Consider the following 115,343-nt stretch of genomic DNA (forward strand, 5'->3'; position numbering starts at 1 on the left):
TAGGATCGTTAAATTGTAATGAAATAAATGGAGCACGATGATCAAAAAATACCTTCGTAAGTTCCAATAGTACTCCATGGATTATCTCGCAAAAAAATTGAGTTATCTGCTTATCTGTTAGATCTTCATCATAAAGGTCATCAAATATTTCTTCTATCCTTTCATTAATGTCGTTAAATGCCTCATATTCGTAAAAAATATTATTCCACTCAGATACAGAGTATTTGATTATTAGCCAATCGCTTTCAGGAAATTTTTCTTTTTTCTTTTCCAAATAATCATTAGAGTTCCAAGAAAAGCCAAATGCACTAAAGCCTGAATCACAATGAATAGCTATTGAATTTATATCTTTATACTTGTGAATCAACTTGTTCAAGAGCGCTTTATAAATATCACTTAGATCTTCGACAAGTTGATTTTTTTCTTGTTCAAGATCCATATTGTTCTGCCTTTCGATATTGTTGCCCATTGTTCTAATACTTTATGTATTCTTTAATATTAACAATTTATCTTTTAACAATAAAATCTGGCAGTTGTTTTTCCACAGTTCATAATAGCTACTTAAATTTATTTTAATTTCAAGTAAAGGTGCAGCAATGTACCAACTTAAATAATAGTCATTGTCAATTCCATACAAGGCTTCAAAAAACGCAAATGTTACTTCATTATCATTTCTTTTTGAGTCTCTAATTAAATCTCCAAACTCATCAAAAAGCCAATAATGTGGAATATCGTCATCTATGTGAGACTCGAACTCAGTAGGCGTTACAAATTTAATTTCAAAATTATCTGTTGCACTTCGGAGTTCATCATCCAGATTTTTTAATAAATTAACTTGTTCTAATATAAAGTCTTTGGCATGAGATACGATTGCTTCATCGCTAATATTGGCTCTTCCTTTGACGTCTTTAATTGATAAAACGTTCTCTATTACTTGAGTTAGCTTCTCTTGTTCAGGAAGAAATTGTGTTATCTGATTAACGTTATTAATTATTCCTTCCTCATGAAATATATAAGTGAAATGGGACTTATCAAATTCTTGTGTACCTTGACAAAAGCATTTCCAATCTTTAATTAAATTATCCATAAGTTCTCACTATTTTATTTAGGTAATACTGAAGGATCTATTTTCCATCTAGTAATTAAAGTTTCTAACTGTGTATGAAATTGATCTAGAGATTGACTATTGTCAATTATTTCTAGTAATTCTTTGTGAAAGGTTCCAGACCCTTTTTTTCCATGCATACCTAGGGTGCTACTGTTAGGTACTTTCCATTTCAACTCAGATATTTTTGTTCTAACCCGCTTTATTTCTTCCATAGGGAGGCCCCATTCTTTAAATTTTGGTGTTCTAGCGACCATATACCATTCGTGGTAGCCACCGGGCTTTCTAATCCGAGACTCAATACTCTCGCGAATACTTTTATCATCCCAAAGTAACCGCATTTCCTCTAAAGACAAATTATTATACCATTCATTAAATTTATTATTTCTTATAGAAGGAACTTTACCATTTACTAATAATTCATCAATGGATCTATTGGCTACCTTAGCCCCCTTTAAATCATTCCCTTTCGGCGGCTCTAATTCATTGGCTACCGTCTTCTTCGGTTTGCCCACTACACCCGTGCTTGCCGGTGGCTCAAATTCATCGAGGGCTTTGTTTACGCGATTGCCAATTTCGTTTGCGGCGTTTTTTACCCCTTGGTCTATTTGCGGGGTGACTTCATCAAGCTGTTTGACCATAGCTTGCATGCCGTCAATGGCCGAGTCTGGCAGTAGGAGGTCGTATTTCCAGCTGGTTGAAATATCTTGCAAGGTATCTCTAAAGCTTTTAATAATTGCTTTGACTTCACTGGCGGCTTGTTTGCCTAAGTCTTGCCAGTTTATTTCGCGCAGGTATTTTACTGGGTCGCCTTTACCCATCTTGCGTAACACTGCAATAGCGGCTTCCATCGATTCGCCGCTGTTTTTAATCACGACTTTACCCACGCCTTTTACAGCAGAGCCTAATAATGGAACCAAACCAATGGCGGTTAGGGTAAAGGCTATCCAACCGTCGCTGTCATTGGCTTTGTCATCATCGGTGAGTAACACGGTATTTGCACAAATATCACGAATATCCATGATTTGGTCAACCACCGGTATCATCGAGATAATTGTACCCACAACGATTTGTGATGTACTCGGGTTTCTATTAAAGTCACCTTGCAGTGTGCCCCATAACCAATCGCCTGCTTGGTTGGCTAAATTGCCAGCCTCTTCCAGTTTTGCAGTGTTACCGCTATTGATCATGTGCACAGCATCGGCGGTGGTTATTTGCCCATACAACGGGTTTGGTGTGGTGTTATCTTCAGGCTGAAAATCGCGACTGTCTTCGCCGTATTTAACACTGAACTGACCGCTGGGAATATTGCTGAGTTGTGCTTGTCCACTGTCATCTAGTTGCCCGGTCGCTTGCGTTCCATCATCAAAGGTAATGGTGTAGGGCGCATTTTTTACCGGGCTGCCGTCTTGGTAAACGTATTCTAAATCGACTACGCTAGCAGTCGTTGCCGCAACGCCTGCATCACTTATGGTTACATCATTAATACGGCTAATACTCGCAGGACTTGAGGCACTTGGGCTACTGGCTGTTTGCGGGCTTTCTATATCGTAATCAATTGGTCCATCAAAGGTCACTATGTTACTGTCGAGCGTGAGTATATTGGTAGCGATGATGGTGGCGTTGCCTTGGCTATCGAGTTTAATTTCGCCGCCGGCGTTATGAATGATTAAATCGCCTTGCCCAGAGCCTGTGATGTTAATTGACTTACTGGTTTGTAAAAACGTTGAGCCATTTGGTACGTTGAGCTTTAAATCACTGTTATTAGTCTTTAGTAAAATATCACTTTGCGCGTTTATTTTAACCGCACGCCCCGAAATTAATGATAGCTCTTGGTCAGCTTTAACATCGATTTTTTTACCTATGAACGCATTGTTGCCGGCACTCTGGTAATTTATATTGCCGTTGTTAGTTTGTTGTTTGAGTTCATTTTTAACATCAATAAATTGATTGTTCTTTATCACGAACTGTACATTGCTTTGCTCGGTTTCTAGGCAGAGGTCTTTTCCTGCGTGCAAGTTTATAGTGCCTAGTTGGCTTATCCATTCTATGAATTGGCGGCCAGACTGTTTGGCGTTTAGCTCAAAGTAATGTTCACTGGCAAGGGTTTGTAAAATAACTTTTGGCTCATTGTCGTCATCATCAAATAGTAGTTCGTTGTGGGCTGCGGTTAATAATCGGTTATGCGTTGGATTGGCGGCGGTTACTACGCTTGGTTGATCGCTATTTAGTGCAAAGCCCATAATGTAGGCGTGATTAGGGTCGTTGTTAATACAGCCTATTAGTACCTCTGAACCACCGACGAGTGGAAAGTGCCATCCAGTGGCCTGAGTTTGGTTTTGGCATGCATACAGAGCTAACTTTTGCAAGGCAGGGCTTGACTGCGTTATTGGTCTGGCATTTTTGTCAAAATCAACGCGGGCTCGATATTGCCCGTTGTCATCAATAAATGCATTGCCGGTCAGTGATTCTACTTTCGCAGGGAATACCATCGGTTTTGCTTGATGGGGAATAGGGAGTGGCTTAAAGGGGGTGCCTCGCTCAATAAATTGCGCTGTACAACTGTATTTAGTTAAACCCTCATGGCTACTTTCGTCACTTGGTTGCTCGCTGTAGTGCTCGACTGCGATACAGAGCAAGTCACCACTGCTACCAATGCCGGTGTTATCACTTAATGAAATCGAACATCCCGCAAATAAATCACATACGTTACCAGTTAAGCTAATAACTTTATTTAAACTCGCTAGTGCATTACTAAAATTTTGTGCTTGATTAGTTGCGGCGGATTGCGATAACGCACAGGGTTCAAAGAATGATTGGCTATTGCTGGCAATGGTATTAAATTGCCCATAGGCTGCACTGTTTGCAGTATTGTTATAAATAGACTCAGTAAGTTGAGCATGCATAAAGCCAACAAATTGCTCTCTGTGTTGGTTATTCATTCCAGCGCTACTGGTAACTTCTAAAACGCCGCGCTCAAGGTAGGGACTATTTAAATTACTGTCGCTTATCACCAGTATTTCAGCCGAGTCTTTGCTTTCAAACCAATAAAATAAACCATGGGAAGCCAGTAAACGATGAAAAAACTGCCAGTTACTTTCCATTGCTTGTACGCACTGAGGCATATCAGCAAACGGTTGGGTAACTCTGAAATCTACTTGACCTTGAGAGTATCCGGCTTGTGATGCTAGGTAGTGTAAAACATCTTTTAAATTAACCCCGATAAATACTTTGCTATCTGAGGTGTTTTTTAGCGTACTCAATCGATCTTTAATGACGATATGATAGCGGCGTTTTTTATTGAATAACCCAAGATCGGTGCTTTGTGTTATGAGGCCTGCTTGGTGGCGATAGTAATTGTCTTTATTTACAAATGTAATTAAGGCCGATTGTAATAATAAATCGTTTAAAGGCTCATCTGTGAGGGTGTCGAAAATCAGGTCAAACTCAAAGCTTTTATTTAAGCGTTCAATTCCCTTTACCTGAGTTACGTTCATTGTTTTATTATTAATATCTAACAATAATCGTGATTTAGACATTTCCTTGTCCTTTTGCTACCTTGGTCGATAATGCGTGTAAAAATACACATTAATCTAGCGATAATCAATGAAATATTTGTAATCAACGATATTTAGATTATATGCAAATAGGTTCATAATGTGTTCATTTTTAAAATTATATGGTGTGGTCGCTTTTATTGGGAACAACTTTAAGTTAGAAATAGTTGTATTTTTGCACTGAATTCGGTTGACATTTTAACAATTATGTTTGTATCATGCGCTAATTCTAAGGACTGAATAATTACCGCGTTAGTGCAACTTTAAGCTGACTATGTTAAATCAAGGATGATAAAATGAGAAAAAAAGATTTTATAAATCAGGTTGATAGCCTTTACTCCTTGGCTTGGTCTCTAACCTGTAACATCTCCTCTTTACTTGATCAAACAGGTATTCCTGCACATCGTGTTTTTTCTGAATCTGTTATAGATCAGTTTTTCTTCTTTTTGAATAATCCTCCAAAGAACGATGGAAATATTATTTTAATTAATGAAAATATATCTAGTTATATTCAAGAGTTAATAGTTTTAAATTCTAAATTAATATCTTCAATCGATCATGTTGTCATCAAGTCTCTAGCTGTTGAAAATCAAGAAAATAAAAGTTCAGGTTTTTTTTCTAGAATTTTAAATGACAATCGCTGGTCAGATTGTGCGTCAGTGCGTTTTAACAGGGTTATTTGCCCTGTTTATGAAGAGATCCTTTGTAAAAACTGAATAATCAATTTTAAAATATCTAATGAGGTATTAAATGCGTTTTGCAATAAATAAAGTAATATTAGCTGTGCTGTTAATGTCACTCACTGCGTGCATGAGCACTAATGTAGAGTTAGACATTACAGCAACAGATAATTTAAATTTAAATCAATTTGATGAAGCACTTCCAGTGGTTCTCAGAGTGTATCAATTGTCTGATATTCAGAGCTTTAAAACAGCGACGTTTGAAGAACTTTGGAAGTCAGATAAATCAGTATTAGCAAATTCATTGATCACGTTAGAAGAACGCACTATTAATCCTGCCGAAAAAACAACGATCGCTTTTGAACAAGCTGAAAATGCTCGTTTTGTGGCAATTGTTGCGTTATTCAGAGATCGCCAAGGAGACAAATGGAAAACGTATTATCAACTAGGTGATGGTCCGGTTAAATTATCGACTGCATTAGATGTGCTGATCACAAATAATGAAGTGCAGTTGCCTGACGTGGATGAGGCACAGTAATGAGTACTAAAGCCCCCGTAAAACCCGTCTGGGCTGAAGGTGTATTATTAGCACAACACCATTTTCAGTTATTTGATGAGTATCATGAGCAAAATCAAATTGTAAGACAGCGACTTATTTCTCCATTGGTGTTTGGTATCCAGCATCTTGCAATTGATGAGTCAGCGTTATCACGTGGGCTATTAAAAATTACTAGCTTCAAATTGTTACTTGAAAATGGTCGATTACTTGATTTTGATCGCCAACAACATGACGAATTAAAGCTGGAATTAGATCCTAACCTAGATGAAGTGATTATTTACATCGCGATTGCTGCCAATAAAATCGTTAGTAATATTGAAGGTTATGCAACAACCGGTCAGCTCAGTGCCTATCATGCAGACTATATTGAGTTAAATGATGATCATGATGCTGCACGTAATCGTGAAGTGCTGATAGCGCACCCTAAATTTATATTACTAACAGATAGTGATGTAAAAACTTATTTTGATACTTTAGCGTGTTTGAAAATAGTCCGCGCAGAAGACGGCTCTTTTGTTGTTAATAAACACTTTGTACCACCACTGTTAAATATCAGTGCTTCGGTATATTTAACTGAGCTATTAAATCGCACCGCAAATTTAGTGAATGCGAAAGTCAATGTGTTGCTTAGTCGCAGGAAAAACTTTGGTTCAGTGACTGACTTTGGTCCAAACGAGATGAATAGCTTTTTATTACTTAATGCGATGGCACCTTCAGCAAAGCGGTTGGATCATTTAAAAAGTTTGTCATTAGTTCATCCAGAGCGTTTGTACTGTGAATTGGTTGATTTGATCAGCTCTGTATCGATGTTTGAACACAGTGATTTAGTAAACCAAGTCCCTCCTTATCAGCATAAACAACTCAGCTATGTATTTGGTAAGTTAGATGAGTTGCTAACTAAGCTACTTGAAGGTGTTGTGCCTAAGAAAATGGCTGGCCTTAAACTTGAAAAAATTTCCAATGCTATTCATCAGGTTGCGACTATTGACTCAGCAATTTTTGAGCATAACGACTTCTATCTCGCGGTTTATTTTGAAGCTGAGGATACTAAGTGGATTGAAACATTTAGCGACCAAGTTAAAGTTGGCGCAACTGAAAAACTCGATATTATGATTTCATCAGCCCTTGCAGGTGTTCAGCTAACTCACTGCCAACGGCCGCCAAATAAATTAGCAATAAAGAGTGGATATGAATATTTCCGTCTTGAATCACATGGTTACATTTGGCAGCAAATAATCGAAGAGCAGTCGTTAAGTTTATTTATTCCATTTGGTTTGCAAGCTGCGCAAATCGAAATAGTTACTGTCGCACGCAATTAAGTTAGGTGAAATGATGCAACAACAATCACAACAACAAGATTTAATCGCCTGTATATCACCGGTTATAAATGCGTTATCGCCATTAAAGCTCAAGCAATCAACCGATCTTGAGCTGAACGATTTTCGTGATCAGTTATTAAATAGTTTTGATGAGTTTGAGCGTAATTGTTATGCCCAACAAGTGACGACTAGTGTGATGCAAGAAGTAAAATTTGCTCTTACTGCAATGTGCGATGAGTTTGTAATGAGCTCCGGAGCGCATTTTCGTATGGACTGGATGTCACGACCGCTGCAGTTAGAGTTTTTTGGCAATAACCGTGCAGGTGAAGAGTTTTTTGAGCGTTTAGCGACTTTGCGTACTGGCGGTGAAAATAAATTTGCGGCGTTAGAAGTGTACTATATTTGTTTGCAATTGGGTTTTGAAGGTATCTATAAAGTTAAAGGAATAGAACAGCTTAAAGCTTTGATAGTTGACATTCGTGCACAAATTGAAGATGTCAAAGGCACGCCTAATGCACTGCTTTCTGATAATGGCGTACCTGCTGAAGGGTTTGCTATGAAAGTCGGTCGTAATGTCCCTTATTGGGTTATTCTGTCGATTTGTTTAGGCTCAATCGCTTCCCTATTTGCAGGCTTTCATTTTGTGATCAACAAGCAGGCTACACAGAGTACGCAAACCATAAGTAATCAGGTGGAAGTACTCACTCAATTGAATAAAACCAACGAGACACGATAAGGCAATACCATGCAAGGAAGAGTAAATAAAAGTGGCCTAGTGCATTTTTTACTGGGCTTAGTGTCATCTCGCGCCACAGGACAGTTGATCGGTCTAATTGCAGTGCTGAGCATTGTTTGGTTTGCTGGGCGCATGGTGGGCTTAGACACGACTGATAAAAAGCTGATTGCTATGGGAGCAGTTACGGCGGTATTCATTTTATTTATTTTTACTCGTTGGTTATGGACTAAGCGTTCTGGCGATAAGTTAGCTTCTGAACTTGCAAATCACAATGCGGGCTCAAGTGCTGAGCTTGATGAAATAAAAGAAAAAATGCAAGAAGCGTTAGGCTCATTAAAAGCATCGCACTTAGGCGCTGGCTATCGTGGTAATACCGCTCTTTATGCACTACCTTGGTATATGATCATTGGTCCATCAGCGACCGGTAAAAGTACTTTATTTGCTAACTCTGGATTACATTTTCCGTATTCAAACTCTAGCGAACTGCATATTCAAGGTTTTGGTGGCACACGTAACTGTGATTGGTGGTTTTCAGATCAAGCGATCTTAATTGACACCGCAGGACGTTACACAACTGAGCAATCAGAAAACAAAGAGTGGTTATCATTTTTAAATTTACTGAAAAAGTACCGCCCAAAATTACCTATCAATGGCGTAATGGTCGCAATTAGTGTAGCTGATGTTTTAACCTCTGACAGTGAAGAAATTCGCCAGCATGTAAAGTTAGTCCGTGAACGTATTGAAGAGTTGATCACGCAACTAGGTGTTATTTTCCCTGTTTATATCACTTTCACAAAAACCGATTTAATTAGTGGCTTTGAACCTTTTTTTAATGACTTATCTGAAAAAGAGCGCGAGCAAGTGTGGGGCGCATATTTACTTGATATTAGTGAAGATCAAAAAACCGATCCGGCTGAAATGTTCGAGCTCAGAATGGATGAATTATACGAACGTTTGTGCCAGCAACGTTTAAGTAAAGTGGCCCGTGAACGAAATGAGCATCGTAAACAGTTGATCCTTGATTTTCCTAATCAGTTTAAATCGGCCTCAACAAAACTAACCGAATTTGTAAACTTGCTATTTAAAGCGAATCCGTACCAAGAAGTTCCTTGGTTTGCAGGCGTGTATTTTACCTCAGGTACACAAGAGGGCACACCAATTGAGCGAATCACCAACGGTGTACGCGATCAATTTGGCGCGGTTGTGGTTGAACAAAAACAAGAAACAATCACCCAAAGCTATTTTATTAATCGCGTTTTTAATGATGTTGTTTTTAAACTACAAGATTTAACTCGGGGTAATCGTAAAAAGCGCTTAGTAGGTCGTTGGTTAAAAGGTTTAACTGTAACCACGGGGCTTGCCTCAATAGCGGCGATTACAGCGTTATTGATTACCTCATACACCAGTAATCAGTTATTGCTTAACCAAGGCGAAGCACGCGTGAAAGCGGTGGTTGAAGTTAATGTAAATAAGGCGAAGGCGGATCAAAAGCTAGCTGCAACACTTGCATTATTTGAGCATTATCAGGAGCTTGTAAGTTATGAAGAAAGCTTACCTTGGTATTTTATTTTTGGTATTTACGAAGGTGACGAAACAACTCAAAGTGTCGCGAATGTATTATTTAACCAGTTAAACCAATTGATCACACTTCCTGCTGAAAAACAGGTGTTAGCACAATTAAAACAGTATGAAAGTCGTTGGAACTCTGATGAGCCGGAGTCACGCGTAGGTATTCGACAACCTTATTACGAAGCACTTAAATTACATTTAATGCTAAGCACACACCCCGAACATAAAAATGATGAATTTGCTAAACAGCAGCTACTTAGTTTTATTAGTAATCACTTTAATATTGATTTAACAGCGCAACAAGATACACCCATTTATAGTCAATTAACTGCGTTGTTAGATGTGTACTTAGCTAATTTAGGTACTGATCTAGAGCATCCTGGGAATATTAATTTTTGGCAAGCAAATGAAACCGCAATTTATACTGCGCGCGAAAGTTTAAATACTCAACCTGAGGCTGAGCCTCTGTATAAGCAAGTGATAACAAGCTTTGCTGAGCGCAAAAAAGCATTACAGCTTAATCAGTTTATGTCGGCTAATAACCGTGATGTATTAAAAAGTAGCTATGCAATTCCTTATGTATATACCAATGCTGGTTGGCAAGAATATGTCTATCCTGAAATTAAACGTATTTCACGGTTAGTGTTCTCAGGCGATTGGGTTATGGGCACCAGTAATGACGAAGGGCAAAATGCTGTAGATGAAGCACAAGCTGAGTCCTTAGCCAAAGCAATGCGTGCTTATTACTTTAAGGATTACGGTAATACTTGGTTCGAATTCTTAAATAGTATTCAAGTCCCAGCGTTTAGAGACTTAAACGATGCAAGTATTGATTTTGCTCGCCTTTCATCAAACGATGGCCCATTGATAGATTTAATGATGCTGGTGAACAATAACATAATGGTTGCTGACGAACCTTCAGCCGTTACCGCGAATAATGACAAAATTGCGACCTTAGTTGCCGGTGCTGCCGACGTTGCGCAGAAAAAAGCAGCAAAAGGAAAGCTAGCTAAACAAGCTATTAACAGCCCTGATTTTTCACAAATGAGTACGGTTAGAGCGCCAGAGTTGGAATCTCGCTTTGCTGATTTACGCCGTTTTACACAAAACGATGATAATAAGCGCAGTTCTGATTACATGGGCCAGTACATTAGTTCATTAAGCAGCATCCACTCAGACATAAAAGCGATGGCGGCGAGTAATGAAGATGATGGCCAAGCTATGATTTTTGTCCAAGATTTACTCTCAGGTAATAATCAAACCAATGCTTTGCAGTCTTCATGGATCATCATTGAAAGCCAAACACGTGCTTTAGACCCACAAACAAAAGAAACGTTGGATACTCTTTTCAAAGCGCCTTTACAAGCGGGTATAGCCACAATTATGGCCAAAGCACGAAGCCAGTTAAATGAAGAGTGGGAAAACCAAGTTTATACAATGTACAGCAACAGCATCGCAGGAAAGTACCCATTTAATCTAAATGGACCTGATGCCGCGATTGCTGATGTGTCGGAGTTTTTAAACACTGAGTCGGGCATATTATGGAACTTTACTAACACTCAACTGAAACCTTTTATGAAAGTACGTCGTGGCGTATGGGAAGAAAAACAGTGGAATGGTGTTGGTATTGGCTTTAGTAAAGAATTACTCGATGGTTTAACAAAAGCAAATAAAGTAACACGTTCACTATTTACTAGTGGCGCAGATTCTGCGGGCTTTAATTTTCAGATGATGCCAGTACCACAAAGAGGCATTCGTGAAACTTATTTAGGCTTTTCAGAGCAAGGTTATCGCTATCGTAATGAGCCGGAGGAGTGGCGTAACTTTTCTTGGCCTGGTCGTGGTGCTGCAGAAAAAGCGATTCTTTATGGTTTAGATAATAAAGGCAATCGAATTTCGATTGAGCAAGATGGTCCGTGGGCGCTACTTAAAGTGCTTAATAATGCTAATGTAAAATGGATAAAAGGCACTGAGTTCTTAGCTACATGGGAACTAACCGATAAGTCAGAACAGCAATTAACAGTACAGTTTTCCTTAAAATCAGGGCGTAATAGCGGTATTTTCTCAAAATATATGCTGACTTCGTTTGCTTTACCGAACTCGTTGTTTTCGAAATCGCCGCAATATGCGCAGTCGAATAATAATTCGGTACAGTAGGGGCGGTTATGTTTAATTTATTTTCTAAAAAGAAATCGCCGTTACTAGTAAAACAGTTTTCTTACGGTTATATGGGGAAAACACCAGTACGACCCGATTTTGTGAAGTTAAATATTTCATCGCGTGAATCAGTGGCATTTGATCATTGGTTACAAGAAGGATTTGCTCACCTTAATCGTGGTCGAAAGGCGAATAATGTTGCTGTACTTAATGGTGTTAAATCGTTGTTTTTTGTATCTGGGAACAGTGAAGACAGTAGTTTGCTTGGTATTTTACAACCAAGTAAAGATAGTAGTGGCCGTTTTTACCCTTTTAGCTCTTTTATACATAGCGGATTAGACACTTATAAACGCCATCCAGCATTTTTGTTTTTATATGCTAGTCATGTGATTGAGCACTTAATTGGTGTGAATGATCGCATTAAAGAAGCGCCATCAATTGATGCGATGGCGGAACAAGCTCATGCTTATAACAAGGTTGCTGATGCGTTGAAGCAACAACCAAATTTAAATCAAGAGCTAGATAAACTGCGCATGATACCGATGAGTGTGTTGTGGCAGCATCTCCAGATGAATGATGTGCATAAGCGTGCTGTATTAATTGAAGAACTATCTGCAGTATTGAAGTCGATTGCAAATAGAGGCTGTCTACGCAGTCAATTTGGTATTCGTTTACCAATGCCACAGTTTAGTCATGAGAGCGCCTTGGCCGCTGGGTTTTGGCTGCATTTAATAGCATCTGTGGTTGCTGATCACAACTGGCAACCGTGGTTCTTTTATCAACTAGGGTGTGAAGATCATGCGCCTAGTTTAACGGTGTTTTGTCGTCCTGTATCGGCATCCTATTTTAGCTCGATTTGGTTAAATGAAGACAAATCAACACAAATTATTGATTTGACGAATTTACCACTGAGCAAAGTACCAAGTGACTACAGTATTAATTTTGCCGATATGGATAACGTAAGTGTATACGATGCACTAAGACGATGGTGTAAAGCATGAGTTTAAAGCAACCACATACTCACAATAGCTGGCAACTATGGCTGGATGAACTTGCTGCACCATTGCAAGGTTTACCGTGTGGCGAAGATTTAAAATACGAAGAAACATTTAAAAGTCTCAAAGCATCTTCATCGGGTGTTGGTGAGGTTGATTTTAAAGTGATGTTTATTCAAGCAACTGACTTATTACAGAATAAGAGTAAAGATTTACGTATTGTTAGTTACTTATGCTTAGCTGCAACCAGTGAATTTGGGGTGCAGGGGTTAATTAGTTCAATCAAATTGTTTAATAAGATATTGGCTGATTTTAGCAACGACGTACACCCACTTAAAGAGCGCATGCGCAGTGCTGTAAATACCTGGTTTTTACAGCAACAAGAACGTCTAAAAGGGATTTCGCAAAGTCATTCGGCAACCGCAGAACAATGGGCCGAACTAGATGCGGTATTAACCGATTACAACCAACACTCAGTACCATTATTAGATAGTGAATCAGGTCCTTTATCTACTTTAAACGAGTGGACTGACGAGCAAATGAAACGCAACCCAGTTGCAAAGGCAGTCGAGCCGTCAGTTGTTAGTAAAGACGATACTGAACAAGCACCAAGCGACGGTACACCGGCAATACATTCAACATCATCAGTGCACAGCTCTGTAAGTCAAGTTGCAAGTATTACGGTTGGTGATCTCAGCAGTGACACGGCTTATTTATCAGCTATTCGTGAATTACTGAATTTTGATAAAGAACAAAATAACATCGAGCGGGTGATTAAATTATCACGTGCTGCACGTTGGTCTGGGTTGAAAATACCGGCTAATGAAAATGGTAAAACACGCTTACCAGCACCAAGAGCTGCGGCTTTTGCACCGATTGAAAATGCACTTGCCAGTGAACAACCAGAGCAGGCACTCATGCTTGCTGAAGGCTTATTTATGGAAGGTGCGATGCAATTTAATCTCAACTTACAAATGTTGGTATTAAGTGCGTTAAAACAATTAAATAAAGGCAAGCTAAGTCACTGGCTTGAGCAGCAATTGATTAATTTAACTAGTCAGTTTCCGCTTTTAACTCATTTACAGTACGACGATGGCACAGGGTTATGCAGCCCAGCCAATAAAGAAACGTTACTTGAAATTAGCAATGCACAAACGCCAGCAAGCAATAATTCGCAAGGCAATATTTTTGATGAACATTATAGCTTATTGGCTGATGAAGTAGTGCAAGGACAACTCAGTGCTGCGCTTAGCAAGGTTGAGCAATTAAGTACCCCTACCGGGTTTGACCAATCACAAAGCCAATTATTAAAAGCCAAGTTGTTACTTAAAGCGGAGCATTATGAACACGCTTTGGCAATTTTAACCGAATTACTTGAGCAAATTGAAACTTTTCAATTAGCGAAGTGGCAACAACATTTTTGCATGGAAGTATGGCGTTTTGCCAAGCAATGTTACGCCAATCTGTCGTTGGCAGAAAGTGATGAAATGAGTTTAGCTGCTAAGCAAATTAGTCAGCGAATGATGGTAACCAATCCGGCTCAAGCAATAGCTTGGATTTAGTTACAAGAGCCTGACTAATGGGTCGAGGTTAATTGGAATTGATACAAACTGCAAAGGAAGAAACATGACAGATACATTTCAAAAAGAGATCCCAAGAGCTCGGATCAATATCTCTTTAGAGCTTGATACGGATGGCGCATCGCAAAAAAGCGAATTGCCACTAAAAATGCTGGTAATTGGTGATTACTCTAATGGTTTAAATACCCAAGACCTTGCTGAGCGTGAACGCGTAACAATCAATAAAAATAATATTGAGCAAGTGTTAAAAGATATGGCACCAAAGGCAAACTATCAAGTTGCTAATAAGATCAAAGGCGATGGCGAGATCAACGTGAATTTACAGTTTGATTCGTTTAAATCGTTTGATCCAGAATCAGTTGCTTCACAGGTACCTGAGTTAAATAAAATGATGGCAATGCGTAACTTACTGCGTGACTTGAAATCGAATCTTTTGGATAACTCATCATTACGTAAAGAACTAGAGCGGGTATTACAAAACCAGCCAGAACTTGATGAGTTAAAAGCTAAGCTGGATGAAATTGCCCCGCTTGCTTCTGAAGACGAAAAACACCCAGTTACTGAATAAGGACGTTACCATGTCAATGCAAGAACAATTAAACGTTGCAGCTCATTCAATTGAGCAAGCTCCGGTATCAACCTACGAAAGCCTTTGTAACTTGGTCGATATTGCCCCAGTTGCAGATGAGATCAAATTAGACACTTTTCGTGATGCCAGCAACCTTGCTGAAACCCGTGCGAATGAGCGTTTAACAGCGGCAATCAATGTATTTTTAGATATGGCTGGCAGCAGCGGCCAAGAAGTTACGCGTATCGATAAGTTGTTGTTAGATGACTATATTGCGAAAGTTGATACGATTATCTCACAGCAGTTAGACCAGATTTTACATAATCCAAACTTCCAAAAAATGGAATCAGCTTGGCGTTCATTGCGTTATTTAATTAATCGCACGCCAAACAATGCCAACATCAAAATCGAAATGCTCGACGTTGATAAAGAAACCCTGCGTGATGACTTTGAAGAAGCACCTGATACCACGCAATCAGCATTGTACAAGCATGTTTATACCTCAGATTACGACACCCCAGGTGGCGAACCGGTATCGACTATGGTATCGAACTTTGAGTTTGATTGTTCAGCGCCAGATGTTTCATTACTACAAGAAATTTCACGCGTATCAGCTGCGGCGCACTGCCCATTTATGGGCAGCGTAGGACCTAAGTTTTTCTTGAAAGACTCACTTGATGAAGTATCTAAAATTCAAGATATTGGTTCGTACATGGAGCGTGCTGAATTTTTACGTTGGAAAAACTTCCGTGAATCAGAAGATTCACGCTATATCGGCCTAGCGTTCCCACGTTTCTTATTGCGCTTACCGTATGGTGAAACTAATCCACTGCGTAACTTTAACTACCAAGAAGATGTAAACAGTGAACACCATGAGCGCTATTTATGGGGTAACGCAACGTTTGCTTTTGCCGCCAATATTATTCGCAGTTTCCATGATAATGGTTGGGCAGTTAACATTCGTGGCCCACAGTCGGGCGGTAAAGTTGAGAATTTACCACTTCATTCATTCGAAGCAGGTAAAGGCTCAGAAACTAAGATCCCAACAGAAGTATTGATCTCAGAGACTAAAGAGCTTGAATTTGCTAACCAAGGGTTTATTCCACTTAGTTATTATAAAAATTCAGACTTTGCGTGTTTCTTCTCAGCTAATAGTGCGCAAAAGCCACAAGTGCTTGAAACGCCAGAAGCAACCTCAAACGCACGTATTAACTCGCGTTTACCGTATATCTTCTTAGTATCGCGCATTGCGCATTACTTAAAAGTGTTGCAGCGTGAAAACATAGGTTCGAGTAAACCTCGCCATGAATTAGAGCAGCAGCTTAACGATTGGTTAGGTGCGTTAGTTACTAAAATGAATAACCCTGATGAGTCGTTAATTGCAACGCATCCATTAAAAGATGCCAAAGTGACTGTTGCTGAAATTCCGGGTAACCCAGGTTATTACCGTGTTAGTACGTACATAGTGCCACATTTCCAAGTGGAAGGTATTGATGTGCGCTTAGCACTAGTAGGGCAGATGCCTGGCGAAAAATGAACTGCCAAGCCGCCGATGAAACGCATTTAACGCAGGCTTTTAAAGTGTAAATACGTCAATTTGGTGAGTAGCTGGTTGGTGTAAAAAACGTTATGAAAAAGATTGCCCCAAGTTGGTTGCATCCAACTTGGGACATGTTCCCCAGTGGCATGAAGCAGAGGGCTTTTTGGGGGGGCATAAACATGGTTGTTTATGCCAATGCCAACTAACAGGAAACACTTCATTCTAAAAGGAGAATAATGAAATGGCAATTCCAGCGTATATGTGGTTAAAGGATGACCAAGGTAATGACATCAAAGGTTCTGTAACTGTTGCAGAGCGTGAAGGTTCAATTGAGATCCTACACTTTGATCATGAACTTCGCATTCCTACAGATAACGACACGGGTGAACTTACAGGTACACGTAAGCATGAACCGTTTGTAATTACTAAAGCGGTAGATGCAGCTACACCGTATCTGTACAAAGCGTGCTCGAACGGTCAAACACTTAAGCAACTTGAGCTTAAATGGTACCGTATCGATGACACAGGGACTGAGCGTGAGTATTTCTGCCACAAGTTGGAAGATGTAAAAATTACGTCAATCTCACCAACAATGCACAACGTAAAAGACTTAGACAAGGAGCGTTATCCGCACCTTGAAACAGTATGTTTACGTTATAAGCGCATTACTTGGACATACCTTGATGGCAACATCGAGTTCTCTGACTCTTGGACTGAAGGTCGATAAGTCGGAATTTTTAAAGGGTATGCGCAAGCATATCCTTTTATCAGAGGTAAGTTCATGGCTTTATTCGATTTTTTAACTCAACCTGTCATTCGTAATGGACATCAAGGTTTTCAGACTGATGAGCAAAATAGTGTCTGTAACCATCTTAATGAGCTGCTTAATGCTCGCCGTGGGGTGTTAAAGCATTTGGCTGATTATGGTTTGCCCGATGTTGAAGATATTTACGAAGGTTTGCCTTATTCGCAACATACTTTGGCGTTTGAGGTTAAAAAATTGATTGAGAAATATGAGCCAAGAGTGCGTTATGCCAATGTTATTCCAATGGAAATACGTGAAGAAAATTGCGTGATCCGACTGGATATTCAAGCATTTCTAACCAGTGGCCAATGTATTAAGTTAAACACGCGGTTTGAATCAGGCGGTAAGGCTGATGTAATGCAGCACGCTAAAAATGGTGATTAATATTTCAATGAAAAGGATATTTTAATGCAGCAATATTTTGATGCTCAAATGCGTTTATTAACGCAGGCCGGTAAACAGTTTGCACAACATTATCCTGAGCATGCGGGCATGTTAAATATTGATGCCTTAAAAGATCGCGACCCGCATATCGAGCGTTTACTCGAAGGTATGGCGTATTTAACTGCGCACACACAAAAACGCTTGGATGAATCAGTACCAGAAGTGTCAGAGCAAGTGCTGCGTCAATTATGTCCTATTCTGCTTAGTTATTACCCTTCAAGTACGGTAGTTAAATTTAGCCCTAAGCTGGCAATGCAAAAGACCCACATGATTGAAAAGGGTCTCACATTAAAAGCAGATACCGCTGTTGTTGATCATAAAAATATTACTTTTACCACCACGCATAATCTAACAGTAGCACCATTCGATGTTGAGCATGTGCGCTATCAAGAATCACATTTAGGTGCAGAGCTGCGCATTGGTTTACGTTTTGTATGCCAAGGTGAGCGTAAAAATTATGACTTATCAAACTTGCAGTTTTATTTACGCGGCGATACCCCGTTATGTAGCTCTTTATTTAAGCTGCTGCAAACGGCAGAGAAACATGCTGAACTTGATTTTGGCCCTGCGCATTTTGAGCATAATAAAAAGCTTAAAGTAAAAGGTTGCAGTGCCAGTTATTTAAATATTGATGGGGCTCTTTTACCGAGTGCTGAGCAAAGCCATCCAGGCTATGCATTATTACTAGATTACTTTAATGCCAAAGATCGTTTTTACTTTTTAACTTTTACAGGTTTGCAAGACGTTGAGTTTGCAGATCATATAGACCGCTTTGAAATAGTTTTTCGTGGCTCAAGTAAATTACCACCCGGACACCAATTATCCCGTGAAAACCTACTGATAAACTGCGTGCCTGCAATTAATTTATTTTCCCAAGCGGCAGAGCCAATCAGAATCGAACCCAATCGTACCGACTATATGATCACAGCAGATCAAAATCGTACCGATCATATTTTCAGTTACACCGTCGATTCGGTAATGGGGCGCAACTCGCTCAGTGGTAAAACCTATGATTATACACCTCGTTATCAAAGTGTATTTGAAGATGAGAAAAAGCTATTTACCGTATTAACTAAAGATGTGGGTGCAGCTGCACCAACTCATTACTTACAGTTGCCTTTCAATTTAAATGATGAAAAAGAAACACTATCTGTTGATTTAACTGCTTTTAATGCAGGCTGGCCTCGGCAACTACTGCAAGAAGGTGATTTAAATATTGGCGGGCGCGATATGCCAAGTATTGCCGAGGTTGAGAATGTTATTAGGCCTACTAATTATTTACCGTGCCCAGATCAACCAAAACATTGGCAGCTGATCAGCTTACTTAATGTTAAGTTTTCCCAAATAACTCAAGTAACCGAGCTTAAACGTTTATTAGTGCTATTTGATTGGTCGCAAAAGGCTGAGAATCGCTTGCGTATTGAGAGCATTCAAAAAATAACGGCTACTCCGATCAGCCAAATAAAGCGTGGAATTTTTATTAAAGGCGTAGATGTATTAATTGATATCGATGAAAGTAAGTTTGTGTGCGATGCCGATCTTTATCATTTTTGTAATATGTTGCACCAATTCTTTTTAATGTACGCACCAATTAATGAAAGTGTGCAGACTCGCGTTAATGCTATTCCTAGCTATAAAACCTGGTGTTGGGATATTGAGCCGGGCAAGAGTTATCAATTATGAGTGTGCATGAACCAGCCATAAAGCATCCCGTTTGGGCTAAATTGCCCAAACCGATTGAGCAATTAATTGCTAAGCCTTGGCAGTTTAATTTATTTAAAGCGATGAGCTTAATTGAAAAGCATTGGGCAACGCCTCACGAACTTGACAAAGGCATTAGTGAGCGGGTGATGTTTAAGCCCTATAAAGAGCTTGGCTTTCCAGCAACTGATGTACGTGCGTGTAGCTTAGATAACCAAGGACGCGGGCGACTCAGTTTATCAACGTCATTCTTGGGTTTGTATGGTGTTGATGCGCCAATGCCGCATTACCTGTTAGAGCAAGCAGCAAGTGATGACGAAAGTGGTGACAGGGTTCGGCAATTTTTAGATATGTTTAATCATATTTTATATTGCCAACTTTTTCAGGCGTGGAAAAAGTCACAAATCAATGTTGCAGGACGTGGTGCAGATCAATTTGATCATTTAATAGAAGCCATTTTATCTACAAAAACAGATCAAAAAGTACAATGCGGCATTGCTAGCTTAAAACAAACCAGTGCAGCAGGCTTAACTCAATTACTGAAACATACACTTGCAGTGAAAGAGCTGCATGTTGACGATACCCGCGCTAATTGGCAAACAATTGATGCCCCAAGTACATTTGGTGATGATGCTCAGATGGTACTCGGTGGTTCTGCGGTATTAGGTAGCAAAGTATTAGTAAGTGGCAGTATTTTAACAATTGCCATCGGCCCTGTAGACAGTGAAACTGCCATTAGTTTGAACCCTTTGCATGAGCAAGGTAAAAAAATGGCGGCGTTATTAAGCACTCACTTACCAAATAATGTGCAGTGGTTATGCCAAATCAAAGTGGCTAACGAAGCTGTAGAGCAACAGGCAATCGGTGTGTCACCGTTAATACTTGGACACAACAGTTATTTAGGTAGTGCTGCGGCAAACACAACCGTACACAGCTATACCCATCTTCAATATCAACATTAGTAAGAAACCAGATTTAAGGACAAAACAATGGATGCAAAAGGCATTAAACAACTTATCGACAAGCTAAATGGCCATACCGCGACCGCGCTTGAGTCTGCTGCAGGGTTTGCTAGCAGTCGTAGTCATTTTGAAGTGCTGCCTGAACACTTACTAATTAAGTTGATGGAAGAGGGCAGTAGTGGCGATTTAGAACAAATATTTCACTTTTTTAATATTAATCAAGATGCGGTATGGCATGAGTTGCTTGACTTTTTAAATCGTCAACCTGCGGGTAACCAAAGTAAGCCGGTGTTTTCTCGTCGTTTATATGAATGGTTAGAACGCGCATGGTTGAGCGCTAATGTGCAGCATAAAAGTAATTGGATCAACGGTGCTGCATTGCTTGATGCACTCACGGAGCTATTACCTTATAGCCCTGTGCTTCAATTACCAGCGTTGCTAGATAAAATTGACTCACGCTTTTTAGCCGAAAACCTCGATAAAATTTGTCAAAACTCAAGCGAGCGTTTAAACCCACAGGCAAAAACAGCTCAGCAAACGCAAAATAATGGCCAAAGTGAAGGTGGCGGCGCGCTTGATGAATATTGTGAAGATTTAACCGAAAAAGCTAAGCAAGGAAAAATTGATCCTGTACTCGGGCGAAACGACGAGATACGCATGATGGTGGATGTGTTATGTCGTCGTCGTAAAAACAACCCGATTTTAGTGGGTGATCCGGGAGTCGGTAAAACCGCCGTAGTAGAAGGTTTTGCACAGCGTATTATTGATGGTCAAGTACCTGATGAATTAAAAGGTGTGCGTTTATTAGTCTTAGACATGGGCTTATTACAAGCTGGCGCAGGTGTTAAAGGCGAGTTTGAGCGCCGTTTAAAAACAGTAATTGACGAAGTTAAAAACTCAACCACGCCGATCATTATGTTTATTGATGAAGCACACACCTTAATTGGTGCGGGTGGCGATGCCGGTATGAGCGATGCGGCTAATTTATTAAAACCCGCTCTTGCCAGAGGTGAATTACGCACAGTGGCAGCAACCACCTGGAGTGAGTATAAAAAGTACTTTGAGCGTGATGCCGCATTAGAGCGTCGTTTTCAACTGATCAAAGTCGATGAGCCAACGGAGCAAGCTGCGCAACTTATGCTAGCGGGTTTAAAAGATAAATATCAGCAACATCATAATATCCAAATTACCGATGATGCCATTGAAGCGGCTGTTGTATTGTCAGCTCGTTATATCACAGGTCGTCAGTTACCAGATAAAGCAATTGACGTACTTGATACAGCAGCAGCTCGCGTCAGAATGTCGTTTGCAACTGATCCAGCTGCAATTGAATCTGAGCGAGAGCATATAAATTATTTACAAACTCGGATTGCCAGTATTGCCAGTGAAAGCGAGCAAGGTTTAGCTGTCGATATGGATAAGTTATTGTACTTACAGCAAGAGTTAAATACTGCACAAGCTAAACTTGCTGCATTAACCAGTGCCCGCGAGTCACAAATTGCTACTTTAAGCCAGATCAACGAATTTAAACAAGCAACCAATGCAAGCGAACAAGACAGTGCTGCACTACTTAGCTTGCGCCAAACTTTAAAAGAGCAAAACAGTCAAGATAATGGCTTATTTAGCGAAGTAGACGCTGATGCAGTGGCACAAATAATTTCTCAGTGGACCGGTGTACCTGTTGGTGCCATGGTTAAAGATCAGATCAGTAACCTCATTAATTTAGAAACGGCAATTGGTCAAGAAGTGATCGGGCAGCAAGCGGGTATGGCAAAAATTGCGCAAGCATTACGTGTCAGCAAAGCGGGGATCAGTAATGAACAAGGACCGTTAGGGGTCTTTTTACTTGCCGGACCCTCCGGTGTTGGTAAAACTGAAACAGCCCGCTGTTTAGCTAAGCAATTGTTTGGTGGCGAGAAGTTCTTAACCACTATCAATATGAGTGAATATCAAGAGTCGCATACAGTATCGCAGCTTAAAGGTTCACCTCCTGGTTATGTAGGTTACGGTGAAGGCGGTGTATTAACTGAGGCGGTAAGACAGCGCCCATACTCAGTAATTTTGCTTGATGAAGTAGAAAAAGCGCATAAAGATGTGCTTAACATGTTTTATCAAGTATTTGAACGCGGCAATATGCGTGATGGTGAAGGCCGTGAAATTGACTTCAAAAACACCGTGATCATCATGACGTCTAACTTAGGTTCAGCAGAGCTAATTGATGCATGCACACCACCAACAGTGATCGATTTGAGTCCAGAGCAAGACGATGATGTAGAACAACCGACTGAGCAGCAGCAAGCCATTAATGACGCACTCAATCCAACGGATGCACCGATTAATGAAGATGGTAGCCCATGGCAAGTGCCGTCAATTGGTGCGTTAAGTGAATTAATTAAGCCACAGTTACTACAATTCTTCGCACCAGCTTTACTTGCACGCATGCAAGTAGTGCCTTATTTAGCGCTTGATCAAGATGCACTGCAAGCAATTGTTAGTTTAAAACTAGAAGCGATTGCTAAGCGTCTTGCTACAAATCATAAAATGCAACTGCGTGTTGATGCAAGTGTATTGAGTAAGTTAACTCAGCAATGCCAGCTTTCAGACAGCGGTGCTCGGATGGTAAATGCAGTGATTGAACGACAAATTTTACCGGGAATTGCTAAATCTATTTTGGAATATATGGCGCAAGAAGATATGCCAGATATTTTAACGTTAACGGTTGATGAGCAAGACGAAATCACCGCAATATTTGCCGATAACGCCTAATTTAATAGATAAAAAAGGATTGAAAATGGGACTCATGGACATCTTTAGTGAACATAAAGCGAATACCAGTCATTTTAGCGTAAGTATACAAGGCTTACCTGATGGCATGGTGCAGGTAACTGACTTCACATCAATTAATGATAGCTTATGTGAAGACTATGAATTTAATATTCAAGTATTGAGTCAGGAACATTTAACTGCGCAAACGTTGCTAGGTAAAGATGCCAGTTTGAGTTTGGTGTGGTCTATGACAGATCGGACTATCTCAGGTTTACTAAGTCGTTTTGTAGCCCATGGTAAAAGTCACCAAGGTTATCATTACACGTTAGTGTTGAGTTCTTATTTAACTTTACTTAAGCATCAACATTCCAATCGTGTTTTTACGGCGATGGATCCCGCTGCCATTATTAAAAGTGTGTTTAATAAAGCGGGCTTCCCAATGCAAAAATTTAGCATGCAAGCCAGCGGCCCTAGCCTAGATATGACAGTGCAATATAACGAAACTGATTATGAATTTGTTACGCGTTTAATGCGTAAACATGGCTTTGTTTATAGTTTTGTTGAGCAAACTGACGCGGATTGCACTTTTAAAGTATGCAATAGCAGCAAAGATATTGCGGCTCTGTTTGATGAAGTAAACTTAAGTTATGTGCCACCATCTGGGCAAGTACGTACTAGCGAAACAATCTTCGCAATTAGTCGCCAAGCCCAACTTCAGCCGCAAAGTATTGCGTTAAACGATTATAACTACCGCGCACCAGGTAATTTACAGGTATCGGCGCAAAATAGCGCTTCGCAACCAGGATTTGGTGAAGACAGTCATTATGGTAATAACTATGCAACTTCTGGCGAGGGCAATACGCTTGCTAAAACGCGTCAGCAAGCGTTTGATTGTCAACGAGAGCAATTGATTATCGACAGTGATTGCAGGGCGCTTAGACCAGGAATGATTTTAACTATTTATGATCATCCAGATCATAATGGCCAATATTTGGTTGTGCGTGTTGATCATAAGGGTAGCCAGCAAGCAGGTGTGGAATATGGCGCTAACGTAAAAGGCTTAACTTATAAAAATCAGGCGTACTTGGTCCCATCGGATCAACAGTTTAAAGCACAGTTACTTCCAGAAAGACGTGTATTTGCAACTTTTAACGCACTAGTAGAGCAAGAAATTGATGATGATGGTAATTACGTAGTAAAACTGCCATTTAATCAAGATGGTGAAGGCCAACAAAGCCGCCCAACACGCTTAATGCAACCTTATGGTGGCAGTGGTCATGGCATGCACTTTCCGCTTACACAAGGTACTGAGGTATTAGTTTGTGGCGAAAATGGTGATTTAGACAGACCCATTATTTTAGGTGCGTTATACAACCAAAATGCACCTAACCCAGTTACCAGCCAAAATCCGACCGAGAATAAGCTCGTTACTAAAGCTGGCCACAGTTTAATAATGGATGATAAAAAAGGCGAAGAAAAAATTAGCCTTGCTAATAAAAATAATAAAAACCAACTATTACTCGATGCCACCAATGGCGCCCATCAAGCAACGCTTAAGTCTGTAGATGGCGATGTAAAAATATCAGCGAAAGAAAATCTGCAATTTGTTGCTGAAAACGACGCCACCTTTACGGTTGCCAATGACTTTACTACGCGGGTAGAGAATAACTTGCAAATGCAAACCCGCGAAGGGGATATCACAGTAACATCGGCGGCAGATTTAACCCTCAAAGCCACCTCAAACACACGTATTGAAGCAACCGATGGCAGCTTAGAGCTTAAAGCGGATCAAGAGCTTAAATTACAAGGTGAACAAGATGTTAGCGCATATTCGGTTGACGGCAATTTAGAACTGCAAGCCCCCAATGGCGATATAGAAATTAGTAGTGGCGCAAATATTACCATTAAAGCGGATGGTCAAGGATCACTGCAATTGAGTCAAGGCGGTGCGAGTATTGAAATTGATGCCGGTGGTAACTTAACCATTGATGCGACAAGTATTACTTTATCGGCCAGTAATATCGCCGTGAAAGGCAGTGCAATTAGTAATAACTAGTTGAAAAGGAGTTTATTATGAGCGCTCAGATCCAAAGTATATTCAATCACGATCAACATTTAGCGTGTGTGAGTCGTGTCGACAGTTTTGGCCGTGTAAAAGCGGTATTAATTAATAATGTTGAACATCAAGTTATTGCGCAAGGCGCACATGTCAGCATCGCAGAAGTAGGGGCTAATGTATTACTTGTACATAGCGCACAAGGCTTTATTGTAACGGCGCTCTTAGCGCAAGCGGATCAAGCACCTGCCGCGCAAATTAATAATTCGCAAGGGCATATCGTTATTGAAGCCCAGCAAAGTGTTAGCCTACAAACGGCCAAGGGTAGTGTTGAGGTATATGCAGACGGCACTATCGTGCTTGAAGGGCAAGATATTACAGCAAACAGCGAGCAAGACCTTACCTTGGCTGGCTGGCCAATTAGGCTTAATTAGCACTATGTTCGCACCTGTATATAAAGTAAAACTTCATAATCAGCGCCTCACCACCTTGTTAAAGCACCGGCAAAAGCTGTTGCAGCAAGGGGCGTTTTCGTTGGCACGTTTTAGCGTGAACGACACGCAAATGCTCAATCATTTATATACCCTAAGTGAGTTGGCAGGCGAAGCGCCAACGGATTATTTTTCAGCGCAAAACTTAACCCAAGTAAGCGAGTTAACATGGCAGGCTTTGTGTGAACTTGCGCAGCAAAATAGCGAACATAGTGAAGTATATCGTTTAATAGCGGCTGATTTATTCATTACTGCTATTGATGACTTTACTGCCTACTTTCATAGCTTAAGAGGCAGTGAGCAATTAGCGCAGTGTGAATTACTTCAACATAATTTAAAGCATTGGCAGCTTAACGATTTAAAAGCGCTACGCACCAGTGTACTTGAGGGTAAAGAAAAACCCCAAAACGTGGTTAAAACCTTATTATTTTCACAACCTCTTACAACCAGTGAATTACTCGCAGCGGTATTACACAAAGATTTTGAGATTGCCTTTGCTGCGTTAGTAAATAGTTATTGTGCAGGGCATGACGATGTAAGCGATAAGCTATTTAAAGTGTTTGCAAAAACCGCAGATGAACAGCAAAAAGCACAATTACTCGCTTTAGCGGGTTTACTTAATGACACGCGTTGGTACGAACCCTGTGCATTATTTTGCAAAGCAAATCCAGAGCACTGCTCGTTTGTATTAAGTCATTTTGTTTATAAACAAGCGCTGCCATTGGTAATGGATTTAATGACCATCGCAGTAACACAACCAAGTGCTTATGCAGCGTGGCTCACATTAACAGATAGGCCGCTTGCCAAAGCTGAAAAAATGTCAGTCGTCAGTGATAACAATGCAGTAAAACCGCAAAGCGGCATTAACCTTGATGATGCCGAGCACGTAAGGCAAGCGTTTGCAATGCAAGCAGGTGAGCAACTTTTAATGGGCATTAGTTTTACCAAAGCCAATAGCGCACAAAAACTCGCTAAATTAGCAGGCTCTTTAGTACAACGTGTTATTGCCCCACATTTTGATTTAACAAGTGCATGTGGTTTATTTCATGTCCAGCAAAGTGCATCGCAGTGGCAATTACTGTTAAGTGAAAAAGTGGAGAACGTTCATGCTTCATAATCTTTCTCCTTGGCAAGCCAGCACGTTTAGCGGCTGGTTAGAAGACAGTACTGAAGGTCAAGTAGTGGTGGTTAAACAAAGCTTTGAGTTTGATGAGCAAGGCAACGTTACAGCCATTGAACCCGGACCTGAGATTGTTATTGCTGATGATTACCAAGGCGATCCTAACAGCTCACCGATTTGTGAAGTAAACGAGCAGGTGGCTTTTAAGTATGGCTTTGAAGTATATGGTAATTGCACTGCTTATCCGCCAAAAGGAAAAGACGCGCGCGTTATTGAGGTTGAGCTGGGCCTTGATTCGCCTTCGCAACCTTTGTTTAAAAAGCGTTTACGTGTAACCGGAGCGCGTTATTGGCGACGCTCGTTGCTTGGACCAGTCGCTACAGATCCAGATATTATTACCCCAGTGGCAGTCAATTATATGCAGGCTTTTGGTGGCAAAGAGCTAAATAACGAGAGCAACACGTTCTTAGAAAACCCAATCGGCCGTGGTTTTAAACTTAAAAATAAGCACGCGGTTGGCCAGCAGTTACCCAGTGTTGAATACGCTAACTCATTACTTAGAAAACCTAGCCACAGCACACCGGTCGCAAGCTTTTCGGCCATACCAAGCCATTGGTCGCCACGAGTTGAACGCTTACCAGAAATAGACGAAACAGCACTTATGGCGGGAGACTACCCGTTTAAAACAATACAGCCAAAAGATTTATACAACACAGCGCCCATTGATCAGCAAGTTGCAGCCGAGTTTGGCAAAGGCTGGGCGTTTCAGTTAACAGGGCTTTATCCATTACAACAATACGGACAACAACAACGTATAGAACTGCCGTACCAAAAACCTATTGTGGAAGTGGTAAATACACTAGCCCGCGAGCGGCTAACCATGCGCTGCGACACCTTAGTAATTGATTCCGACGCCCAGTGCTTTTCTCTGCTTTGGCGCGGTCACATTAGTCTTGAAAAAGTAGGCGCAAATAGTCAAATACTCGTTGCCTCAGAACAAAATAGCGGTAAAGAAAATTAATATGAAACAACTTACTTTTGACAGTCTTTATCATATTAATGCTGCCGGCTGTACATCAAGCAGCTTGTATACTGCAGTGGCTAATAAAATGCTTTTTTCTAAACCAAGTAAAGCATTAATTCGATGTGATATTAGTTTAGATGCGCCGTATATTTTTGTTGAAATAGACGAACTTGTGCAACTCGATAGAGTCACGCGCTGTTTATTAATGCTCTCGCACCTACTTGAGCAAGTTGATATAGCCACGTTAAGGCAAACAAACCGCATTAGCCAAATTGTATTTTTACTGCCCGTTGATGAAATTAAACAGCCACTGATAAGCGATGAAACACTCGCTGAGCTACTCCAAGAGTGTATTGCAGAACAAATACCCGCCTATTCACAGATGCCAACATGTGACTTAACTACCATAAACAACGATACCTTAGTAATCGCTGTGGATTCATGTAATAGCTATCAATATGTGAGTGAACAAGCTAAACGCTGCACCGTGCAAGTATTAAACGGCCCACCGGGCGTTATATATGGCGAAGGTGGATATGCACTGTTAATACACCCGCAAGGCAAGCTTACCGCGCAATTATATGACGGCCAAATGACGGCTCAATTAGCACAGGCCAATTGCACCAGCCAAGACCGTTATTTATTTGCGGGCGAACAATCACTTACTTGGCAAAAAAAATGGTTTGCTTACACACAAAAATTGTACAAAAAAGGCCAGCCGCTCATTGAGTGTGCAGAGTTAGCAACGACGATAGGCCATCAAGGTAATGCAAACTCATTAGCGGCACTTACACTAGCACAAAGCTATTTATGCAACCCGCTTACGCGCTCACTTGAGCAGGTATTTGCTATTTTTAATGCACCTAATGAGCAGCTAGTCAAAATTTCAAGGAGTGAAAAATAATGCCTTATATTAACGCCGCAGCAGGCAAACAAACAGGCAGCGTACAATATGATATTGATGCGCTGAGCGCTGATGTGCGCACCGGTGGCTCAGTAACATGGCGACATAACAACTCAACATTGCTAGGGCTTAACAATAGCGCCCGCAGTAATGGTGCGCTAGGTAAAGCTAACGGTATCGCTATTTTTGAAGATAAAGCCAGTGGTGACGCCGCCTTTTTAGCTGAGATAGCCAGGCCAAAATACCGCGAGAAAACCCTCGGTGAAATGGTGAGTATTTTTATACCCGATTACATTATTCCACCGCCACAATGGGATAGCCAAAAAAACGAACCAAGGCTGCCATGGAACGAACCGCAAACCAATATGGATGTAAATAAACCCGTTAGTAACGCGCAAGCATTCTTAGATTTAGTATCAACGCATTTAGGTTGGCAAGCCGGTAACCAAGAGCAGCTTATTAAAGATACAGCTTCACAAGCACCACAAGTACAAGCTGTATCGGGGCAAAATGTGCTGATAAATGGTCGCACCGCTGTACATCAAGATAGTGGCGGTAAACTTATGACGGTGGATGTCTGCTTAACCACAATTGGGACTAGCGTTGTACCAATTCCATACGCAAATAAAGCGCAATCAAGTGACGTTACAGATGTTGCCAGCTCAGTAAAAGTCAATGGCAATGGCGCCGCTAATATAAATAGCACTTTTTCACAAAGCTCAGGTGACTCCCCTGGTGATAAAAAAGGCGTCGCGAGTAAGAAAAACGACGGTGAAGCAGAGTTTATCATGGGCTCGTTTAATGTATTAATTGAAGGTAAACCCGCTGTACGCCAAGGTGACCCGATGATCTCTAATTCTAAAAACACCCCACCTGCGCCACTTATGCAATCCGGCGGCCCCGCACCAAGGGGATTGAGTGTGCAAGTGAGGGATAGTTTGAGTGATGTAGAAACAACACATGGAGCGAGTATTTTAGTCAAAGGTGTTGATAGTAACGATGCATCGCTTGGTGCAATAAAAGCGACTCAAGGTGCAAGTGAGCAAAAAGTGCCAATCGCAGATAAGCAAAATATCAGTGGCAAAAACGCGTCAATTAATTTTACAGCAGGTGCTTAATATGGGATTAATTAAATTAGATTCGGAGATAAAGGGTGAATGTGGGAGTTCATATATACCTTTCGGCTATACACAACCTTATACTTTAGATAATCCGCCAAGTGATGACAATAAAGCGCAATTTATTTCGGTAAAACCAACCGTTTTTACCGAGGCGTCCCTTGATAAAAACAAAGCTAAACCTGCGCAATTTCAAGTGTTAGGAGAAGACGAACGACCTGTTAGTAACTTAAACGGCTTTTACTATATATTCGTTAATGGTTATTTATGGCGTGAAATTGCAGCTGTTGACAATGGTTGTTTATCTGAAGTTGATTTGGCAACTGAATTTGGCAAAAACGAGCGTTCATATTCGGGTTTAGTTACCCAAACAATCTTGCTGCCTAAGAAAACAAATGGTTTAAACTGTGAGCCAGGTTCACTTAGTGACCCCACGGTACAAGTTGCTTTTTCCATCGCCCAATGGTCATGGCAGTATATTGTGAGCCTCGGCGGACTGTACAAAGATGATCCAAGACAAAAAAGTGCTAACGCCACTTCACCTACACATGTTGAAGACCAGGGATTAGCTGATTCATTACGAAACGCTCGCTGTCAACAAATTGATTTAGCAGTAGCAGAGCGTGAAGGGCAAATTACAATACATGACCCAGGTGGCATAGCGCTTTCTCTGTTAAATAAGTGCCAAATGATTTTTTTACAGCTACAGCTTGAGAATAAAAAGCTAACAGATAAGAAACATTATGATTCAGGTGTGTTGGCTTATCAAGCGATGCTAAATGATGATTTGCATGAAAAAGTGATGCGCGATCATTATATATTCCCACATCGAACTTCGATGACTCCTATAAAAACCAAAAAAGAGGGATATGCAGACTTAAGTTCTGGTGCAAAGTTTTTACGTAGTGGAGCAAAGCATCTAGACAAAGAATATCTAGAGCAATACTTGTCAAATGACAAATTAGAGAAATATTTAAAGGAGTTACCAATAGCACAAAAAGAGTTTGTTGATTTTTTACAAGACTTAAATAACGACTCATCTTTAACTTCTAAGCAAAGTGATTATATTGGTTTAGCTCCAGTAATGAATGATTGGGTAGCCCTTGAAAATGTAGATTATTTATTTGGCTTTAATTTTATTACTAATGTATTAAATATGTTGAGTATCGACGATGTTTCAACTGGTGTATTTAGACCTTGGAAAGAAAAGTTACCTGCTGAAAACGAGCGTAAAAAAAATATAAATAAAGCCACAAGCGCAATAGAAAGCTTTTTAAAAGCAACGTTTGAGCAAGGCAATTGGTTATCTGACTGCTTTATGATCCCAGAAGGGCACTTCGATATAAACCAGCCTGGGAGTGTTGTATTAAACAAGTTGCCGGAAGAAAAAAATAATGGCGAAGCTAAATTTAGATTTGAAGAGTTTAAGCGCATTCATAAAAAGTTGATCGAAGAAAAGCAAGAGCAAGACAGCTTATTAGCTAATAAAGGTTTAAAAGAGTTTTTTGGTAAAGCAAAAGATGCGGTGGGGTATTTAACCGGTGCGTGGGGGCGTGTTGCAAGTCAATATCAAAACGGCGTTTTAAAACCACATACTGTAAAAATCAGAAATTTGATGGTCTCATATAACAAAGCGCTTGGAATTAGTGACTTTGCAGATATTCATGTTAAACAAGCAGGCGCTGTATTAGGTGATAACCCATCAGTAATAGGCATAACCAATTATAAGCGCACGCAAAACAATAGGCAGCAAAGGCGTGCAATGTTACGTGAAAGCGTGAAAAATCCGCCGCCAAATGCTGTAACGATTTATGATAGTAAAGAAAATGTAATCGCCTCTGAAGACCCGAAAGCATTTGGCAGTAACAAAGGCTATTTTAACCCAAAAAATTGGACAGATTATCACGATTTAATCGGTAGATATGATTCGATCGAAGGTGAATTAGTAGTAGTACCCAAAACGCATCGGTATGCAAGCGCGTATGATAACCCTGACTTTAAGCTAGGTGCCGTTGATACTGTTAAGCTAAAAGGTGTGAGAGTTTTAGAACACAACTTGCCGATGGTGATGTTAACGTTTGAAATATTTAATGCTAACGAGATGATTAAAAAGTTTAAGGCAGGGGACAAAGTAGATGCTAAGCTGGTCGTCGAATCGATAAATATTGTCTACAGCTTAGCAACACTATCAGTTGAAGCTGCTTCTTTAAAAGCAAGTTATGTGTCTAAATTTGCTAAAAGCCGAGTAAGTGCTTTTGGCCTAAAAACAACTGTATCAAGAATTTTAGCTGGTGTCGGATTGGCCATTTCAACTATTTTAGTTATTTTTGATGTTTATAAATCAATACAAAAAAATGATATGGATGCTGCTTTTTTTCATATTTTAAGTGGTGTAGTGGCTATTGCTGGATTTTATTATCTTGGTGTCGCTTTGTTTACTACACCTTTGGGCTGGGCGATTATTGTTATAGGTTTGCTTATTGCGATAATTGCTATTTTGGTAACGGATAACGAATTAGAAACGTGGACTAAAAATGGCCCCTTTGCGAAAGATGAAGATGACCGTTGTACTGGTAGTTATCAAAAATGGCACACTCAACCAAAAGAGTGTTATGCCGCATTAGTAGGCACATTAATGAGCCCAAATATCACGTTAGAAGTTAAAAAACTAACTAGTACCCATTGCCAATTAACCATTGATATAGACACACCAAATTTTGCCTTAGGGCAATCAGAGGTGTTCGTTCAAGTTTATCAAATTGAAGATGAGGGAGTTTTGCATTTTGAAAATGAGTTTCGTCACGATCATAATAATTGGCAAATAATCCAAAATGAGAAAACTGAATCAGGAGCTATAACCGGGTTTAAATATACTATTCCAATATTATCAATGTGGCCGAAACATTTTGAAGTTGATTGGCAAGTAAAAGTACAGTATCGCTTAGATAAGAATACTACTTTACCTTATGTTGATATAGATGAGCGTAATGAATGGGATAAAGGTGAGCAACCAGATAAAGCATGGATAATTAAGGAAATAGAATATGCTTGAGCAGTATGCAGAGACCGCTTACAGAGGTAAGCAAGATGCAAAATTTAGAGATGAAATAGCGACTGATGAGCGTGACTCTATGTATTGCCGTTATCAAAGTAAGCAAGCAATATACCCAAGAGGAAATGTTTTTGGACACTGTTTTGACAGTTCTCAAAACTCCGATTATAAATATAATTTATCAGGTAAAGCTGAACATTATAGAAATGTTCTTGGCAGTGATCCGCATATTTTAAGTCTATCTACATTAGGAAAAAAAGTAATTGACGTACTATTATTTTTTTGGTTTTGTGCGCATTTAACTCTTCTACTTTTTATATTTTGTTTACCTCTTTTTTTATTTCTATTTGGAGATCCAGAAGAGGCAAAAGATGTATTAATTGTACTTTTATTTATATGGGGAGGATCTAAATTATTTAACTTAACTATCTGGAAGTTAATAAGAAAAATAGTTATGCATTCAAGAATGAATTTTGAGAGAACTACGGGCCTTGTCTGGCTATCTCAAAATGACAGTACCGAAGTAATTAATAAACTTCCATTTGAAGAGTTTAATGCTCACTATAAAGTCCAGAACAACCCTCAAAGCGGCTTTCCATTTAGGGGATTTACACTATTACATTTTAAAAAAGACGTTTTTTATGCGTGGACAGGTGCTAATTTAATTAGCTCTGCATTTGTACATTGGGAATTATTACAAAATTTTATGGATGTTACTCAACCCTTAGCAGATATTCCACAATTTGAATATTACCGTGAGTTTGATAAAACTACCGCTGAATTTGATAAAGCGAATGGCCGCCCTAAGTATTTTTGGTATCGTGTTGATAAATCATTTTTAAAGCAAATGAATCAAGCTGATGATGAGCTTCTAAAAGATTTTAATGATGAAGAGCAGCTTGATAACCTTTTGATGGGTAAACCTATTAAAAAGCTAACACCGCCGGATATATTTAAGTTTCCATGGAAATACGCAGATAACATAAAAGCCGAGTGTGACATTAAGTTCGGTAAAACGTTGTGGCAAAAATTCACTTCATTTTTGATGGTAGATCTATAGTTAAATAACATAATAAAATTAAAGGAATTTAACCCAAGCAGTAAATAACTGCTTGGGTAGGCAAAAGGATATTCATGTCAATTTCATATAGATTTGCAAAACTAAATGCAAGAGTGATAGAAAATTCGCAGAACTTTAAACACTATATTTCCTCAAAAAAGTATGAGTATAGTTCACCTAAAGGGTTAATGATTGTCCGATTTTTATTAGAAAAAGAGGATAATAAAAAAGTACAGCCTCAAAGCTTGGATAATGAAGGCCGCTACTTGGGTTTTCATAATGCGGGGGATTGGACGCTAGGGTTAACATTAGGGCCTATTCTTTTAGGAGTAACAGGGAGTATCGTGGTTGCTTGCATTTTTCTTATATGTCTCTACACCCAATTTACTGCTACCCCGGAACCATTACCCGTTTGGTTTATTGTATTTGTTGTTTGCTGGGATCTATTCTTTTTAAACTTCATAACCGCCCTGAAAAGTACTGGCGTTTAATGAGCTACAAGCAAATGAAGCAAATAGAAGAAAAGCTCGATAATGATATTTACCGCTTTAACTTTGATGGCGCCATCACCAACCCAAAACGCTGGGCAAATAAAGAAATCACCAACCCCTGGGAAAAGTGGCCGATAGACGAAAGTTTAAACAAACCAGACAACACCCCATACTGGAAACGCCTAGCTAAAACGTTGGCATTTCAATTAATAGCCGGTGTTTAAAAGTTACTGCTCTTTAACAATCAGAAAAGGAATTCAAACCTAGGCGGTGTATGCTGCCTAGGTTTATTAAAGCAAAGGAACCTGATGCAAAAAAATAATTACCTTGGTGTTGGAATAATGCCAAAGAAAACGAAGTTTAATCGTTTTTTTGAAGCGTACCGAATAATAAATGAAGGAAGCGAATTTAGAGGATTATGCTTTTTCCGACGTTGGCTAAATCAAGATAGGCGCATTTACGCGAATAAAAAAGAGCAATATAAAATAGCGCCTTGTGGCAATAACCCTATAAAAGCCATATTATTTGGTCCAATGGCTATTGGTGCTGTATTAAGCTTTCTTACATTAATTAGTATCTTATCACTTCCATTTTATGATGAAGGTGAAAATTTTCAGTGGTGGATACCACTTGTTACCTTTTGCTGGAACTTATTCTTCTTAAATTTACTACCAATAACGGCTAGATATATACCTGATAAGATGATGTACCTTGACAGGCAAAACCAAACGGTCGGGTTTACTTTTGATATACCAGGTTGTGAACAACGAGATGACTTAGGTAACAGTTGCTTTAAATGGGAAGAGATTGTTTGCAGGTTAACCTCGAAAATGGGCGCGCCGGGTGTGATGAATTACTTTCCAGAAATTAGTCATATAGACCAAGAGAAGTACCCTAAAACAACTGTTACCGGTTCAGTTGTAGAGCTTTCAGCTAACCCTGTCCATTGTTATTTATTATGGGAGTGTTATGTGCGCTTTATGGATTTAAGTAAGCCATTGCCCGATGTGCCTGTATATGAACGACACCGCCATTTAGACCCCATTACAGCTGAATTTGATAAGAGGAATAATCGGCCTGATGAGTTTTGGTCCTCATTTTCGTTTTCGCAGCAATTAGAAATTGAAGAGGAAATTCTGAGTGAAGCATTTCCTTTCGATTGGCTTAAAGGTAGAGAGCAGGAAGAAATAATCAAACCTTGGCAGCATTGGAAAGCAGAGCCTGAGCGCATAGAGCAATTAACGTGGAAATATAAAGCTAAGCACCTTGCGCTTCAGCTTTTTATCGGCTTTCCGTGAAACGGCTTAAGTTTCAGGGTCCATGATACGTTAACAATCAGAAAAGGAATTCAAACGAGGCACTTTAAAGTGCCAAGGTTGATTAAAAAATAAGGATATTAAATGCAAAATAATGACTACCTAGCCGTTGATATCATGGGTAAAAAAACGCGATTTAATCGCTTTTTTTACCCAGAAAGATTAAATAGCCTCAAGAAAAAATTTAAAGGCTTATGCTATTTATATGATTTATATACAAAAAAGCAAAAAGTAATTCAAAAACACCCAGAGCGATATAAAATAGAAATGTGTGGAAATAATTCCGCTAGGGTTATTTTATTTGGTCCCATAATAATCGGATTTACTTTGAGTTTAATCTTGTTGATCTGTTGCTTTGTGGCCACCTATTCCAATGAGCCATTTCAATGGTGGATACCTATACTCACTTTTTCTTGGAACTTGTTTTTTCTTAACTTATTACCAATAACAGATAGTTACATCCCTAAAAAGCAAATATATTTTGACAGAAAAAAACAGTTAGTCGGCTTTACCTATAAGATACCCGGTTGTGAAGAGCGTGATGAGCTGGGTAATTGCTGTTTTAAATGGGCTGATATTGTATGCCACCTTGATATAGTGGCAACACGCCCGGGCGTAATGGGGTTTGTGCCTTATATTAGTCATGTTGATGAGGATAAATACCCCGCCACTAAAATTGTTGTTCAAGTGCCTGATAACTCAAATAACCCGATGAACTGCTATTTATATTGGGAACGAGTAGTGCGGTTTATGGATAACAACCAACCACTGCCTGATGTGCCTGAGTATGAAAACTGCCGCCACCTTGATGAACTCACAGCTGAATTTGATAAGCAAAATGACAGACCCAATAATTTTTGGAGCGATTTTTCGCTTGCTCAACAAGTCGAAATTTGGCAGAAATTTAATAAAGAGGCTGCGCATTTTAATTGGCTCAGAGCGACACCGAACGAAGAAATAACCAAACCTTGGCTGCATTTTAAAGGTGAGCCTGAGCGTATCGAAAAACTAACATGGAAATACAAAGCAAAGCGCTTAGCACTGCAGTTGTTTATGGGAATACCTTAAAAGATGATTTTATGTATAGCATGCGACTAGGATTCTGATAAAAATTAAAAATGGAATTCAAACCTAGGCGGTATATGCTGCCTAGGTTTATTAAAGCAAAGGAACCTGATGCAAAAAAATAATTACCTTGGTGTTGGAATAATGCCAAAGAAAACGAGGTTTAATCGTTTTTTTGAATATCGTAGTATAAAAAATATATATCACGAATTTAAAGGCCTGTGTTTTTTATATGATTGGCTTGATACGAACAAGTTATATGAAAATCAGCGCGAAAAATACAAGCTTGTCCCTTGTGGTAATAACCCTATAAAAGCCATATTATTCGGTCCAATGGCTATAGGGGCTGTATTAAGCTTATTGTTACTAATAGCCTGTGTTGTCGCAACGTATTCTGAAGAGCCATTTCCTTGGTGGCTGGTAGTCCTTACCTTTTGCTGGAACTTATTCTTCTTAAATTTACTACCAATAACTGCTAGGTATATACCTGATAGGGTGATGTATCTTGATAGGCAAAACCAAACAGTCGGGTTTACTTTTGATATACCAGGTTGTGAACAACGAGATGACTTAGGTAACTGTTGCTTTAACTGGGAAGAGATTGTTTGCAGGCTAACCTCGAAAATGGGCGCGCCGGGTGTAATGAATTACTTTCCAGAAATTAGCCATATAGACCAAGAGAAGTACCCTAAAACAATAGTAACTGGTTCAGTTGTAGAGCTTTCAGCTAACCCTGTCCATTGTTATTTATTATGGGAGTGTTATGTGCGCTTTATGGATTTAAGTAAGCCATTGCCCGATGTGCCTGTATATGAACAGCACCGCCATTTAGATCCAATTACGGCAGAGTTTGATAAAAAAAATAATCGTCCTTCAGGCTTTTGGGTAGACTTTTCAATTGAACAGCAAATTGAAATTAGGGACGAAATTTTAGTAGATGCTTTTCCATTTGATTGGCTAAAAGGTAAAGTAAATGACGAAATAACGAAACCTTGGCAGCATTGGAAAGCAGAGACTGAGCGCATGGAGCAATTAACGTGGAAATATAAAGTAAAGCGTTTACTGGTTCAACTTTTTATCGGCTTTCCGTGAAACGGCTTAAGTTTCAGGGTCCTTGATACGTTAACAATCAGAAAAGGAATTCAAACCTAGGCGGTATATGCTGCCTAGGTTTACTGCCACGTTGATTGCTAATACGGAAATATATACAGCTGGTTTGATATACTTAGATACGGCTTTTTTACTACCCCACTGGGGTGGGCAATAATCGCAGTCGGCTTGCTCATTGCAATTATTGCTATATTAGTCACCGATAATGAGTTAGAAACATGGACTAAAAATGGCCCCTTTGCTAAAGATATTGATGACCGCTGCAATGGTAGTTATAAAAAATGACACACTCAACCAAAAGAGTGTTATGCCGCTTTGGTAGGCACATTAATGAGCCCAAGTGTCACATTAGGTGTAAATAAACTCACCGATACCCATTGCCAATTGACTATTGATATAGACACACCAAATTTTGCATTAGGTCAATCAGAGGTATTCGTTCAAGTTTACCAAATTGAAGATGAGGGAGTTTTGCATTTTGAAAATGAGTTTCGTCACGATCATAATAATTGGCAAATAATCCAAAAGGAGAACACTGAATCAGGAGCTATAACCGGGTTTAAATATACTATTCCGATATTATCAATGTGGCCGAAACATTTTGAAGTTGATTGGAAAGTAAAAGTGCAGTACCGCCTAGATAAAAATGTGACCTTGCCCTATGTGGATATCGATGAGCGTAATGACTGGGATAAAGGTGAACAACCAGATAAAGCATGGATAATTAAGGAAATAGTATATGCTTGAGCAATATGCTGACACAGCTTACAGAGGTAAGCAAGATGCAAAATTTAGAGATGAAATAGCGACTGATGAGCGTGGCTCTATGTATTGCCGTTATCAAAGTAAGCAGGCAATATACCCAAGAGGTAAAGTGTTTGGACATTGCTTTGATAGTTTTCAAACCTTATTTTACAAGGATAATTTAAATGGAAGTGCCGAAGATTGCAGAGCACTTTTCAAAATAGATAAAAAGTTAAAACTGGCCCTGAGTACTATTCCTGCTAACTTCACTGATTTCATTATTTCTTCTTGGGTTATACTGCACTTTATTAATTTGTTGTTTGTTATTTTTATCCCTTCAGTGGCATTTGCTTTAGGTGCAACCAGTGTCGCTCTTGATTTTTTATTGGTTCTAGTGGTTATTTGGATTATCTCAAAAGTAATGAGTTTGATAGTGCTACCATTTTTTCGTTCCAAATATAATTTTACCGTCAATTTTAATCGCTTAAATGGAACAGTTGAAGTTCCGAGTTCAAATGCGAAAGATTTTGAAGTTGCACCATTTGAAGAATTCAATGCCCATTATAAAGTACAGAATAATCCTAAAAGTGGTTATCCTTATCGTGGCTTTTCGTTGTTACACTATAAATATAGTATGAGATATGAGATAACGTTCGCAAATCGAATTACTCCAGCACTAATTCATTGGGAATTATTAAAAAATTTTATGGATGTTACTCAGCCCTTAGCTGATATTCCGCAATTTGAATATTATCGAGAGTTTGATAAAACCACCGCTGAATTCGATAAGGCCAATGGTCGACCAAAATATTTTTGGTATCGTGTTGATAAGTCTTTTTTAAAAGAAATGTCTAAAGCACATGACGAGGTTTTAAAAGAGTTTAATGACGAAGAGCAACTCGATAACCTTTTAATGGGTAAACCAATCAAAAAACTTAATCCACCTGAAATCTTCAAGCTCCCTTGGAAATACGCAGAGAATATAAAACCTGAAAGTGAAATTAAATTTGGTAAAACGCTTTGGCAAAAGTTTTACTTGTTTTTAATAGTTGATTTGTAAGCCGTGGAAGTAAACATTAAAAAACTACAGCTTTCTACTTTCCATAAAAACACAGAATATCAAATCGGTTAACTGACCATAACTCTTTAACAATCAGAAAAGGAATTCAAACCTAGGCGGTATATGCTGCCTAGGTTTACCGTCACGTTGCTGGCTAATATGGCGACATAATAAACTGTTAAGAAGACAGCCCCTTTAAATATAAGCGTTTTTGGTGATGAAGTAGAATAAAAATAAACCATGCGCGAGGTAAACTCCCGCCAACAGGCGATATAATACAGCTGTTTAAATTTGCGTAGGCGGGGCTTTACGCCGCGCAAATTGAAGAATAAAAATTGAAGAATAAAAACGATACTCACTCTGAATAGTTAAGATGGGTGTCATCTTAATTTCGTTTCCTCAAAAAAGTATGAGTATAGTTCACCTAAAGGGTTAATTATTGTCCGATTTTATTGAATAATAAAATTTAAATAACTACCTCAAATGTTTGATTAAACTGCTTTAAAGCGGCTTCAACGCGGGTGATGCCTAAGTCAAACTCAGCCCGGGTTGCTGGGCCGCCTAGGGTGAGGCGAACACCATTTGGATTATCTACTTTTAGGGCTGGAACTTCTGGGATAAAGGAATCTAGCGTCCTTACAATTACCTTATGCGCTTTTAATACGCTGCAAAACTCAAACATATTCTGCGACTGGGATAAGCGAATATATACATTTAAACTGGCAAACTGAGCATCTATCTCATAAGTTTGAAGCAGCTTTTTTATTTGTTCAATACGATAGCGTATCTCATCTGCTAGCTTAGTTTGATTATAAGTAAATTCGTTACTCTTAATGGCGCGCATTATTAACTCAAAATTCATTGAGGAAACCGCCCAACACTCACTATGAATTTGTTTTAAAATTGGTTGCTCCCAAAGTCGTGGAGGTAATAAGTAACCGGCTCGTAGTCCGCCTGCAAAATATTTTGAAAAGCTTGAAATATAAAAAACCCGATCCGGTGCTTGTTGCCACAATGGTAATCGCCAATACTCTGGCAAACAGTAATTTACGTCATCTTCAATAATGAAAAAATTATATCGGCGACTCAGCGCCAGTAGGGCATTTAAATTGTTACTGCTATAGCAAATATTGGTTGGATTTTGACAGTTTGGCGTGATGTAAACCGCTTTGATTGTACGCGACTTACACAATGCTTCAATTTGCGCAAGATCAATCCCGTCGCTATGCACGTTTACTTGTGCTAATGAAAGTTTAAGCGAATGACACGCATGGTAAAAACCGGGGTAACACATTGACTCTGCAATGACAGTATCGCCACTTTCACACAAGGTTGCTAACGTAGTGAATATTCCTTGCTGAGCACCTTGGGTAAATATCAACGGATGGTTTAAGCAATCAAAGCCCTTATCCGCTAGCCATTGTTTGAAAAAATATTGATGTGAGGTAAGTCCATTGAGTTTATAAATCATCACATCTGTTAATGCACTTTGATCCTTTGACAGCGATTGCAGGGCGTTGGTCATAACATGTTGTTGCCCCATCATCGGTTGCATGCTTGAAGCAAAGTCTGTGTCGCCCTCAAAATGTCTTAACTCAATAACTTTACTTACAAAGGTACCAGCCCCTAGTTTTGCAGTAACCAACCCTCGTTGCTCAAGTAAAGCATATGCACGAGTTACCGTACCATGTGTAACACTTAGGCTGTCAGCGAGTAGTCGTTGGGCTGGTAATTTTTGCTCAAAACCCAGCATTTTGTTGTCGATAGCATGCTCAATCAAAGCGGCTAATGCGCGATATTTTGGCTGTGTTTTGCACAAACTACTAAATAGAGTGTGATCCGGTTTGTAAATTGTATTCATAACAATAAAAATATTGATGATTTTACATAAGTATGACAATTAATAGTTATTAAACAACTACAATATTGTATCAATACAATTAATTATTATGAATACAGCTACTGTTTTTGAGCTTGCTCCGGCTCTCATTTTATTTTGTTTTGCGGCGTCAATTACGCCTGGGCCTAATAATATTTTGCTTACTCACTCAGGCACACATTTTGGCGTGATCAAAACCCTACCGCACTTATTGGGTATTCGAGTAGGCATGACGATAATGCATTTGGCAATGCTACTAGGATTAGGGAAATTGTTTTTAATACAGCCAAAGCTGCATTTTTTTCTACAGCTTTGTGCCAGTGGTTATATTTTATATTTGGCATACAAGATAGCTAGTAGCTCTCAATTAAAAGGTGATAATGCTCAAGCAAGGCCTTTAAATTTTTTTCAAGGCATGCTTTTTCAGTTGATCAATCCTAAGTCATATGCAGTGTTAATGACACTTTGTACTGCACTGACTTTACCGGGAGGTGCCTATTGGCCTTCTGCAATTTTGGGCGTGATTATTTTTAACCTTGTCGCGGCTTGCTCAGGCTTGTTTTGGGTAAATTTTGGCAAATACATGCGCCAATTTCTAAATAAGCCAAATACCTTTAAACGTTTTAATTGGGTTATGTCACTGTTTCTTGCGGCATCAATTCCTTTAGTTTTTCTTTCCAATGCAAGCATTCAGTAGGGAAATAAAATGAAATTTACTCACCAATTGTCACCACAACAATTTACCCAAGCGTTTGAGTTTTTATCTGAGCGAAGTTATTGGAATCAAGGCATTAGTCGCGAACGGTTAGAAAAAGCGTTCGCACACTCGCTGTGCTTTGCATTAATTGAAAATAAACAGCTATTGGCATTTGCACGAGTGGTGACTGACCAAGCCACTTTTGCAAACTTACTGGATGTATTTGTGTTAGAGCCATTTAGAGGTCAAGGGCTGGGTAAAAAGCTGATGGATCATGTAATGAGTCACCCTGAATTGCAATCATTACGCCGTTTTACACTGGCAACAAAAGACGCTCATTCACTTTATCAACAATTTGGTTTTCAAAGCCAAGCAAACCCCTATCTCGCGATGGAAAAGTGTTTAGTTGGCGGGTACTCAACATTATTACAGCGGCAAAATTAAGTATGGATTGAACGCTTTAATGCGTGCAGTTAAATACTTTTATTATTTTGCAGCTGAACTATTTATTCTCTATTTATAGCCGTTTTATTAAAAATGTGAGCACTTTAGAGAGTATCAATAAATAATACGGCCTATAAAAATAGGCCATATTATTATACCAATCGACTTAAATATTTAACCATTCTGGCGGGCTAAATAAAACGCTAACTGCGTTAATCATTTTTTATGTAGAGCAACAACATGTCAAAATTTCTGCCTTGTTATCACTGTATTTATCTGTCGTTATAAATGGTCAGCAACTTAACACTATTGGTATTATTGAGTTTTTTAGAGTCAGTTAATTAGTAAGATGCAACAATGCTTACGCCAGAAAATGCATTGTACCCTCTTAGTGTAATGTAATATTTACCGCCTTGTCCTGAGCCTAGGTTACAGCTTTCATTATTACCATTTGCATATGGACGGCAGTCATACACACTAGTTGTAGCTTGTGCGCCTTTACGAACATATAAATCGGCGTCGCCCGTACCTCCAGACATACTAATATTCAACGAAGCATTTGCTGGTACTTCAATGGTGTAGACAAGTTCTTGATTTCGTGCCCCAGAAAGCCCTGTAATTGGCACGCCATTTGTTAAGCAATTGCTGCCACAGCTAGTGCCACCGCCAATTGTGCCAGTTAAACTTACACCACTGTATTGGCTGTAGCCATTGAGCATTACCCACCAATCGCCAGCTTGTGGGTTAGTGAACGTGCAGTTTTCTGTGTTGCCATTTTTATATGGTCTACAGTTGTAGCTACTAGTTGAAGGTTTTTGCCCTACCTGTACATACATATCAACATCGCCTGAACCACCATTGGTATCAAATGATAGCGATTCAGAACCCGCAGGAACAACGAGCTTATAAAAAGTGTTTGTACCTTGAGCGCCTGATACGTTAACGCTTTGTCCATTGGTCAGTTCATTTTCTTCTGGGGGGACAATAATGCCACCTTCTAATGTATAAAGTAACTCATTCGGTGAGCCAGATTTCGCATCAGACACTTTGTTTTTAGTACTACGTTGGCTGAGCATAGTATCGATTTGTGATGGGCTCAAAGAGGGCGTTTCATCAAGGTATAGTGCAACGGCACCAGCAACATGAGGCGAGGCCATTGAGGTGCCACTGATAGTATTTGTTGATGTATTTGAGTTATACCATGCTGATTTAATACTTGAACCAGGTGCGTAGATATCTAAACAGTTACCATAGTTTGAAAAACTTGAACGACTATCGCTGCTAGTCGTTGAGCCAACAGTTATGGCGTTCGCTGCACGAGCTGGTGAATAATTGCAGGCATTACTGTTGTCATTACCCGCAGCTACTACAAAACTTATTCCTGCTGCTACGGCATTGTTTACTGCGTCATCAGTTGCTTGTGAGGCGCCACCGCCTAAACTCATATTTGCAACTGAAGGTCCCGTCGCGTTATTTTTAACCCAGTTAATACCTGCAATAACCCCTGAGTTTGAGCCTGAACCATTACAACCTAGTACGCGCACACCTACGATGTTGACATTTTTAGCAACCCCGTAAGTACCACCACCAATCGTGCCGGCAACATGCGTACCATGTCCATTACAGTCTGTTGCATCTGAGTCGTTATCTATAAAGTCATAACCGTGAGATGCGCGATTGCCGAATTCATTGTGGCTTATACGTACACCTGTATCAATGACATACGCAGTTACGCCAGACCCATCAAAATCATAATAGTAATTTGAATTGAGAGGGAGGTCTTGTTGATCTATGCGGTCTAAGCCCCAGATTGCATTTGGTTGATTTGCGTTTGTTTGTGCCAAAGGGTTAATCGACATCATTTGATCTTGTTCAATGTAGTCAATATTCGGATTACTAAGCATTTGTTGAATTGTTTTATCTGACGCATTGACAACAACACCGTTTAAAATGCCGCCAAATTCCTGAGCCACATCGATGTTATATAGGTTACTTAAACTCACTGATTGTGAACTGGCAAAGTCAGCTATTGCATCACTACTTTGAACATTTAAAACGGAGGGAGTTTTAAATACAACGATATATTTACCTTCAATCGCGCGGCTTGTGTCGACGGACATAAGTTCTGCCGCATGAGTTTGCACCGCTGATAAACTGACTAAAACAGCAAAATTTAGAGTACTTAATTTACGCATTGTTTAATCCTTTTTGGATAGTTATTGTTTGAAACGCACTCCAAAAGATAGCTTTAATTAGCAATAAGTAAACATTCTGTTAACTTTAATTTAACTTAGATGTAAAAATATGTAAACAAGTGTAACTGTTTTGGTTTTTTGTAGCCTTATTATGAATCTAACACTTGCTTGCTTTTTAGTGCAATTATTTGAATTTAAGTGTTTTTAATATTGAGCGTATTGTTATTTTTGGCAGGATTATTTTTGAGGATTATTCAAAAGTACTGCGCCACTTTGGGTATCGCCTAAGTAATCGTCTTTATTGTAAATCGGGCACTTTGTCATTGACAGGCAACCGCAGCCGATGCAGCCGTCGACTCTGTCGCGTAGGCGCTGCATAAAAGCAATACGTTCATCAAGTTGTGCTTGCCAGTTTTTTGATAATGCTGACCAATCTTCTTTAGTGGGGGTACGTTTATCAGGTAAAGTGGCGAGGGTTTGTTTGATTTCCTCAAGAGTAATGCCCATTGCTTGCGCTGCTTTGATGACCGCCACACGGCGCAGTACATCAGGCTTATAACGGCGTTGGTTGCCGTTGTTCCGCCAGCTGCGGATCAAGCCTTTGGTTTCGTAAAAGTGTAGCGCGGAGACTTTTACGCCGCTGCGTTTAGCTACAAAGCCCACAGTTAAATTAGCTTCAACAAGCTTTTTTTGTTGATCGGTCATAGTTTTCTTATTTTTTATTAAAAATCAATTTTTAAGGTTGACCTCAATCTTACTTGAGGTTTTACGCTCTTTGCAACCATAAAAAAGGAGAAATAAAATGCAAGAAAAACCAATGCATAACACCGCTATTATTTATTCAAGTGGCCGTAAAAACGGTAATACTACGGCGCAAGTTAATGCCTATAGTAAGCAACAAAGCGGCATTGTTTTTTGCTTAGATGATTATGTTATTTCACCTTATCGCTACGATAAGCAGTATCACAATGATGATTTTTATAATTTGTTTGAAGTGTTACTTCGCTACGAACATTGGGTGTTCGCATCGCCTGTGTACTGGTATAACACCACGCCACAAATGAAAGCATTTATGGATAGGATCACAGATTACATGGATGACGAGGCGTTAAAACCGAAGCTTAGAACTTTACGTCAAAAACAGTTTTCACTATTGTCTAATGCCTCATCTGCCTCTGCGCCAGACGCCTTTATAGACATGTTTAAACAAACCTTTAATTATTTAGGAATGACTTTTAAAGCTCATTCACATGTACAGGCTGGTTAAATACGGGTAGGCTAAACAAAAAAGGATGATTTATGAAAACTTCACTTTTAGGCTTTGGCCTTCTTGCAACTAGCTTAACAACGATCGCTGCTGAGCCAACTCCTGTTATCAATGACTTTGGTTATTTTTACAGTGTACCAGCTCAAGTATCAGACTTAAGCCAAGCGCAGTTTAAAATTGCCTTTGATGTGGGGGATGGTGCAAAACATGGCGAGCAAAATAACCCTATTAATTCGTTAGCGCGCTTTATTAATATGCATGTTGCCCATGGGGTAAAGCCGGAAAACATCCAACTGGCCTTAGTCGTACACGGTAGCGCGAGTGTTGATGTGCTTGAAAACAGCGTTTACAAAAGCCGCTTTGATGTTGATAATAAAAACCAGTCTTTGATCACCCAGCTACTTGCTAATAATACGGTTGTGTATGTATGCGGGCAGTCGGCAATGCATATGAAGGTAGCACCAGAGCAGCTTATTCCTGGGGTGAAAATGGCGCTTTCTGCAATGACCGCTCATGCGCAGTTACAGCAACAAGGCTACACGCTGAATCCATTTTAAAATGAATATTTTGTGTTTTGGTGATTCGAACACCTTTGGCATATCACCCGTTGATGGTAAGCGGTTGGCTGCATGTGAGCGCTGGCCAGGTATACTACAACAATTAGGTGATGGTCATGAGGTTATCGAGGCAGGGCAGCCGAATAGAACCTTAGTGAACAATCCGCCTTTTGATGGTGATAAGTCAGGGATTAAATATTTAAAACCTTACCTTGAAGTGCACACCGTTGACATTGTTATTATTCAGCTTGGCACCAATGATTTAAAAGCGCGTTTTGCACTGTCTGCTATCGATATTGGCAAAGCGCTTGAGGAGTTAATTTTAGCCATTAAAGCCTTTTATCACTGTAAAACAATACCAAAGATAATCATTATAAGCCCGCCCAAGGTTCATGAAGTGGGAAGTTATAAAAGCATTTACGCAGGTGCAGGTAAAAAAGCTGAACAACTATCCATTGAGTTCAAAGCCGCCGCTGATCGTCACACGTGTGAATTTATTGATGCCTTCTTGTTTATTAAGCCTTGTCAGTATGAGGGGGTGCACTGGCCATCTTGTGAACATAAAAAGCTCGCAGATAATTTATATCAGTATATTTTAGAGCAAAGAACGTGATACTTCTTTATATGACTTGCCAACTTTTACAATCGTACCTGAGATTAGCTCAATATAGTCATTACTAACTGCAACAACCTTATTTTTATTGATTAAAAATGATTTATGAGTTTGCAAGAATGAGCCATCAAGTTGTACTGAGAGCCGCTTAAGTGTGCTTGTTGCAAGTATCACTTGGTCAGCGAGGTGAACTTTTACATAATTACCATACGCCTCAATGTATTCAATACTATCTAAGTTGATCTTACGTTTTTCACGGTCAACTTTAAGAATGATGCTTGATTGCGGCTGTGTTGAAAACTGATTCTCACGAATTATAACTTTGTTGAGTGCTTGCTCAAGCCTCTCTGCCGATACGGGCTTTAGCAAATAATCAGTTACATTGAGTTCAAAGCCTTCAAAGGCATACTCTTGATAAGCACTGACTATAATTACTTGCGGTGGTTTAGCGAGCGCTTTGAGTAACTCTAACCCCGATAACTCTGGCATATTGATGTCTAAAAAGACTAAATCGACGTCTAACTTTGCCAAGTCATATAAAGCATCTTTTGCGCTATAGTATTGGCCAACAATATTAATTGTAGGGTGAGCTGCTAAGTGGTGCTGAATTACGAGGTGTGCGAGTGGCTCATCATCGATTATCAATGCGTTTAACATGATGAAAGCTCCAAAGTGAGTGTAGTGTGCCAAATATTATGTTGACTATTTGTAATCAGAGAATAGCTATTTGGGTACAGAAGTTCCAGTCTTCGCTTTAAATTGTTCAGTCCCATGCCAGAATCATTTTGTTGTTTTTGTTGGTGGATGGTGTTTGCGCAATACAGCGTTAGTGTATTGCTACTGACTGTGAGTTCAAAGGTTATTTCTGTTTGCTGTGATGTTGGCTCTACACCATGTTTAATGGCATTTTCTAATATGATAATGAGTAGCAGAGGGGCTATTTTTAATTTACCAGGGCTGCTTGGCCAAACAAGGTTAATTTGGCACTTGTCACCACTTCTGATCTGCTGTAATTCGATAAAGTCTTTAAGATAATTAATTTCTTGGGTTAAGAAAACCTGTTGTTTTTGACCTTCGTAGACCGTGTATCGAAGTAAATTGGCAAGTTGCATCACCAACTGCGGTGCATTATCTGATTTAGTGAGTGTTAATGCATATAAGTTATTTAGTGTGTTGAATAAAAAGTGCGGGTTAATTTGTTGTTGTAGTAACGTCAGTTCTGTTTCAGTTTGCTGCTTGGCAATCACATTTAATTTATTATGCTGCTGTTGGCGTTCAAAGGCTAAAATAATTGGCGTGCTAACGCTAAGAAAGAAAAACATAAACTGGTAGTTATACTTACTAAAAAGGCTTCGAGTTCCACTTGGTGTTAAATTTGCAACCTCTGTAGGCAGATCATTGATGGGCAGTAAAAGCACACCCGCAGTGAGGGTGGGTGTAAGCAAAGCAATAAAAATTAAACATGCAGCGAGAAAAGTAAACACACCATGGTTTGTTAATATTTGGCGGATCAATATGTATCGGTTAAATAAGTACAAACAAAAAATGATAGCTGTGTATACGCTTAGCTGCCAAAAGTAAGTTAGGAATTGATTAAATTGGGTAAATACTTTGCTTATATCAAGGATCAGGTCTAAAGGTTGATTTAGCATCGGGTTTGTATGCGTATTAAGTACGCCAGCCATAATTAAAGACCACGATACTAATACTAAAATAACCATATTATCGAGAGATGTTAATGAGTTAAACCACTTTGAAGTTAATGAGTTTTGTGCGCTACTAACTCGCTTTAACATTAGCCAAATAAGACTCGCGAATGCAGAGAGTATCCAGCATTGTGCGTCGAGGTATTGCCAATTAGCAAACGCAGAAGACATTATATTTAACAGGTAGACAAGAGAAGGATACGCAACAAAGCCTAATAGCCACACTACAACTGAGCGTTTAAGTGGCAATTTAAATGCTAAAGCGTGAGCAGCTAAAAAAGGCAAGCACTCTAAAAATAGTTGCCCATTAATTAGCGTGTAGAGCTCGGCTGAGTCTTGCTTTAATGATAGATAGCGAATGTGTGCTTCTAGCATTATTGCAGCAATAACGGGTAGTAAAACAACCACATAATGTAAGTTTAATCGTTGCCACCGCGCTGAAATAGCTGCCTGCATACTACACTCCATGTTCATCGTGCTTAATGATATATGTTATTAAGTTTAAATGAATTACTTCACTTAGTTCAGCAAAATAATGATCAAAGGTCGTTTTTTAATGACAACTGCAAAATATTTGCTTTCATCCTTTAATTCAATGTGTTGATCATTGCTATGTAGCTTATTGTGCGGTGCTTTCTTAATGTGATTATTAATCAATTAAGGAACATAACGATGCTAACACTTACAAATATTAATAAAAAATACGCAGATGGTACCCAAGCATTAAGTGATATATCTATTACTTTACCAACCGGTATGGTGGGATTACTTGGGCCAAATGGGGCGGGTAAATCAAGCTTAATGCGCACGCTTGCGTGTTTGCAAAGCGTTGATACTGGTCAGGTGAACTTTGACGGTTTAGATGTGTTGCAACACCCTGATGAGATGCGCAAGCAGCTTGGCTATTTACCGCAACAGTTTGGTGTTTATCCAAATATGAGTTGTATTGCTTTGCTAGAGCATATCGCAATTTTAAAGGGCCTTGATAGAAAAGACCGACAGCAGCAAATAAGTGAGCTCTTGGCGCTATTAAATTTATCTCAGTTTGCAAACAAAAAGGTGAGCCACTTTTCTGGTGGGATGAAACAACGCTTTGGTATTGCTCAAGCGTTGCTAGGCTCCCCTAAGCTGATTATTCTAGATGAACCAACCGCAGGGCTTGACCCTGCTGAGCGCGAAAGTCTCAATAATTTATTGGTGACGATTAGTAAACAGCGCTTGGTGTTGTTATCTACCCACATAGTAGAAGACATAGAAAATCAGTGTCATTTTGTCGCGATGATCAACCAAGGTCGGTTAATTCAAAGTGGTGAAGTGGCAGCACTCATTAAGCCATTGCATGGTTGTGTATGGCTACTGGAGAGCCTTCCTAGTGTGTTACCGCAAGAGAGCTTTGTATTAAGCCAAAGTTATCGATACGGCAAGCCTTCATTTCGAGTTTATGCCACAACGGCTCCCGCTGAGCGTGCAAGACCTGGCGAAGTGACACTGCAAGATAGCTATTTTTATGAGTTGAAATTGCGAGGTAGTAACACATGCTACTGATCAACGAACTACATTATGTACTTCGCCAGCCTTTGCTTTGGCTTTGCTTTGTAACTGCCCCTTTATTTGCGTTTACATTGTCATCAGGTTTAGCCGTCGAAGGCAGCGACGCTATAAATCAATTTAAATTACATCTAGTTGCACTGCAAATGATACAACTAGCTTTACTTACAGGTGCGCTTGCACCGACATTTTTTTTACGTGATCAAATACACAATATGCAAGAGCTGGTGGCAGTGACACCTATCACGTTTAAACAAAGCGCATTGCTACGTGTGGGAACGTTGGTGTTGTGTGTGTTTGTGATTGTGCTTATCAGTATGCTAGTAATGATGGTTATGCAAGTACACAGCAAAGGGTTTGACTGGCAAATCATTAATCAACTGGCTGTTAATAGTCTTTTTGTGCTGCTTCCTAATAGTTGTTTGCTTGGTGTAATTGCATTCTGGTTTTGTCAAAAATTCAGCAGCCCTCTGGTGAACTATTTTGTATTTGCAGTTTTATGGATTGGCTACTTACTGCTTGCAAGTGTCACGGGTAATCCCATATTGGCGGGAAGTAGTATTATCAGTGAAACTAGTTATCAACTGTTTATATGGTTAGATCCTTTCGCATACACTGCAATTATAGGTAGCTTTGTTGAGCCTCAGGGCTGGGTTATAGCCATTAATCGGGTGCTGATACTGTTACTCACAACCGCTATCTACTTTAGTACGGCGGCAGCGAGTAATGTGTTTAACTCGTTCAATAAGCGGGTAAAAAATGCAGTGAGTAATCTACAATCCGTTATAGTAGCAAGTGCTTCGTACCAACCTGTGGCTGCAAAAAACCATGAACTGCCGATATTTATCGCATGCTATAAAGTAGCGCTTTTCAATGTTTTAAAGCATCCAATAACACTGTTAATTTTATTAGCTTGGCCAGCCATGGTGTTTAATAATGTAGCCTCTTCTTCTGCTTATGCTGAGCCATTGAGTGTAATCAGCGCAACCAGCATCGATGCAATTAGTCACTATGCTTTTGATATGCAAATACTGTTTGGGTGTTTGCTGATGGTGCTTTGGAGCTGGCAAATCAGTTGCTATGCACGGCGCTTTAACATGGCTGAGCTAATTGCTGCTACGCCGATCAAAACGGCCACTATTTTATATAGCCAATTATTGGTATTGGCTACCCTGGTTATTATTTTTTCAACGATGAGCTTTGTTGGTGCTTCTTTGTCACAATGGTTTATTCATAGCCAATATGACGCGTACGATCATGTATATGTTCTGTGTTTAACGGCACTGCCCCTAATGATGATTGCATGGGTAACGGTGTGTGTGTTTAATTTGTGTCGTTCAATACTGATTTCAGGGCTGGTTGTTTTTGTAATGCTAATACTCAAATTTACACCAGTTATGACTTATTTAGGATTCACACACACATTTTGGAGCCTAGCTTGGACGCCATTGCAGCCACCGAGTGAATTTTGGGATTATCGGGCCAGTATTAGCAGTTATTGGCCTTATATACAGGTGTGGTTGTTTGCCTGTGTAAGTTTTATATTGCTAACGTGTGTATTTAGTCACCGCGGTGCAGGGCTTGATAGGCGTGCGGTTGTACGAAAAGATGCATGGCTAATAATGCCTGTGTTGCTCTGTGTTGGTTTATTTGTGCAATTACACCTACGTTTAGTTGATGAAAAGCCCCTTACCAATTCACATAAACGTGAGGCCTTTAAAGCGGATTATGAAAAAACCTTTGCAGGCTGGCAGCATAAGTTGCAACCTCAGGTTAGTCATATTGATGCAAAAATTGATTTTTACCCGCATCAACAGTTAGCAAAGTTTGATCTGGCTTACACCTTAAAAAACTCTCATCCAATGGCCATTAAGCAAATTTTAGTCGGCAGAGCTGGGTTTTATAAGTGGGCGAAGGTGAAGATTAAAGGTGCGACCCAAATCGCTTTTTATCCTGACTTAAATCAGGCTGTATATGAGTTTGACGTTGCAATAAAACCACATGAAACACGACAATTAACAACACAATTTGAAGTACATCAAGCGAAATTGTGGCCTGCTGGTGGACATCAAATAATTACGCCTGAATTTAGTTATATTCGAGCAGTTCCGGTGCTGCCAACCATTGGCTATCAAATCAACTATGAGTTAACAGATCCAAGCTTACGAGCTCAATATGGTTTGCAACAAAAGCCTCGCCCTTTAGCTTCAGCGTTACTTACTAAAGGGCAAAATAGACCAGCACACTATGAGCGTATAACGATGTCGAGCACAGTATCAACGGCAACGGGGTACCAAGTTGTGACACAGGGCAAGCAAATTACGCATCAACGTGAACAGGGTCGTGAAATATTTAAGTTTAAAACAGTGTCTGCAATTAATAACTTACCAGCTTGGCTGTCAGTGCCTTTTAATGCTGAAACTAAAAAACATGATGGTGTTACTTTACAAGTATTTGCAAAAAAACAAGAGCCGATTGAGCGTTCAGATGCAATTGCCGTTAACTTTCAAGCAATGATGGACACACTTGATTGGTTTAAAAATAATATTGTTGCGTATAAAGCCAAGCAATTAAGCTTAATTGCAGCTCCCCCATTTGGTGGCACTGGGTATGCTTTACCACAAATTATATTAATTGAGGATAAAGTTGGGTTTAGGGCTCGTCCAAGCGTTGGTGCTGGCTTTGATCAGCGTTATCGCCGTGCAGTGCATGAAACCGCGCATCAGTGGTTTGGCCATGATATAGGTAATAGTGTGCCTGCAGATAGTGCCTTTTTAATGGAATCGATGGCTAAATATATCGAATTAGTCGTGTTAGAAAAACGCTACGGTAAAACCGCTATGAACGCATTAGTTGATTATGAAACAAAGCGTTATGAGCAGGCGTCGCGCATGGATATTACCGCTAAAATGGCGTTGATTGATTCAACAAAAAATTATGATCAATACTCAAAAGCCACCATCGTATTTGCAAAACTAAGGGCTAAAGTAGGCGATAAAGCGATAACTAGTGCACTTAAGTCAGTATGGCAAGAGTATGCTTATCCAAATCGGCCTGCGACAGCAATGGATTTTATTCGGACATTGAAACAGCAGGTTGAGGAGCAGCATATTGCATTTATCAATTCGCTGTTTTTAGACGTTTAAGTGAACTAAACGCCACAATTTGCAAACCGTGGCTTGATTTTTATGCTTTGTTTAGTAGCTGGTAAAATGTGCGTAGTTTAAATAGTCTTGATTATTAAACAACCCGCTTTGTAGTTTAATATTACTTAAAGCCGCGTATAATGCGCGGCTTATTTTTAGTGTCTGTATGGTGTTTTTTGAAGTCGATATTCAAACAGTATGGTGTGGTATTTATCTTGTTAAGCTTATTAACGGGCTTAATAGGCGCATTTGTTAATCCACTAATGAGTTTGTTTATTGTTGAAGGCTTACAAAGCCCACCTATATATTTGGGTGTGTACACTACAGGTGTCACTTTGATGGGCATTCTCTTTAGCCAATGGTTAGGTGGATTGGCCGATAAGGGCGTGAGTGCTAAAAAGATGTTTATGATTGCGGTCTCTGGCATGGGGATGGCGTTAATCATATTCGCTAACGCAACGTCTTTTTGGCAGGTATTTGCTGCCGGAGTACTCTTGCTTTCAATGGGCAATGCCGCGATACCGCAAGTTATGACTATTGCTCGCCAGTGGGCGGATGAGCAAGATCATATTGATATCACCCAGTTTAATACTCGCCTTAGAGCGGCTATTTCATTTGCATGGGTCGCAGGCCCGCCGCTTGGCTATTTACTTGCATCAGGAGTTGCCTTTAGTCGCTCATTTTATACCGCAGCTACGTTTGCGTTGTTGGCATTAATTTTTGCAATGAAGTTTTTGCCCAGTGTTAATGCTAACGACAGAGCTAAAAAAGCTGAGCCAAATCAGCCGATCAATCAATCATTTTGGGCCTTAGGGGCTGCTATAACCTTTGGTTCAATTGGCAATATTATGTACGCCAGTGCCTTACCGCTTTATACAATAAATGAACTGGGCTTTGCTAATAATATACCTGGAATATTTATGGGCATGGTGGCATTAATCGAGATCCCTGTGATGTTGTATAGCGCAAAGCTCAGTAAACGCATCACTAAAACAGCCTTGTTAGGTTTTGCTTTTAGTTGCGCTATTTTGTTCTATATTGGCGTATTTTTTGCCGATCAAGTATGGCAATTCTTTGTACTGCAAGGTGTAAATGCTATTTTTTATGGGATCTTTGCGGGTATCGGCCTGACTATTTTACAAGAGCAGCTACCATCACGAATTGGTTTTACCTCTGCTTTTTATGGCAATGCCATTAAAGTAGGGGTCATGCTTGGCACTGCCAGTACCGGTTTAATTGCACAGTGGTTTAGTTTTCGTTTTGCCACGCTAGGCTCGCTTATTGCGGCAAGCATTGCTATGACTTTTTTAATAATATTTAGTTATTTAAAGCGCCAAGAGAGCGAGTCGCAAGAGCAGCTTTTTGTTCAAAACGTGATTTAAAAAAGCCGCAGTGTATTAACCACCACGGCTTTGGGTATTGATCCAGAGAGATGAGGGTTAGAATTCGTAGCTTACGCTTAAGCGTGTTGTACGAGGCATAATGTAACGGCCATTGGGCGCGTCAGCATTACGTGGGTCGCCTTCAGTGATACCTTGCTCGTCAGTTAAGTTATCAATTGCTAATTGCAGTTTAATCCCTTCCATTGGCTCAAGGATAAAACCTAAGTCAACTTTTTCGTAGCCATCAAGTGTCACGGTGTTTTCATTATTACCAAAGCGGTCATCTACTGCTGACAAAGTACCATAGAGTGTGGCGTACATGCCGTCTACTTCAAAGTCATAGCTTGGTGTTACACGTACTTGCCATTTAGGCTGGCGCTGTGCTTCATTGCCTTTATTTTCTGGACTTTCAGTGATTTCGGTTTGTTGTAATGTGGTATTTAAATTAACAGAAAAGCCAGATTCATGATTAAAGTTGTAATCAAGTTCAACACCATACGCTTCGTTGGTTAAGATTTCAGCTGGCACACCCGGGCGACTTACAAAGGTATCGCCTTTGACTTCGTTGGTAAATAAAGTGGCAAAAAAGTCAGTGCTTTGAGTGATCAGTTTATAGCCAAGTTCAGCTTGAGTGACTTCTTTAATTAGTTTTTCACCCCCTTGGTATGCGCCAAAATTATCTCTAAAGTCATCAAAATATGGCATTTTATAACCACGGTTAACGCGAGCAAATACGCCCATGTCATCATTAATTGAATAGTTTAAACCGGTTGTCCATGAGGTTTTACTTTCATCGTAATCAACGGTTTTATTGATAATACCGTCAAGGCCTTCATCAACACTGTACTGTACATCATGGCTTTCATAACGTAGTCCACCGTCAAGAGTGAGATCTTGGCTTAGCTTGTACTGTGCCGTGGTATAAAAAGCATTAGTGCGTGCATCACCTGATGAATTAATGTCGTAGTTAAAGTCACAGCCTTCGGCGCTTTCATTACAAGTAATATCATTGAGCATTTCACCACCCGCTTCAAGAACATGATAGGCTGTATTGCCTAAGCTCCACCAGTCATTGGCAGAGGTGCTTGCAGTGTAATAGCCGACAGCAACAGAGAGGTCTTCAAATTGCTTTGAAAATGCTAAATCATTAGTAAATGAACTAATTTCTTTGAGTACCACCCAACGACCCACTTGTTGTACGGGTGTATCACTGTCATAAGTTGTGCCTGTCGCGGCGCCTGTTGCAGACTGACCATTATCAGCCACTTCACCTAGTGTTGTTGCGGAGCCTGCGGGCACTAAACCAAGTGTATTGGCATCGCCTTTGGTGATATTAAAGCGGTCTGAAAAACTCCAGCCATTGTCAAATTCAAGTTTAATACTACCGCCAGATACATGGCCATTCCAACCGCGGCCATCGCCAATATCAACTTGGTGCGCGTCATTATTTGGCCCGGTATAAATGGTCGCTTGGCGGTTTAGTGTGCCAAGTTGGGTATATTCAGCATCAATGCCATTAACATTGAGTGGTGTTGGTAAGTACCATGCGCCATGATCGTCTGTTTGGCGAGTGTAGAAATTCATTTCACCGTTATCGAGTTCTTTGGTGATATTAACCGTAAACTGGCTGCCTTTCTCAGAGGTAAAGCCTGCATCACGAATACCTGGTGAGCTTTTTACATAGCCGCCTACCATAAAATATAAGTCGTCGCTGATTTCGCCACTTAAAACAGCATCAACACGCTGTAAGTCGTAATCTGAGGTGGTGTATTTAAATAAGCCTTGAGTATCTTCGCTGCCACGCTTTAATCTAAAGTTAGTGGTTAAGCCCGGTTGGCCGTTAGAAACCACTGGGTTTGGACCACCACGTAATGCTTCCATGGTTTCAATGGTTTCGTCGATTCTAAATAATGATGAGTTTTCTAAAAACGATAATGTTGGTGCTGGGTAAATAGGAGAACCTTCAAGGCTTAGGGTTAAAAATGGCGCATCACCACCACCAGGAAAACCACGAACAAATACATTAGCGCCAGATTCACCACCCGAGCTTTCAACCCACACACCGGGAACTGCTTTAAATAAGTCCGCAGTACTTTTTGGTGATAGTTTAATTATTTGCTCAGCATCAATATTTGTCACAGCATAGCTGGCATCAATTTTACGAACGCCCATACCTGCAGGTGTACCAGAAACTACAATGCGTTCAACTTTTTTATCTGTGGTTGTTTGCGCGCTTGTTGCTGGTTGATCTGCAAGCACGGTTTGACTGGATAGCGCTAAAATAATAGCGCAAGCAAGTTTGCTTGGTGTGTGTGTTGTTGTCATGTTGGTATTCCCATTTTTTGTTCGTTATTTAAAAAACTATAAATAACAAAGCACTAACTAATTTAATGAAATGTTAATGCTGTGTTCTTTTAAACCTTAGAACTTTATGCAAACGTTTGCAATTATTTTTTTAACTTTCTGTATTATTTTTATACACGGTTATGTTTATGACTAAATTTAGGCCTTGGCGCAGCCTAATTTTAATAATGATGGTATATTGCAACTTCACGATTTAAGGAAGGCTTCGTACTTAGCAATGAATAACAAACAACTAAAGTTAGCGGATCTAGCCAAGCTTGCTGGAGTATCAACCTCGACTGTTTCTCGTGCGTTAAATGATAACCCATTGATAAAAAAAGAAACTAGAGATAAATTAAAGCAGTTAGCAAAGCAACATAACTTCAGTTTAAATACGGCTGCGAGCCGCCTTCGCTCACAAAAAACCAATGTTGTAGCAGTGATCATAAATTTCGACAGTGGCACGGAGCAATCAATTAACGACCCTTTTTTGCTTAAGGTAGTCGGAGAGATAAACCTCGCGTTGAATAAACAAGGGCTAGAACTTCTGCTCTCAAACTCATTTATGGCCGGTGATGACTGGGCTAATTATTTTATCAATAGCCGTCGGGCTGATGGCATTATTGTGGTTGGGCAAGGCAAAGATCCGGCAAACATTGAAGCCGCCGCTAATGCAGGCGTGCCCTTAGTTGTTTGGGGTGACCCAAAAACTCCCAGTAATTATCCCATTGTAGGCAGTGATAACTTTGTTGGGGGTCGTCTTGCGACTGAACACTTATTAGCAGGTGGCGCTAAAAATATTGTATTTTTGGGAGACCCAGGACATGCTGAAATTGGCGAACGTTACCGTGGTTATTTAGCTGCTCTAAATACGGCTAACGCTATAGCAAACGTAGTGTCTATCGATATTACTAGTAGCGCAGCATACCATGGGATCAACCAATTACTAGTCGCGAAAGGTTTATGTTTCGACGGCATTATGGCGTGCAGCGATATGGTGGCACTAGGCGCTATGAAAGCGTTAAAAGAGCGCTATATCAGTATTCCTAACGATGTTGCGTTAGTTGGTTTTGATGATATTGCCATGGCAGATGTGAGTCACCCATCACTTTCGAGTATTAAACAAAACACTCAGCGAGCCTCAGTATTACTGGTTGAAAAATTATTAGCGCAGTTACAGGGTCAGTCAGCTGAATCACAAGTTGTTGAAATAGAATTAATTAATCGTCAATCTAGCAAACGATAATCTGTAGGGTGAGTTAATTCAACGTTGAAATTTAAAATGCAAACGTTTGCATTTTATTTTGCGCTACACTATGCTAAAAGAAATCAACATCAGGTTAACGTGCATGAACCCAATAAGAATAACCATAGCGTTGGCGTGTAGCTATTTCGTGTTCGCTATTTTACTCAATAGTGTTGGCACCGTAATTTTACAAGCCATCAATAGTTTTGACATAACAAAAACGCAAGCTTCTGTTTTAGAAGGCTATAAAGACCTTACCATAGCAATAGTTTCTTTTATTGTTGCATCATTTATTCCACGACTTGGCTATAAACTGGCCATGCTTGTAGCGTTGGGGTTGGTTGCCTTAATGTGCTTGTTAATGCCCTCAATTGCACAGTTTTATGCGTTCAAAGTATTGTTTGCTGTGATTGGTTGCAGCTTTGCGATTATGAAAGTATCCGTTTACTCGGTTATTGGCCAAGTCACTGATAACGCCAATCAGCACTCATCATTGCTTAACACCATTGAAGGTATTTTTATGCTTGGGGTGTTATCTGGCTATTGGGTGTTCTCATGGTTTATTGATAGTAGTAATGCGCAAAATATAGCATGGTTGAACGTGTATTATTTGCTGGCTTTGTTAGCGGGTATGGCTTTTATTACAGTGCTTATAGCGCCAATAAAAGTTCCGCAAAAAGCAACATTACGTACCAGTCAATTAGCTGCTTTTATTGACATGCTAACACTCACTTATAAACCTCTAGTGGTTATATTTATTATCAGTGCATTTTTGTATGTGTTGATTGAGCAAGGGGTAGGGACTTGGTTACCTACTTTTAATAATCAAGTACTTAAGCTGCCAGTTGATATTAGTATTCAACTGGCCAGTGTGTTTGCCGCAGCACTGGCGCTAGGTAGACTAGTGGCGGGGCAGATATTACGCGTTATTGGCTGGTATAGTTTGTTGTTAAGTTGCTTGGTTGCTATGGGCGTGCTGGTGCTACTAGTTTTACCGCTGACTCATGAAATTGATGGCAGCCAAGTAACGAGTGTATTTGATGTGCCTTTTGCAGCATACATGCTGCCGCTCATTGGCTTTTTTATGGCTCCTCTTTACCCATTACTTAACTCTGTGATGCTCAGTGCGTTAGCCGCTCACCAGCAGGCAGCTATGACCGGACTTATCGTGGTTTTTTCAGCATTAGGCGGCACCACTGGTTCAGTAATTACCGGCTTCATCTTTGATAAATTTAGTGGCCAACATGCCTTTTATCTTACCTTGATCCCAATTAGCTTGTTGTTGATCAGTGTAACTTTATTTAAAAAAATGACAGTAAACTTAGGCGCAGTGCCAGAAAAAGGAACGATATGAACTTTGTAAATAGCCAATTATTTTTAGATGTGCAACTGGCGGCTATATTTAGTGACAGTAAAACTTTTGCTGATGCGATTGCTAATGATAGTTGGCAGTTAGCATGCGACCTTTACTTACGCGTTAAACCACTTACTACACCACAGTTAACAGAATTTGTAGCACAGCATTTTACGTTTGAATCAACGGAGCTCCCAACTCAGCAAAGCAACAGCGATAGTGTGCAAAGCTATATTGCCAATTTATGGCCGTATTTGCATCGCAATGCAGACACAGCTAAAGCCAGCTCTTTATTACCACTTAAACACAGCTACATAGTACCGGGTGGGCGCTTTCAAGAAATATATTATTGGGATAGTTATTTTACTGCGTTAGGTTTGCAAGATATTGGCGATATAGACAGTATCGAAGCCATGCTTGCTAATTTTATTGATCTGCAAAATCGTAATGGTTGTATTCCCAATGGCAACCGCAGTTACTATAGTTCTCGCTCGCAGCCTCCTATTCTAGCGCTGATAGTTGATTTAATTTGGCAAGCAAAATACTGTAAAAATAGTGACTTTGCATGGTTAACTGATTGCGTTATTGCCCTTGAGCAAGAATATACATTTTGGATGCAGGGGGCAGAGCTACTGAGTGAGCAAATATCAAGCCATAAGCGTGTAGTAAAAATGGCAAATGGTGCATTACTTAACCGTTACTGGGATGATCAAGCAACACCACGGCCAGAATCACTGCGTGAAGATTTGCATGATGCCTCATTACTTCCTGAACAGCAAAGAGCTAATTACTATAGAAATATTAGAGCTGCGTGCGAGTCTGGTTGGGATTTTAGTAGTCGCTGGCTGGGTAATAATAAGCTTACCAGTATTCAAACCACGGATATTATTCCTGTGGACCTCAATAGTTTACTTTATTACCTTGAAAAACAGCTGGGTCATTACTTTGCGGTATTAAACAATACAAATAAGCAACAGTATTTTGAGCAACAAGCAGCTCAAAGACGTGCGGCAATTAATCAGTATTTATTCAGTACTGATATGGGGTTTTTTGTTGATTTTAATTATCAAAGCCAGCAACAATCTACAGTGCTGTCGCTTGCCGCCACCGTCCCATTGTTTGTCAATTGTGCTAGCGAAGAGCAGGCGGTGTTGGTTAAAAATAAGCTTATGAGTGACTTTTTAAAACCAGGCGGATTAGTAACAACCCTCAATGAGACTTCCCAGCAATGGGATAGCCCTAATGGCTGGGCACCACTGCAGTGGTTTGCTGTACACGGATTTCACCAGTATGGCTTTGTTGCAGATGCAAACACCATCATGAGCAATTGGTTACAGATGATAGAAAACAGTTTTAAAACCGACCACTGTCTACTCGAAAAATACAATGTTTATGAGCCTGAAAATAGAGCTGGAGGTGGCGAGTACAAAGTGCAGCAAGGCTTTGGCTGGACCAATGGAGTTACTTCTCGATTTTATCACTTAATAAAATAACGTAATAGCTAAGGATTGGCTTTAAAATTGTTTAGTCGTTATGCATCAGACATCTAAATTTTCATTCTTTTGATAAATCAGATGCAATATAACCCCCATCTTTGTTATTAGCATTGAAGATAGGTGTCATTATAAGTTTGTTCCTTATACTGAACATGGAATAGCGGTTTAAAGGAGAGAGTAATCGTCTGCTAATACACTCCTACAAAACAGCTAAGAGTGATTGTTATCAGCCAATTAAGCAAAGATATTTAGCGATGTTGCTGCTCTCTTTTTAGCGTGAAATAAAAGCTTTTCATGAGTATATACATGGTTACGGCCAGCTATATTCATACTTTTCAATAGTATAAAAGCATGATGTAGCTAAGGTTTTAAAAATTACAGGGGATATTGTCAATAATCGCTTGTGATGCTACCTGGCCAAATAATGCTTGTGTTATTGCATCTCCTGGTAAGGTATCGCTAAAGGTTAATAAATCGGCTGACTTCCCTGTTATGGTTTCATACAACACCAATGAGGAAAGCAACTTACCTAACATTGTTGCATGATTCCCGTCAGCCTGATGAATGGTTAACTCAGGCGATATTTCGAAGGCTTGATTCCATGCTAACCCTACAGGGGCCACACAACTATGTTGCTCTTTAGCAATATCTACATGAATACCGTGTACGTAAATTGCATCTTGTGGCTTTCCTGCCAGTGGATGTTCAGGAAAAAGAATTGGCGTGGCACCTATCGCTTTTGCTCGTTGTATCCAAGTTACAGTGGCATCGATAGGATAAAATTCCGACTGGCTTTGAGAGTATTTTTGCCCTTGTAAAATAACATGGGTCCATTGTTTATTTTGTATTGTTTCAATAATGCTTTCGTTATTAACGATCGTGTCGAGAAATGCTCCATTGCGAGTGTCAATATTTACCGTTTTATTGGCGTCACCATGAGAAAATATTTCTGTTAGTAAAGATTCAATACCGGCTACATGGCTATTACCAATAATTAGAATATTATAATTACTTAATTCTCTGTTATTGGGGATTGGTAAATTATCCGTTGATTTTATTGGCTCACTAGTGCCATTTCCAGCAGGGATGGCTGCTTCTGATGTGGGAGTCGACCCCCCACACGCACACAGCATAAGTATTGCAGAATAAATAATTAGGTTTTTTCTCATCATTCCCTCGATAGTTAATAGTTATTTTTTTAGTGTGAAATTTGGCTTGATGTATCCTATTTTTTTGCCACTTTATTTAATTTATTATAAAACTCGTCAGTTATGGTTGTCATTTTGCAACTCAATGTGGTGTTTTTCGCTTCATTATAAACAATGCATAAACTTGTACTCATCAAATCAACAGCAAAGATAAAATTATATCGCTGTTAAAATCATTTGATACGGTGTTCCAATTACCTGCAGTGCCTTTAGAAATAGTTTAAAACAATGCGTTAAAGTCTAAATCTTTTTGTTGAACATTTTCATCATTAGCAACACCGTAAAAACGATGGTGCACTGCAGATAGTCACATTCCATTTACATTACCACCAAGTTTGAAGCAAATAAAGTAAATATCTACTCCTTGGCTACCGACATTTAATAAACAGATACTGAAACGTCTTGTTGTAGGGCCGTTGGCATGTGGCTCTTACTTTCGCGTTAAACTACTCACAAGAGCGAAATTAACAGAATTAGTAACGTAGCATTTTTACATTCGTATCAACGAAGCTTCCAGCTAAGCAAAGGATCACAGAGGCCAGAATCATTGCGTGAAGATTTAAAGTATGCCTAATTACATCCTGAGCACCAACGAGCTAGTTACTATAGAAATATTAGAACCGCGTGTGATTATGGTTGAGATTTTAGTCGTCGCTGGCTTTGTAATAATAAGCTTATGAGTGACTTTTTAAAACTAGGAAGATTACTTCCCTCAATGAGACTTCCCTGCAATGGGATAGCCACAAATGCTCACTGGTGCTAGAAAGTACTTTTAATACTGACCACTGTCTACTCTAAAAAAGTACAGTTTTTATTGGGCTTTAAATAGGCTAGAGCTGGCGAGTACAAAGTGCAGCAAGGCTTTGGTTTATAACCTCACGATTTTATTATTTAATCAAACCATAAGTTAATAATAAAGTTTTGATTTAAATAATTTTTATAGCTAAAATGGATTAGTTAAAAGGTGCTTGATAGTCAAGCATCTAGACGTCTAAATTTTTTATTCTCTTTATAAATCAATAGATTTGAGTGAAATAGGTTGAACATTGGAGTTGTTTTAGGTATTGTAAACAAAATGTTTCAAGGACGAGATGCAATGATTCAACCAACCTCAGTATTTATCAAAACCGTTTTTAAAATGCCTGTCCGTTCGCAGTGTTATCCATACTTAATTAAAACGTTAGATGCATTTTTTAGTAAAGTAAAAATGGACGACAGTCTACCCCATAATGACAACCGCAATGAGTTTGATCTTTTCTTAATTGATAGCAGCGGCTGCAATTGGCAAAACTTAATACCAGCAGACTTATTAGCCTTAGCCAAAGTGAAACCTGTGATTGTGTTTAATGCGCATTCTGACGCTATTTGTGAAAAAAACTTGTTACTTAATAATTTTAAGGGAGTCTTTTATAACAATGACCTTCCTGAGGACGTATTTACCGGATTAATGCGGATCATTAATGATGAGCTCTGGTTCAGTCGCAAGATTATTTCTTCTACATTTAATGAAGTGCTCGCGATGGTAAGTCATTATGATCATCAACCTAGCAGTGATGCTGGTAGTGAACATCAAGTGTTAAAAAGCCTGACTAAACGAGAAAAATCAGTGGTTTATTTACTTGCGCAAGGTGCGAATAACCATAGTATCGCAGAGCGGTTAAATATCAGTGATCACACCGTAAAAACACACCTTTATAGCGCATTTAAAAAAACAAATTCACGAAATCGTATTGAGCTATCTAATTGGGCACAGCGATATATGGCGGTACGATTACCGTTGCATGACTAACAGATCAACCATAATATGCACCCAATTATAACCAGTAGGATGGAGCATCAGTAACTGCATATTTTGTGATATTGTTTCAGGTAAAGCACCTTGTGACCCTGTTTGGGAGGATGAAAGCATTTAGTATTTCTGACTATCTATCCAAATACAAAAGGAGCAACTGTGGTTATTCCTAAGCAGCACCTTAGTCGTTATGCTTTTGCGCAATCTGATGAAGTACTTGCAAAGCTGATTGTAGCCACTAAAAAGTTGCTCTTATTTTAGACTCTGCGCTAGAGGGAGGGGAGAACAGGTATGTTTTTGAAATTTATATTCTCACTATTGTGAAAGAGCCGACGACAGTGAGCTCGCTGCTTTTGCCAAACAGATCAGAGAGTACGCATAACCTTTGTTTATATAATACTCAATCGGTAATTGCAGCCCTAATACTCTTCATACATTACGTTGGTTTTTGATTGGTGCTATATCGGTGCTGGTACACAGATATAACACCTGTTATTGCTATTTTTGTATCTCATGGTTAGCTATAGAATAAGCTAACCAGAAATCAGAATCGTTATGCCAGCGTTGATAGACGTTAATTATCAACTACGCTTTGTTGCCCATATGCCTTTATCAATGCCTTTGATGACTAGATCACTGAGGGCTTTTTCAATTGCTTGGGTTACGCAAATACTCATCGGTTCGTTATCACTAAAACCCGCTTCGGCTTCGGCTAAACGTTTATAACTAACATAACGGAAAAACCCTGCGCGCATTTCTTGGCTGAGCACTTTTTTGCTGGTGGCTACGGACAATAATACTTGCCCAGTACGCACGTCTACGGCACGTAAGTAAATAGAGATAGCATCTTCGCGGTAGAGTTCTGACGCGCCGATGCCAAAATATTCCATGCCAAAACCACCGGTTTTTACATTGGTGTCGTAGCTAATTATACCGCCTTCTAAAATGATTTTAGCGGTGGTCAGTGGTGGTAATTCAACAGCATTTGGCTGTTCGGCTTGGGCGGCACGAATAATTTTTCTTTCAGTCAGAATATTTTGCAAACCTTCACGTTCAACCGGAATAAACCAATCAGATTCGTGTAGCGCTTGTATTAAGATGGAATTAGCCCCTTGAGTGACGGCGGTTGAAAATGAACTAACATTGCCTTGCGGTTTATATTGGCCCGTTTGATCACGAAAAGAATATACCGATACGGCGATACTGCCAGCAGGTGTTGGTAACTGTTGAAGTGCTTTAAAGGTTTCAGTGGGGGTTAAACTTGCGGCCAACTGTTGCGAAGGTGGGATCAAATTGCCCATGCTACTGCATGCGGATAATGCCAGGGTAAGTACTGCAATAAATAGCGCTTTCATTTAACTAAACCTCGGTACTTCAATGACCACGACACTGTTGTCAGTGGTGTTGGTTATTCGCACTGTAATTGAATCTACGGTACTGGTGATCACTTGAATTTCGTAATCACCACTTAAAAAAATTGAATCTTGGTTAAAAATACTTTCATCTATATCTTCACCAAAGGCAATATCAGTGATCTCTCTTACCATGCGGTTTAAGTAGGTACGTTCTAGAGAATCTTGAAATTTCTCAGCGTAGCTTTGTTCAATTATTGGTGCTTTATGTTTATTTTGCGCTTGCGCTTTATTTAATAGCATACTGGCATTGAGTGGACTACCTCCGAAACTTGGATTAATGGGGGTATACACAAGCTCTGTTGCAGATACCGATAAGGGGAGTAATATCATTATAGTTGTTGTTATATATTTTCTTGAGTCGGGGGCCATTTTACCATCCATTTTTTGCCATATCGGGCGAAGCTTTATGTAAATTAGAGCGCGCCATCGCATCCATAACACTGTATAAAGCGTGTTCTACACGCTCATCAATAGGCTCCAAGCGACGCCCTAAATAGGTTACATATACAATTTGATTATTCATTACTAAGGTCAGTTTTGTGCCAGCCCGAGGAAGTACGGTCTCTTTTATTTCTATATTAAAACCAGCGGTTGAGGGTAGGTCGCGCCAAAGGTTTGAAAATTCAAAATAAAACTGGTGACCAAAGCGACTAATGCTGCGATCGAGCACTAGGCCATCTATTTCTAATTCGTCAGCGCCTTGAGATAAGTGGCTAAAGGTAGTTAAAAAAAGCAGGCTTAGCGCGGTAATAAGCGTTCTAACTAATGTCATGTTTAATATGGGGGGACGTGCCCCCCAATATCCTTATTCTTGGGTCACAGTTGCTGTGTTGTAATCGCCCACTTGGGTGATCACGACTGAAGTGTTAGAAGCGGTAATAGCACCTTCAACTAAGTTGCCATTGCCTACTTGTGTGACTGTGAAGTTGATGTTGTCACCACCAACGATAAATGCACCCGTATCGATACCTGCTACCATATTCATATCGCCTTGCTGCGAAATATCAATAGAATGGTTGCTGCCTTCCATAACTAAATCAATCGCATTCAGATCGCCACTTTGGCTAAAATCAACGCTATTGTTATTACTATTTAGCACACTTGCAAAGGTTAATGTTGCTTCATTTGTGCTGCCTAATTGACTGATATTAATGTCATTATCGTTTGAATTAAGCGATGTGTCAGGGTACGAAGATTGAATTAAAGCGGTATTCATGTCACCGGCTTGAGCTAAATCAACGTCGTTGCCTTGACCATTAAAATTAGCGATGTGAGCGCTGTTTTCGTTACCAATTTGAACGCTTGAGAATTCATTGTCAGCGCCAATTGTGCCCAAGTAGGTCTCGTTCATTGAGCCATTTTGCATAACAGTGAGTTCATTGTTATCACCTAATACATCAGCCCCAACTTGATTATTATCTTGTTGTTGATCAACCGAAACTTGATTGTCATTACCGGCAAATAACTCAGATGTGAAGGTATTGGTATTACCTTCTTGATCGATTGATAGGGTGTTTTCGTTTCCTTCAACACTTGCAAAAGTCGCAGTATTTGAATCACCCGCTTGTTCGATGTCTAAGCTATTTTCATCGCCGCGAACAGAAGTAACCGTAACGCCGTTGAAATTACCTTCTTGTGCTATTACTACTTCATTCGTATTACCAACGAGTTCAGTAAGTGTAAAAGCGTTAAACAAGCCGTTTTGAGTAACTTCAATGGTGTTTTCGTCACCACTAATAGTTGCCAGCGTTGCTTCATTTAAAAGGCCTGCTTGAGATGCGCTAATTTTGTTGCTATTACCTTGCAAATCCAAATTATAAAACCAATGGCCGCCATCTTGCTGAGTAACTGCAATGTCGTTAGCATCACCTTGAACTACGTTAATCGCTTCGTTATTAATACCAAAAAAGCCCGTGCCAAACTGCGCAACATTGACTGAGTTACCATCGCCTGTTATGTCTGATAGAGCGCCATTAACTTCACCATCTTGGCTGTGACTTAGGGTGTTGTTATCGCCTATTACGTACGTTAAAGACAAGTTTTGAATTTGTTTTTGATCAACATTAATGCTGTTGTTATCGCCTAAACTTGTTACGTTTGCTTCAAGGCCATCACCTTGTTGCGTGACCATTACATCGTTACCCATACCTTGCAATGATGTTTGTTCAATAGTGAGGACATTGCCTACCGCAGTAGTTGACATTTGACTTGCTAATACAGAGGTTGATTGGTTTTTATCGTCGATATTTGCGTGTGCAACAAAGCTTGAACTTAATGCAACTGCGATTGCACATGTCAATAAAGATTTATTTAACTTCATGATTTTTCCTTAACTTATAATTATTAGAGCAGTCATTAATGGGTTGTGGATACCTTAATGTTCTGCATAGTTTGTTCGGCATGCCTTGCCGATTTAAGTTTTGTGATATCAAGAGCAAAAAGCTCACTCATACAAAAGTGAGTGAAGAATTATATTGATATGCAGTGTTGTGTTTTATGCAATTAATGCTTTTTTACTTACGCACTGCTACCAATTGACGGTTAACTTTATTGTGTAAACGTAATATTCGAAATCATCTCTTTTTATGATTTTTAATCTACTTTCTTTTCAATTGCTTACTTGTTTTCCACCGTAATCAGCTTGGAATGTTGAATAATCTGGTAATAAAAGATGAGGCGAGTAAGGCATCTACTGAGCGCTAATTACTCATAAAAACGATTGTGTTGTTAATAAATTGACCGTTAAAAACAGTGTTAAAGACTGGTTTTTTAGTAATTTATTGAATTTTTCTTGTCTGGTTTAGGTTTTCTCTGTCATTTATGGTGCTTGCCAGTGATATTTCAAAAGTAGTGAAGTTAGCGAAACTTAGTAACAAAGCTAAGTTAATATTTCTAACTATGGATACAAAATATGAAAACTAAATTATCTATTTTAAGCTTGGCTATTTTGCCATGTTTAGCTGCAGCACAAGTAACAACCATTGCTGCAGAGCCTTCAGCACGAGCTTCTCAAGACTCATTGCTTGTTATGTATAAAAAAGGCACTTCTGTGGCAATGCGAAGTCAAGCCCGCAGTTTAGTAAAAGCTAAAGTAAGTGATTTAAATAAAGATGGTGTTGATGATAACTATTCGTCGATTTTATCTGGTCGTCTAGCTAAGTTTGAAGTAACTGGCATGAGCACCAAGCAAGCAATTAAATTACTGCAAACACATGCAGCGGTTGAATATGTTGAGCCAGATTATCGCGTGAGCATTGCTACGGCTCCTAATGACCCTGATTTTTCAAAGTTGTGGGGATTACACAATGAAGGCCAATCTGGTGGAACGGCCGATGCGGATATAGATGCACTCGAAGCATGGTCAATTACAACAGGTGGTAAAGATGTCGTTGTGGGCGTTATCGATACTGGTGTAGATCACAGTCATAGTGATTTAACGGCAAATATGTGGATAAATCCGAATGAAATCGCAGGCGATGGCATCGATAATGATGGTAATGGCTACATTGATGACGTGCATGGTATTAATGCCATTACAAATGTTGGCGACCCAATGGATGACCAAGGTCACGGTACGCATGTCTCAGGGACAATCGGCGCTGCAGGTAATAACAATAATGGTGTTGTGGGTGTTAATCATGAAGCGGCGATTGTTGGTTGTAAGTTCTTAGATGCATCAGGCAGTGGCTCTACATCCGACGCTATTAAGTGTATTGACTATATGGTGAGTCTGAAAAATGCGGGTGTAAATGTTCGCGTACTAAATAATAGTTGGGGCGGTGGTGGCTTTAGCCAAGCGCTTGCTGATGCGATAACCGCCAGCGAACAAGCTGACATTTTATTTGTTGCCGCTGCAGGTAATGACGCCGTTGATAATGATCAAAATCCACATTATCCATCCAATTATGAGCATGAAAGCGTGTTGTCAGTGGCCAGCACTGATCGTAACGATAATATGTCAGACTTTTCACAGTGGGGTTTAACCAGTGTTGATTTAGGCGCACCAGGGAGCGCTATTTTATCAACCGTACCGGGTAATGGTTATGCCACTTACTCTGGTACATCAATGGCCACACCGCATGTTGCGGGTGTCGCTGCTTTGGTACTATCACTCAATCCTGACTTATCAACAAGTGAGCTTAAACAGCTGCTTATGGATAGTGGCGATGATAATGCACAACTGGCAGGGAAGACCGTATCGGGCAAACGCTTAAACGCTAATCAAGCTCTTGAGCAGGCAGACCCTACACCAAGCTTTAAACTATCTGTTACACCAACAGCTCAGCAGATCACTGCCGGTGAAACGGCAACATATACATTTGAAATTGGCTCAATTGCCCAGTGGCAAGGGGTTGTAGACCTTGAATTAATTGGCGATTTAGCTGGTGCTAGTTTATCAGCAAACACTGCAACGCCTGGTGATGTGGTGATACTTAGTGTGCCAACTCAAGAGTCAACACAATGGGGGCGCTATGACTTTAGCGTAAATGCATCTTCTGGCGAGTTGGCTAAGCAGAAGTCAGTAAGCTTATTAGTTGATCCTGTTGGCTTAAATGATTTTACCTATACGAATGATACCGCAGTAGCAATCCCCGATAACAATGTTGACGGTGTTGATTCTGTGATCACCGTAAATGATCCACTGACTGTTTTTGCAACTCAAGCGAGTATTGATATTTCACATACTTACATTGGTGATTTAATCGTTACGTTAACCTCGCCTAGAGGAACAAGTTCTACATTGCATAGTCAGTCAGGCGGTAGCGCAGAGGATATAGTACAAAGCTACTCTTTAGCTGATTTTAATGGCGAAGTGGCAACGGGTGATTGGGTATTACATGTTGAAGATACCTATGCGGCAGATACTGGCACACTGAATAATTGGTCACTTACATTTAGTGCAATTGGTGAGGTAACCCCGCAGCCACCACAAGCTGATTTTGACTATGATGCACAAGCTTTAACAGTCTCGTTTACGGATTCAAGCAGCGATGCAAATAACGATATTACACAATGGAGCTGGGACTTTGGTGATGGTGCAACTTCAACAGATGCAAATCCAGTTCACGCTTATGCGCAATCAGGTAACTACCAAGTAACATTAACTGTAACCGATAGTGAAGGTAATACTGATTCGTCAGAACAGACCGTGGTTGTGAGTGATGTTGCAATTGCGTTGAGTTTAACCCGCGCGAATAAAACCCGCTTAAACACTATGCGTGTTGATCTTAGCTGGGAGCAAGTGGGTGCTCAATCACTTAATGTATATCGCAATGGTGAGTTTGTAGGAACAACGACTGATAACGGCCGTCACCGTGACTTCTTACGTAATGCAACTTTGCCAGCCTATGATTACCAAGTTTGTGTTACAGCAGATGTATGTTCAAATATCGTAACAGTGACATTTGAATAAGTGCACTTAACATTTAAATAATTCCCCGTGAAGTCCCAAGCCTTGCTGTTCCCCTGCAAGGCTTTTTTATTGCCTACTATATTGTTCCTGATAGTTAAACTCTGCACTTCAAACATCTAATAATATTATCAGATAGTCGTATTGTGGATTTTAACAGGCTCTGCTAACGTTCAACGATTACCCATAGTTTGAAATTCGGGGCGACTGACAACGCGCTCTATATTACAAAAAGAGAAACGTGCTTATGATCATCTTTTTTATCTGCCTGACTATTTTAATATTAGGTTACAAGTTCTACAGTCCCTTTGTAGAAAAACAAGCTGGTATGGACGCCACCATTGATACACCACAAAAACGCTTTAGCGAAGGTGTTGATTATGTTGCAATTCATCCTGTTCGTGCGTTTTTAATTCAGTTTTTAAATATTGCAGGGGTAGGCCCAATATTTGGCCCTATTCTAGGTGCTCTATATGGACCAATTGCTTTGGTCTGGATCGTACTCGGTAATGTATTAGGTGGAGCTGTACACGACTTTTACTCAGGTGTTATGAGTATCAAAGAGGATGGCAAAAGCTTACCAGAAATTGCAGGTAAATATTATAACGTTGTATTTAAAGGCTTTATGTTAATATTTACGGCCATGTTACTATTTTTTGTCGGCGTGGTATTCATAATGAGCCCCGCTGGATTATTAAGTAACTTAGACGTATTTAAAGATACTATATTTGCCAATAATACCTTTTGGGTTTTGGCAATTTTGGCCTATTATTTTTTAGCTACTTTACTGCCAATTGATAAAATCATTACTAAATTTTACCCTGTTTTTGGTTTATTAATGATTGTGATGACAGTTGCAATTGCTGTATCACTGTTAATTAATGCGCCGCATTTACCGGTAGCTGGTGATTTTTTAGCGTATTTTGAAGCTGATCATGCCCACGACTTTTTAACTCCAAATCCAGATGGATTACCTACTTGGCCGTTATTGTTTATTACCATAACCTGTGGTGCGATTAGTGGCTTTCACTCTACGCAAGCACCAATTATTGCACGTTGCTTAACTAACGAAAAATACGTTCGTCCAGTTTATTATGGCGCAATGATGTGTGAAGGTATTGTTGGTTGTGTATGGGCACTGGCTGGTATTGCTGCGTTCCCAGAAGGCTATGCAGGTTTAAAAGCAATGCTTGATTTAGGCGGCCCAGGTTTAGTGGTTAATCATATAGCAAACAGTTATTTAGGTGTGTTTGGTGGAATTATGGCGATTATTGCAGTAGCAGTATTCCCAATTACCTCAGGTGATACGGCGTTTCGTTCACTGCGCTTAACCGTGGTTGATGCGTTTAATATTCCGCAAAGTTTGCGTAATCGTTTATTGCTTGCGGTGCCAATTTTAGCAATCGCGTACTTTATGACAAAACTCGATTTCTCTGTGATTTGGCGCTACTTCGCATTCTCAAATATGCTGCTTTCTACGAGTGTGTTATGGCTTGCGACTAAGTACTTATTTGACCGTGGAACATTTCACTGGATTGCCAGTGTACCTGCAGTCATCGCTACAGCAGTGACCTTGTCATACATAATGACTGCGGCAATAGGGTTAAACTTATCAAGTGATTTAGGTAAACCGATTGGTGCAGCAGTGGCGGTAATAGGCTTTATAGTACTAGCGATAGTGCATTCAAAGCATAAAGTGCGTGCAGTTTAATAAATCGTAATCTTAATAATGTAAAAGCGAGCCTTGTGAAGGCTCGCTTTTTTATGTTTAATCGAGTTGTAATTTAGTTAATAGCTTTATCAACTTTTTGATCACTAACCGTTCAGGCAAACTATTAGCCGTTAAAAAGTAGCTTGCTCAAAGTAGCGAATATCATCAAGGGTGTTGCTGATCATCATTGCGCCCTCTAATAAACTCACTGTTTTAATCGCAGCACGTTCAGGATTAAGCTCTCCATTTATTTTATGTGCTTGAGTTAACCAGGCTAAATTTTTAATGAAAAAGCGTTTTACTTCATCGCGCACTTTATCAGGAAGGCTGTCACTTTGTGCGCCAAGTAAGCCACATAAACACATTTTTTTATCCATCACTAACGCATTTCTAAATAATTGCGTGTAAATATCGATTGGATTTTTACCGTTTGCTTTATGTGCCTCCGGTTCGCCAAGCACAGCGATAAAGGCATCAGTGTATTGATGCGCGAGTTCAGCACCTAAATCAGCTTTGGTCGGAAAATGATAATGCACACTCGCACTTTTAATACCAATTTCATTCGCCAACTCTCTAAAGCTAAAATTGCTATAGCCACCAAGTCTAACCTTATTTTCTGCTGCTTTTAACAGGGCTGCTTTTTTTGTCATTTTAAAACTTCCTTCATATCGCTGCAAAAAATTATCAACCAGTAGGTAGTTATTTTCAAGCTCTTTTATTTTTAGTTTGCAAAGATCGAGATCTTAATATAAATTACCTATCAGTAGGTAGGTGATTTAATCTTGCCAATATTAGTTCAAACTGTGGTTAAAAATATAAAGAGATAATTATGAAAATTTATGACGTAGAAAACTTTCCTAATCCATTACGTGTACGTATTGCACTTGCTGAAAAAAATGCGACTGACAAAGTAGAATTTGTTGCTGTTGATTTATTAAATGGTGAGCATCGTACTGAAGCCTTTTTAGCTAAAAACCCCTTAGCAGGCGTGCCTGTTTTAGAGCTAGATGACGGGACATATATAGCAGAATGCACCGCGATTACTGAATACATTGATAGTTCTTTTGCTGGCCCTTCATTAACCGGTGTTGAGGCAAAAGAACGCGCGGTGATTAATATGATGCAAAAGCGTGCGGAGTCAATGGTCCTTGATGCTGTAGCCAGTTACTTTCATCATGCAACGGATGGCTTAGGCCCAGCACTTGAAACCTATCAAAATGTTGCTTGGGGAGAAAAGCAAGGTGAAAAAGCTCGCCAAGGCTTTGTTTATTTTAATACAGTGTTAGCCAATTCTGCTTATGTTGCCGGTGAGAATTTTAGTGTTGCAGATATTACTTTGTACGCCGGTCTGGTGTTTGCAGGATTTGCGAAAATTGCTATTCCTAGTGAGCTATCACATTTAATTGCATGGCAACAAAAGGTCTCTCAACGTCCAAGCATTGCCGCTTAGTTATCAATTTATAATGTGGAGCTACTTATGAAAATTGCAGCTGATTTTAGCGAACGTGTTGTTGTGCATAGCGAATCGTTAGAATGGATAGCCTCACCGATGGCGGGTGTTGATAGGCGTCCACTTGATAGAGTGGGCGATGAGGTTGCACGCGCAACCAGCATTGTACGTTATGCGCCAAACAGCCATTTTTCTGCCCATACACATACCGGCGGTGAAGAATTTATTGTGCTTGAAGGTGTTTTTCAAGATGAACATGGTGATTTCCCCAAGGGTTCTTATATTCGTAATCCGCCTGAGTCAAAACATACACCAAGCTCTGAAAACGGGTGCGTTATATTTGTAAAATTATGGCAGTTTCAGCCAGAGGACAGAGAGCATGTTCGCTTGCAAACAAATACCATGCATGGTGTTCCTCACCCTGAGTTTAGTGATGTCAATGTAGCTCCTCTTTATAAAGACGCCTTTGAAGAGGTGAGTATTTTAGCATTTGCACCTAACAGTGAAATATCGTTAAACGCCTTGGGTGGGGGCGAGCTTTTAGTTCTTGAAGGCTCGCTTGAAGAGCAGGGCGATACATTAGTAAAACACAGCTGGTTAAGAGTACCGCCTAACAGCGAAATTAAAGCAATAGCAGGCAGTGAAGGAGCCAGAGTTTGGCTTAAAATCGGTCATTTAACAGATGTTGAAAACCAAATAGCACGGCTTAAAAATGCATAATTAAGCATTTAATTAAAATAGGCACAATAAAAGTATATGTGCCTGTTTTTTGATCTACTTCACTATTGGTTACTAAGCTATCACCTATACTCAATGCTCATTTTATTGCGGAGTTCGGGTTATGGTAAATTTAACACACGGCTTATCTATTGGTATTGAGCGCTCTGGTTGCGAGTTTTTTTTAACCTTAAAAGCCATAGGCACACTCACTCACAAAGATTATGAAGTGATTACGCCGATGATAGACTCTGCGCTTGGCGAAGTTAAACATCCTATTGTTAATGTACTCATAGATGGAACTGAGCTTGATGGCTGGGAACTTAGAGCCGCATGGGATGATTTAAAACTTGGCTTAAAACACAACAAAGAGTTTAAAAAAATAGCCATATACGGCAACAAAGACTGGCAATCAACCATCGCTAAATTAGGCAGTTGGTTTGTATCAGGTGAAATTCAATATTTTTAGAACGCCACTGCGGCCTTAGAATGGTTAAAAAGTAATGATGAAGAAGTAGATGCTTAAATAAAGGCCATAATCGGCCTTTATTTTTAAAGTATTTATACCAATTCGCTTAATTAAGTGATCTATTTTGAGGCTGGAAAAACGTGTTGATAGCTAGGCAAAAAATTTGCTATTTAGTTGTTCTAAATGAGAATTTTTTAACGCAGATAGCGACACGTTTAGCCCCGTAAAATTATTAAGTATTATTGCGGATTGGTATTATACCTCTTGAAGTGTAGGTAATGCTGGAAAAGCCCCCTTGGCTAAGCAGGCTTTAGAGCCACAGCGAAGGCCGAAATTTAAAGCGCGTTTTACTATTTGCTGATTGTTGAGTTTATCCGTGAGCAATATATTTTCATCATTATGATTTAAATAATACAAAACCCCGGCAATAAACGCATCGCCCGCACTGGTGGTATCAACCGCCGTAATAATTGGTGCAGCTTCAGTAAATGTAAATACGTTATGGTAAACCGTTGCCGGTGCAGGGCCATCGGTTAAAAATACCAATTTAACACCTGTATCTAAAATAGATTGTAAATAATCATCAGGTGCTTGCTGTGTTTGCTCAGCTAAAAAGTTTAGCTCATCACGCGATAGCTTAACAATATCGCAATAGGCGTAACACGCGTGTACATTTTGCTCAATGTCATTGCTATTTTGCCACAAGCTATAGCGTAAATTCACATCAAAGCTGACTAGCTTATGGTTCTTTTTAGCCAGCTTTAAAGCATTGATCGTGGTGCGCGCAATGGCTAAATTAGTTAACGTGTTGGAACAAAAGTGTAGGGTACTCAATTCATCCCATTTGATATGGTTTAAATGCTCACTCGTTAACAGTAAATCGGCGGTATTGTGGCGATAAAAATTAAAGCTGCGTTCACCGGTTTCATCCAAACTGACAATAACCACGGCCGTTTGAGAGTCTTTAATTGTAAATAAGTACTCTGTACTTACCTTATATTGCGCAAGCGATTTACTTAATTGTTTAGCAAAATAGTCATCGCCCATACCGCCACAAAAAGCCGCTTTGCCGCCCAGTTTGGCATAACCTACCGCTACATTGGCAGGAGCGCCGCCAGCAATGGGCAAATAAGCACTGTTTTGAGAATCTTGCGGCAGCATATCAATAAGCAGCTCGCCAAGGCTAAGTAATTTGGTCATATTGTAAATCCTAAAAAACCTAGCAAGGGCTAGGTCAAAAGTAGTGGGAGAGTCTTTCAAGGTAAATAGATGTTAGGAGATCAAGCGCTGAAAATACATTATTCAGCGCTTAAAAATACTAAAGCTCGGTTAATTAAATAGGTATTTAAGTGTTAGTGACGTTGTACGGCCGTTAATAGTGCGGGCACGAATAATATTATTATCTGGGATAGAACCTTCTTCGGCTTCAGTAATACCGACTGTATCAAATAGGTTATTTACATTAAGCGCGATGCTAAGGTTTTCAGATAAATCGTAGCTTACAAAGCCATTTACTTGGGTGTAACCATCAAATTTAAGGTCGTTGTTGTCTTGAGCGTATGCATCGGTAGTACCAATAAAGCTTACACCAGCTGCACCTTTCTCGTAGCTATAACGCGCCATTAGTGAGTAAATTAAATCTGCTTGGCGTCGAGGCGTATTACCTTCTACTTCCGGTGTTAGTGCATCTTTAACGATTTCAGCATCGGTCCAGGTTAAGTTACCGCGAAAATCCCACGCATCGATGAAGTAAGTTGATTCAATCTCAATCCCTTTGGCTTCGTATTCACGGTCGAAAAAGGTTTGTGATGTAGCTTCAAAATTTTGCTCTTCAGTTTCTGCATAAAAAGCAGTTGCAAATACAGAGAAGGAATCAAAACGTTTTTTAACCCCAAACTCATATTGATTAACTTCATCTACAGCATCTTCTTTCGCAACAGAGCCATCTGCACGTACTTTACCAAATAAAAGTCGGTCAGCATTCGCTCGTCCGCCTTTACTGATACGAGCAAATGTTGCCAGACTTGGGTCAATTTGATAGTTAGCACCAATTGAATAAGATGTGTAGTTCCAGTCGTAGTTAACTGGGCTGGCATTAGTAATATCAATGCCTGCAACATTTTGTTCAGGAACGGATATTTCACCATCACGATTCATATCAACTGTAGAGGTTACTGCACCTGCGTAATTACCGCGAGCTTCGCCACTATCGTAACGGGCACTTGCATCAATACTTACATCGCCAAGTTTTGTAGAAAATGCAACGTACGGGGCGCGAGTGTCGTATTCTGTGTCGTAATCACGCTGACAACAGTTACCCCAAAAAGGTGTTCCGTATGCGTATAAACCATTTTCAGAAAACTCAGTACCATCGGCAGCTGTGACATTTAATAAGGCTGCGTTATCGCCCTTAAGCTCCATTAGATAAGAGTTCCATAACCACGACATGGCAATGTTTTGCGTTGATGCGTAGTAACCAAACGTAATGCTGGTGTCGTCATCGAGCGATTTAGTCAATTTAAAGTCGTTCACAATAGAGTCAAAGTCGTTCATTGTGACGTCAAACGTATGAATACGCATTGCTAAATTGTCTTTAAATGCAGCCCCAGTATTTGCATTGCTGAGTGTTGCACCTGCGCCGCCAATACTTTCTGCAATCGACGTTGCACTGCCTACTTCAGCAGGAATAAGTGAATTAAAGTTACCGCTTACAGATGATTTACGAAAACGGTTTTCGATACGCCAATCATTATCTAAGTCAAATACTGCTTCAAAGCCAATTGAGTCAACGTTAGGGTTCATACCGTCGCGAATATCGCCACTGCTAATTTGGTTTTCGCCGTTTAGACGCACTGTTTTTGTAAATAATGCCGAGTGTGGTGTATCCGATTGTGCGTCAAACCCAGGGATAGAATCGCCATTTGCATACATTGGCATCGGTAAGTAACCTACGCTTTTATCATCTAAATGCTTGTAATAAATTCGAACATAGCCGTTTTCAAAATCTTTGGTTAGGTTGGCTTTAATTTGCCCGCCTTTATTTGATGTGTAACCTGTTTCGCGTGGACCTTCACCTTGGCGAACAAAGCCACCGACATGAAAACGTACACTATCGCTTAGGTAAGTACCGTATTCAAAGTCTGTACGAACGCTATCGTAATCGAGGCCCAGAGTAGTTGATACGCTGCCTGATTCGTTTTCACCATTTTTAGAAATAAAGTTAATAATGCCACCAGGTGCATTACTTGCAGCCGTCGATGCTGAGCCGCCACGAATTGATTCGATTGTTTGTACGGTATTATCTAAGCGCATAAAAATATCAGCGTTACCAAAAGCGATATCACCGTATTGCAGTACAGGTAAACCGTCTTCTTGTAATTGTAAAAATTTCGCACCGCCAGATGCCACAGGTAAACCACGCACAGCAATGTTTGCGTTACCTTCACCACCGGTCGATTCTGCGCGAATACCCGGAATGATTCTAAACGCCTCAGCGGTTGAGCGAGGTGTAGACACTTCAACTTGTTCAAGCGACAAGCTACTGACTGATACGCTTGATGCCATAATCGTTGTACGACGTGGTACACCAGTTACAACGATTGTTTCAAGACCTTTGTTAGCTTGTACTTGAGAATTTTGATCTTGTTGTTGCGCATGTACGCCTTGGCTTACGGCAAGTGCTAATGCACTGATTAAATATAAAGGTGTGTTGTGTGTTGTCATGGTTACGCCTCGTTGTGTTGAACCCAATTGGATTTGTATTTTTACTTAATCGATTAAGTAAAAATAACAAATATTTTACAAGAAGCAAATTATTTTGTGCTTAATTTGCTCTTTTTTTATTCATTCATTGATTTATAAAGTATTTTTTATTGTCTTAGAATATAGGTTTACTCAGTTACAGGGTTATCTTGCTGTAAAGCCGTTGCTGATGGATCTTTAAAATAATTAAACAGCATAGCTAAAAATAAAATGACAGCAAAGCCCGTAGCTAAATAAAAACCGTAACGCACATGGCCAAAGTAATCGCTGATCATACCCATGAACAAGGGTGCTAAAGCCGCCGAAAGTGCGGTAAAAAATAATATCACGCCCGCCACAGCACCGTGCTGTTGCACTGCAAAGCAGGATATACCTTTAGAGTTTAAAGTCGGATAAACCATCGACATAAATAACCCCGAAAGCGGCAATAAACCCACAGCCCAATCAACGCCACCGAATAATGTACCGACATAACACAGCGCAATGCCTAAGCTTAAATAGGCCATAACACCTTGCCAGCTATAGCGGTTTAGTAACCATACGGCAATAAATCGCCCTGCGGCACGCAGTACAAAAAATATTGTCAATGCATAGGTTGCAAGTAGTGGCCAAGAGCCAGTGTAATCTTTTAACAGCGTAGGCATCCATACATAAATAGCAACCTCCGTGGCCACGTAAAGGGCAATTGCCAGAGAAAAACCTAGCGCATACGGATTTTTGATCATTTTCATAGTGGTGGCAAGCGAGGTGGGCTTCGCTGTGGTTTTTACAACGGCTGGGTAGTCTGCACGCCACGCTAGTAAAGCGAGAATTAAACACATTACACCTGCAATAATGTACAGGTAAGTCCAGCTTACATTTTGCACCAGTAAGACGCCTACTAGAGCTGGCCCTACAATGGCGCCTATGCCAAAAAAGCCTTCTACCTTATTCATCGTTTTAGTGTGATCTTCGTTACTATGTGAAATATCACCAAGTAACGCAAGCGCACCCGTTTTAAATAAACCAATGGCTAAGCCTATGCAGCAAAGTAGCAATAAAAAGAAGGTAAAGCTGGTGCTAAACGCAAACAAGAAACAGCTCGCCGAAAATATTAAAAGGCCTAGCATGATGGTTGTTTTACGCCCTAAACTGTCTGCTAAAAAACCTAAAAACAATCCACTAAAAGCAATTAGCGCCATAGGTGCATAATGGAACGCGCTTGCTTGGGTCATGCTTAAACCAAACTCTTTAATAAGTTCAGGTATGATCATGCCCACCGCATCAGAAGTCATGGCAAACATAAAAAACATCATATATGTAAGCCAGCGTATTTGTTGCAACGGATCGCTGCTTACGTGTGTGTGTGATTTTGTCATGTACTTTTTCCTCGTTAAATGCTCAGTTAACACTTAGTAAGTCAGTTAGTTACTTATTGTAGTATTACGTGAGCCACGATTTTTGTATGTAAAATTATTAAAAATTACTTGTAAATTCTTACTTGCTAGTTAAAGATATATCTTAATCGATTAAGTTTCAACATGGTAATCACACAATGATGAAGAATAAAGTTCAATTGATCACATATGCTGATCGAATCACTGGCCAAGATATCAACGCATTGACCGCACTTTTAAATGGTCCATTACACGGCGTGTTCGGAGGTGTCCACCTATTGCCATTCTACAATCCAATTGATGGTAGTGATGCAGGCTTTGACCCTATTGATCATAGTGCCGTGGATGAACGGATCGGTACTTGGCAAGACATTCAAGTGTTAGGAGCAGACTATGATCTGATGGCCGATTTGATTGTGAACCACGTATCGGCGCAATCCTTTCAGTTTCAGGATGTACTAGCAAAAGGTAAAGCATCACCGTTTTGGGATTTATTTTTAACTAAAGAAGATGTCTTTCCAAATGGTATGAGTGACGCCGAGCAAAAAGCGATTTATCGCCCGCGCCCTGGCAGTTGTTTTACTCCAATGCCATGTGGCGATGGTCAAACGTATGATTTTTGGACCACGTTTACCGATAATCAAATCGACATTAATGTTAAAGTTGCTGCGGGCGTTGCGTATTTAAATAATGTATTAACAAAGTTCTCTGCTAATAACGTTAATATTATTCGTTTAGATGCGGCGGGTTACGCGATTAAGCAAGCTGGCACAAACTGCTTTATGCTAGATGAAACGTTTGATTATTTAGATAAGTTATCGGCGCAAGCTAATGCATTGGGTATGGAAACAATTGCTGAAATTCACAGCCATTATCAAACTCAAGTTGACGTCGCAAAGCGGGTCAATATGGTTTATGACTTCGCATTACCACCATTGATTTTGCACAGCTTATTTACCAATAATAGTGATGCACTTGTAAAGTGGTTAAATATTTCACCACGTAACTGCCTAACGGTACTCGATACCCACGATGGCATTGGCATTATAGATGCGGGTCCAATGGGTGATAAGCCAGGATTATTAAATGCAGCGCAAATTGATAATCTAGTTGAAACTATTCATGCAAATAGCAATAACCAAAGCCGCCAAGCAACCGGGGCTGCTGCCAGTAATGTCGACTTGTACCAAGTAAATTGCACCTATTACAATGCGTTAGGCGCAAATGATTTTGACTACTTAGTTGCGCGCGCGATTCAATTTTTTGCACCCGGTGTACCACAAGTTTACTACGGTGGCTTATTCGCAGCTGAAAATGATATGGCGTTACTAGCAAAATCCAATGTAGGTCGTGATATTAATCGTCCATATTTAGATGCTGATATCATTGCGCAGTCTCTTGCAAAGCCTGTTGTACAGGGATTACTAAAATTAATTGAGATACGTAATACTCACAGTGCCTTTGCAGGTGAGTTTAGTGTTGAAGGTGATGACAATAGTTGTGCTTTAAAGTGGCTATTAAACGACAGTGAAATTGTCCTAAAAGTTAATTTTGCACGTCGCGAAGCGTTAATAATTGAACGCACTGGGAATGAGCAAATACTCACCTCACTAAATGATTTGTTAAACTAAGTTAAACCTTACAATCAGTCACTTATCAGCCACTATGACCTAACTGTAATTGGTAGTTGATAAGTGCTTTTTGCTCTTCTTTGCTAATAAATAAATTAGCTGCTAACGCTCCTTTTTCTTCACTATTTTGATGAATAGTTGTTAATGTTGGCATAGAGCGCTGCGCTTCATCAATGCCATCAAATCCAACAATTCGCAATTCTTGGGGTATTTTTATACCTATTTTAACTGCTTCGCGAATTGCCGCGAGGGCAATAAGATCACTCATACAAAGTAATACATTGGGTCTAGGTATGCAGTTGAGCGCCTCTTTTGCTGCGATGCTCGCATAACGTTCGCTACTTTCTGGAATATTCCAAGTTCTATCGTCACCTAAGGTAATGTTAACTTCGCTTAATGCTTTTTGATAACCTCGTAATCTTTGATGTGCAATTGATTGACCGGCTTCGCATTCATGGTGCTCATATACACGACACAATACATTTTCATCTAATAACCGCAGTCCCAATATAGCGACCTGATCAGCACTGCTTTTTAATACGTGTTTAGCCACTTCATAACTAGCTTGTTCGTTATCTATGTTTACAGAGGCATTACGATCAATATCAAAATCAACGGTAACCACATGTTTGGGTACAATTTTTAATTGATCTACAAGTGATTGATTGCGCGGACGACCATAACAAATAAAGCCATCAACAAAATCTAATACGCTGTTAAGGTTTTGACTATTTCCCGAAAATAATAATAAGTTAATATTGTTTTTTTCAAGGATAGAAGCCACACCACGCATAAAACTACTGGCCACAGGATCCGACACCATATACTCAATACTGTCAGGTAATACCAGCGCAACAATATTAAATTTACCACGGCGTAATGATTGCGCTGCTTTATTGGGTCCAAAATAGCCAAGCTCTTTACACGCCAATAAAATAGACTCGCGACGACTTTTTGATAGTTGATCTGGACGATTAAATGCATTTGAAACGGTGGCGTTAGAAACGCCTAATTCTTTGGCGATGCTTTTTAATGTCCAATGTTTTTTTTGGGTCATACGACTTCTCATGATAGTGAACGCGATTCACTAATAAATTACCATATTTCACGCTAAATCAAAGTGTTAATTATATTGTAGCGTGTATAGCAAGTTACGTAATTAGGTATTAGGAACAAGAATGAACTAGAAAGTGGTTGTTATTAATAATAAAGTACTGGCTTTTTTATATCTGCTAGCTTACTAACTCACACGTTACTGTTTGGGTGATTTTTCACAAAGTCGCCTTATCATTTATATCTTTACATATGTACCCTTTTTGATGATAAAGTACTGTTGTTTTCTATTTTGCTACAACTAATGAATTAAAAATTTTTTAGTTTTAGGCAAAGTATATTGTATGTAATGGCGATTATATGTTGCAAATTGCGTCCTCGATAACCCGTTCTGGATTGAAATAATAAAATTTATCAAAGGTAAATTATGAAAATGAATAGATTGATTTTGGCGTTACCGTTATTAGGAGCAAGCTCTATGGCGCTTGCTAATACGACCCATCAGCGCGTATTCAAGCCACAAGCTGCGATTGTTGAACGTGTGCATCATCATGGCGTTGAACACGGCCATAATGAAAAAGCACCAATAGCACAGCTGCAATCACAACCCCAAAAATTTAGTATGTTAATGATGCGTAGCCAAGCTGCAACAGTCAGCTGCGATTTAAATGCACTGGCTAATGCTAGTTCAACGAGCATTATTACTGAGCTTAAAAATCAAGGTAGTGGCTGTGTTAATGAACTATTTAGTGCATCAGCATCAACTCAGAGCCTAGTATTTAGTTCTGATAATATGTATGCGGTTGCTAATCATGCAAAGTCACTCTCACAGACTTATGCTGGCGGTGGTGACATTGAACTCGAGGCATTGTTCCTATATTTACGAGCTGGTTTTTATGCGGAATTTTACAACGACAACGTGAGCTTTAGCTCTTGGGTTACGCCTGCCGTAATTGATGCGATAGATGCTTTTGTAAACAACAGCCATTTTTATGACGATAATGACGGCCATGGTAAAACGCTTTCTGAAGTGATCATTACGATGGACAGCGCTGAACAGCAACATCGTTACTTGTATGTGGTGAAACAGTGGCTAACGCGTTTTAACGAAAGCTATGCTGCAAAATGGAATATACGCAGTGCGGTGAATGGTATTTTTACTTTGCTTTATCGCGGCCAGTGGAATGATGCATTTGTTACAGCTGTAGCTAGCGATACTGATTTAGTTACTAAGCTGAATGCATTTACCCAAAAGCAGTGGATGATTGACTCTGACGCACAATATTTAATTGTTAATGCAGCCAGTGAGCTTGCGCGCCTTAAGCAGTATTCCGACACTGCTATTCAAGCTACTGTTGATACTGGCTTAAAAGCGGTTTTTAGTACTTATAACAGCTTTGGCTATGGTGATGCAGTATGGCTTGCGGCGGCAGATTCTGTCAGTTATTACGCTGATTGTAATGACTATGGTATTTGTGGCTTTGTTGATGAACTTACTCAGCAAGCGCTTTCGCAAAATTATAGCTGTAGTAGCACTATTAAAATTCGCTCACAAAATATGACTGCAGCACAACATACAGCTGCATGTGCTGCAATGGGCGCAGAAGAAGGTTTATTTCACACTAAACTTGCCACCAATAACACCCCAGTTGCCGATGATAACAACAGTTTTTTACAAGTAAATATATTTGATAGCAGCGATGATTATAGTAAATACGCAGGTGCGATTTTTGGCATTAACACCAATAATGGCGGCATGTATTTAGAAGGTGACCCCGCAGTTGTGGGTAATCAAGCAAATTTTATTGCCTATGAGGCGAGCTACGCCAATGCTGAGCATTACGTGTGGAATCTAGAGCACGAATATGTGCATTACTTAGATGGTCGTTTTGACTTATATGGAAACTTTAATTCACCAACTGAAGATATCGTGTGGTGGTCAGAAGGCGTTGCAGAATATGTTGCTAATCTTGATAACAATGACGCCGCTAAAAATACCATCAGTGATGGTTCGCGTTATACCTTAGCGCAAGTATTTGCCACTAACTATGACGGTTTTGATCAAGACCGTATTTATCGCTGGGGTTACTTAGCTGTGCGCTTTATGTTCGAACGCCATTACAGTGAAATTAATGCCATGCTTGCAGATACACGCATTGGTAATTGGAGTGCTTATAAAGCGAAAACTGTGCAGTGGGCAAATAATTATGAAAACGAGTTTGTACAATGGTGTGATGACTTAGTTGCAGGTACAACCACTAATACGCCACCAATCGCATACATCAATGGACCTTATGCCGGTATGCAAAACAATGAGATCAATTTTACGAGCAATGGCAGTATTGACAGTGACGGCTCAATTGTTAGTTATCAGTGGAGCTTTGGTGATGGCAGTAGTTCTAATCAAGCAAACCCGGTGCATACTTATACAACATCAGGACAATATAGCGTATCGTTAACGGTTGTTGATAACCAAGGTGCCAGCCAAACCGCATCAACATTGGCTAGTATTGAAGAGGATAGCAGCGTTGGTAACGGCGAGTTGATAAACGCTCAACCAATGACTATTGCTGGCGAGCAAGATGAGCTGTTGTATTTCAGCTTTGATGTACCGCAAGGTGCCAGCGACTTAGTGTTTAGCTTAAGTGGTGGCACGGGCGATGCTGATTTATATGTGAGTTATGCTGCTACACCAACAATGGATAGTTATGATTGTCGTCCTTATGTCGGTGGTAATAGTGAACAATGTGTAATAAATCCTGCACAAGCAGGTGTTTATCAAGTAATGGTTCGTGGCTATAACATGTTTGATAATGTGCAATTAACTGCTTCATACACAGGAGCAAGCAGTAGTGTACCTGATGCATGTGCTACCCAAGGTAGTCGTAGCAATGGCCGTTTAAATGACGGTGAAGTGATTTGTTTGGGTAACAGCGATCCTATGTGGTTTAGTATTGCTGACGTTCAAAGTCAAAGTGGTGTGGCGATAACCACCGCTAATGGCAGTGGCGACATCAGCCTAAGTTATTCAAACAGCAGCTGGCCAAATGGCAGTAATGAACAGGCTCAGTCCAGTAATAGCGGCAATAGCGAATGTATTTATATTAGCGATCAAAGCCAATATTGGGGTTATTTAAAGGTGTCGGGCAATAGTACTGGTGCAAGTCTAGTGGTTGATTTTAATAGCCAAGGGTGTCGTTAAAATTATCATATTAAAAAAGTAAAGCACCTACAGCAAAGCCCATCTAGATGGGCTTTTTTAGTGTTGTAACTTAAGCGTTAAAGTGAGTTTAGATTGCTCGTTTATACACCGCGAGTGGATGCGAAGTACTTAACGATACGTGCACGCTATCGCCAGGGTATACCACGACTTCGTGGCTTACGCGGCTAGTAACCACTGTTTTACAGGCAAGCTCTACTGCACATAAACGACTCCCTCCTTCAAAGCGTACCCATACGACCACACCGTTGTTGCCGATCTCACCTTGTACTAGCATTACATCGTCGGGGCGAAGTAGGACATCCACCTCACCTTGTTGGCAATCTACGGCTAGAGCGGGCACATTGCCGATGGCTGTAGTTGCTTGATTATTCTCAAAAAAACCGCTAATGAAACTTGCTTCACCTAAAAAACGTGCAACAAAGCGATTGTTGGGCACACTAAAACAACGCTCAGGAGTATCAAGTTGCTGGATTTTTCCGGCCTTGAGCACACCCACACGATCGCCTATTGATAAAGCTTCTTCTTGATCATGAGTTACCCAAATTGCAGGCACGCCAGCTTTTTTCAGGGCATTTCGGATATCCCAGCGCAGCATATCTTTTAGTGCCGCATCAAGGTTTGAAAGCGGCTCATCAAGTAACACAAAGTCAGGTTGGTGGGCAAGGGTACGTGCTAGTGCAACTCGTTGTTTTTGACCGCCTGAAAGGGTGGCTGGCTTTTTATGACGAAAGTCATCAAGACCCAGAAGGGCTATCCAATGATCAGCAACGGCGGTATCTTTTAAACGAAAGCCAATGTTTTGCTCAACGGTTAAATGAGGGAATAACGCAAAGTCTTGAAATACCATACCTACGCTGCGTTTTTCAGGCGGCACAGTCAATTTGGGGGTAGCCTGCCATTTACCTAAGTTAATTTCACCTTCGCTAATAGGAATTAGTCCGGCGAGCGCTTGTAAAATTGTGCTTTTACCACAGCCCGTAGGGCCTACTAGCATGAGAATTTCACTTTCACCAAGCAACAAATTTAGGTCGCTTACTACACGGTTACTGCCATAATCTATAGACAACTGGCTTACAGATAGCATTTGTATTTAAATCCTCAATGTTCGAGTTGGTTACGTTTTTCGCCAGACATCATAATAGCTAAACCGCACGCAGAAATCAGTACTAACAATAACCCAGGGATAGCAGCACGACCAAAATAGCCCGCCTCATAAACACGCCATAAATAAGTCGATAGTGTTTCAAAACCAGTTGGGCCAAGTAATAAGGTTGCTTCTAATTCACGCATGGATTCTAAAAATACTAAAGCGGCACCGGCTATGATCCCACGCATTGTGAGTGGTAAAGTTATGCGGGTAAATGCTTCGCGCGGACTGGCGCCTAAGACCCGCGCAGATTTAACTAAACTTGGATCAAGGTGCTCAGTGCTAGTGCGCACAGAGCCTACCGCTAAGGGTAAAAAACGCAGCATATAGGCAATGATCAACAGCCCTAATGTTTGATATAAAAACGGCAATTGCAAACCACCGTAAACTAGCGCGGTGCCCATTACAATACCTGGAATACCAAAACCAAAGTAAGTAACACGCTCCATGATACGACCCGCTTTGCCGCTAAGTGCAGCATGGGCAACAGGGATAGCTACAATCACCGCAACCACTGCAGCAATGGCTGAGGCATACGCTGAATTCCACGCGATGCTAAAATCAAATGAGCTAAAGCCATCACGCGCTAACCACAGCGAAAATATCGCCAGAGGTAAGCCAATGGCTAATAATAAAATAGGCGCAAAAGTGGCAAACATAGCCGCTAGTTGCCACTTACTAGGAAACAAAATTAATGGCCGGCCATGGCGTTCGCTAGCCGTTTTAATTTGTGACTCAATCAACAGTAAAAAGCCCACAATCACCAACAACTGTAACGATAACATTGCCGCACGACTTAACTCAAAAGCATTGTACTCGACATAAATAACCCGGGTAAAGGTATCAAGGCGCATCATTGCAGGTGTGCCAAAGTCAGACAAAGTATACAGGGCGACCAATAACGAACCTGCGGCGATGCCATTTACTACACGGGGTAAAATGACTTTAAATACACTTTCGGTCATCGACATACCTAAGGTGCGGGCCGCATTAACCATGCTTGCATCAAGACTAAGTAAAGATGAGCGGGTAGTCATCATTACAAATGGAAATGTGTAAAGAGTCATGACAATAGCTGCGCCGCTGAGTCCATCCATCGATGGCAGTTCAATACCAAGTAGATTATGTATCTCTCCGCCGGAGCCAAAAGCCGCATAAAGCGTAAATGCACCAATGTAACTGGGAATGGCTAGAGGCGCGGCAAAAAACACCAGCCATACTTTTTTAAACGGTAAACGCACATAAGCGCTGATAAATGCTAACGGTACCCCGATTAAAATAGAACCAATGACCGTTAATACCATCAAGGACAAAGTATTGCCGAGAATACTTAAATTATGATTATCAAACAAAGAGCTGGCATCAGTGGCCAGCGTTATTAAAATAAAGATAGGAGATAAAACAATAAGCGCTGCAAGCAGCGCCATTGGGTAAGAAGCTGGTAGTCGCATTACAGTACGCCGCTATTTCGCATCAAAGCTATGGTTGGCCGAAGATCAGCTAACTGTGTTAAGTCCACTTTGGGTGGTGAAATATTGGCTAAAGATGGTAACCCTTCAGGTAGAGGGACACCATTTACCAGCGGAATTTCATAGGCTTCACGAGCCAAGTAACCTTGCACTTCGATGCTTAATAAATAGCGCATAAAGTGAGTGGCAAGAGGGTCGTCGTTCAATGCCAAAATACCTGATGCATTGACTAAACAGCCAGCATCTTGTTGGGTAAATGCTAAATCAAGTTTGGCATCTGGTTTGCCTGATTTTAAACGTAAGGTGTAATAGTGATTAGCAAAACCAATATCCACTTCACCACGTTCAACGGCCATTACTACACCCAACTCACCGGCATAGGTTTTAGCACGCTTCTTAATCTTTTTCAGCCATTTCGCTGTTTTATCGTCACCTTCGAGAATACGCATTGCCGTTACAAATGATTGAAACGATGCATACGCAGGTGCCCAGCCAATGCTTAAGTCACTATCAGCAATGTCCATAATACTGGTTGGAATTTGCTCTTTGGTCAAACGCGAAGTGTTATAGGGTATGGTGCGCACACGACCGGTGACAGGGGCCCAATCTTTATAGCGAAACTGTGGTTGCAACTGCGCTGATAGATCACTCGGAATAGGTTGTGCAAGGCCTGCATCTGAAACCAAGCCAATAGCGCCAGAATCAACAGCCCAAAACAAATCGGCTCTACGCACCCCTGCTTTTGCTTCAGCAACAATTGTATTGGCTAAAGCTGCTGTAGGACCACGACGAATGCCTAGTTTAAAGTTGGGGTTTCTGTCTTGAATTGCTTGTAGCACATTTTCATACAAACCACCTTCACCACGACCTAGGTATAAGGTCAGCTCACCTTCAAGTTTAGGTAAGTCATCAACAGAAACTGGGTTTGCTATGTTGGCAGCTAGTGCGCGAGAAAGAGGCAATGGTAATGCACCGATTGCCCCAAACGCAGCTAGGCCTTGTATAAAGGTCCTACGCTTCACTTAAAATACATCCTTACGTGCTTTTTCGGCTTTTTCGAGTAATACCTTGGCGCGGTCTAATTTAGTGTGCATGCTACTTACCACATCGCGTACTTCATCAACACTTTTGTTATCTGAAATTGCTTTTGGCAGTGTCACGTTAAAATCTTTTTCTAATATTTCAACAAGTTTGGCATCTTGTTCGATAAGTGTGCCTTCAACACCTTCAAATAGGTGAAGATAAGTATCGTGCACAATGCTGGTTGCTTCATCACTTAAGCGCTCTGCATATTTGGCAATGACACGATCAAGTTTATGTTTAATTTCATCAATTGTAGCACTTTGAGTCATGCTTGTGGTTGCAGTTGCTTTAACGTTTGCAAGCAAACCTTTTTGTTGAAATTGCGCCGCTAGTTTAACTGCGCCAAGACCTTGCCACAAGGCAGCATTCATCGCTTGTTGTTCTTTACGAGCTTCAGTCGCCGGCTTGTTATTATCAATGGCCATTTTTACGCCATAAATACCTTGCCAGATTGACGCATATACCGGCACAAAATTTGTTTCAATCGCGCTGTGAAACTTCACTGATTCCCAATACTCGATTAGGTCATCGCTTTTTACTGCTTTTACGCCTTTGCTTTCATAGTCGCTTACCATGGTATCGACTTTGCCGATCATCCATTCAACTTCTTCTGAGTAATCTTTGATATTTGCTTGTAAGTGATTTACATGTTCGCCAATAGGGCCATTAGCAAATGCAGGTTGCGCAACAAATGCTGATACTAAAAGAAGGCTCACACCTAAGGTGGTAGCTGATTTAAATACTGCTTTCATAATAGAGGATCCGAAAGGTAATTGTAAATGATAGCCATTATCATATCCATAAAAATGACTAAAAGCAATATACCTAAATTAGCCTTTGAATGCCCATTTTATCTCTGTTTATAAAGCATTTGTTTGTATTAGGGCGGTTGTAATGATTTGTCGATATAAACCTTAACCGCAAGAGCGGTTGGTTTATGAGCGAAAGTAACAAAAAAATACATTTTTCTTTGCTTCAATTGAATTTACAGTAGCACAGAGTCTATCGACAGGTTACTTGCTACTAATTCAAATTTATTTTTTGCACTAGGAAACAATAATTACATGCCTAGGCTAGCAAGTCGTCTTTGGCTGATAAAAAGGATTATGATGAAAAGACAAGTACATTTATGAAGTGATAAAATACGCATACTTTCTTTAATTAAACTTGCCACACTTTTTAAATGCGTTGACAATACAAAGGCAAAATTTACTAGGTAATTGTAGTAAAATAGCAACTCGGATATGGTTTGTGTTTCACAGCTATAATCTAAAGAAGAGTTAAATATTCTGCTTGCTGTGACTTTTAGCTGTTTAGTAATAGTAATAAATACTATCTATGCATTCTGTGCTACTTATGCAAAATCAAAGCTATCCTCGCAAAAAAGGGGGACGATACTTAATAAGGTCAGTGGTGGAGTATTCGTCGGATTTGGCGTTGGTCTCTTGCAGCGTCAAGTAAATAATTTCATGCCATAACGTAATCTTTATGGCATCTACTTGCGCCTGTTTAGATCATTTTACTTATTCAAGATAAGAGCGGTTTATGCCAACATTGAATGCGCAACAATTAATACAACACAATAAAATCATTTTATTCGACGGGCAGTGTAAGCTATGCAGCGCGTGGTGCAATTTTATTATTAAACACGACAAGCAGTTGCATTTTAAACTATGCAGTGTGCAGTCTTTAAAAGGCCAAGCGATACTAAGTTACTTTAACTATGCAACAGATAATTATAAAACTATGATTTATGTTGAAAATAATCAATGTATTACGCAAAGTGATGCATTTATTAATATTGTTACGCAGCTTGGTTGGCCTTGGCAGATAGCTAAAATATTGCGAATAATTCCCAAATGCCTACGTAACTGGGCGTACGATCGCATTGCGTTTAATCGATATCGCTTATTTGGCAAGTACGATTACTGTCGTATACCAAACAGTGACTATGATCAGCATTACTTATAAGGCATTAAATGTTGTGTTAAAATCGCCGCAGTTAAATTGAGTAGAGACAAATAATGGCCAGCACTGCACACGCATTACATATTTTGGTTAAGCATAAAGAACTTGCTGAAGATATCATCAAGCAATTAAAAAAAGGCGCTAAGTTTCAAGTGCTCGCTAAAAAGCATTCAACCTGCCCATCAGGGAAAAAAGGCGGTGATTTAGGCGAGTTTAAACGCGGCCAAATGGTTCCACAGTTTGATAAAGTCGCTTTTAGTGCTGAGATCTTAGAGCCACATTTAGTTAAAACCAAATTTGGCTGGCATGTTATCAAAGTGCTGTATAGAACGTAAGAGTAAATAAAGTTAGCGAGAGTAAAGTTAGCTAGAAAAACGAGTGACTTTGATTTAAACGTAAAAACCACCTACAAAGGTGGTTTTTACGTTTAAGCATCCAGTAACTTTAGCTGCCAACGGCACTTGGTTGTACATCTAAGCCGTAACCAAACATTACTGCAAGCACTAATACAATTGATGCGGCTAACATTAACTTAAGTAACAATGGTAAACAAAAGCGGAACCAATGGCCATAAGGGACGCCTGCCATCCCTAAAATTCCCATTAAGACTGCATTAGTTGGGATGATCATATTTGAAAAGCCATCGCCAAATTGATATGCAAGTACAGCCACTTGGCGTGGCACGCCGACTAAATCGCCCAGCGGGGCCATCAGCGGCATAGTCACATACGCTTGGCCAGAGCCTGATGGAATAAAGGTATTGAGTATTGTTTGAATGACTAACATTCCAATGGCTGAGATCTCGGCGTTCACATACGAAAGTGGTAGCGACATACCATGCACTAAACTATGCAAAATTTGCCCATCTTCCAGTATCAAGGCGATACCACGGGCCACACCAATTAAAATAGCGGTAGTCACGAGGTCTGAGACCCCTTCAATAAAACGGTTGGCAGTTTCATCTGCTGATAAGCGCCCCAGTACAGCAACAATCGCACCCCAGGCAATAAATACACCGCCTAGCTCGTATAAGTACCAACCTTTAGTGGCAATACCCCACACAGCGACAGCAAGAGTGATGATAAAACTGCCTAAAATTAGTTTATGGCGCAGCGCAAGTACAGGATACTGCGGTGTTGCTTTATCGCCTAAAGGGCAAGGTACATCAAGCATCATGGATTTACTTGGATCGTTTGCGACTTTTTTAGTGTATTGCCACACATGGTGAAAGCCAATTAATACAAACGGCACGAATATCGCCAAACGTAACCATAAGCCAGAATACACTGGAATTTCAGCAATTTGCTGAGCAATTAACACCGTAAACGGGTTAAACGCCGATACCCCATAACCAATCCCGTAACCTGCCACAATCATACCGACCGCAGTCATTGCATCAAGGCGCATGGCTTTACATAAAGCGACTAAAATCAGCACAAACGGAATGTATTCTCCCGCAGTACCAATGCTGCTCGATGCTAAGGCAAAGCAAAATACCACCATAAAAATAAGTCGTTGTGGTTGTCTACCATGGCGTTCAAGTAAACGACCAATCAACGCATCAACCGTGCCGGTAGCACGGGCAATGGCAAGTACGCCGCCAACAATCAATACAAAAAAGATCACATCTTGCGCAGCGGCAAAAGCACGCGGAATAGCGGTTAATAAATCCCATGGGGTCAAATAATGACGTTCTGCAACAGTTTGATAGGTGCCGGCGATCACCATTTCTCGGCCAGAATCAGATAATGTAGTATCAAAAAATCCCTGCGGTACTAGCCACGTAGCAACTAACGCAGTGACCATCATACCCAGCAGTAAAATTAAAGTATGCGGCACTTTAAAAGAATTACTCATACGTTCTCCATTTTTATAATTAGTGCAGCGAAAATATAGACGCTACTTTTTGTGAAGAATACCACGACTTGTAAAATCACAATAAAAATAGGCACGCAAGTCTGTAAAGGAATGTAACAGGGAAGAGCCATGCTTATAGTTAGCTGGTTCAAGAAAAAACAGTCATTAGTTTAAAGTGGGTGTCTTTAAATTGGGTTGTGTAATAACACAATATTTACGCAGACACCCAACTTAAAATTAGCTTATTTTCGCAGACACCCATCTTAAAATTAGCTTAACTTTTAAGACTCATGTGATACTTAATACAGTGCTATATCTTTACAGCTTGTGTTAAGTTATTTGCTTAGAAATCAAAATACAACAAGGAGAACGGTTCATGGTGGTAGCGGGATCTTTACTGTAATTCTGTGGCAAAATGGGGGCAGGTAAATCAACCGAAGCTAAAAAAATAGCTCTTGAACGTAATGCCGTGCTTATCAGTGAAGATGACTGGTTGGCTACACTTTACCCTGACCAAATCAAGTCGTTTGAAGATTATATTAACTACTCTGGTTTATTGAGGTCTTTACTCAAAATTCATGTTCAAAATATTCTGCAAGCTGGCGCGACTGTGGTTATGGACTTCCCTGCTAATACAAAAAAACAGCGAGCATGGTTAAAAATTTCAGCTACTGAAATACAAGCTAATATTGAGTTTACTTACTTAAAAGTATCGAATGAGTCATGCCTTCAGCAAATTGCCCGGCGATGCATTGAACAACCAAATAGAGCTGTATTTGACACTGAAGCTGTGTTTAATCACGTTACTCAATATTTCGAAGAGCCAAGCGATAGTGAGTTTTACAATATTAAAGTAATTGATAAAGAAACGCTGTAAGGTTGCCATGCTCTTACGTATTTACTGGTTTTTTTGAAAGGGATATTATGAATTACGTTAGTCTTTTTGCGTTCTTAGCTTTTGCCTCATTTGTCAATGCAAATACGGCTTTGCCAGATAACCGACATATTGTAGTCACCGGGGAGGCGCAGTTAAAAGCAAAGCCTGATATTGCTGTGATTAACCTCGAGGTGGAAAGTTTACAAGTCTCTAGTTTAGATGCGAAAAAGGATGTTGATAATCGGATCACTAGTTTTTTAGCTGGCCTCTCTAAGTTTAATATTGATGAGAAAAATGTTTCTGCTTCAAGCATTAACACGCAGCCGAGCTATTCGTATACCGAGAGCGATAAACAGCAATTGGAAGGCTATACAGCTAACCGCAGTATTAAAGTAACATTAACGGATATTAAGCGTTTGAATGCACTCCTGGATTTTGCACTGAGCGTAAAAATTGATGCAATTAAAAGTATAGAGCTAAAATCATCAGCAGCGAAGGCTTTAAAAGCACAAGTCAATGCGATGGCTGTGAATGATGCAAAAGAGAAAGCCAGCTCATTAGCCAAGGCATTTGGTACTAAGCTTGGGAGTATTTATAGTATCAACTCGGCTGCCAATAATAGTTTTAATCGGTATGGCGAAAATCAAGCTATTGATCGAATTGTAGTGAGCGGTAATCGGACTCAGCAATTTACAAGCCCTGGTAAGTACTTGCAGGAAAATATTGTTTTTTCGGCATCAGTCAGTGCAGTATTTGATTTAGAACTCACTGATTAAACAGCACCCTAAGATTGGCACATAAGGTAAAAAGCCACGTAACTTAGTTGAAGTGACCCCCAATAGTTGTTACATGGCTTTTTATTTTACTGCTGTGCTTCTTGCTCGGCGATTTGTTTAAAGGCTTGCACAAATGCGTCACTTGGTTGGCCGCCAGTGAGGGCGTATTGCTCGTTAATGATAAAAGTTGGCACTGAGGTAATGCCCATCTGTTGTAGCGCACTTTGCTCGCTACGAACCTCTTGGAAATACTCACCAGAGTCTAAAATTTCTTTTGCGCGGGCTCTATCAAGGCCAACGCTTTGCACTACATCAAGCAGCGTATCTTGCTCATTTAAATAAACTAAATCAGTAAAGTGCGCTTTAAAAAATGCCAGTTTTAATTCAGTTTGCTTGCCTTCAGTGGCAGCCCATGTCAGTAAACGATGTAAATCAAAACTATTGATCATGATTCGTTTGCCGTCAAAGTTAAAATCAAAGCCTGCTTGCTCGCCCATCTCTAAAATACGTTTACGGTTTTCGTCACCTTGTTCTTCAGTGAGGCCGTATTTTAGTGCTAAATGCTCATTTAAATCTTGGCCAACAACAGGCATGTCTGGATTTAGTTCGAATGGCTTCCAGCTGATCTCAGCTGTAAATTCGTCACTTAATTGCGCAAGGGCTGTTTCAAGGTTTTTATAACCAATAATGCACCATGGGCACATAACGTCTGAAACTATGTCGATTTTAAGCTTTTTCATCAGTGAGCCTATTTTTTACAAAATGTAACAGGGATATGCAGGCGAGGGTGAGTAAATTCAAGGGGGGCTATTGTTAGTTTTTATAAAGCTACATGGCAGGGGGCTTACCGTGCAGCTTTAGGGATAAGCTAATTTAAGTTAAATTAACCTGCTAAACCAAATGGGTCGTCAATGCTGTGAGCCGGCTCGGTAAACCACTTAGGGCCGTTGTCGGTCATGTAAAAATGATCCTCTAAGCGAACGCCAAATTCATCGGGTACAACTAGCATAGGTTCGTTACTAAAACACATGCCTGCTGCGAGTGGGGTTTTGTTACCACCGACTAAATAAGGCCATTCGTGAATGTCTAAACCAATACCGTGACCGGTGCGATGCGGACAACCTGGGGTTTGATATTCAGGACCTAAATCTTGTGCAGCTAAATAACTGCGTGCTGCAGCATCAACGGCCTCACAAGGAGCACCGATTTTAGCGGCGTTGAAGGCGGCGATTTGCGCGGCTTTTTCGTAATCCCAAAACTGGCGTTGGCGCTCTGTGGCCTCACCAAACACATAGGTGCGGGTAATATCTGATAAATAATCATGTACTTTACAGCCAGTATCAATCAGTACCATATCGCCTTTTTTAAGAATTTGCGGGTCTTTCACGCCATGTGGGAACGAGGTTGCAACGCCAAATAATACGATGCAAAAATAGTTACCTGGAGCACCTACTTTTTGGTGTGCTTGCTTGATAAACGCTTCAACTTCGGTGGTGCTGATTCCTTCGTGTAACATACTTGCAGTTGCTTGGTGAACCGCTAACGTCATATCCATAGCGCGTTGCATCAGTGCCAGCTCGTTGGCTGATTTATGCATTCGACAATGAGCGGTCACAGGTTGTGCATTGACTAGGTTTAAGCCAGTTTGCGCTTTATTTATACCGTCAAAAATAAAGAATTGTGCGCTTTCGTCAATTCCCACAGTACCATTGGCTGCAATGCCCATTTCGGTGATTATATTTACAAATAATGCATAGGGATTTTCGTGCTCTTGCCAGCCACGAATTGGTCCATCAATTACTTTAAAACCATTAAGTGAGCCAATTTCAAAATACGGGGCAATGTATTGTAAGTCGCCCTTGGCAGGTAAGATAGCACCTACCAGTCGCTCGCTTGCATACCAACGCATGCCTGTAAAATAGGCAAGGTTAGTGCCTGCGTTTAGATAAATCGCATCAATGCCATTCGCTTGCATATAGGTTTGTGCATTAGCGATACGTGCTAAGTGTTCATCAGCTTGAATAGCCGTCAAATCGCCTGTCATATCACTTAGGCTGGCTAATGCCTGCTCTTTAGTTTGGGTACCAATACCAAATATTGTCATGGTGCTCTCCTTTATTTGTATTTGGCTATTGTGCTTGCGCCACTGCTGTACTGCAAGCGAGTTGCGTTGAAAAGCGGCTCATACAATTGGATTGTAAATTAATCTGTGGTGGATGGTTTTAACTCTTTGGGCTATTAGCTCTACTCTCACGGAGTTTTTTGTTTACTCTAAATTATTGTATTAAAATAAAAATACAGATTTTATGTTTGGTTTCGCGGCAAATAACGATGAATATGACCTAAAACTAAGCCGTTTGATAATAGGCAATTTTGTACTCGCATTCGAGTGCGTGAAGCTCAAGGATTGGTTATTTTTGAAGCTCATAAAGGCGTAACTGCCACGTAACTGTCTGTTTCGCAGATTGATGAAATGTTCGACCTGCGCGCATCACTAAAAGCCTAACTGCTAAGCCACTCAATTAAAAGTCTAACCGACTAAGGTTTAATTTATGCTGAACTTATTTAACAGGGCTAGAATTTGCCATGGGTTCAGATAAGACCGGTTTAGATGAGGCAGGTTTAGATGACACCCACCTCGCGACTGACGGTTTAAATAGCCGCTTTTATGGCAAACTCTACAGCCGCGCAAGGGCCCAAAAACCCGTTAGTTGTTTAATATATAGTAAAAATTTAGAATGTTATGTTCGTATGTATATTTTATTAGCTGGCGGCTAAACCAATGCACTGCGCGATAAACTCATAGCTAAATAGTATTTAGCCTATTTCAAAAGATGTTACACCGAATACTTTGTCCAGAGGTAAATGTGGCTTTTCTTTGGTGTACATTCTTGCAGTTTCAAATGATGGCTTCATGTTATGGTGTTCTGCTAAAGCTAGTGCGGCTTGATTAACTTTGGGTATATCAAGGTATATCGTTTCGTCATAACGTGTTGATGTTTTTAATGCTATAAAAAGAGACTCTGCTAATTTAGCTGTATTTGCGTATAGTGGAGCTATTTTAAAGCCTTCGCGACAAGCTCTGATCACGCCATACCCAGCTAACCGACCATTTTCTAAAATACCTAATGCTTTACTGTTAGGTTGATTTATCCAGTTTTGAGTAAAGCCAGATCTATCCGCGGGAAATAATGTTTTGTCATACTCTTTTATATCTGCAAAGGGCAAGGTTGCCAGTTCTATAGTTTCTAAATTCTCAGGAGCATAACCACCACCAGAACCTTCGAATCTAATATTACGGTAAGCCAGTTTAAATCCTGATTTTTTATAGTTATCCTGCTGTTCAATCACCCCATCAAGACCAATATTGCAGTGTTTAAGGTAGGCAAGACCGGCTTGCCAAATCTGCATGCCGTAACCTTTGCCACGATATTCAGGTTTAACAATATAAAAGCCTAAAAATGCAAAACTGCTATCGTATTTTACAACCGAAATTGTAGCGATCGCTTCATCACCAAGGTAGCCGATTAAAAAACCATTGGGGTCAGCTTTATAATAATTATGAGCGTCGTGCAGGCCTGGATTCCAGCCTTCTTTCGCTGCCCAGTCAATGGCAATGCCCACTTCTTTTTCTGTCATTACTTTGATAGTGAAGGCTTGATCTTGCATGTTAATCCCTATTCATACCTTAGTTCTTAAGGAACATTGATCGCGTGACTTCCTATTTTAAAACGGCAAATGTCACTTTCTTTTTCAATGGATTGACGCTTAGAACGCCAGGAAAGCTGGTGATTGAATATGGGGTGAAAGTCCTCTCTGGGTAAGGGCTAACCACTCGCCCAGTCCTTTAGCTATGCGCAGCAGCGGGTAACCTCTGGTGTGAAGTGTTAGCGGAGGTACTCGCAGGCTAGCTATTGAGCCACGTAATAAGTATTAAAGGCGGTGATGCTGTTAAGCGAAGCAGAAACCAATAATAAATTATGGCGTAATATGGTGAGCCATTCTTTATGCCTTTCGGGGTCGTAGAACCTACGCATGCGAGGAAATTCATCATACGGAACCTGGGAGATCCAAAACTATCGCCCGCTCTGAGCCAGTGGGTCGTTTCAATCAAAGCCGTTGGGTTTAGGTTGATTTGAGTTTTAGGAAGTCGGACGAGACCATAGTATCGAGGAAGTAAATGAACAAAGCAGGTAACAATGTCGCGGAATTTATGGAGAAAAGGGTCTCGACCAAGGGGAACAACCAACAACACGCCCGTATCCAGACTCAGAGCTGGGATAATACGACGTCACGTTTGCTGGTTGTGCGAAATGCAGCAAGAAAAGATAAGAAGCAACAGTTTACTAATCTTTACCATCATATAGACGAAAACCTGCTTCGGGAGAGTTTTCTCAAACTTAAGCGTCGCTCGGCTGCTGGATATGACGGAGTAACGTGGTTTGATTACGCGTCATCTCTAGATAGTAATATTCAAACGTTACACCGAAAACTACATCAAGAAAGTTATAAACCTAAGCCGGCAAGGCAAGTGTTTATTCCAAAAGAAGATGGAAGTGAGCGAGGGCTGAGCATTATATGTTTGGAAGATAAAATCGTTCAGCAAGCAATGGTGCAGGTGCTAAACCAAATATATGAAACAGACTTTCTTGGTTTCTCATATGGTTTTAGACCCGAACGAGGGCAGCATGATGCGCTAGATGCTCTGCATATGGCGATTATGAAAAGAAAGGTAAACTGGGTGTTAGATTTGGACATCAGCAAGTTCTTCGATACCGTAGAGCATGACTGGCTCATCAAGTTCATCGAACACCGAATAGGGGATAAGCGTATTATCCGCCTTATCAGGCAATGGATTAAAGTTGGTACTGTCGATAGTCATGGGCATCGTCAGCAGTCAACAATCGGAACACCACAAGGAGCAGTTATTTCGCCACTTTTGGCAAATATTTACCTGCACTATAGTTTCGATCTCTGGCTTAATAAGCAACGGAAATATGCGCGAGGCAATGTCACGATCATCAGATATGCTGACGATGCAGTGTTGGGTTTTCAAAAGCACCAAGATGCTATTGATTGCCAGCGGGCGCTAACTCAGCGACTTTTGTGTTTTGGTTTGAAAGTCCACCCAAACAAAACTAAGCTGATACGATTTGGCCGTTTTGCACCGACGCAATATCGCGAAAATCCATCACGAGGTAAACCGGGAACTTTTGATTTTCTGGGTTTTACGCACTATATCGGCAAGAAGTGATCCGGTGACGTTATCGTAAAACGCAAGACAAAACGCAACAGACAGATCACCCAACTAAAACGGATAAAACAGGCACTTCGAAAACGACTCCACGATAAGCCCTGGGAAACGGGTCGCTGGCTACGGCGAGTGATCCAAGGGCATATTAACTATTATGGTGTGCCTTACAATGCCCATAAAATCGGTCAATTTGTTGAGGAAGTGAAGAAGTTATGGTTGAAAAGCTTAAGACGACGTAGTCAGCGGCACCGTATGACTTGGGAGCGATTTAAATACTATGTGAGATATTGGCTACCAAAACCTAGGATTGTACATCCTTATCCGGAACAACGCTTTTACGCCAAATACCCGAGGTAGGAGCCGGATGCGTTAGCAGCGCACGTCCGGATCTGTGCGGGGGGTGGTCAGTAATGACCATTCCTACCGCGACCAATTTACCGCTAGTAGCTTTAGTACACGGTGTATCTTGTGGCTGCACCGTGTTTGCTCTATGCAATCCAGAATATCATCCAACCAAAGATAACTGCACTTACTCGCTCTAAATGTCGAGATCGCACACTTAAACATAGTTGCTGCACTATGGCAGATAAAACGCTTGATAAGTGTTTGCAGTATGCTCAGCCAAACCAGTGATTCGGCAATGTGTGGATCTCGTGTGATAAACCCTTTAAGGTTATTCCATGACTTTAGCTCTTTGAAAAATAGCTCAATTTGCCAACGAGTTGCGTATATATCGAGTAACTCGTCAAAGTTAAACTGAGCTTCTTTTAAATTAGTAACAAGAAAAACAGGGCGCTTTTCATCCGGTAAATAGATAAGTCTGTACTCAGGTCCATTTTTCTTCCAGCGTACTGTTAACTCAAGTGGTTGACTCGCGAATTTCTCGAGCAAGGTATTGAGTTTAATATGCTTTTCTTTAAGCTCTACACCCGCGCAATAAGCTGATGTGACGGTTGGGTTGATATTTTTATTCGCTCTGACCAAAAAGTAGCCGCCATCTTGAGATACTTGCTCAAAGTAATCTAAGTCAAAATACCCTGCATCAGCAAGTAATAACGTATCTTCAAGTGTGTGACTACCCGGTAAAAAGGCTCGCTCAGTTTCAACATCAGGACGAATATCTATTTCGCAGGGTTGTTCATTAAATAGGTCATAAGTAACATGCAACTCAATTGCGGCAGGACTTACAGCAGTAAAGCGACCAGCAAAAACCTGAGCTAATTCATCATGTAGAGCAAATGAAGAGCCATCTTGTAATAACACGCGTTGTATTCCACGCTGGATAAAAAAGGTTTTATCCAGCGTGTTTACAGTCAATTTAGACATCGCTTGAATAACGAGTTCACGGAGTAATTCAGTCAAGGCTGGTTTTCGGATTTGGTTATGAAAAGGTTTATAACTGATTGTGCAATCAGTCTGCGTTTTAAGGTTTTGATGGATATCTGACAAGTTAGCGTCTTGCAAGCAAGATAAGCTTTTGAATACAGCTTTGAGTAAAGAAACAATCGACAAACATCGATGGCGGACTTGAAATCCAGAGGTTTTTGCAAGCGCGATTAGGTGCTTTTCTGAGATGAGTGCTTTTAATTGATTTGAAACTTGGTTAATCTGCATGTGAACTCTGTTTTTAGTCATTTTTTGATTGGCGTAACTATTTGATCATTAACAGAGTTTAACTTCAAGTTTCTTAAGGTCCAACCTATGTGCCGCCATTACAAGTACAGCCTACCTTGAAAAGGTCTTGAACTCATAGACTTTTTTTATGCTCTTGCCCTGCTTTTGTATATTCGGTTTTTTATATTCTCATCATTTTTATTAAGACTTGGGTTGCTTGGATAAAAAAAGAGTTGTTACATCCGCTATCTTGATCAGTGCTTCTTTGTCTGCATGGCCCCATGACACTTTTGAGTTGACACTTTCACAACAAATTACGCCTAACGGTTTGTCATCTATAAAATAGATATAATCAAGTAAGGAATACACATTGAATGGTTCAAAATAGGATTTATTTAAGTCCTTTGTTACTTCGTTGTTCCTTGCATCCGATGCATCAAGTACTTGGTTACCTAAAATATAATTAAAGTATGCAGGAAAATCCTGAGCTTTTAAAACCATGTCATTTGTTACTACCTCATTTTCATCAAGGCATATTAAACAATTTATCGCAGTATATTCGTGGTTTAGTAACCAAAGGCTAACTCTATTTGCATTTGGAATTAGCTTTTTTAACTCTTGGCATGTCTGATTTAGTTTATATTTGCTTGAAATATTAGGATCACTAATTTTAACTGCTAGGTTTTTTAGATTGAGGTTATTAGGGTTGTAAACATTAAGTAAGCTATTTAATTTATCTTTATCAAATGGTTTAGCTAAATAACCATCCATACCAATGTCTAAATAATGTTCAATGTTTTGTTTCAAGGTGTTAGCTGTCAAGGCTATAATTGGGGTTGTTTTATCACCTTGTTGTGCCCGAATTGCTTTTGTGGCTTGTACTCCATCCATTATTGGCATTTGGATATCCATAAAAATCAAATCCACTGGGTTTGTATTGAAGTAATCAACACACTCTTTACCGTTTTCTGTGATTACTACATTGGCGTTATGCGCTTGTAGCATTTTACTTACGATGAGTTGATTTATTTTATTATCTTCGGCGATTAGAATGGTGCACCCTTGTAAATTAGTTATTTCTTTCTTTTGTTTTAATGAATCATGTAATAAATGTGTTTCAAAGCTCTGTTGATACGTAAATATAGAGCCTTCACCTTCTTTACTTGTGAAGCCTATTTTACCTTTCATTAGTTGACTTAACTTGGCACAGATTGATAAGCCAAGCCCTGTGCCCCCATAACATCTTGATATAGATGCATCTGCTTGATGAAAATCTTGAAATATGTTTTGTTGTGCTGCTTCGCTGATACCAATACCTGTATCAATAATCTCAAATAAAATATCCTGTTTAATCAATAGATTACTTTGAACACTGACTTTGATATTTACTTGCCCTTGTTTTGTAAATTTAATCGCGTTTGAACACAAGTTATTTAAAATTTGTGAAATCCTTACAGGATCACCTTTTAAAGTTGCTGCCACCTTCTCATCAATATATAAAGTAAGTTTAATGCCTTTATCTGATGCTTGTTTAATGAGAGGCTTGAAGAGATCGTTAACAACCTCTTTAAGATTAAAATTGATATTTTCGATATCTAGTTTGCCAGCTTCAATTTTTGAAAAATCTAGAATGTCATTCACAATACTTGAGAGTATATTGGCTGAGTTTAAAATACTTTTCAAAGCGTTATCTTTTTCTAAACTCGTTTCTTCAGCTAGGCCAAATTCAGCTAAATTTAAAATACCATGTAGTGGTGTTCTAAGTTCATGGGTCATATTTGCTAGAAATTGGCCCTTTAAGGTGTTGGCACTATCAGCTTCTTTTTTTAGTACTTCAAGTTCTTCATTATGTATCTTTTGTTGCTCTAGAGCTGATGTTAATTTTCTGTTGTTTAATCTAAGTTCAAGTTGAGTGATAACTTCTCGACCTAGTATTGTCAGAGCGTTAATTTGGTTTTGATTTAGCTTTTTGGGCTTATCGCTAATAACACAGAGTGTGCCTATAGTATTTCCTTTTGGAGTTACTAACGGGGCGCCTGCATAAAATCGTATGTTTGGATTATTAACAACTAGCGGGTTATCATGAAAGCGCTCATCGAGTAATGCGTTCGGTATTTCAAAAACGTGGTCTTGCAGTATTGCATGGGAGCAAAATGCAATCTCTCTCTCGGTTTCATCAACATCAATACCGTACTTTGACTTAAACCACTGTCTTTGCGGATCTACTAAGCTAATGAGTGAAATAGGCGTTTCACAAATTTCAGAAGCAAGTTGAGTTAAATCATCAAATACTTGTTCGGCTTTGGTATCTAATATTTCATACTCATACAAGGCTTTTAGTCTAGACTCTTCGTCTGCTGGGATTTGCGCTGTTTTCATTGCATTGCTCAATATTTATGTCCATTAACTATAGGATTAATTTCAGGGTAATAGCAACTTTCAGATTAAAATCGCATGAAAAGGTAATATCTATTAAATCTGAGGTGTAACTCTATAGGAGCTGTTTTATTTCTTTAAAAACACATTGCAAGCTGTGAGCTATAGTCGTTTCTGGTGTATGAGAAAAAGTCATTGCGATGTAATCTGTTAATTGATCTTGGCGGTTCAACAATTAACCAGAGAGACATCGCAATGACTGAAAATGATAATGTTATTTCCATCGAGACACCAGTAAACCCGTTAGAACACTTACTGAAAACAGGGGCGCAGCAGTTGTTAGCTCAAGCGATTGAGGCTGAGTTGGCTGTTTTATTGGCTCAATACCAGCATGAGACCGTCGAGGGACTTCAGCGGATCGTCAAAAATGGTCACCAGTCTGAGCGTACGATCCAAACAGGCCTTGGTGATATTGAGGTCAGAATACCTAAAGTCAGGGATCGAAAAAAGGAAGGTATTAAATTCAATAGTGCCTTGATCCCGCCTTATCTAAAACGGACAAAAAATATCGAAGAGCTGATCCCATGGCTCTATTTACGAGGGATTTCGACGGGTGATATGCAGCCCGCTTTAGTGACTCTTTTAGGCGAGCAAGCCAAAGGGTTGTCGGCCAATAGTGTCTCTCGATTGAAATCCACCTGGGAAACGGAGTATCAGCAGTGGTCTAAACGTTCCTTGGCTCAGCGTCGATATGTGTATATCTGGGCCGATGGGATTTACAGCAAAATTAGAATGGACGATAAGCTGTGCTTATTGGTGATTATGGGGGTAGATGAAACGGGTAGAAAGGAGCTGTTGGCAGTAGTTGACGGGGTCCGTGAGTCTGAGCAGAGCTGGACTGAAGTGTTAAACCAGCTGCGTTCACAGGGTCTAACAATACCGCCAAAATTGGCCATAGGGGATGGTGCGCTGGGGTTTTGGAATGCCCTCACCAAAGTATGGCCAACAACCCAACATCAACGTTGCTGGGTGCATAAAATCGCGAATGTGCTTAACAAAGTGCCGAAATCAATGCAACCTAAAATCAAAGCGAATTTACAAGATATCTGGATGGCAGAGAGTCGAACTTCTGCTTATAAAGCGTATGATTTGTTTGTTAAAAATTACTCAGTCAAATACCCAAAAGCGACGGATTGCTTGATGAAGGATAAAGATGAAATGCTGGCATTTTATGATTATCCTGCTGAGCATTGGATGCACATAAGAACGAGTAATCCAATAGAGTCTACCTTTGCGACGGTAAGGCTGAGAACGCATAAAGTGAAGAGTTGTGGCAGCCGGACAACCACCTTAATGATGGTTTTTAAGCTGGCGCAGTCGGCAGAGAAAAAATGGTACCGCTTGCGAGGATTTAAGCTACTGGCTGAAGTAATTACAGGGGTAAAATTTAAAGACGGCGAAAGAATAACTCAAGATCAAACAGAGCATCAAGATGGCCTCATACACCAGATTTGACAATAACTCTAGCGAAGTATCACTTAGGCTAATTTGTCTTTTTCGAGCGATTGCCATAAAACCTCCAATGTTGCGTTTCTATAAAAATACTAGTCACTTTATATAGGACTGCAACTTTAATAATGGGATTGAATTGGAATCAGTTGTTGAATTTAGATTTAAGTGGGTGTCATGTAAGTTTTTATCATTATGCGACTTGTAATAAGGTGTAATGTTTTATTTCATGTCGACGTTTACGCTTATAGGGCTGTTAATTCTAGCAGCGTAAACGTCACAGGAACTCGACAATGATTACTTCAAAACTTTTATTTGTGGTTTTACTTGGTACGGCATCGATTGCGCATGCTGGTACGCAGTACACAACACAACCTGCAAGCAATATTACGACAACATCGGCGCAGTTAAATGGTTATTCGGCATCTACTATTGGCTTAAGTGGTGAAATAATTGATTATGGTGAAACCACAAACTATGGCTTTAGTGTTTTAGTCACACCCGCAGGAGTTAATGGCCCTGTGAGTGCGCAAGTAGCTAATTTAGATTGTGGAACGCAGTATCATTTTCGGTTTCATGGTGATCCAAAACCGCCCAGATCAACACTGCAAGGTGAAGATCTCACTTTTACCACGCTACCATGTAACCCCACTATATTAAACAATATCTCCCTAGAAACAGGTGGCCAATATTACGTTGTGGCTGAGAATAATGGGGGGGATACAGTGAATGCAAATCGTCTTGCAATTGGTCCATGGGAGCAATTTAATTTAATAGATATTAATGGCGGTGATTTGCTAAGTGGTGATGAAATACATATCCAAACAACATCAGGATACTATTTTGTGGCAGAGCAAGGTGGTGGGGCTGCACTTAATGCAAACCGAACTGCGGCATCAATATGGGAAACGTTCACTATAGAATTACCAAATAACCCTGGTGCATTAATTCAAAATGGTGACAACATCGCGCTTAAATCGATTAATGGTTATTACGTACAAGCGGTCAATAATGGTGGTTTTGGAACCAATGTTCTGCCTACAGTTATAGGTTGTAATGCAATGTATCCTTGCTCATTAGAAATGTTTAAAATAATATTTTAAGTGTGGGTCGCAATTACCAAAACAGTCTATTGTAAGGTAGTTGCGACTTTCAATATAATACGTTGCACTTGCTGCTGAGGTTTACTCCATAGCGCAGTGTTAACAACCGTATCAAAGTATGATATTTAATTATTCAAAGTATATATGACACTCTTAACAATCATTTTCAAAGCTAAGCTGCACTATTTAACAAGGTTTTTTAGCATAGGGTAGACGCGTTATAGCGTGTGTTTTGTGATAACTATCTAAGCCGCTAATGGTGACGGTGTTGATTGACTCTAAATCGATAAAACCATCCTCTAAAATTGCTGAGTCTTCAACATGTAAGTCTATAATCTCACCGATTACTAACTCAGTGCCATTTACGGCAAGGTGTTGATGCTCAACAAATTTAACTGCATACTTTAAACGGCTTTGAGCAACAAACGGAGCCGAAAAATTAGCCAGATACTCGGTTGTAAGGCCTGTAGCATCAAATTCAGATTCATTTTTATCGTAACGGGCAGAAGTCTGATGAGCTTGTTCCACAATCTCGCTATTCACTTGGTTAATAGTGTAAACACCGGTTGCTAAAATATTCTCGAAAGTATGACGAGGTACACTATGTGGGCGCATAATCATACCTACAAGCGGTGGATGCGCGCCAAGGTGAATTACCGAACTTACAATTGCTAAGTTGGTGTTGCCTGCACTATCTTGCGTACCAATTAAGTTGGCACTTTTAAAACCAGATAGTGAGTTTATTAAATGCGTACGGTAGTGTTTATCTAACTGACTAATGGCGTCTGTTGTAAAGTGCATGGTTTATCCTTACCAGTGTATGTGCTCACCTTGCCAATCAATGTAGGCGGGTTGACCTACCTCAGTGAGCTGTTCAGGTTGTTGTAAAAGAGTATAAAGTTGTGATGCTACAAACTCAGGTGTAAAGAGCTTACCTGCGGGTACATTTTTTTGAAACGGCTTAGATAAATTAGTATCTGTTGTGCCCGGATGAAAAAGAATTAAACGTGTTTGTTTTGCGCGTCGTTGCAGTTCAATAGCTGCTGTTTTAAATAACATATTAAGTGCTGCTTTTGAGGCGCGGTAGCTGTACCAGCCGCCTAAGTTATTGTCTGTAATACTACCTACTCGCGCACTTAAGGCCGTTATGGTACAAGGTATTTTGTGGCTAAGTAGCGGCGCGATTGCTTGCAGGCACAAAATAGGAGTCAATGTATTGGTGTTGAGTAAGGTATTGAAATAATGCTCATCGATATCGTCGAGTTTTTTTTCAGGCATAGATTGCGCATAATGTAGCTGGCCGTTAAAAATAACTACCTGAGTTGGGTATATTGCGCGCTCTTTAAGTAAGTTTGTTAATTCACTTAAGCGTGCTTTGGAATAGTCACAAACAAACTGCTCAACAACAATACCGACAGCGGATGTGTCAATAGAGCTGCGACTTACACAAAAAACCATAGCCTGTGGATCGTGTTTGGCAATTTCTTTTAGATACGCATTTGCAATTTCACTACTTGCACCGAAAATAATATAAGCGTTAGTCATTATTTTATCCCACAACTTGATTGACAGAAAATGCGTGTGATCTGTCTGCGGTACTTAGCAAACAGGCGATAACCTAAATCGGCAATAAAGCGTATTATGGGTAATTGTAGCAGCTTTAGCCATGAATGACGGCCAACCGTTTGCCATGCTTCAAATGTGACATCTAATCCGTAAATCATTTCACCGTTATCACGCTGGCCATGCAAAAACGCCATGGCATCGTGGCGTTTTATGTTTTTAAAGCGCTGCTCAAAATCATCTTTATTTATATCTTCGAGTATTATTTTGTTGTGTGTGTCAGCACGCTTAAGTGAATCCATTTCTTTAACACAAAGCGGGCAATTACCATCGTAAAAAATAATCATAGTTACTCAAAATTCATCGATTCATTATGTCTTGTTACGAAATAGAATAAGCCTTGGATCTGTTAAATTATCCATTTGGATGATATTAATAGAGTCTTACAAATATAAAGGTAAGCAAAGTGTCGATTTTTTACCGCATTTTACACTCCACACTTAAAAATTGAACACGGCTTATTATTAGTACCTTTATGGTATAAACATCAACAATGGAGTATCAGGAATGAGTGAACAATATGCCGCCTTGCGTGGGAACGTTAATTTATTGGGGCAATTATTAGGCCAAACAATCAAAGACGCCCAAGGACAAGCGATTTTAGATAAAGTAGAAGAAATTCGAGCTTTAGCTAAGTCATCCCGCACAGGAAACGAGCAAGACCGCCATACCTTAATTAATGTTCTGCATGCTTTAACCGATGAAGAGTTACTGCCAGTGGCACGTGCTTTTAATCACTTTTTGAATCTAGCCAATGTTGCAGAGCAGTTTCATACTATTTCTCGTTTTAATGACGTGGGTTTTTGTCAGCTAAGCCCGTTAACACAAACTTTAAAAGCATTAGCTAGCCACGCACAGCAGGGTAAAATAAATCCCAATGAAATCGCAGAAAGTTTAGCTAAACTGCATATCAATTTAGTTTTAACTGCACACCCAACTGAAGTAACTCGTCGTACAATTATTAACAAACACGTTGAATTAAGTGATTGTTTAGCAGCTCTTGAGCGTACCGATAACCTGCCTTATGAGCGTGAAAATATATTAAACCGTATCGCACAGTTGATCAGCCAAGCATGGCATACAGACGACATCCGTCGTTCACGTCCAACCCCAATTGATGAAGCAAAATGGGGTTTTGCAGTTATCGAAAATAGCCTATGGCATGCCGTTCCGCGTTTTTTACGAGACTTTAATAAAGAAGTAAAAGAGCACCTTGATTTAGAGTTACCAAACGATTACAGCCCCGTTGAATTTACCTCATGGATGGGGGGCGATCGCGATGGCAATCCATTTGTAACAGCATTAGTGACGCAGCAAGTGCTGGATCATGGGCGCTGGATGGCACTGGATTTATACAGTCGCGATATCGACACTTTAAGCACTGAGCTTTCTATGTCACAAGCCAGTGATGAGCTAGTCGAGCTCGCTGGACAAGATTTTGAACCGTATCGTGCGGTATTAAAAGTACTCAAAGCGCAAGTGAGTGAAACCGTTGCTCATCTTGGCGCTAAAATTATGAATAAGCGCACCGATGCACAAGACATCGTCACTGACATTGAGCAGTTAAAGCAGCCGCTTGAGGCATGCTACCGTTCGTTGCTTAAGAGTAACATTGCGGTGGTAGCCAATGGCTTATTATTAGATGTGTTACGTCGTATTAATAGCTTTGGTATTCGTTTAGCTAAACTAGATGTGCGCCAAGACTCATCACGCCACAGTCAGGTATTTTCAGAGCTCACTCGTTATTTAGGTTTAGGTGATTACGACCAATGGCAAGAAGAAGATAAGCAGGCATTTTTATTAGCCGAGCTTAACTCTCGTCGCCCGCTTATTCCTAAACATTGGCAACCAAGCGCTGATGTAAAAGAAGTCCTCGACACCTTTGATGTAATCGCCAAGCAAGATGCGTCGACGTTTGGTTTATATATTATTTCAATGGCACGCACAGCCTCTGATGTATTAGCAGTACAACTGCTATTAAAAGAAAGTGGTTGTAGTTTTAAACTGCCTGTTGCGCCATTATTTGAAACCTTAGATGACTTAAATGCAGGCAGCGATGTTATTACTCAATTGCTAGATAATAACTGGTATCGAGGCCAAGCTGAGGGCATACAGAATGTTATGATAGGTTACTCAGATTCAGCCAAAGATGCTGGGATGATGGCTGCCGGGTGGGCGCAATACGAGGCAATGGATAAGCTTGTACAATTGGCAGAGCAACGTGGTATTGAGCTGATATTATTCCATGGCCGTGGTGGTACTGTTGGCCGTGGTGGCGCACCTGCTGCGCAAGCCTTGCGTTCACAGCCACCAGGTTCACTCAAAGGTGGCCTGCGTGTTACCGAACAAGGGGAGATGATCCGCTTTAAGTTTGGCCTACCTAATGTGGCGCTGGAAAGTCTAAACATCTATGCCGGTGCTGTGCTTGAAAGTAATTTGTTACCACCACCAGAGCCAAAAGATGAATGGCGTGATGTAATGGCGTTGATCAGTGAAAAGTCATGTGAGCATTACCGTAATGTAGTGCGTTTTGATGAAGACTTTGTGCCGTACTTTAGAATGGCAACACCAGAGCAGGAACTATCAAAATTACCGCTTGGTTCGCGTCCAGCAAAGCGTAATCCCAATGGTGGTGTTGAAAGCCTGCGAGCTATTCCGTGGATTTTTGCTTGGAGTCAAAATCGCTTAATGCTACCAGCATGGCTTGGGGCACTAACTGGTTTACAAGCTGCACTTGAAAAACACGGCATAGACACCCTTAATGAGATGAGTCAACGCTGGCCGTTTTTCAGAGCCCGTCTAGAAATGCTTGAAATGGTATTCAGTAAAGCGGACTGTTGGTTAAGTGCGCATTACGACGACGCTTTAGTTGAAGAGCAATACAAACCACTAGGTGAAAAACTGCGTAAAGAGCTCAAGCAGGCTATTTCACTGGTACAATCGTTAAGTCCACAGCAAAGTTTGCTTGCCGATCAACCTTGGATAAAAGAGTCTATTGGTTTGCGCAACCCGTATACGGATCCATTGAATGTGCTTCAAGTGGAGTTGTTAAAACGTTCGCGCGAAGCGGCAGAAGGCAGCTCTGGTGACATTGATAACGCGTTAATGATTACTATGACTGGGATTGCCGCAGGTATGCGTAATACCGGTTGATTATCCAATAATTAAGTGTGGACTTCTTTGCTGTGTTTAGCAGCGAGAGGTCCATTAATTAGTTAATTGAGCACTAACAGTGCGCTGTGCTGGTAAGGTTCGGCGCATATATTACCAAGTAAGTTATATTTATCCGCATTAAACATCTTATTTAATCTTAGTTCAGCTTAGATGTATTGAATACAGTTACTTCCTATCGTTAAGCTGTTTCAGGTTATAACTTAGTTACAACAAGGTATTTTTTGGTATCATTTTAGCAAAAAAAACCATCCTTTATTCTGTATTAACGCTCTGGTCAGACCTGATTTGCTACTAGATATTGACTGTCTGTTTTTTTTATCTAGAATGTCGGCTGTTTTGCCATAATGGTAAGTGTATTAATAATTGAGTAGTAATATGTCAAATGTGTCTACTTGCATCACGTATGATGCATCTACGTCATTAATAATGATGACGCTAAGAGGGACGGCAAGTGCACAGGATGTGATGAACTTTTATCAAATCGCGCAGCAGTACGTATCTATTTACGGCAGTAATAAGTTACTCGTTGATGTGTCTGAATTAACGCATAAATTTCCGGCAAGTGAACTGCTGACTATTATGCCAGCAGTATCTCAGTGGTTAGCTAGTTGCTTTATTGCTCGCGTCGTTAGTTTTGATGGTTTTATGCACGATTTGTTTTTGCAAAAAGCACAACGCTTTGATATAAAGGCAGAAAACTTTGATTGTTTTAACAGCGCGAAAAATTGGTTAGTAAATCAACCTAGCATTTAAGCGTTGAACCTTCTAAACTAGTTAGCCATTAAATCATAAAACTAGTCTATGTCTTCATTAACGCCTTCAGTAAGTACTCAAACTAGCTGCGTTTTTAGCTTCAGTGAAAAACAACAGCAGCAGTTATATCTTCACGTAAAACAGCACAAGGGTATTTTAAATACCGCTGATATTACAGCTTTGTGCGCGCAATATAAGCAACCTGTCGAGGTTATACTGCGTGCCTGTTTACCTATTGCTGCAAAATTTGCAGTTGCGCCTATTTCACATTTTTTTGTTGGGGCAATTGTAGTTGGCTACGATAAACATGGTGAGCAACATTTTTATTTTGGGGCGAATGTTGAATTTGCACAACAAGCATTAAGCTTAGTGGTTCATGCTGAGCAATCGGCAATTAACAACGCTTGGCTCAATGGCGCGAAAAAAATAGCTAAAATTGCTATCAGTGATGCGCCATGTGGTTATTGTCGTCAATTTATGAATGAGTTGGCTGATGCGCAGAGCTTTGATATTTTATTACCGCAGCAGCAATTCAAGCTGGCTGATTTGCTCCCTCACTCATTTGGCCCGCAAGATTTAGGTAATTCTTATAGTTTGTTTAACCCTGCTCCACAACAGCATGAATTTGTTGTAACTGATGAACTGGATAAAACGTTGCTAAGTTATGCGTTGGCTGCATATGTACCTTACTCTGAAAATTACAGCGCAGTGAAAATTAGTACTTTCGAAAATGGCAATTTTTATGGTTGTTATGCGGAAAATGCCGCGTATAGCCCGAGCTTATCACCACTGCAAAGTGCGGTGAGTCAATTGCATTTAGCCGGTTTGGCAATGACTAAAGATGTTGTCAAAGGGATTGAGTTACTACAAACGCAGGGCAAGGGAAATCAGTTGAGTGTCAGCCAAGCAGTACTGGCAAGTTACACCGAATTGCCAGTACTACAAAGTATAAGTTTAAATATTAAGCCAACAGCAGTTTAGCGGCTTCGAGTACCACGGCGACTGATTTTTTCTCAATCTCGCCGTGATCTACATTGGGGATTTCTTGGCGAGTACGATTAACCAACACACCAGCTACACAGGCGGCTTTTAGCCCCAGTGCTGCACACATTGTAAATAAGGTTGCTGATTCCATTTCATAGTTCATCACGCCCAGCTTTTGCCATTCTTCACAGCTACCCTGAAATGCTTTTGGTACATAACCCGAGTAAGTGTCGTAACGTTCTTGACCTGGGTAAAAAGTATCGCTTGATGCAGTAATACCAATATGAAAATCAATGCCTAAATTACCGCACGCATTTACCATCGCTTGAGTGGCGAAAAAGTCAGACACCGCAGGGTAGTTCAATGGCGCAAAATGTTGGCTCGCACCATCTAAACGCACAGATGCTTGGCTGATTAAAATATCACCTTCATTAATATGAGGTTGAATAGCGCCAGTTGTGCCAATTCGTAAGAATGTTTCAACTCCCAATTGCGCCAGCTCTTCTACTGCAATGGAGGTTGAAGGACCACCAATACCGGTTGAGCAAATAACCACAGAGTTACCGTTAAGTTGACCTAAGTAAGCATGAAATTCTCGGGTTTGGACGAGGCAAGTTGGGTTTTCGAGAAAAGTTGAAATACGTGCTGCACGATCTGGATCGCCCGGTACAATTGCAAGTTTTGCACCGTGTAGATCGTCGCGGGTGAGTCCTAAGTGAAATACCTTTTCCATAGCGGGGCCTTATTTATAACTTTTTTCTAACGTCAGTTAATAACGCTAATTTATAAAGAGTTGTTGTCAATTTAGCATAATTACTACAATGCATTGCCTTGTACAGGACGGATGTCCGTTATCAAATTTATTCATTCTCTTTGAATATTCAAGCAACTGACTTTAATTTGTGTCATCGCCGGTAGTTGACTTGTATTCATAGACACTATATCAATCCTACTAGGCACTCTATTTTAGTTTATACGTTGTTGGACGAATAAGTATAACCAATTGTTATTATAGAGATTTATATAGTTATT

Annotated in this window: 92 protein-coding genes (1 of these 92 only partly in view); 59 read left to right on the plus strand and 33 right to left on the minus strand. The window is 40.1% G+C overall.

Translation table 11 applies throughout. The annotated features are described in order from the left end of the window. The 3 genes in view from H5163_RS00280 to vgrG are tightly spaced (at most 42 nt apart) and all read right to left on the minus strand, a layout consistent with a single transcriptional unit that may run on beyond the window. Positions 1 to 439, minus strand: the 5' portion of a protein-coding gene (locus tag H5163_RS00280) for a DUF4303 domain-containing protein (RefSeq protein WP_182733893.1). Its footprint begins 98 nt before the window's first position; the window shows 439 of its 537 coding nt (coding positions 1–439); it begins with the start codon at positions 437 to 439; its stop codon lies beyond the left edge, outside the window. A gap of 42 nt (positions 440 to 481) precedes the next feature. Further along, positions 482 to 1,087: a hypothetical protein gene (locus tag H5163_RS00285; RefSeq protein WP_182733895.1), complete on the minus strand. Its 606-nt coding sequence runs from the start codon at positions 1,085 to 1,087 to the stop codon at positions 482 to 484. A gap of 14 nt (positions 1,088 to 1,101) precedes the next feature. After that, a complete protein-coding gene (gene vgrG, locus H5163_RS00290) occupies positions 1,102 to 4,644 on the minus strand; it encodes a type VI secretion system tip protein VgrG (protein WP_259399769.1) in 3,543 nt (1,180 codons plus the stop codon). Between the two features lie 314 nt (positions 4,645 to 4,958). Here vgrG and H5163_RS00295 point away from each other — a divergent pair, with 314 nt between their 5' ends. The 29 genes from H5163_RS00295 to H5163_RS00435 all read left to right on the plus strand — a co-directional run bounded on the left by H5163_RS00295 (position 4,959) and on the right by H5163_RS00435 (position 39,654). After that, positions 4,959 to 5,378: a hypothetical protein gene (locus tag H5163_RS00295; protein WP_145242501.1), complete on the plus strand. Its 420-nt coding sequence runs from the start codon at positions 4,959 to 4,961 to the stop codon at positions 5,376 to 5,378. A 34-nt stretch (positions 5,379 to 5,412) separates the two neighbouring features. After that, entirely contained in the window at positions 5,413 to 5,880 is a 468-nt protein-coding gene (gene tssJ / locus H5163_RS00300; protein WP_145242499.1) for a type VI secretion system lipoprotein TssJ, read from the plus strand. Beyond that, positions 5,880 to 7,220, plus strand: a complete 1,341-nt coding sequence (gene tssK / locus H5163_RS00305; protein WP_182733897.1) for a type VI secretion system baseplate subunit TssK — start codon at positions 5,880 to 5,882, stop codon at positions 7,218 to 7,220. The genes tssJ and tssK overlap by 1 nt, the downstream gene beginning before the upstream one ends. Before the next feature lie 13 nt (positions 7,221 to 7,233). Continuing rightward, positions 7,234 to 7,956 carry a type IVB secretion system protein IcmH/DotU gene (gene icmH / locus H5163_RS00310; RefSeq protein WP_182719396.1) on the plus strand — a complete coding sequence of 241 codons (723 nt, stop codon included), beginning with the start codon at positions 7,234 to 7,236 and terminating at the stop codon, positions 7,954 to 7,956. A gap of 9 nt (positions 7,957 to 7,965) precedes the next feature. Continuing rightward, positions 7,966 to 11,682: a type VI secretion system membrane subunit TssM gene (tssM, locus tag H5163_RS00315; RefSeq protein WP_182733898.1), complete on the plus strand. Its 3,717-nt coding sequence runs from the start codon at positions 7,966 to 7,968 to the stop codon at positions 11,680 to 11,682. Between the two features lie 8 nt (positions 11,683 to 11,690). Then, positions 11,691 to 12,683: a type VI secretion system-associated protein TagF gene (tagF, locus tag H5163_RS00320; RefSeq protein WP_182733900.1), complete on the plus strand. Its 993-nt coding sequence runs from the start codon at positions 11,691 to 11,693 to the stop codon at positions 12,681 to 12,683. Beyond that, positions 12,680 to 14,239, plus strand: coding sequence for a TssA family type VI secretion system protein (locus H5163_RS00325; protein ID WP_182733902.1), 1,560 nt, complete (start codon positions 12,680 to 12,682; stop codon positions 14,237 to 14,239). The genes tagF and H5163_RS00325 overlap by 4 nt, the downstream gene beginning before the upstream one ends. Positions 14,240 to 14,303: 64 nt before the next feature. Further along, positions 14,304 to 14,825: a type VI secretion system contractile sheath small subunit gene (gene tssB / locus H5163_RS00330; RefSeq protein ID WP_182733904.1), complete on the plus strand. Its 522-nt coding sequence runs from the start codon at positions 14,304 to 14,306 to the stop codon at positions 14,823 to 14,825. Positions 14,826 to 14,835: 10 nt separating this feature from the next. Then, the gene (gene tssC, locus H5163_RS00335) at positions 14,836 to 16,362 is read left to right on the plus strand and encodes a type VI secretion system contractile sheath large subunit (RefSeq protein WP_145242487.1); all 1,527 of its coding nucleotides are present in this window, start codon (positions 14,836 to 14,838) and stop codon (positions 16,360 to 16,362) included. A gap of 244 nt (positions 16,363 to 16,606) precedes the next feature. Then, the gene (locus H5163_RS00340) at positions 16,607 to 17,092 is read left to right on the plus strand and encodes an Hcp family type VI secretion system effector (protein ID WP_007584479.1); all 486 of its coding nucleotides are present in this window, start codon (positions 16,607 to 16,609) and stop codon (positions 17,090 to 17,092) included. A 54-nt stretch (positions 17,093 to 17,146) separates the two neighbouring features. Further along, positions 17,147 to 17,554: a type VI secretion system baseplate subunit TssE gene (gene tssE, locus H5163_RS00345; RefSeq protein WP_145242485.1), complete on the plus strand. Its 408-nt coding sequence runs from the start codon at positions 17,147 to 17,149 to the stop codon at positions 17,552 to 17,554. 24 nt (positions 17,555 to 17,578) lie between these two features. Further along, a complete protein-coding gene (tssF, locus tag H5163_RS00350) occupies positions 17,579 to 19,297 on the plus strand; it encodes a type VI secretion system baseplate subunit TssF (protein ID WP_145242483.1) in 1,719 nt (572 codons plus the stop codon). Continuing rightward, positions 19,294 to 20,277, plus strand: a complete 984-nt coding sequence (gene tssG, locus H5163_RS00355) for a type VI secretion system baseplate subunit TssG (RefSeq protein WP_220491355.1) — start codon at positions 19,294 to 19,296, stop codon at positions 20,275 to 20,277. The genes tssF and tssG overlap by 4 nt, the downstream gene beginning before the upstream one ends. 27 nt (positions 20,278 to 20,304) lie before the next feature. Then, a complete protein-coding gene (tssH, locus tag H5163_RS00360; RefSeq protein ID WP_182733906.1) occupies positions 20,305 to 23,043 on the plus strand; it encodes a type VI secretion system ATPase TssH in 2,739 nt (912 codons plus the stop codon). A 34-nt stretch (positions 23,044 to 23,077) separates the two neighbouring features. Continuing rightward, positions 23,078 to 25,099, plus strand: coding sequence for a type VI secretion system Vgr family protein (locus tag H5163_RS00365; protein ID WP_182719407.1), 2,022 nt, complete (start codon positions 23,078 to 23,080; stop codon positions 25,097 to 25,099). A 17-nt stretch (positions 25,100 to 25,116) separates the two neighbouring features. Next, on the plus strand, positions 25,117 to 25,533 hold the full coding sequence (locus H5163_RS00370; protein WP_182719402.1) for a hypothetical protein: 417 nt from the start codon (positions 25,117 to 25,119) through the stop codon (positions 25,531 to 25,533). Positions 25,534 to 25,537: 4 nt separating this feature from the next. Then, positions 25,538 to 26,707 carry a hypothetical protein gene (locus tag H5163_RS00375; RefSeq protein WP_182734201.1) on the plus strand — a complete coding sequence of 390 codons (1,170 nt, stop codon included), beginning with the start codon at positions 25,538 to 25,540 and terminating at the stop codon, positions 26,705 to 26,707. Then, entirely contained in the window at positions 26,697 to 27,731 is a 1,035-nt protein-coding gene (locus H5163_RS00380) for a DUF2169 domain-containing protein (protein WP_182733908.1), read from the plus strand. The genes H5163_RS00375 and H5163_RS00380 overlap by 11 nt, the downstream gene beginning before the upstream one ends. 1 nt (position 27,732) lies before the next feature. Next, positions 27,733 to 28,638, plus strand: a complete 906-nt coding sequence (locus H5163_RS00385; RefSeq protein ID WP_182733910.1) for a hypothetical protein — start codon at positions 27,733 to 27,735, stop codon at positions 28,636 to 28,638. Then, positions 28,638 to 29,756 carry a DUF4150 domain-containing protein gene (locus H5163_RS00390; protein WP_259399770.1) on the plus strand — a complete coding sequence of 373 codons (1,119 nt, stop codon included), beginning with the start codon at positions 28,638 to 28,640 and terminating at the stop codon, positions 29,754 to 29,756. The genes H5163_RS00385 and H5163_RS00390 overlap by 1 nt, the downstream gene beginning before the upstream one ends. Before the next feature lies 1 nt (position 29,757). After that, positions 29,758 to 32,808, plus strand: a complete 3,051-nt coding sequence (locus tag H5163_RS00395; protein ID WP_182733911.1) for a hypothetical protein — start codon at positions 29,758 to 29,760, stop codon at positions 32,806 to 32,808. Beyond that, on the plus strand, positions 32,801 to 33,868 hold the full coding sequence (locus tag H5163_RS00400; RefSeq protein WP_182733913.1) for a hypothetical protein: 1,068 nt from the start codon (positions 32,801 to 32,803) through the stop codon (positions 33,866 to 33,868). Before H5163_RS00395 ends, H5163_RS00400 begins: the two co-directional genes overlap by 8 nt. A 74-nt stretch (positions 33,869 to 33,942) precedes the next feature. Then, on the plus strand, positions 33,943 to 34,359 hold the full coding sequence (locus tag H5163_RS00405) for a hypothetical protein (protein ID WP_182733914.1): 417 nt from the start codon (positions 33,943 to 33,945) through the stop codon (positions 34,357 to 34,359). Beyond that, positions 34,359 to 34,583 carry a hypothetical protein gene (locus H5163_RS00410; protein ID WP_182733916.1) on the plus strand — a complete coding sequence of 75 codons (225 nt, stop codon included), beginning with the start codon at positions 34,359 to 34,361 and terminating at the stop codon, positions 34,581 to 34,583. Before H5163_RS00405 ends, H5163_RS00410 begins: the two co-directional genes overlap by 1 nt. Before the next feature lie 84 nt (positions 34,584 to 34,667). Further along, positions 34,668 to 35,657, plus strand: a complete 990-nt coding sequence (locus H5163_RS00415) for a hypothetical protein (protein WP_182733917.1) — start codon at positions 34,668 to 34,670, stop codon at positions 35,655 to 35,657. Between the two features lie 102 nt (positions 35,658 to 35,759). Further along, positions 35,760 to 36,743, plus strand: a complete 984-nt coding sequence (locus tag H5163_RS00420; protein ID WP_182733919.1) for a hypothetical protein — start codon at positions 35,760 to 35,762, stop codon at positions 36,741 to 36,743. Positions 36,744 to 36,851: 108 nt separating this feature from the next. Continuing rightward, on the plus strand, positions 36,852 to 37,832 hold the full coding sequence (locus H5163_RS00425; RefSeq protein ID WP_182733920.1) for a hypothetical protein: 981 nt from the start codon (positions 36,852 to 36,854) through the stop codon (positions 37,830 to 37,832). Positions 37,833 to 38,180: 348 nt separating this feature from the next. Continuing rightward, positions 38,181 to 38,597 (plus strand): hypothetical protein, encoded by a 417-nt coding sequence (locus H5163_RS00430; RefSeq protein WP_182733922.1) that lies wholly within the window; start codon positions 38,181 to 38,183, stop codon positions 38,595 to 38,597. Next, positions 38,590 to 39,654, plus strand: coding sequence for a hypothetical protein (locus tag H5163_RS00435; RefSeq protein WP_182733924.1), 1,065 nt, complete (start codon positions 38,590 to 38,592; stop codon positions 39,652 to 39,654). Before H5163_RS00430 ends, H5163_RS00435 begins: the two co-directional genes overlap by 8 nt. 466 nt (positions 39,655 to 40,120) lie before the next feature. Here H5163_RS00435 and H5163_RS00440 read toward each other — a convergent pair whose 3' ends face one another. Further along, complete coding sequence (locus H5163_RS00440; RefSeq protein WP_182733926.1) at positions 40,121 to 41,515, minus strand: PLP-dependent aminotransferase family protein; 1,395 nt, start codon at positions 41,513 to 41,515, stop codon at positions 40,121 to 40,123. A gap of 88 nt (positions 41,516 to 41,603) precedes the next feature. On the opposite strand from H5163_RS00440, the gene H5163_RS00445 reads away from it, so the two are divergent. Further along, positions 41,604 to 42,230, plus strand: a complete 627-nt coding sequence (locus H5163_RS00445) for a LysE family translocator (protein ID WP_182733928.1) — start codon at positions 41,604 to 41,606, stop codon at positions 42,228 to 42,230. 9 nt (positions 42,231 to 42,239) lie between these two features. Then, positions 42,240 to 42,674, plus strand: coding sequence for a GNAT family N-acetyltransferase (locus H5163_RS00450; RefSeq protein WP_182733929.1), 435 nt, complete (start codon positions 42,240 to 42,242; stop codon positions 42,672 to 42,674). Positions 42,675 to 43,015: 341 nt separating this feature from the next. On the opposite strand, the gene H5163_RS00455 is transcribed toward H5163_RS00450, so the two are convergent. Beyond that, the gene (locus tag H5163_RS00455; RefSeq protein WP_182733930.1) at positions 43,016 to 44,869 is read right to left on the minus strand and encodes a S8 family serine peptidase; all 1,854 of its coding nucleotides are present in this window, start codon (positions 44,867 to 44,869) and stop codon (positions 43,016 to 43,018) included. Positions 44,870 to 45,106: 237 nt separating this feature from the next. Continuing rightward, positions 45,107 to 45,574: a redox-sensitive transcriptional activator SoxR gene (soxR, locus tag H5163_RS00460; protein ID WP_145234554.1), complete on the minus strand. Its 468-nt coding sequence runs from the start codon at positions 45,572 to 45,574 to the stop codon at positions 45,107 to 45,109. Positions 45,575 to 45,671: 97 nt separating this feature from the next. Here soxR and H5163_RS00465 point away from each other — a divergent pair, with 97 nt between their 5' ends. The 3 genes from H5163_RS00465 to H5163_RS00475 are packed head-to-tail and all read left to right on the plus strand — an operon-like array spanning position 45,672 to position 47,306. Continuing rightward, positions 45,672 to 46,136, plus strand: a complete 465-nt coding sequence (locus H5163_RS00465; protein WP_149981836.1) for a flavodoxin family protein — start codon at positions 45,672 to 45,674, stop codon at positions 46,134 to 46,136. Positions 46,137 to 46,168: 32 nt separating this feature from the next. Further along, a complete protein-coding gene (locus H5163_RS00470) occupies positions 46,169 to 46,693 on the plus strand; it encodes a DsrE family protein (protein ID WP_182733932.1) in 525 nt (174 codons plus the stop codon). Between the two features lies 1 nt (position 46,694). After that, on the plus strand, positions 46,695 to 47,306 hold the full coding sequence (locus tag H5163_RS00475; protein WP_182733933.1) for a GDSL-type esterase/lipase family protein: 612 nt from the start codon (positions 46,695 to 46,697) through the stop codon (positions 47,304 to 47,306). On the opposite strand, the gene H5163_RS00480 is transcribed toward H5163_RS00475, so the two are convergent. After that, positions 47,289 to 47,963, minus strand: a complete 675-nt coding sequence (locus tag H5163_RS00480) for a LytTR family DNA-binding domain-containing protein (protein ID WP_145234546.1) — start codon at positions 47,961 to 47,963, stop codon at positions 47,289 to 47,291. The two genes, H5163_RS00475 and H5163_RS00480, sit on opposite strands and share 18 nt — an antisense overlap. Then, positions 47,957 to 49,468 carry a sensor histidine kinase gene (locus H5163_RS00485; protein WP_182733935.1) on the minus strand — a complete coding sequence of 504 codons (1,512 nt, stop codon included), beginning with the start codon at positions 49,466 to 49,468 and terminating at the stop codon, positions 47,957 to 47,959. The genes H5163_RS00480 and H5163_RS00485 overlap by 7 nt, the downstream gene beginning before the upstream one ends. 216 nt (positions 49,469 to 49,684) lie before the next feature. Between H5163_RS00485 and H5163_RS00490 the strand changes: the two genes are divergently transcribed. From H5163_RS00490 to H5163_RS00500, 3 genes are all read left to right on the plus strand, one after another. Beyond that, a complete protein-coding gene (locus H5163_RS00490) occupies positions 49,685 to 50,557 on the plus strand; it encodes an ABC transporter ATP-binding protein (RefSeq protein WP_182730812.1) in 873 nt (290 codons plus the stop codon). Next, a complete protein-coding gene (locus tag H5163_RS00495; protein ID WP_182733937.1) occupies positions 50,548 to 53,706 on the plus strand; it encodes a M1 family aminopeptidase in 3,159 nt (1,052 codons plus the stop codon). The genes H5163_RS00490 and H5163_RS00495 overlap by 10 nt, the downstream gene beginning before the upstream one ends. A gap of 176 nt (positions 53,707 to 53,882) precedes the next feature. After that, the gene (locus tag H5163_RS00500; RefSeq protein ID WP_220494526.1) at positions 53,883 to 55,088 is read left to right on the plus strand and encodes a sugar efflux transporter; all 1,206 of its coding nucleotides are present in this window, start codon (positions 53,883 to 53,885) and stop codon (positions 55,086 to 55,088) included. A gap of 57 nt (positions 55,089 to 55,145) precedes the next feature. Here H5163_RS00500 and H5163_RS00505 read toward each other — a convergent pair whose 3' ends face one another. Continuing rightward, positions 55,146 to 57,413 (minus strand): TonB-dependent receptor, encoded by a 2,268-nt coding sequence (locus H5163_RS00505; protein ID WP_182733939.1) that lies wholly within the window; start codon positions 57,411 to 57,413, stop codon positions 55,146 to 55,148. 256 nt (positions 57,414 to 57,669) lie between these two features. Between H5163_RS00505 and H5163_RS00510 the strand changes: the two genes are divergently transcribed. From H5163_RS00510 to H5163_RS00520, 3 genes are all read left to right on the plus strand, one after another. After that, positions 57,670 to 58,677 carry a LacI family DNA-binding transcriptional regulator gene (locus tag H5163_RS00510; RefSeq protein ID WP_182733941.1) on the plus strand — a complete coding sequence of 336 codons (1,008 nt, stop codon included), beginning with the start codon at positions 57,670 to 57,672 and terminating at the stop codon, positions 58,675 to 58,677. Between the two features lie 103 nt (positions 58,678 to 58,780). Further along, positions 58,781 to 60,031 (plus strand): sugar MFS transporter, encoded by a 1,251-nt coding sequence (locus H5163_RS00515; protein WP_182733942.1) that lies wholly within the window; start codon positions 58,781 to 58,783, stop codon positions 60,029 to 60,031. Then, positions 60,028 to 61,524: a trehalase family glycosidase gene (locus tag H5163_RS00520; protein ID WP_182733944.1), complete on the plus strand. Its 1,497-nt coding sequence runs from the start codon at positions 60,028 to 60,030 to the stop codon at positions 61,522 to 61,524. The genes H5163_RS00515 and H5163_RS00520 overlap by 4 nt, the downstream gene beginning before the upstream one ends. 371 nt (positions 61,525 to 61,895) lie before the next feature. Here H5163_RS00520 and H5163_RS00525 read toward each other — a convergent pair whose 3' ends face one another. Beyond that, positions 61,896 to 62,696: a hypothetical protein gene (locus H5163_RS00525; protein WP_220494527.1), complete on the minus strand. Its 801-nt coding sequence runs from the start codon at positions 62,694 to 62,696 to the stop codon at positions 61,896 to 61,898. Positions 62,697 to 63,831: 1,135 nt separating this feature from the next. On the opposite strand from H5163_RS00525, the gene H5163_RS00530 reads away from it, so the two are divergent. After that, positions 63,832 to 64,524, plus strand: coding sequence for a response regulator transcription factor (locus H5163_RS00530; protein ID WP_145234532.1), 693 nt, complete (start codon positions 63,832 to 63,834; stop codon positions 64,522 to 64,524). 584 nt (positions 64,525 to 65,108) lie between these two features. Here the strand turns inward: H5163_RS00530 and H5163_RS00540 are convergent. The 4 genes from H5163_RS00540 to H5163_RS00555 are packed head-to-tail and all read right to left on the minus strand — an operon-like array spanning position 65,109 to position 68,262. Continuing rightward, the gene (locus H5163_RS00540; protein WP_145234530.1) at positions 65,109 to 65,882 is read right to left on the minus strand and encodes a CsgG/HfaB family protein; all 774 of its coding nucleotides are present in this window, start codon (positions 65,880 to 65,882) and stop codon (positions 65,109 to 65,111) included. Continuing rightward, a complete protein-coding gene (locus tag H5163_RS00545) occupies positions 65,883 to 66,323 on the minus strand; it encodes a curli assembly protein CsgF (RefSeq protein WP_145234528.1) in 441 nt (146 codons plus the stop codon). Beyond that, entirely contained in the window at positions 66,313 to 66,714 is a 402-nt protein-coding gene (locus tag H5163_RS00550; protein ID WP_145234525.1) for a curli production assembly/transport protein CsgE, read from the minus strand. The genes H5163_RS00545 and H5163_RS00550 overlap by 11 nt, the downstream gene beginning before the upstream one ends. 33 nt (positions 66,715 to 66,747) lie before the next feature. Then, the gene (locus H5163_RS00555) at positions 66,748 to 68,262 is read right to left on the minus strand and encodes a curlin (RefSeq protein WP_182733946.1); all 1,515 of its coding nucleotides are present in this window, start codon (positions 68,260 to 68,262) and stop codon (positions 66,748 to 66,750) included. Positions 68,263 to 68,853: 591 nt separating this feature from the next. Between H5163_RS00555 and H5163_RS00560 the strand changes: the two genes are divergently transcribed. Together H5163_RS00560 and H5163_RS00565 are read left to right on the plus strand one after the other, a co-directional pair. Next, positions 68,854 to 71,355 (plus strand): S8 family serine peptidase, encoded by a 2,502-nt coding sequence (locus H5163_RS00560; protein ID WP_182733948.1) that lies wholly within the window; start codon positions 68,854 to 68,856, stop codon positions 71,353 to 71,355. 244 nt (positions 71,356 to 71,599) lie between these two features. Beyond that, positions 71,600 to 73,063, plus strand: coding sequence for a carbon starvation protein A (locus H5163_RS00565; protein WP_182733949.1), 1,464 nt, complete (start codon positions 71,600 to 71,602; stop codon positions 73,061 to 73,063). Between the two features lie 131 nt (positions 73,064 to 73,194). Here H5163_RS00565 and H5163_RS00570 read toward each other — a convergent pair whose 3' ends face one another. After that, positions 73,195 to 73,713, minus strand: a complete 519-nt coding sequence (locus H5163_RS00570; RefSeq protein WP_182730804.1) for a TetR/AcrR family transcriptional regulator — start codon at positions 73,711 to 73,713, stop codon at positions 73,195 to 73,197. Between the two features lie 179 nt (positions 73,714 to 73,892). Between H5163_RS00570 and H5163_RS00575 the strand changes: the two genes are divergently transcribed. The 3 genes from H5163_RS00575 to H5163_RS00585 all read left to right on the plus strand — a co-directional run bounded on the left by H5163_RS00575 (position 73,893) and on the right by H5163_RS00585 (position 75,699). Then, positions 73,893 to 74,513 carry a glutathione S-transferase gene (locus H5163_RS00575; RefSeq protein ID WP_145234514.1) on the plus strand — a complete coding sequence of 207 codons (621 nt, stop codon included), beginning with the start codon at positions 73,893 to 73,895 and terminating at the stop codon, positions 74,511 to 74,513. Between the two features lie 27 nt (positions 74,514 to 74,540). Next, positions 74,541 to 75,233, plus strand: coding sequence for a cupin domain-containing protein (locus H5163_RS00580; protein ID WP_145234512.1), 693 nt, complete (start codon positions 74,541 to 74,543; stop codon positions 75,231 to 75,233). A gap of 121 nt (positions 75,234 to 75,354) precedes the next feature. Then, on the plus strand, positions 75,355 to 75,699 hold the full coding sequence (locus tag H5163_RS00585) for an STAS/SEC14 domain-containing protein (RefSeq protein ID WP_182733951.1): 345 nt from the start codon (positions 75,355 to 75,357) through the stop codon (positions 75,697 to 75,699). A 255-nt stretch (positions 75,700 to 75,954) separates the two neighbouring features. Here H5163_RS00585 and H5163_RS00590 read toward each other — a convergent pair whose 3' ends face one another. The 3 genes from H5163_RS00590 to H5163_RS00600 form a co-directional block, all read right to left on the minus strand. Then, positions 75,955 to 76,899 (minus strand): carbohydrate kinase, encoded by a 945-nt coding sequence (locus H5163_RS00590; protein WP_182730801.1) that lies wholly within the window; start codon positions 76,897 to 76,899, stop codon positions 75,955 to 75,957. A 129-nt stretch (positions 76,900 to 77,028) separates the two neighbouring features. Continuing rightward, a complete protein-coding gene (locus H5163_RS00595) occupies positions 77,029 to 79,422 on the minus strand; it encodes a TonB-dependent receptor domain-containing protein (RefSeq protein WP_145234506.1) in 2,394 nt (797 codons plus the stop codon). 167 nt (positions 79,423 to 79,589) lie between these two features. Beyond that, positions 79,590 to 80,819 carry a sugar MFS transporter gene (locus H5163_RS00600; protein ID WP_149981806.1) on the minus strand — a complete coding sequence of 410 codons (1,230 nt, stop codon included), beginning with the start codon at positions 80,817 to 80,819 and terminating at the stop codon, positions 79,590 to 79,592. Positions 80,820 to 80,995: 176 nt separating this feature from the next. Here H5163_RS00600 and gtfA point away from each other — a divergent pair, with 176 nt between their 5' ends. Next, a complete protein-coding gene (gene gtfA / locus H5163_RS00605; RefSeq protein WP_145234502.1) occupies positions 80,996 to 82,468 on the plus strand; it encodes a sucrose phosphorylase in 1,473 nt (490 codons plus the stop codon). Between the two features lie 25 nt (positions 82,469 to 82,493). On the opposite strand, the gene H5163_RS00610 is transcribed toward gtfA, so the two are convergent. Further along, a complete protein-coding gene (locus H5163_RS00610; RefSeq protein ID WP_182733952.1) occupies positions 82,494 to 83,525 on the minus strand; it encodes a LacI family DNA-binding transcriptional regulator in 1,032 nt (343 codons plus the stop codon). Between the two features lie 423 nt (positions 83,526 to 83,948). On the opposite strand from H5163_RS00610, the gene H5163_RS00615 reads away from it, so the two are divergent. Next, positions 83,949 to 86,723 carry a collagenase gene (locus H5163_RS00615; protein ID WP_182733954.1) on the plus strand — a complete coding sequence of 925 codons (2,775 nt, stop codon included), beginning with the start codon at positions 83,949 to 83,951 and terminating at the stop codon, positions 86,721 to 86,723. An 88-nt stretch (positions 86,724 to 86,811) separates the two neighbouring features. Here H5163_RS00615 and H5163_RS00620 read toward each other — a convergent pair whose 3' ends face one another. From H5163_RS00620 to H5163_RS00635, 4 genes are read right to left on the minus strand one after another with little or no spacing between them, the layout of a single operon-like run. Continuing rightward, on the minus strand, positions 86,812 to 87,828 hold the full coding sequence (locus H5163_RS00620; protein WP_149981802.1) for an ABC transporter ATP-binding protein: 1,017 nt from the start codon (positions 87,826 to 87,828) through the stop codon (positions 86,812 to 86,814). 14 nt (positions 87,829 to 87,842) lie between these two features. Next, positions 87,843 to 89,342 (minus strand): iron ABC transporter permease, encoded by a 1,500-nt coding sequence (locus H5163_RS00625; protein ID WP_145234494.1) that lies wholly within the window; start codon positions 89,340 to 89,342, stop codon positions 87,843 to 87,845. Next, positions 89,342 to 90,382 carry an extracellular solute-binding protein gene (locus H5163_RS00630; RefSeq protein WP_145234493.1) on the minus strand — a complete coding sequence of 347 codons (1,041 nt, stop codon included), beginning with the start codon at positions 90,380 to 90,382 and terminating at the stop codon, positions 89,342 to 89,344. Before H5163_RS00630 ends, H5163_RS00625 begins: the two co-directional genes overlap by 1 nt. After that, on the minus strand, positions 90,383 to 91,195 hold the full coding sequence (locus tag H5163_RS00635; protein ID WP_145234491.1) for a hypothetical protein: 813 nt from the start codon (positions 91,193 to 91,195) through the stop codon (positions 90,383 to 90,385). A 793-nt stretch (positions 91,196 to 91,988) separates the two neighbouring features. Here H5163_RS00635 and H5163_RS00640 point away from each other — a divergent pair. Together H5163_RS00640 and ppiC are read left to right on the plus strand one after the other, a co-directional pair. Continuing rightward, on the plus strand, positions 91,989 to 92,414 hold the full coding sequence (locus H5163_RS00640) for a thiol-disulfide oxidoreductase DCC family protein (protein ID WP_182730795.1): 426 nt from the start codon (positions 91,989 to 91,991) through the stop codon (positions 92,412 to 92,414). Positions 92,415 to 92,467: 53 nt separating this feature from the next. Next, positions 92,468 to 92,746: a peptidylprolyl isomerase PpiC gene (gene ppiC / locus H5163_RS00645; RefSeq protein WP_182730794.1), complete on the plus strand. Its 279-nt coding sequence runs from the start codon at positions 92,468 to 92,470 to the stop codon at positions 92,744 to 92,746. 109 nt (positions 92,747 to 92,855) lie between these two features. Here the strand turns inward: ppiC and H5163_RS00650 are convergent, their stop codons facing one another. Beyond that, complete coding sequence (locus tag H5163_RS00650; RefSeq protein ID WP_182733956.1) at positions 92,856 to 94,268, minus strand: YfcC family protein; 1,413 nt, start codon at positions 94,266 to 94,268, stop codon at positions 92,856 to 92,858. 415 nt (positions 94,269 to 94,683) lie between these two features. Here H5163_RS00650 and H5163_RS00655 point away from each other — a divergent pair, with 415 nt between their 5' ends. Continuing rightward, positions 94,684 to 95,145 carry an ATP-binding protein gene (locus H5163_RS00655; RefSeq protein WP_220494528.1) on the plus strand — a complete coding sequence of 154 codons (462 nt, stop codon included), beginning with the start codon at positions 94,684 to 94,686 and terminating at the stop codon, positions 95,143 to 95,145. Positions 95,146 to 95,192: 47 nt separating this feature from the next. After that, complete coding sequence (locus tag H5163_RS00660) at positions 95,193 to 95,921, plus strand: SIMPL domain-containing protein (RefSeq protein ID WP_182733958.1); 729 nt, start codon at positions 95,193 to 95,195, stop codon at positions 95,919 to 95,921. An 86-nt stretch (positions 95,922 to 96,007) separates the two neighbouring features. On the opposite strand, the gene H5163_RS00665 is transcribed toward H5163_RS00660, so the two are convergent. Both H5163_RS00665 and H5163_RS00670 read right to left on the minus strand, forming a co-directional pair. Further along, on the minus strand, positions 96,008 to 96,661 hold the full coding sequence (locus tag H5163_RS00665) for a DsbA family oxidoreductase (protein WP_182733959.1): 654 nt from the start codon (positions 96,659 to 96,661) through the stop codon (positions 96,008 to 96,010). Between the two features lie 143 nt (positions 96,662 to 96,804). After that, the gene (locus tag H5163_RS00670; protein ID WP_182733961.1) at positions 96,805 to 98,025 is read right to left on the minus strand and encodes a Xaa-Pro peptidase family protein; all 1,221 of its coding nucleotides are present in this window, start codon (positions 98,023 to 98,025) and stop codon (positions 96,805 to 96,807) included. 482 nt (positions 98,026 to 98,507) lie between these two features. Here H5163_RS00670 and H5163_RS21210 point away from each other — a divergent pair, with 482 nt between their 5' ends. Further along, on the plus strand, positions 98,508 to 98,699 hold the full coding sequence (locus H5163_RS21210; protein WP_257326910.1) for a hypothetical protein: 192 nt from the start codon (positions 98,508 to 98,510) through the stop codon (positions 98,697 to 98,699). Positions 98,700 to 98,738: 39 nt separating this feature from the next. Here the strand turns inward: H5163_RS21210 and H5163_RS00680 are convergent, their stop codons facing one another. Continuing rightward, positions 98,739 to 99,590, minus strand: coding sequence for a GNAT family N-acetyltransferase (locus tag H5163_RS00680; RefSeq protein ID WP_182733962.1), 852 nt, complete (start codon positions 99,588 to 99,590; stop codon positions 98,739 to 98,741). 511 nt (positions 99,591 to 100,101) lie between these two features. Here H5163_RS00680 and ltrA point away from each other — a divergent pair. After that, positions 100,102 to 101,175: a group II intron reverse transcriptase/maturase gene (gene ltrA / locus H5163_RS00685; RefSeq protein ID WP_259399771.1), complete on the plus strand. Its 1,074-nt coding sequence runs from the start codon at positions 100,102 to 100,104 to the stop codon at positions 101,173 to 101,175. Between the two features lie 420 nt (positions 101,176 to 101,595). Here the strand turns inward: ltrA and H5163_RS00690 are convergent, their stop codons facing one another. Together H5163_RS00690 and H5163_RS00695 are read right to left on the minus strand one after the other, a co-directional pair. After that, a complete protein-coding gene (locus H5163_RS00690; RefSeq protein ID WP_182733963.1) occupies positions 101,596 to 102,789 on the minus strand; it encodes an IS4 family transposase in 1,194 nt (397 codons plus the stop codon). 201 nt (positions 102,790 to 102,990) lie between these two features. Continuing rightward, positions 102,991 to 105,168: a response regulator gene (locus H5163_RS00695; RefSeq protein WP_182733965.1), complete on the minus strand. Its 2,178-nt coding sequence runs from the start codon at positions 105,166 to 105,168 to the stop codon at positions 102,991 to 102,993. 252 nt (positions 105,169 to 105,420) lie between these two features. On the opposite strand from H5163_RS00695, the gene H5163_RS00700 reads away from it, so the two are divergent. Together H5163_RS00700 and H5163_RS00705 are read left to right on the plus strand one after the other, a co-directional pair. After that, positions 105,421 to 106,680, plus strand: a complete 1,260-nt coding sequence (locus tag H5163_RS00700; RefSeq protein ID WP_182733966.1) for an IS256 family transposase — start codon at positions 105,421 to 105,423, stop codon at positions 106,678 to 106,680. A gap of 287 nt (positions 106,681 to 106,967) precedes the next feature. Then, complete coding sequence (locus H5163_RS00705; protein WP_145234434.1) at positions 106,968 to 107,777, plus strand: peptidase S8; 810 nt, start codon at positions 106,968 to 106,970, stop codon at positions 107,775 to 107,777. Between the two features lie 186 nt (positions 107,778 to 107,963). Here H5163_RS00705 and H5163_RS00710 read toward each other — a convergent pair whose 3' ends face one another. The 3 genes from H5163_RS00710 to H5163_RS00720 are packed head-to-tail and all read right to left on the minus strand — an operon-like array spanning position 107,964 to position 109,687. After that, positions 107,964 to 108,578 carry a flavin reductase family protein gene (locus H5163_RS00710; protein WP_182733967.1) on the minus strand — a complete coding sequence of 205 codons (615 nt, stop codon included), beginning with the start codon at positions 108,576 to 108,578 and terminating at the stop codon, positions 107,964 to 107,966. A 9-nt stretch (positions 108,579 to 108,587) separates the two neighbouring features. Next, the gene (locus H5163_RS00715; RefSeq protein WP_182733969.1) at positions 108,588 to 109,322 is read right to left on the minus strand and encodes an SDR family NAD(P)-dependent oxidoreductase; all 735 of its coding nucleotides are present in this window, start codon (positions 109,320 to 109,322) and stop codon (positions 108,588 to 108,590) included. After that, positions 109,322 to 109,687 carry a thiol-disulfide oxidoreductase DCC family protein gene (locus H5163_RS00720; protein WP_149979962.1) on the minus strand — a complete coding sequence of 122 codons (366 nt, stop codon included), beginning with the start codon at positions 109,685 to 109,687 and terminating at the stop codon, positions 109,322 to 109,324. Before H5163_RS00720 ends, H5163_RS00715 begins: the two co-directional genes overlap by 1 nt. Before the next feature lie 220 nt (positions 109,688 to 109,907). On the opposite strand from H5163_RS00720, the gene ppc reads away from it, so the two are divergent. The 3 genes from ppc to cdd all read left to right on the plus strand — a co-directional run bounded on the left by ppc (position 109,908) and on the right by cdd (position 114,308). Beyond that, positions 109,908 to 112,553, plus strand: a complete 2,646-nt coding sequence (ppc, locus tag H5163_RS00725) for a phosphoenolpyruvate carboxylase (RefSeq protein ID WP_182717606.1) — start codon at positions 109,908 to 109,910, stop codon at positions 112,551 to 112,553. A 396-nt stretch (positions 112,554 to 112,949) separates the two neighbouring features. Next, on the plus strand, positions 112,950 to 113,327 hold the full coding sequence (locus H5163_RS00730) for a hypothetical protein (RefSeq protein WP_145234423.1): 378 nt from the start codon (positions 112,950 to 112,952) through the stop codon (positions 113,325 to 113,327). Positions 113,328 to 113,375: 48 nt separating this feature from the next. Continuing rightward, positions 113,376 to 114,308: a cytidine deaminase gene (cdd, locus tag H5163_RS00735; protein ID WP_182733970.1), complete on the plus strand. Its 933-nt coding sequence runs from the start codon at positions 113,376 to 113,378 to the stop codon at positions 114,306 to 114,308. Here the strand turns inward: cdd and udp are convergent. Beyond that, entirely contained in the window at positions 114,289 to 115,044 is a 756-nt protein-coding gene (udp, locus tag H5163_RS00740; protein ID WP_149979966.1) for a uridine phosphorylase, read from the minus strand. The two genes, cdd and udp, sit on opposite strands and share 20 nt — an antisense overlap. Between the last annotated feature and the right edge of the window lie 299 nt (positions 115,045 to 115,343).

Origin of the sequence: Pseudoalteromonas sp. SG44-8, assembly GCF_014164125.1 — a bacterium.
Taxonomy (GTDB): Bacteria; Pseudomonadota; Gammaproteobacteria; order Enterobacterales; family Alteromonadaceae; genus Pseudoalteromonas; species Pseudoalteromonas rhizosphaerae.

Excerpts from the sequence above, each read along its gene's own strand:
- tssJ (WP_145242499.1), top strand. The coding sequence starts at position 5,413 with ATGCGTTTTGCAATAAATAAAGTAATATTAGCTGTGCTGTTAATGTCA.
- H5163_RS00490 (WP_182730812.1), top strand. The coding sequence starts at position 49,685 with ATGCTAACACTTACAAATATTAATAAAAAATACGCAGATGGTACCCAA.
- tssG (WP_220491355.1), top strand. The coding sequence starts at position 19,294 with ATGAGTGTGCATGAACCAGCCATAAAGCATCCCGTTTGGGCTAAATTG.
- ltrA (WP_259399771.1), top strand. The coding sequence starts at position 100,102 with ATGAACAAAGCAGGTAACAATGTCGCGGAATTTATGGAGAAAAGGGTC.
- tagF (WP_182733900.1), top strand. The coding sequence starts at position 11,691 with ATGTTTAATTTATTTTCTAAAAAGAAATCGCCGTTACTAGTAAAACAG.
- H5163_RS00485 (WP_182733935.1), bottom strand. The coding sequence starts at position 49,468 with ATGCAGGCAGCTATTTCAGCGCGGTGGCAACGATTAAACTTACATTAT.
- H5163_RS00430 (WP_182733922.1), top strand. The coding sequence starts at position 38,181 with ATGAGCCCAAGTGTCACATTAGGTGTAAATAAACTCACCGATACCCAT.
- H5163_RS00610 (WP_182733952.1), bottom strand. The coding sequence starts at position 83,525 with ATGACCCAAAAAAAACATTGGACATTAAAAAGCATCGCCAAAGAATTA.
- H5163_RS00400 (WP_182733913.1), top strand. The coding sequence starts at position 32,801 with ATGCTTGAGCAGTATGCAGAGACCGCTTACAGAGGTAAGCAAGATGCA.
- tssK (WP_182733897.1), top strand. The coding sequence starts at position 5,880 with ATGAGTACTAAAGCCCCCGTAAAACCCGTCTGGGCTGAAGGTGTATTA.
- H5163_RS00560 (WP_182733948.1), top strand. The coding sequence starts at position 68,854 with ATGAAAACTAAATTATCTATTTTAAGCTTGGCTATTTTGCCATGTTTA.
- H5163_RS00475 (WP_182733933.1), top strand. The coding sequence starts at position 46,695 with ATGAATATTTTGTGTTTTGGTGATTCGAACACCTTTGGCATATCACCC.
- tssH (WP_182733906.1), top strand. The coding sequence starts at position 20,305 with ATGGATGCAAAAGGCATTAAACAACTTATCGACAAGCTAAATGGCCAT.
- H5163_RS00505 (WP_182733939.1), bottom strand. The coding sequence starts at position 57,413 with ATGACAACAACACACACACCAAGCAAACTTGCTTGCGCTATTATTTTA.
- H5163_RS00370 (WP_182719402.1), top strand. The coding sequence starts at position 25,117 with ATGAGCGCTCAGATCCAAAGTATATTCAATCACGATCAACATTTAGCG.
- H5163_RS00590 (WP_182730801.1), bottom strand. The coding sequence starts at position 76,899 with ATGACCAAATTACTTAGCCTTGGCGAGCTGCTTATTGATATGCTGCCG.
- ppc (WP_182717606.1), top strand. The coding sequence starts at position 109,908 with ATGAGTGAACAATATGCCGCCTTGCGTGGGAACGTTAATTTATTGGGG.
- H5163_RS00585 (WP_182733951.1), top strand. The coding sequence starts at position 75,355 with ATGGTAAATTTAACACACGGCTTATCTATTGGTATTGAGCGCTCTGGT.
- H5163_RS00450 (WP_182733929.1), top strand. The coding sequence starts at position 42,240 with ATGAAATTTACTCACCAATTGTCACCACAACAATTTACCCAAGCGTTT.
- H5163_RS00545 (WP_145234528.1), bottom strand. The coding sequence starts at position 66,323 with ATGGATGGTAAAATGGCCCCCGACTCAAGAAAATATATAACAACAACT.
- H5163_RS00625 (WP_145234494.1), bottom strand. The coding sequence starts at position 89,342 with ATGCGACTACCAGCTTCTTACCCAATGGCGCTGCTTGCAGCGCTTATT.
- H5163_RS00575 (WP_145234514.1), top strand. The coding sequence starts at position 73,893 with ATGAAAATTTATGACGTAGAAAACTTTCCTAATCCATTACGTGTACGT.
- H5163_RS00470 (WP_182733932.1), top strand. The coding sequence starts at position 46,169 with ATGAAAACTTCACTTTTAGGCTTTGGCCTTCTTGCAACTAGCTTAACA.
- tssF (WP_145242483.1), top strand. The coding sequence starts at position 17,579 with ATGCAGCAATATTTTGATGCTCAAATGCGTTTATTAACGCAGGCCGGT.
- H5163_RS00375 (WP_182734201.1), top strand. The coding sequence starts at position 25,538 with ATGTTCGCACCTGTATATAAAGTAAAACTTCATAATCAGCGCCTCACC.
- H5163_RS00660 (WP_182733958.1), top strand. The coding sequence starts at position 95,193 with ATGAATTACGTTAGTCTTTTTGCGTTCTTAGCTTTTGCCTCATTTGTC.
- H5163_RS00510 (WP_182733941.1), top strand. The coding sequence starts at position 57,670 with ATGAATAACAAACAACTAAAGTTAGCGGATCTAGCCAAGCTTGCTGGA.
- H5163_RS00295 (WP_145242501.1), top strand. The coding sequence starts at position 4,959 with ATGAGAAAAAAAGATTTTATAAATCAGGTTGATAGCCTTTACTCCTTG.
- H5163_RS00405 (WP_182733914.1), top strand. The coding sequence starts at position 33,943 with ATGTCAATTTCATATAGATTTGCAAAACTAAATGCAAGAGTGATAGAA.
- H5163_RS00565 (WP_182733949.1), top strand. The coding sequence starts at position 71,600 with ATGATCATCTTTTTTATCTGCCTGACTATTTTAATATTAGGTTACAAG.
- H5163_RS00445 (WP_182733928.1), top strand. The coding sequence starts at position 41,604 with ATGAATACAGCTACTGTTTTTGAGCTTGCTCCGGCTCTCATTTTATTT.
- udp (WP_149979966.1), bottom strand. The coding sequence starts at position 115,044 with ATGGAAAAGGTATTTCACTTAGGACTCACCCGCGACGATCTACACGGT.
- H5163_RS00700 (WP_182733966.1), top strand. The coding sequence starts at position 105,421 with ATGACTGAAAATGATAATGTTATTTCCATCGAGACACCAGTAAACCCG.
- H5163_RS00720 (WP_149979962.1), bottom strand. The coding sequence starts at position 109,687 with ATGATTATTTTTTACGATGGTAATTGCCCGCTTTGTGTTAAAGAAATG.
- H5163_RS00640 (WP_182730795.1), top strand. The coding sequence starts at position 91,989 with ATGCCAACATTGAATGCGCAACAATTAATACAACACAATAAAATCATT.
- H5163_RS00595 (WP_145234506.1), bottom strand. The coding sequence starts at position 79,422 with ATGACAACACACAACACACCTTTATATTTAATCAGTGCATTAGCACTT.
- H5163_RS00520 (WP_182733944.1), top strand. The coding sequence starts at position 60,028 with ATGAACTTTGTAAATAGCCAATTATTTTTAGATGTGCAACTGGCGGCT.
- H5163_RS00690 (WP_182733963.1), bottom strand. The coding sequence starts at position 102,789 with ATGCAGATTAACCAAGTTTCAAATCAATTAAAAGCACTCATCTCAGAA.
- H5163_RS00385 (WP_182733910.1), top strand. The coding sequence starts at position 27,733 with ATGAAACAACTTACTTTTGACAGTCTTTATCATATTAATGCTGCCGGC.
- H5163_RS00665 (WP_182733959.1), bottom strand. The coding sequence starts at position 96,661 with ATGAAAAAGCTTAAAATCGACATAGTTTCAGACGTTATGTGCCCATGG.
- H5163_RS00325 (WP_182733902.1), top strand. The coding sequence starts at position 12,680 with ATGAGTTTAAAGCAACCACATACTCACAATAGCTGGCAACTATGGCTG.
- H5163_RS00480 (WP_145234546.1), bottom strand. The coding sequence starts at position 47,963 with ATGTTAAACGCATTGATAATCGATGATGAGCCACTCGCACACCTCGTA.
- H5163_RS00465 (WP_149981836.1), top strand. The coding sequence starts at position 45,672 with ATGCAAGAAAAACCAATGCATAACACCGCTATTATTTATTCAAGTGGC.
- tssC (WP_145242487.1), top strand. The coding sequence starts at position 14,836 with ATGTCAATGCAAGAACAATTAAACGTTGCAGCTCATTCAATTGAGCAA.
- H5163_RS00515 (WP_182733942.1), top strand. The coding sequence starts at position 58,781 with ATGAACCCAATAAGAATAACCATAGCGTTGGCGTGTAGCTATTTCGTG.
- H5163_RS00380 (WP_182733908.1), top strand. The coding sequence starts at position 26,697 with ATGCTTCATAATCTTTCTCCTTGGCAAGCCAGCACGTTTAGCGGCTGG.
- H5163_RS00435 (WP_182733924.1), top strand. The coding sequence starts at position 38,590 with ATGCTTGAGCAATATGCTGACACAGCTTACAGAGGTAAGCAAGATGCA.
- H5163_RS00705 (WP_145234434.1), top strand. The coding sequence starts at position 106,968 with ATGATTACTTCAAAACTTTTATTTGTGGTTTTACTTGGTACGGCATCG.
- soxR (WP_145234554.1), bottom strand. The coding sequence starts at position 45,574 with ATGACCGATCAACAAAAAAAGCTTGTTGAAGCTAATTTAACTGTGGGC.
- H5163_RS00715 (WP_182733969.1), bottom strand. The coding sequence starts at position 109,322 with ATGACTAACGCTTATATTATTTTCGGTGCAAGTAGTGAAATTGCAAAT.
- H5163_RS00670 (WP_182733961.1), bottom strand. The coding sequence starts at position 98,025 with ATGACAATATTTGGTATTGGTACCCAAACTAAAGAGCAGGCATTAGCC.
- H5163_RS00615 (WP_182733954.1), top strand. The coding sequence starts at position 83,949 with ATGAAAATGAATAGATTGATTTTGGCGTTACCGTTATTAGGAGCAAGC.
- H5163_RS00525 (WP_220494527.1), bottom strand. The coding sequence starts at position 62,696 with ATGAGAAAAAACCTAATTATTTATTCTGCAATACTTATGCTGTGTGCG.
- H5163_RS00650 (WP_182733956.1), bottom strand. The coding sequence starts at position 94,268 with ATGAGTAATTCTTTTAAAGTGCCGCATACTTTAATTTTACTGCTGGGT.
- H5163_RS00570 (WP_182730804.1), bottom strand. The coding sequence starts at position 73,713 with ATGACAAAAAAAGCAGCCCTGTTAAAAGCAGCAGAAAATAAGGTTAGA.
- H5163_RS00730 (WP_145234423.1), top strand. The coding sequence starts at position 112,950 with ATGTCAAATGTGTCTACTTGCATCACGTATGATGCATCTACGTCATTA.
- gtfA (WP_145234502.1), top strand. The coding sequence starts at position 80,996 with ATGATGAAGAATAAAGTTCAATTGATCACATATGCTGATCGAATCACT.
- H5163_RS00710 (WP_182733967.1), bottom strand. The coding sequence starts at position 108,578 with ATGCACTTTACAACAGACGCCATTAGTCAGTTAGATAAACACTACCGT.
- tssM (WP_182733898.1), top strand. The coding sequence starts at position 7,966 with ATGCAAGGAAGAGTAAATAAAAGTGGCCTAGTGCATTTTTTACTGGGC.
- H5163_RS00580 (WP_145234512.1), top strand. The coding sequence starts at position 74,541 with ATGAAAATTGCAGCTGATTTTAGCGAACGTGTTGTTGTGCATAGCGAA.
- cdd (WP_182733970.1), top strand. The coding sequence starts at position 113,376 with ATGTCTTCATTAACGCCTTCAGTAAGTACTCAAACTAGCTGCGTTTTT.
- H5163_RS00655 (WP_220494528.1), top strand. The coding sequence starts at position 94,684 with ATGGGGGCAGGTAAATCAACCGAAGCTAAAAAAATAGCTCTTGAACGT.
- tssB (WP_182733904.1), top strand. The coding sequence starts at position 14,304 with ATGACAGATACATTTCAAAAAGAGATCCCAAGAGCTCGGATCAATATC.
- H5163_RS00420 (WP_182733919.1), top strand. The coding sequence starts at position 35,760 with ATGCAAAATAATGACTACCTAGCCGTTGATATCATGGGTAAAAAAACG.
- tssE (WP_145242485.1), top strand. The coding sequence starts at position 17,147 with ATGGCTTTATTCGATTTTTTAACTCAACCTGTCATTCGTAATGGACAT.
- H5163_RS00455 (WP_182733930.1), bottom strand. The coding sequence starts at position 44,869 with ATGCGTAAATTAAGTACTCTAAATTTTGCTGTTTTAGTCAGTTTATCA.
- H5163_RS00600 (WP_149981806.1), bottom strand. The coding sequence starts at position 80,819 with ATGACAAAATCACACACACACGTAAGCAGCGATCCGTTGCAACAAATA.
- H5163_RS00395 (WP_182733911.1), top strand. The coding sequence starts at position 29,758 with ATGGGATTAATTAAATTAGATTCGGAGATAAAGGGTGAATGTGGGAGT.
- H5163_RS00540 (WP_145234530.1), bottom strand. The coding sequence starts at position 65,882 with ATGAAAGCGCTATTTATTGCAGTACTTACCCTGGCATTATCCGCATGC.
- H5163_RS00285 (WP_182733895.1), bottom strand. The coding sequence starts at position 1,087 with ATGGATAATTTAATTAAAGATTGGAAATGCTTTTGTCAAGGTACACAA.
- H5163_RS00695 (WP_182733965.1), bottom strand. The coding sequence starts at position 105,168 with ATGAAAACAGCGCAAATCCCAGCAGACGAAGAGTCTAGACTAAAAGCC.
- H5163_RS00425 (WP_182733920.1), top strand. The coding sequence starts at position 36,852 with ATGCAAAAAAATAATTACCTTGGTGTTGGAATAATGCCAAAGAAAACG.
- H5163_RS00390 (WP_259399770.1), top strand. The coding sequence starts at position 28,638 with ATGCCTTATATTAACGCCGCAGCAGGCAAACAAACAGGCAGCGTACAA.
- H5163_RS00555 (WP_182733946.1), bottom strand. The coding sequence starts at position 68,262 with ATGAAGTTAAATAAATCTTTATTGACATGTGCAATCGCAGTTGCATTA.
- vgrG (WP_259399769.1), bottom strand. The coding sequence starts at position 4,644 with ATGTCTAAATCACGATTATTGTTAGATATTAATAATAAAACAATGAAC.
- H5163_RS00340 (WP_007584479.1), top strand. The coding sequence starts at position 16,607 with ATGGCAATTCCAGCGTATATGTGGTTAAAGGATGACCAAGGTAATGAC.
- H5163_RS00440 (WP_182733926.1), bottom strand. The coding sequence starts at position 41,515 with ATGAATACAATTTACAAACCGGATCACACTCTATTTAGTAGTTTGTGC.
- icmH (WP_182719396.1), top strand. The coding sequence starts at position 7,234 with ATGCAACAACAATCACAACAACAAGATTTAATCGCCTGTATATCACCG.
- H5163_RS00365 (WP_182719407.1), top strand. The coding sequence starts at position 23,078 with ATGGACATCTTTAGTGAACATAAAGCGAATACCAGTCATTTTAGCGTA.
- H5163_RS00620 (WP_149981802.1), bottom strand. The coding sequence starts at position 87,828 with ATGCTATCTGTAAGCCAGTTGTCTATAGATTATGGCAGTAACCGTGTA.
- H5163_RS00635 (WP_145234491.1), bottom strand. The coding sequence starts at position 91,195 with ATGAAAGCAGTATTTAAATCAGCTACCACCTTAGGTGTGAGCCTTCTT.
- H5163_RS21210 (WP_257326910.1), top strand. The coding sequence starts at position 98,508 with ATGGGTTCAGATAAGACCGGTTTAGATGAGGCAGGTTTAGATGACACC.
- ppiC (WP_182730794.1), top strand. The coding sequence starts at position 92,468 with ATGGCCAGCACTGCACACGCATTACATATTTTGGTTAAGCATAAAGAA.
- H5163_RS00680 (WP_182733962.1), bottom strand. The coding sequence starts at position 99,590 with ATGCAAGATCAAGCCTTCACTATCAAAGTAATGACAGAAAAAGAAGTG.
- H5163_RS00495 (WP_182733937.1), top strand. The coding sequence starts at position 50,548 with ATGCTACTGATCAACGAACTACATTATGTACTTCGCCAGCCTTTGCTT.
- H5163_RS00415 (WP_182733917.1), top strand. The coding sequence starts at position 34,668 with ATGCAAAAAAATAATTACCTTGGTGTTGGAATAATGCCAAAGAAAACG.
- H5163_RS00530 (WP_145234532.1), top strand. The coding sequence starts at position 63,832 with ATGATTCAACCAACCTCAGTATTTATCAAAACCGTTTTTAAAATGCCT.
- H5163_RS00410 (WP_182733916.1), top strand. The coding sequence starts at position 34,359 with ATGAGCTACAAGCAAATGAAGCAAATAGAAGAAAAGCTCGATAATGAT.
- H5163_RS00550 (WP_145234525.1), bottom strand. The coding sequence starts at position 66,714 with ATGACATTAGTTAGAACGCTTATTACCGCGCTAAGCCTGCTTTTTTTA.